Origin of the sequence: uncultured Gilvimarinus sp., from assembly GCF_963975215.1 — a bacterium.
Taxonomy (GTDB): Bacteria; Pseudomonadota; Gammaproteobacteria; order Pseudomonadales; family Cellvibrionaceae; genus Gilvimarinus.
The window spans coordinates 57,672-140,027 of record NZ_CAXBFW010000008.1; the positions used below are offsets into that span (position 1 = coordinate 57,672).

Sequence of the window (82,356 nt, forward strand, 5' to 3'; positions counted from 1 at the left end):
ACGTTGTGCATTCGGTCACTAGGGCACCTTAACGGCCTTGCGGTGGCTAGAGATGAAGGTAACTTTATGCACGTTCCCTCATCGCCAAAGGCACTGTCTGAGATGCGTGAATTTGACAGTGGTCAACTCAGTGCAATTGAGCATAATCTGTATCAAATTGCTGACCCGCGCCTGGAAGAAACCCAAGCGGCGAGCGAGTTGTCGCCCTGGCGATTTTACTTGCAGTCTGCCTACATTAACCGGCACGAGATTTTTGGCGCGGTTGTGCACGCTCGCCCCTGGGAATTTCCGTTGCGATTATTGCGCCTAACGGCTGCGGCGGTTTCAACAACCACGCTGCTAATGCTCACCGCAGAAACCTGGCATTTAGCTTCCCACCAGAGTATTACCAAGCTCGCTATGCTACTGGGGTTTGTATTGCTTATTACAACTGCCCTGGTGGCCGTTAGGCAGCGTTTGTTAATTCAAAGGCGCCGGTCGCTTATGAGAGAGCAAATTGTCATTACCAATGTTTCGGCGGTGGTGATCGTATTAATCGGCCTTGCTACCACAGCCGCCGCTCTTCTTGCGCTCAATGTATCGGCCGGCTTCTTTCTATACGCTCCCAGTTTAGTCGCATCCTGGATTGAGTCGGATATCGGCATGGCTGTATCCACTATCTATTGGCAAGTGGCTTTGTTCGTTACCACATTGGGGTTATTTATTGGCGCTTTAGGGGCCACTTTCGAAGCGCAGCACCACTTTCGTCATGTGGTTTTTGTGGATGAAGAAATATGATTACTTTACTCGTAGGCTAAACTATCTTGGCCGACATTATCTTTGGATCTGAAGCTACGTATGTTTTCTGGCTGTATCCATTATTATTTTAACGTTTTTATCTATTTAAAATGCTAAGACGTCAATTAAGTTCGCTCCTGCGGAGCTAGGCCTGGCTCCGCTCGGCCGTTGTTGGTAGCATTAAATCTTTCAGCCTTCGCCTCGATGCTTAAGCGCTTTGAGCATTGCCCGATAAGTTTACGTATTCTATGAAGTCTAAAACGAGCCGCCTAGACCGCTTTATTTTTCGGCATAGTGAGTTTTCTATGTCGGATGTTCGGCTGTTGTTGGCGCAGGGGCGGATTGTGGTTGATGGTTGTGTGGCCCAATCTATCCAACAAAAGGTCACGGAGTTTTCTCGCGTTGTATTGGATGATAAATGCCTGCAAGACAGGCAGCCTATTTACTTGATGTTACACAAGCCCAAAGGGGTGGTTAGCGCGACCAAAGACGGCAAACACACGACGGTGCTGGATTTGATTAACCACCCGAAAAAGCATGAGCTGCATATTGTGGGCCGCCTTGATTTTAATACCACCGGGTTGGTGCTGCTCACCAACAATGGCGCCTGGTCACGCCGCATCAGTTTGCCTGAGACAAAACTTAAGAAAGCCTACGAGGTGACGGTGTCGAAGCCGTTGGATGATACCTATGTGGCTGCGTTTCGCGAGGGGGTTTACTTTGCTTACGAGGACATTACGACTCAGCCTGCCGAGTTAGAGGTTCTCTCTGATTACACGGCGAGGTTGTTTTTAACCGAAGGCAAGTACCATCAGGTAAAGCGAATGTTTGGCTTTTTTGATAATGAAGTGCTGGCGTTGCATCGGGTTTGCGTCGGGCCTATATCTTTAGGTGCGCTTGAAGAGGGTCGCAGCAGAGCACTTACGGCGAACGAGGTGGCAATCGGTGAGACTCTTGGCGCGCTGTAAATGAGACGGCGGCACCATAGCGAGCCTGGGCACGCTATGGTGAGTCGTCACCGGTTAAAAACCGATAAAATAAAACGCCCGTTTTACTGGCCTAAAACATTGGTGCTGGACTTTTTGGCGACCTTTGCGGCTTTTTTCTCTTTTGCTGTTAACAGCGGTTTCTTTTTGCTGTTTTTCTTACTGTCTTGTCCTTTACTCATGATTTGTTCCTTTTAAGTTGCCCTTAAAGCTCATGTCGATGTTAGCCAGTGCAAGGGCTACTACTGGCCACAAAAAAACGTCAAATTGCGGCTTACAACATCAGTATGGCCCTATGGCCGGGTAATAGATAGCAATAGCGTATGGCTGGTAGGTTAAGCGCATTAGTGTTGCAGTGGCCCTATCCGAAGGGGCCTTAGCTGCAGTAACCGACTAAAAGGTAGCCGCGATCTCTGCTGGAGGGGGTAGGTTAATAACGGGTGCTACGTGGGTGGTGGTTAAGCTTTAGCGCATAAAAAAGCCGGGGCATTTGCCCCGGCTTTTTTGTTTAACGCGAGGCTTTAATCAGCAAAGGCGTTAACCGTTTCGATGCTGCCGTCTTCGTTGTGCTGAATGGGCATCATTTTTACGTTGCGCAGGTGAGTCTGGCCACCCGAGAGTTGCGTGTCGTGATAAAAAACGTACCACTGGCCGTTAAATTCGGCAATGGAGTGGTGGTTGGTCCAACCCAGCACTGGCTCTAACACAACGCCTTGATAGGTGAATGGGCCGTAGGGGTTGTCGCCCGTGGCGTAGGCGATGTTGTGGGTATCACCGGTAGAGTACGAGAAGTAGTAAGTGCCGTCGTACTTGTGTATCCAGGCGGCTTCAAAAAAGCGCTTCTCGTTATCGCCGTGTTTGATGGGCGTGCCGTCGGTATCGAGCAGCATTACTTCTTTTGGCTCTTCGGCAAAGCTGAGCATGTCGTCGCTCATTTTGGCAATCAGTGGCGCAATCGCGGGCTCGTCATCGGCGGGGTAGATGTCTTCGGCTACGTATTCACCGGTGGTCCAGCGCTGCAGTTGCCCGCCCCAGATGCCGCCAATGTACATGTAGTACTCGCCATCGGTGTCCTGGTAAACAGTTGGGTCCATGCTGTAGCTTCCCTCGATCGGCTTGGGCTCAGCGGTGAAGGGGCCGGTTGGCGAGTCGCTAACGGCGGCGCCAATACGAAAGATACCGTCGTAATCTTTGGCCGGGAAATACAAATAGTATTTATCGCCTTTGCGGGCTGCATCGGGTGCCCACATTTGTTTTTCGGCCCAGGGCACATCGTCTACATCCAGTACCACGTCGCTAAGGGTAACTTCACCGCCAGCTTCGGTCATCGACAGAACATAGTAGTCACGCATGGCAAAGTGCGCGCCCGTGTCATCCATGGGGATGTCGGTTTCGATATCGTGCGAGGGGTAAATGTACAGGGTGTCGTCCCATACATGGGCCGATGGGTCGGCGGTGTAAATCTCGGTGACCAGCGGCTGCGATACGAATTCGCGCTCGGCCGCCATGCGCCGGTTTTCGGCTTCTTTGGCCACCACATCGGGCACTTCTTCCGCGCTAGCTGTGGTGGCTTCGGCGGGTGCTTCGTTAGGGGTGGCGATACTTTGGCTTTCTTGTTCGCTACAAGCGGCCATAGCGGCCAGCATCGCAAGCAGTGTCAGATTTTTTTTAAATTGCATGACAGTCTCCGGTTATCGTTTTAGGTTGTCAGATAGTTGGTGTTAAAAATGTAGTCGTTAGTCGCTTATTTACCAGTGCCACAGGGTGCCGTCCTCAAGCCGGTTTACCGGTAGGCAGGCACGTTTATAGGGGTATTTGGCGGCCTCGGCTTCATCGATGTCTACCCCGTGGCCGGGTGTCTCGCCCGGGGTAAAATAGCCATCTTTAAACTCATAGGCGCGGGTAAATACCGACTCCATCAGCGGGCTGTGGGGCATGTGCTCCTGTACACCAAAGTTGGGCACCCAGTAATCAAAGTGTAGCGCGGCCCCCATGCACACCGGCGAGAGGTCGGTTGCACCGTGAAACCCCGTGCGCACATGGTAGAGCGAGGCTAAATCGGCAATGCGGCGCACGTGGGTGATACCGCCACCGTGGACAATGGTGGTGCGGATATAGTCGATCAGCTGGTTCTCGATCAGCTCACGGCAGTCGTGAATGCTGTTAAACACTTCGCCCACCGCAATGGGGGTGGTGGTGTGCTGACGAATCAGCTTAAAGCCTTCCTGGTTTTCGGCCGGTACGGCATCTTCCAGCCAAAACAAATGGTAGGGCTCCAGCTCTTTGCCCAGCCGTGCGGCCTCGATGGGCGTTAGCCGGTGGTGAACGTCGTGGAGTAGGTGCAGATCGTCGCCAAACTCATCGCGAATGGCTTTAAAGAGTTTGGGGGTAAAGTTTAAATATTTCTCGGTAGACCACACAGACTCGGTAGGCAGATCGGCATCGGCGGGCTCGTAGGCTTTGCCCTCTTTGGCCACGCCGTAGGTGCTGGCCACACCGGGAATACCGCACTGCACGCGAATCGCCTGATAGCCGGCATCGCGGGCGCGGGCCACGGCCTCCAGGGTAGAGGGCAAGTCTTTACCGTTGGCGTGGGTGTAGGCCATGATCCGGTCGCGGCTGCGCCCCCCCAGCAGCTGGTACAGGGGCATATTGGCGAGCTTGGCTTTGATATCCCACAGGGCGGTATCGATACCGGCCAGCGCGGTCATGCCCACCGGGCCGCGACGCCAATAGGCCCCGCGGTAGATAAACTGCCAGATATCTTCAATGCGCTGTGGATCGCGGCCGATAAGCGCCGGAAGCAGGTAGTCCTCTAAATAAGACACGACGGATTTTTCACGGCCGTTTAGGGTGGCGTCGCCAATCCCGTAAACGCCTTCATCGGTGGTGACTTTAACGGTGACAAAGTTGCGGCCGGGGCTGCAAACAATCACTTTGGCTGCGGTAATTTTCACGCCGGGGAGTTCCTCATGCACTTGGGTGGCGCTCGGTGTGCGCCTTGTTGTTTCTTATAGTCAATAAAACCATAAGATTAGCGATGTTTTGTCCAAACTACAAGCCCGTTTCGCCTGTGGGGCCAGAGCTTGGAGTCAGGCCCGGCGCTAACCGTTGACGATTTTGTTGCGGCCGTTTTGTTTGGCCCGGTACAGGCTTTGATCGACGCTTTGAATAAATGCCTTGGGCGAGTCGGTGGGCTTGGGGGTAATGGTGCCAACTCCCTGACTGACGGTGACCACGGGGCCGGTGGCGGAGGTTGGGTGGGGCAGTTGCTCTTTAAAAATAAGGTCGCGGCAGCGCTCGGCCACTTTGGCGGCGGCCGCGGCGTCAGTCTCGGGCAAAATTAGCATAAACTCTTCGCCACCGTAGCGGGCAAAGAAGTCCCGGTGGCGGGTGGCGCCCTGACACAGTGTTTTGGCAACTTGCCTAAGGCAGTCGTCGCCCTGAATATGGCCAAAATGGTCGTTGTATTGCTTAAAGTAGTCGATATCAAAAATGATTACCGACAAGGGCTGGCTGTTGCGCCGTGCCTCGCTCCACTCTTTATCCAGCACGGAGTCGAGCATGCGGCGGTTGGCGACGCCGGTTAAGCCGTCTTTAAAGGACAGTTCTTCGAGCTCTTGCTGCAGGGTGACCAGCTTGTCTTCAATTTTTTTGCGCTCGCTGATGTCAAACATAAAGCCCACCAGTGATTCGACGGTACCCTCGGTATTGCGCACTACATGTACGACATCGCGAATCCAGAGGTAGCTACCGTCGGCGCACAGGGCGCGGTAGTCAGCCTCGTGATCGACGCCCTCTTTAGATTGCGAAATACAAAAGTTAACCACCCAGTCGCGATCCTCCGGGTGCATGCGCTCGGCCCAGTCGTTGGCGCTGATCCAGCTGGCGGCGCTCCAGCCCAGCAGTTTTTCAATCTGTGGGCCGATGTAAGCAAAGGTCATGGTTTCCCAGTCGATTTTCCAGGGGATGGCGTTGGTAGACTCCAGCAGTGTCTTGTAAAAAGCGGCGTCTTCCGGGGTATTGCTCATGGGCGCAGTGCTCGTAGGTTGTGGGTGTTGTGGCGGTTACAGGCGTTTGGCCATTTTGACGTAATCGACGCCGCCTTTGCTAAAGGGCTCGCTCTCTACTGCCATGCCAAAGCGGCTGTAGATGCCCGTGGCCGAGGAGCGCGCGTCGCACCAAAAGCGCTTGGCATCATGGTCTGCTTTTAGTTCATCCAGGATATGGGCCAGCAGTGCACTGCCAATGCCCTGGTTTTGATACTCGGGCAGGGTGGCAAATTTGCGCAGGCGGGCGTCGCCGCCCTCGATAAAGATCGAGGCGACGCACACCAGCTTGTCGTCGATAAAAGCGCCATAGTGCAGGGCGTTTTCGTCACCGCTGATGCGGCAAAAATCTTCAGTACGGTCGGGCCAAAGCACGAGGTGACGTAGCGGTAGGACTTGGTCAATATCAATTCGTGCTAACTTCATAAACGGTTTCCGGGATTAAGTCGTTTTTATCAGTAAAGGGCCTGATGCTGAACCGGCCCTGAATGCCTGCAGCGAAATGCGACAGACATTCAGTGTAGACGATCCTTGCGGCAAAGTGTCAAGCGCTGCAGTGCCGCCAGCTGCTAGTCGCGCAGCTGGGTATTGCTGACAAACGCGATCTGCTTGCCATCGGGTGACCAGCTGGGGACATTAATACTGCCCTGACCGCCATACAGGTAGCCAATAATACTGGGCTCGCCGCCGCTAACGGGTATTGCCCGTAAGTACACATGACGATAAAACGGGTGATCTCCCGAGTCTATATCATCCATATATGACAAAAATACGAGCGTTTTGCCATCGGGTGAAACATGGGGAAACCAGTCGTTATAGCGGTCAAAGGTGAGTTGCTCCTGACCGCCGCCGTCCGGGTTCATACGCCATAATTGCATGGTGCCGGTGCGGTTGGAGTTAAAGTAGATCTTGCTGCCATCGGGGCTGTACTCCGAGCCATCATCCAGCGTTTTGGTGTCGGTTAGCTGAGCTTCGGCGCCGCTGGCAATATCCACCGAGTAGATATCGTACTGGCCCTTGCGCTCGGCGGTAAAGATCAGTGACTGGTCATCGGGGGCAAAGCCGTGCAGGTACGAGTGACCCACGCCGGGCTTGGTGATTTGGCGGGGCGTGTCACTGCCGGTTAGTGGAAGCGTATACAGCGTAGAGCGGCCGTCCTCTTCAGCGGCATGATGACTAATACCAATGTGAGTGCCGTCCCAGGATAAAACGTGATCGTTATTGTTGTTGTCGGCAAAGCCGGTGTTTAGCTCGCTCACCTGAGCGGCGTTAATGTCGTAGTTATACAGTAAGCCATCGGCGTTAAAAATTAGGGTGCGCCCGTCGTGGGTCCAGTTGGGCGCCTGAATGGAGTTGGGCGCGCGATAGACAATACGCCGGTTAAAGGTGTCCATATCCATAATCTCAAGATTACTGCCGATATAATCCTGGTAGGGGGTAAAGTCCGGTGCGGCCGGTTTAATAATTCGCACGTTGTTAAAGTGGGCGGTTTCTATGGCATCGGCGTTGTGAGCGCAAACCGCCAGCCCCACCTGCAGCGTGTCGCTGAGTTCAAGGTGAGAGACCTGAGCAACCTGAAACGGCTCGCCAAATTTTGCCGCCGAAAAAATATAAGTGTCGCCGCGGCGCTCTAGCTGAATGACATCCGGGGCCTTGACGCTAAGGCGGTACTCTTGGGTACTGGCGTCGGTGGTGGCGCGAAACTGCAGGGCGGCCAAGCCGTCGCCGTGGACACCGGCAAACACATGGGCGGCATTGGGGGCCAGGCTTTCGCGTACATCCCAGCCGGCTTTGCGGTGCGGGTCGACGCCATCGCCTTGAAACGCCACCTGGGCGCGAACGATAAAGTCGCCCGATAACTCGTTATACAGCAGGCTTAACTCGTCGTTGTCCTGCCACATATTTTTGCCCGAGGCACTGATGGTGTAGCTCTGGGGTTGGGCATGGAAGCTTGCCTCGCCTTGGTGCGCGACATTGCCGATATCGGCCTGAGCCGCAAATTGACCAATATCCTCGGCCTGAGCGGACAAACTAATCCCCGCCGCCAAGACCGCCCCCAGTGAAATAGGTTGCCAGTGTATTAAATGATTAAGCATGTGGTCTCCTGTTATGGTCTAGCCGCTAGAGCATGGCGTAGCCTGTGAGGGGCTGACAGTTTAGATTTGTAAAATAAACCTAACCGGCAAGGGGCGCAGGGCAGGGGCGGCCCCGACAATAAATAGCCGGGGCCGCTAGCGCACAGAAAGAGTTACTCGGCTTGCTCGGCGGCGGCTTTGCGCGCGGCGATGGCGGCATCGTGAGCGGCAAAGGCCTCTTCGCGGTTTTCAAACTCAAACATATTGCGAATGGTGCAGTTGTCACCACCGGTGCGCACGTGATCCATCCCCCCGCCGCACACTTCATAAAAGCGGCTGCTGAACATGGCCCGTGCCGACACCTCAAGATTGTTGCAGCCGGGTAATACGGTGGCCAGATAATAGTTGTTACGGGCGTCGATGGAGATGACGTCTTGCTCGAGCACACCGTAGCCGCGGATGTCACTGGTGTCGACGCAGGCGCGACCGTCTTGCCCGGTAGTTTCGAGCAGGGTAGTCGAGATATTGGGCATTGGTGTGGTGCTGCAGCCCGCAAGCACGGCGAGCGCTAAGATACTCGCTAAGCGATAGGGTAATGTCATGGAGGTTCCTCCGTAGCTATGGATAGGACGTTTTAAGTTTATACCCAAGTGTAGACACTTTTTTTTCGGTACATTTTTATTTGCCGCGAAAAAAAGGTAAAAAAAACCCCGGTGGATCGCTCCGACCGGGGAAAGCTTCCTGAGGTTGCTCCAGGGTTAGGTCTATCGGTGGTGGCTCTCGGGTGGGCCGAGATAGCTAGGGCGTAAACCGCCGGTGTCGATAATCAGTTTTTGCAGGGTCACGCCCGGGTCAATGGCGTAAATACGCAGTTTATGGTGACCGGGTTGGTCGATCTGATGCACACTGCTGGCCCGCCGGACGCCGTCACTGACCGCTTGTGCCCATGCTTGTTGAGACAGGTCCGCCAGGATGTCGACAACCTGAGGTTCGGCGTCGTCGAAGGCCACGGCGTAGCGCAAACCGCGCTCTGGCACAAAATTCAGGCTGGGGGCAAACAGGCCGGTGAGGGTGACTTCGCCGCTGCTAAACAAATACACGTCGTACTCAACCCAGGGCGCATCAGTGCCGCCACTAAACTCGGTGTCGCTTACCGGAAACACAGAAATCGAACCATTGGTTCGGCCCAGCTGCTCAATGGTTTGCCATTCGGCGCCGGCCACCGCTTGTTTGCGGGTGTAGTGGGGCGTCTCGATACTGATAACGCCACCGGCCTCGACAAAGCCTTTGACCTCGCGGCGTTGCTCTGGCGTGGGCACAAGTGCATTAATATTAATGTTGGCGCCGCCCCACCCGGTGCCCTTAATCAGTAGACGGGCTTGCTGTTGTCCGGTGGGGGCCTGATCCCAATTAATGCTTACGTATACCCGCTCGCTGACTTCGACTTCGCCCTCGGTGCGGCTCACTGAAATCCAGTCGGCACTGGGGGTGGCGCTAAACTCAAAAGGTTCGGTGCCGCGGTTATAAATATCCACGTAATAGCTGGTGGGCCCGTAGGGGCTAAACTCAGGCAGTGCGAGCGCACCGGCTTCGGGCCACGCCTCACTCATACCCTCTACCGCGACGCCCATATCAGCGGCGGCGTTGGCCTGGTAGTGGTAAGTGACCGGCATGGTATTCGCGGGCGGATTGTTCCAGTGGGTATAGCCAATATGGGGTTGCGCCATAAAGTGATTCCACTTGCCGCCATTAAGGTCGTGGTAGCGCTCGGTAAGTTCGGCATCGGCTTCAAACAGCTCGTTTGCCCGCTCGGCATAAAGGTTGGCATTAGCGCGGGCCTGGTTGGCGTACAGGCGGTTTTTGGCCGTGACGTTGTACAGCTCGTTAACGATGTAAGTGGCGGTTACCGGGTGCAGCACCAACTGGAAAAACGCATCCCGCTGGGCGCGGGGTATGTCGTCGTAAATGGCCTCGGCTTTTTCCAACAGCTCGGTCAGCTCGGCGCTGATGCGATCGGCCTCGTTGTAATGCAGCTGGCTGTAAGTGTCGGGTGACATAAGCTCGGGCTTACGGCGACCGTTGTGACGGGTGTAGCCACTGATTAATTGCTCGATCTCGGTGGCGTGCTCCGGGCCAAATTCGCGCTCGGCCCACAGCGTGCCAAACTCGGTGATGCGCTCTTTGGGCCAGTCGGCCGGGTCCCACGCCAGGCGTAAAAAATACTCCATGGGAAATTCTTGCGGCTTTAAATCGCCCACGTTAACGATCCAGATGCGATCGGCTTCAAAGGCATTGGCTAAATTCATTTGCTCCCAAATTTTGGCAATGGGGGTGACGTTCATCCAGCGGTAGGAGCGCGGGCCGCCGACGTAATCGAAGTGGTAGTAAACCCCGGCACCGCCGCTGCGCTCGCGCTCGGCCGGTGTCGGTAGGCGGCGGATATTGCCCCAGTTGTCGTCGGCCCACAGCAGGGTGACATCATCGGGTACGCGCATACCGTTTTCGTAGTAGCCCTGCACTTCTTTGTACAGCGCCCACAGTTGCGGCACGTCACTGACATCGCGATCGTTAAACACCTCGGAGAGTATCTTGCGCTGATCTTCGACGATGGTTTCCAGCAGCCCGATGTTTTGCTCTTCGCTCATGGGGGTGTCTTCCTGACCGCGCATACCCATGGTAAAAATACTGTCGTATGGTTTGTTGCGCTTGGCGCCGGCGCGCCAAAATTTAGCGAGTTCCTCTGGGTTGGTGGCGTAGTCCCACTCGCCTTTACCGTAGCGGTTCCACTCTTTGTCGGCGCGCATCATCGGCTCGTGATGCGAGGTGCCCATCACAATGCCGTGCTCGTGAGCGCGCACCATGTTTAGCGGGTCGTCATCGTTAAAGGCGTTGTTCCACATGGCCGGCCACATATAGTTGGCCTTTAAGCGCATTAGCAGCTCAAACACATGCTCGTAAAACTCGTGATTATAGTTGCCGAACTTTTCGTTCACCCAGCCGGTTAGCGCGGGCGCTTCATCGTTTAAAAAGATGCCGCGGTATTTAACTTTGGGCGCGTCAGTGACCCGGGTGCTGGCTTTAATGGTGAGGTCAGCCGATTTTTTTACCGGGACATCGGCCCACCAGTACCAGGGCGAAACACCAATTTGTTCGCTGATATCGTATAAACCGTAAGCGGCGCCGCGACGGTCACTGCCTGCTACGACCAGCGCTTGTTCGACACCCGCCACGGGGTTTTGCACCACTTGTATTAAATAGCCCTCCCAGCGGTCGGCGATATCGCTGACATCAATTTTTTGCTGGACAATTAATTGGTCAATAATGTCGCTGCGGCCGATCTCGCCGACAATAACCGCCTGCTTACCGAGCTTACCGAGCTTGCTGAGGTCGTGGGTAATGGTGGCTTTCTCGCCGGTAACGCGTTTAATGTCGGCTTTTAAATCATCCAGCGCCAGGGTGATGGCGCTGTCGGCATTGGCGTCGTGATACAAGGTGGCGGTTTTGCGCCCGTCCACCAGACGCAAATCGCTCGCCTGTGGGGTATCCGCCAGATAGCTTGGTTCACCCAGCGCCTGAGCGTTGCACGCGGCAATACTCATGCTGGCGAAGGCCGCTAGTTGGAGAAGTTTTTTGGCGTGGCGTATTAGCATTATCTAAGCTCTGTGTTTCTGGTCGCGATGTCGATCGGGTTAATGGGTGCCGTTCTCTTCTGTGGTGGCGCTCACCGTCAGAAAGTGAAAAGTTGCACCATTACTGGTTGTTATTGACAAGCACACGGTAAACCACAGGACGGCGATAGGGACTATCGTCTTGCAGCCCTTGGTTGTCTCTCGGCGAAGAAACAAAACCGTTAACTCAGTGGCGCGTGCGTGTGTTGCAATGCTTGACGTCGTACGTCGGTTACGACGTTATTGTTATTTTGTGTTGCTTTTTATCCTGTTTGTTACAGCAATATTGGCTACTCTGTGGCGTTTTTTAACGGGCAGTAATGGGTGCGTCTGGGTGCGCCATTGGCGTATTATTTATCGCCTTATAGTCAGATAAACCATAAGATAGTCAAAAAAACACCAAAGCTCAAGGGCTTAAGCCAAAAAAATTAAAATAATGCGGTGTTGGGTGTGACGGAGGGTAGGGCGAGAGCGAAAACGGCCAGAGACAGTTAGTCATCTGGCCGTTTTCGTTTATCGCTTAGGCGCCTATTAGATTTCGAAGGCGAAGCCTTTTTCGGTCAGAGCCTGGTAGGCCAGCTCATCAAAGCGGTACAGCTTGGCGGCGCGGTGGGCGACCCCCTGTTGTTTTTCTTCGCAGCTGGCCAGTAGGTTCATTTTCATGATTTTGCGGCGGAAATTGGGTTTGTCGAGCTTGGTGCCCAGTATGCCTTCGTACAGCTCTTGCAGCTCCAGCAGCGTAAATTTCTCTGGCAGCAGGTTAAAGCCGATGGGCCGGCGGCGTACCTGTTGTTGTAAAAACTCGATACCGTACTGCAGGATCTCGGCGTGATCGTAGATGAGCTCGGGTAGCTCACGCACGCTAAACCAACTTGCGTCGGCAGCATTGTTGCCAGCGACTAGACTATAGTCCTCGGCGCTTACCAGAGCGTAGTAGGCAATGGTAACCACCCGCTCGCTGGGAAACCGGTCGAGGCGGCCAAAGGTTTTGAGCTGCTCGAGGTAAAGGTTTTGCACACCGGTGAGTTCGTGCAGATGTCGGGAGGCGGCGTCACGCAGGTTTTCATCGTAGCGAATCCAGCCCCCGGGCAGCCCCCAGCGGCCTTTACTGATGCCATCGCGGTGCTTAATAAGCATAACGTCGAGTTGGCCGTGATCGAGCCCAAAGATAAGGTTGTCGATGGACAGCGCCTTGATAACGTTATCAGGCGTTCGCGCGGGTTCAACGTGGTTGCTATAGGGGTGATCTGTCTCTGGCACTGTGTAATCCGGCTGGGGTAGTTGAGTAAATATAGGTCAAAACACGAAACGATATTTTCCTATATGATATCATTTTTATATGCAATTGTTTAGGCTGCTCAATTGCCTAGAAAGCTGACTGCCTTGTAAAGCAAGGTAATTTGGACGAAATTGGAGCAAAATTCAAGCAAAAGTCTTGTGGTCAAAAGGACAATAAGGCATACTGGCCGCAAATTAAATGCCCGGGCTGATTAGATTGCTTAGGGTAGAGCCTAAATATTATTACGATAAGTGGAAAGCCATGATATTTCTCGGTCTTGATATCGGTAGTTCATCTACCAAACTCGCGGTTATTGATGGTGCGACCGGCCGTACTCTGGCGGCAGTCTCCTACCCGGAGACTGAGCTGGATATTAGCAGCCCGCAGGCGGGCTTCGCCGAGCAGGACCCCGATACCTGGTGGGATTGCGTTAAGCAGGGGCTGGCTAAAATTGCCGCAACGACCCCAGTTGATTTGCAGCAAATTGAGGCGATTGGCATCTCGTATCAGATGCACGGCCTGGTGCTGGTAGATGAGCAGCAACAAGTGTTGCGCCCCTCTATTATTTGGTGTGACAGCCGCGCTGTACCTTACGGTGAGGCCGCGCGTAACGCACTGGGGGACGACTACTGTTTCGATCATCTGCTGAATTCTCCCGGTAACTTTACGGCGGCCAAGCTGCGTTGGGTGCAAGAGAATGAGCCCGAGTTGTTCGCGCGGGTGCACAAAGCGATGCTGCCCGGTGATTTTATTGCAATGCGTTTGTCGGGCGAGATAACCACAACGCCTTCGGGCTTGTCAGAGGGTACCTTTTGGGATTACCTGGATCGCGCCCCGGCGGCACAGTTGTTGGCTCACTGGGGGATGCCCGCCGAGCTCTTGCCTACCGTTATGCCTAACATTGGCGAGCAAAGTGTCGTCAGTGATACGGTTGCCGCTGAACTCGGTTTAAAAACCGGGGTCAAGATCAGTTATCGCGCTGGTGACCAACCCAACAACGCGTTCAGCTTAAATGTGCTGCAGGCCGGAGAGGTTGCCGCCACTGCCGGCACCTCCGGTGTGATTTACGGTGTTACTGATAATAATGCGGCCGATCGCCAGTCGCGGGTAAACACGTTTGTACACGTAACCGACACAGAGGCCGAGCGGCGCAACGGTGTACTGGTGTGTGTGAATGGCACCGGGCGTTTGTACAGCTGGTTGCGGCAAATGCTCGCTACCGGCGGCGAGGTGAGCTACCCATTGCTGAATGATTTGGCGGCTAAGGTTGCCGTCGGTAGTGAGGGGTTAGTGTTTCATCCGTTTGGTAACGGCGCCGAGCGAATTTATCAAAACCAAAATCTTGGTGCACACATTCGCAATATTGATTTTAACCGCCACGGTTTGGGCCACATGGTGCGAGCGGCACAAGAGGGTATTGTGTTCGCCTTAAACCAGGGCTTTGATGTATTAAAAAGTCTGGGTGGCAGTTGTGAGGTTATTAAAGTTGCCAAAGGCAACATGTTTTTAAGCGATGTGTTTGCCCAAACGTTTGCCAATACCACTCAGACGGCGATTGAAATGTACGATACCGATGGCGCTGCGGGCGCGGCGCGGGGTGCGGCACTCGGCAGCGGTTATTACGCCAGCGCGAGTGAGGCATTTGAAGGGCTGGAGCGCATCAGTGTGATTGAGCCTAATCGCGCCCAGGCGGATGAATATCAAGCGGCCTATCAGGCCTGGCAGGATCAGCTGCCCAGTATCCGCTAAGGCGTTTTGTGATGAGCGATTCAATCCAGTTGCAAGCGGGGCAAGCGCGCTTGACGCTTTATCCCGAGCTTGGCGGCATGATCAATGCTCTTGAGTTTGCAACACCGGATGGTGTGCGCAACGTGATTGATGGCGTGGCGCAAAGCGAGTTGCCCAATAACCCGGGGTATCGCAGTGCGCTGCTGTTTCCGTTTCCCAATCGGCTGCGCGATGGTCGCTTTCAGTTTGGCGGTCGGTCGCATCAGTTTGTGGTAAACGAGGCCGCGACTCAAACGGCGCTGCACGGCTTTTTATGGGCCAAAAAAATCAGCGTTATGGCACAGGAAAAAACGGCCACGGCGCATTCGATTCGGTTGCGGTATGAATGTCGCAACGAGCCGGGGTATCCGTTTGCAGCGGACCTGGAGTTGAGCTATACCCTGCGCTCTGAGGGTGCTTTAGATGTCGAGTTGACGGTGATTAATAGCGACAACTGTGCCATACCTTTTGGTATTGGTTGGCATCCATACTATACCTTGGGCTGTAACCTGGCGGATTGTCAGTTACAGACACCTGCGATGCGCCGTAGCCTTATTGACGCGCGCATGTTGCCTACGGGTGATGGCATAGAGGATGAGCGTTTTCAGTCGTCGCAGAGCTTGGGCGAGACATCGCTGGATAACTGTTTTGCCTTAGATGCCGATATCGAGGGCGACCAGTGTGTCAGGTTTTTTAATCCGGCGGCTGGATTTGGGCTTGAGTTGTGGCAGCAGACTGGCACAAACGGGATGAATTTTCTGCAGTTATACACGCCACCTGAACGGCAGTCGTTAGCCGTTGAGCCGATGAGTTGCGGTATTGATGCATTGAATACTGGTGAGGGGTTGCAAGTGCTTGAGCCCGGCCAGAAGTATCGGGGCGCATTTGGTGTGCGCCTGATCGAGAGTGTTTAACAGAACAAACGATTAACAGACTAAGTGGCGCCTGCGGGATAGCTGCTGATTTTAGCAAAGGTGATTTGATATGAGTGTACTCATTGGTGATAAAGAATACTTCAAAGGCGTCGGAAAAATTGCCTACGAAGGTCCCGAGTCGGACAACCCGCTAGCGTTTAAATGGTACGACGAAAATCGTGTCGTTGCCGGTAAAACGCTGAAAGAACATATGCGTTTTGCAACCTGCTACTGGCACACCTTTTGTGGTGCCGGCCACGATCCATTCGGCCCTGGCCCGCTGCAGTTTCCCTGGAATGAAGGTAAAGATGCCGAAACTCGTTCGCGCATGAAGCTTGATGCGGCGTTTGAGTTTTTTACTAAAATCGGCACGCCTTTTTACTGCTTTCACGATGTTGATGTGATTGAAGAAGGCAGCACTCGCGCCGAAACACAACAGCGCTTGCAGCAGTGGACCGGTTGGGCAAAAGAGAAGCAAGATGCCTCTGGCATGAAGCTGCTGTGGGGCACCTCTAACCTGTTTACCAACCCGCGTTTTATGAACGGTGCGTCCACCAACCCGGACTTTAACGTTGTGGCGTTTGCCGGCGCTCAGTTAAAAGATGCCATCGATGCAACCATCGCTCTGGGTGGTGAAAACTACGTATTCTGGGGTGGCCGTGAAGGCTACATGAGCTTGCTGAACTCCGACATTGGTCGCGAGCAAGAGCACATGGCTCGCTTCTTAACCATGGCCCGCGACTACGGCCGTGCCAACGGCTTTAAAGGTAACTTCCTGATCGAACCCAAGCCAATGGAGCCGTCCAAGCACCAGTACGACTTTGACAGCGAAACTGTTATCGGCTTTTTGCGTCATCATGGCCTGGACAAAGATTTTAAACTGAACATTGAAACCAACCACGCGACTCTGGCCAGTCACACCATGGATCACGAGATGCAAGTAGCGGCTAACGCCGGCATGCTGGGCTCGATTGATGCCAACCGTGGTGACTACCAAAACCAGTGGGACACCGATCAGTTCCCTTACAACATCAACGAAACCGTTGAGATGATGCTGGTACTGCTGCGCGCTGGCGGTTGGGCCGGTGGTGGCGTTAACTTTGATGCCAAGCGTCGTCGTAACTCGACTGACCTGGTTGATACTTTCCACGGCCACATTGGCGGTATGGACGTATTTGCCCGTGCACTGATTATTGCCGACGACCTGCTGCAAAACTCTAAGCTTGAGCAGATGCGTAAAGAGCGCTACGCCACTTTCGACGCCGGCGACGGCGCCAAGTTTGAAGCGGGTGATTTGAGCCTGGAAGCTTTGGCGGCAATTGGTAACGCAGGCGGTGAGCCGGCGCAAACCAGTGGTCAGCAAGAGCTGTACGAAAACATTATTAACCGTTATGTTCGATAAAACGGTGTGATATCGCCTGGGCGATTTGTCTAACACGGGCCGGTTGTTCTCAATGTGGATAACCGGCCCGTTTTTTTTGCCATATTGCCCGTTTACTGGCGCTGGCTTGTCTGTAAGGCGAGCGTATTGTGTGATGAAGGCAGGCCGGTGGAGGCACTATTTGCCGGCCGGGCATTGGCGAGTTCTCCTGGCGCAATTTAAAAAAATGCTCCTGCACTGCAAAGTGCTGGCGGGCTGCTATATTGATAGATAATTCTTTCGGGGCTGGCGGTGAGTTGGGTTTTTACTCCCCCGGGCGAAGGCCGGATTGTAAGAAGGTTGTTAACGGTAAAGCGTTTGATCCACTGGATCGGGCTATGGTGGCGCTGTTGTGTTTACCCGGGGCGACTTGCTTAAACATGTTGCTATGGCGATGCCTAAAACAGCGGTATCAATAGATAATTTGCACCAAAACAATACACACGAGACAACAATAGCGGTATGCCTCTTTCACTGTTGGCGTAATATTCAAAGAAAGTCTATAAGACTTATAGTCAGTTAGAATATTTGTGTGATATGTTACTCACTATGCAGTCGCCATGAGTGCTCAAAAGCCCCTTGCCTAAGGGACTTTCAATGGTGGCCAGCACGCTAAAGATGGCGCAACGCCGGCCGTAAAGCGGCTCGCTTACGCTAAATAATAATTAAGCTGAAGACTAGAATAATAGAGGGCTTCTATATGTTACAAAAACTACTCATTGTATTCTGCACGCTCTTTGTGCTCTCTGCCTGTGGCGGGGATCTTGATTTGGGGGCGGGCACCACATCTTCACCCGATACCGGGGGCGACGGCGATGGCTCTGAAGGCCCAGGCAATGGTGACTTCGAACCGGGTGAGCCCCAAATTTTTACCTATATCCCATTTAATGAAGAGTCTGATATCGACGGCTGGGCGAGTCGCTGCGTCGAAAATTGCAATGCCACGGCGAGCCTGAGCTGGAATGGCACTGAGCAGGTGTTGGCGGCCGAGCCTACCTGGGCTAGCGACAGCGATCTGCTGGATATCTACGGCGCCGTGGATGAAGTTGATGATATGGCTGGATCCGCTGCCAGTATTTGGGTTTATGTTAGCGACGCCTATGCCAACGACGGCAATATGAGCATGCACCTATTGCTAAGTAACGCGGCCGGCCTGAAAGGCGTAAGCCGTGGCTATCTGCCAAAAGCGGGCTGGAACCGCATAGAGATGTGGGAGCTGGCCGCCGGTACCGGTGAAATTGTGGTAATCGACGGTACTGAATACCTCGACTACGGCACTTTTGCGTGGCACGACGAGGGTTTCTCTCTGCGTGATATCAATGAGATTGGCGTGCGTTTTGTGGCCAATGGTAAAGCGCCTGAAGTTGGCGGGCCTCTGTGGTTTGATAATGTCACCATGACACCGGCCTCTGGTAGCGGTCCGCTGATTGTCGAAGCGGATGATCCGGCTTGGACTGTTATGGATGCGACCGATGAAGTGACCGTTCAGCGTGATGACACGGGCGTTTACTATGAGCCTTCGGCGGCGGATCAAAAACTTGTGTACCTGCTTGAAGGTCCCACAGACTTGGTTGGTCGTAGCTTCGATATGACGATTACCGTCGATCAGGCCTTTAAAGATTCCGGCGCTGATATCCAGCCAATTATGCAACTTAACTTCGGTAGCTACACGGGCGAATTTGGTTGCTATGTGGGCAATGGATCATTGACGGCAGGCGAGCCCTACGAGGTGAGTTGTGCCACTGAGAATGAAGCGTTTGTCGCCGAAGAAGGACAGAATATTCGTGTTGGTCTTCAGGTTAAAAACGAAGTCGCCGGTCGGGTGACCATTAACAGTATGCAGATCAACATTAATGCCGGCGGCGGTGACACCGGACCTTTCGCTCTGGTTCCTTCACAGGAAACAGTTGACTCTGGTACCTGGGGTAACGATAACTGGCAGGGCCTTGAGGGTGCTCCCGATTTGTCCTACAACGCCGACGAGGGTGCACTAAGCATCGCCCCGAATTGGCAGGGTATGGACAGTGATGAGCGCACCGTTATGTATCTTGCTGGCGAAGATGAGCTGCCAGATCTGGAAGGCGCGACCGTGGGTGTTGAGTTGTACCTTAGCGATTACTACATCACTGAAAACCCCGGTATGGCCTTGCAGATTTATATTCAGCAAGCCAGCGATAGTTACGCAGGTAACTATGGCAGCAACATTGCCTTAAGCGCGGGTGAAGACTTAGGTGATGGCTGGTACCGGTTCGAGCGCGTGATGGAGGATGTGCCCACTGAGCCGTCTGCACTGCGCGTGGGGATGAAACTTCAGGGTGGTGGTCTTGCCACTCGGGAAGAAGGTGCCGACCCAATCCTGTTGCGCCAAATTACAATTGAGTAAACCTGTGCTGTAAAAGATGTTTGGATGTAAAGCCCGCGCCTTACGGGGCCGGGCTTGGCAAGCGTAAAGTGAAAATAGTGATTGAGCTTTAGACGATAGTATTTGTTAGCCGGCAGCTTGTATTTTTTACGCTAAGACACACTGCTGGTTATCGCTTAAGTTAAGAGCTCTGGGTCAATTTGAAGTTACTTTTGGGTGGTGGGCCAGTGCGTTTTTGGCCAACTGTTACACGGTATATTTGACCTTACTTACTGTTTGACTATTAGTTAGCCATCGTGCAACATCACTGTAGTGGTCTTAATGACTATTTGAGGGTGTGAAGCTACATTTTAGTCTAGGCTAAACATAACTGATAAAGCCGGCTTAATTCGCTTCAGACCCTGTGGCAGTGCAGGGGTTAAGAAAACAATAATTTAGGTAGGTGTTGGCAGTCCGTATCTGGTATTACATTTATGAGCGGAGCCTAGCTGTCGATACTGAGTTACATAATAACAACGTTACATAATAACAACGGGGTAAAGCGCTATGGTTTATCGCGACAACAACAAGAGAGTTGTCCCTTTCAAAAAGTCGATGCTTGCCATCTGTGTGATGGCAATCGGATCTCCTACATTTGCTCAGGATGAACCTGTGCAACAAGAAATGCTGGAGGAGATCGTCGTCAGTGGTACGCGTCAGAACTTGGAAAATGCCCAGGACATTAAACGCAATGCAGATACCTTTGTTGATGCCATTTCGGCCGAAGACATAGGTTCGCTCCCTGATCGCAGTGTACTCGAAGCGATGCAACGTATGCCCGGTGTATCCATCGAGCGGTTTCAGGCACCGGAAGATCCCGATCACTTCGGGGTTGAAGGCAGCGGCGCGGTTATCCGTGGTATGAGTGCTACACGAAGCGAGTTTAATGGCCGTGATTCTTTCACCGCCAGCTCTGGTCGCGGCTTGAACTTTCAGGATGTGCCGCCAGAGTTGATGGCCGGCGTAGACCTTTATAAAAACCAGACTGCCGATATGATCGAAGGTGGTATTGGCGGGACAGTGAGCCTGCGTACCCGTAAGCCTTTTGATCAGGATGGTCAGCGCATCGCCTTCACCGGCGACGTGTCTTATGGCGATATGGCAGAAGAAGCTTCGCCGACGGTTTCCGGTCTCTACAGCAACCGCTGGGATACAGACGATCTGGGTGAGTTTGGCTTCTTGATTAACGCCTCCTACTCGGAGTTAATCGGTGAGTCTAACGGTATACAGAGTGACGCCTTTGTAAAATACAATGCCGACACACTGGGTGCGCCCTCAAGTATTGCAGACGAAAACAATCAAGTGTGGATGACCAACGGCTCTAACTTCTTTACCAAAGAAGATGAGCGGGTACGTAAAGGTTTTGCCACCGCCTTTCAGTGGGCGAGCCCTGACGATACCTTAGAGGCGACAGCAGAGTTTATTCGCTCTGACGCTCGCTTGAGCTGGAAAGAAAACGCCGTTAAGTATCAGGGTGGCTACGGTGAAGAGAATGACGATGGTTCCGTAAGTGAAACTCGTCGTGCTCGTCCTTATCCCGGTACCGAGTTTGCGTTTGACGAGCGCGGTATTTTTGAATCTGGCTATATCACCGATGGTGGCGGCTGGCGCGGCGGCGAAGGCCGTGTGCCAAGTGGCTGGACCGGTGACGGTGATGCGCCAGAAGACTATGTTACTCAGAACGACTATTTTGGTCAGAAGTATCAGGCGGATACGCGCTTTAAAGATACTCACACCATTGTCGATGACTTGAGCTTCAACCTTAAGTGGACGCCAAACGAGGACTGGGAATTCGAAGGCGACTTCCAGTTGATAAAAGCGACCACTGAGGACGATGACCTTCAGGTTGCCAATGGCATCTACGGTTTGCAGCAGTTTTCTATGACGGGCGATAAGCCCTATCTAAATGTTATCGAGCCGTGGGACGGCCGCCGTGACGCTAACCCCGAGTACTACGCGGAAGACTTCCCCGGCTTCTCTGATGACCCGGCCGGTGACAGTAACTACTTCCAGGACCCAGACTCCTACTGGTGGCGCTCGGCGATGGATCACTATGAACGCTCCGAGGGTGAGTCAAAAGCCGTGCGCTTTGATGCAACTCACTATTTCGATAACTCCGACTTCCTGCGTTCTGTGAAAGCGGGTGTACGCTACGCCGATCGCAACCAGATTGTTCGCATGACGCCCTACAACTGGGGCAGTATCGGTGCGGAGTGGGGGCCGAATGGTGGTGAGGGCGCTTTGTGGCTCTCGGAAACCGAAGAGCTAAGCGACGGCTACGAGTATGTAGATTGGTCCGAGTTCCACCGCGGTGGTGTGGCTAGCATCCCAGGTGGTGGCTTCCTGTTCCCAACAAAAGAGCTACTTAAAGAGGTTATTGCCGGCCGCGACTTGCCGCAGGCAAACCCCGGCGCCGAAGGCATATGGTACCCAGCCAACGAGCGACCCGAAGTAGGTAATAACGGCACGTATTTTACCGAGGCAGAAATTTACGATACGACGGAAACCAACAAGGCTGTTTATGTTCGCCTTGATTTTGGCTCTGACGAAACCGCACTGCGCTTCTCGGGTAACGTCGGTTTGCGTTATGTTGAGTTGGATCGGGATGCCCTCGGTTCGATTCAATACCCGGACATGATTGGTCAGGCGTATCCAGCCGGTGCCCCAACTGATTTATCCGACAGTGGCGCGATCCGCAAGTGGGCCGAAGAGCAGGTGGGTGCGTTTGACCCAGGTCTGTTCCCGAGCGAGCAAGACTGGCTAGACGACGTTAACAATCTAATGTCTTACTCCCGGGATGCTAACAACTGGCTTTCTGAAACTGAGCGAGAGTTTGGTAACGACGTAGACGAAACCCAGGAAGACAGCACCTCTTGGGATGGATTGCTGCCCAGCTTCAACTTAAAAGTTGAGCTGACCGATGACTTGATCACCCGCTTTGCGGTTGCCAAAGCCATTGCCTTGCCGGATATGTCTGAGGTGCGTAATCAGGCCGTGTTGGGTGCCCAGCAGCTGGTGGTAACTCGTGAAAACAATACCAACGAAATCGTCGAGCCGGGACCGGTTGATGACGGTATCAATATCCTGGGCGTCAACGATGCCGTCTGGATTGGTAGTGGCGGTAACCCCGGCTTGCAACCGATGGAGTCGATTCAGTATGACGCCTCGTTGGAGTGGTACTTTGCGCCGGTAGGTTCTATTACGGCTAGCGTCTTCTATAAAGATCTGAGCAACTTCTTTATTGAAGGGGCTGTGCCCCGGACCTTTACTAACCCGAGTACCGGTGTAAGTCAGACCGTTGACTTTACGACCACCCGCAACGGTGAAGAAGGCAAAATGCAGGGTATCGAGCTGGCTTACCAGCAGTTCTACGATATGTTGCCCGAGCCCTTTGACGGCTTTGGTATCCAGGCTAACTACACCTTTATTGATTCTGAAGGTGTACCTAACTTCACCAGCGACGCACAGGCGACGACCGAGGTCGATGGTGAAGACAGTGGCCCGGACACGCCACAACCGGGTCTTGAAGTGGTTGACCTGAGTTTGTTGGAAGGTCTGCCACTGCGCGGTCAGTCTGAGCACACAGCTAACCTGGTACTGATGTATGAGAAGAACGATTGGTCGGCTCGTCTGGCCTATAACTGGCGTTCTAAGTATTTGGTAACCACCCGTGATGTTATCAGTGGTCAACCTATTTGGAACGACGACGCGGGCTTCCTGGACGGCTCGGTACAGTACACCGTGAATGACTACATTACCGTAGGTCTGCAGGCGACTAACCTGCTCGACACCCAAACGGAAACTTTGATGACTCTGGATGAGTTCGGTCGTGAGACTGGCCGCTCCTGGTTCATCAATGATCGCCGCTTGGCACTGACGATGAAGTTCATTTACTAATACCGGTTGAACTGAAGCCAAAAAAGGCGCAACTTTTGGGTTGCGCCTTTTTTTATGGGGGTATTAAAATTAACGACGTTAGAGTTGATCGGTTAATGAAAAATAATAAAAATCACTTTATTCAGCACAGAGGCGCCCATGGCGACCCCATGCTCTAAACGAATTGTTATTGTCGGTGGCGGTACAGCAGGTTGGATGACTGCCGCGGCTTTCGCACGCCTGTTACCCGCGGGTATGTCGGTCACTTTGGTTGAGTCTGACCAGATCAGTACGGTTGGGGTCGGTGAGGCAACCATCCCTCACATACGCTACTTTAACCAACTGTTGGGCGTTACCGAGCGCGAGTTTATTAAGGCCACTGACGCGACTTACAAATTGGCGATTGAATTTGTCGGTTGGGGCGAGCTAAACAGTCGTTACATGCATCCCTTTAGTGCTTTTGGTCGCGATTTGGCCGGTGTTGATTTTCATCACCACTGGCTCGCCGTTCGTGAGGCATTACCTCACTTAAGTCTGGATTCTTTCTCGTTGGCAGCACAGTTAGCACGCAGTGAGCGTTTTGCGCCACCGCCCCCTTACGCCGACTTAGGTTATGGCTATGCGTTTCATTTAGATGCAACGCGCTATGCCATGTTTTTACGCCAATACGCCGAACAAAGAAATGTGGTACGGCGTGAAGGAACCGTAATCCGTACCGAGCAAACCGGCGAGGGTGATATAGCCGCGGTGGTGCTTGAATCGGGAGAGCGAATCGAGGGAGATTTTTTTATTGACTGTTCGGGGTTTCGCTCGCTTTTACTTGGCGAGACGTTACAGGTTCCGTTTACCAGCTGGAAGCATTGGCTGCCATGTGACCGGGCGATAGCCATGGCGAGTAAGCCGCTGGATACAATACCGTCCTATACCCGCTCAAGCGCTACAACAACTGGCTGGCAGTGGCGTATTCCACTTCAGCATCGCACCGGTAATGGTCAGGTGTACGCCAGTGATTATTTAACGGATGATGAAGCCTGTGACCAGCTGCGCCGGGCGCTGAATAGCGAGCCCGTGTCAGAACCCAACTTACTTCGCTTTGAGGCCGGCTGCCGAACCCAGAGCTGGAAGAACAACTGCGTCGCGGTGGGCTTATCCAGTGGATTTTTAGAGCCTTTGGAGTCTACCAGCATTTACTTGATACAGATGGCGATCGTTAAGTTCGTAGAATTTTTCCCTTTAGGCAACGATGCAAGCTTAGGCCAAATTGCATTTAATCGGTGGATGTCTACCGAGTACCATCGGGTGCGTGACTTTTTGATTTTGCATTATCATTTAAATCGCCGTACCGACTCTGGATTTTGGCAAGACTGCGCCGCCATGAATATCCCGGAGAGCTTGCGGCAAAAAATGGAATTGTTTCGGGAGTCCGCCACTATCGAGCACTACGAGCGGGGCTTATTTGCCCGGCCGAGCTGGCTTGCGGTTTACCTCGGTCAGGGTATGTTGCCAGAGAACTTGGATTCTCGAGTGCGGCAGCTGCCGCAAGCGGCCATTGCGGAAAACCTAGAGTCCATGGCATCGCGCCTACAGCAATTGGCGCAAGGTGCCCCTAAACATGATGACGTGATCCGTCGCGGTGGCTTAGCTAAAGAGGGGCCGGCGGTGATGAGTTTGTACGGTGAACGCCGTGGTTAATAAGTGCAGTCAGCTACGGCAGGTTGTTATTGTTGGTAATGGCCTGGTTGCCGCAGGGGCAGCCGTTACTTTGGCAAATGCACTTAACGCGGGTGACTGTAAAGTGATCTGGGTAAGTGTCGGCACTGTGAGTCAAGAGGCCGGCCAGGCGATAGAGGTGGCCGATCCAGCCTTTGTGCGCTGGCTGACTATGGTGGGATACCCAGAGCATGAATTGCTGCGTTCCTGCCGCGGGCTCTACACACTGGGTTTACAATACAACAATAACGCCACTGACTTTTTCTTTCCTTACGGTACTCATGGTATTGAGCCTTCGCCGGCCCCCTTTGAGCAAGAGTTTTTTAGGCGCTTTGCGGGCGCGGATCAATTGGCATTTGCCAATCACTTTCTGGCGACACACATGGCGAGGTTAGGGCGCTTTGATTTTCCGGTGGATGATCCGCGCTCGGCCAAGTCCACTTTAGGGTACGGTTTACACTTAGATCGGACGGCGCTGGTGCAATGCCTTGTCGAATACGCCCGCACTCTAGGCGTGGAGTGTGTTTCGTGTGACACTTTACAGGTTCACGGGAGCCGGGAAAATGGCATTGAATCCCTGAGTTTGGATAACCAGACACCGCTTGCCGGAGATTTTTTTGTCGATGCCACCGGAGAGCCGTCACTACTGTTACGCCAAGCACTGCATGAGCCCTATGAGTGCGATGACACCACTCCTTGGCGTTACCGCGTGAGCTACAGTGAAAAACGACAGGAGGCGCATCATCCCTTTGCCCAAATGATTAGAGAGCCTTGGGGTTGGCGCCGCCGGTCGGGTTTGCAAGATAACCTAACAGTCGATTGCTGGGTGCGCGACGAAGCCGCGTTGCGTACAGTGGAGCAGGCCATCAAGCCGGGTAACTATTGTATCGAGACGATGCAATCGGGTCGCTCCCGGCAGAGCTGGGTTGGTAATTGTCTGGCGTTGGGTAAGGCTGCCGGTCAGCCCGGCGAGCTTATGTACTCTGAGTGGTCATGGGCTTCTCGTTGTCTTTTGCTATGGTTGGAGTTGCTGCCCGACCGCCGTGGACGAGCGCGGTTAAGGGATGAGTATAACCGGCGCTGGCGAGAAATGTACGCCGTGTTGAGTGAAATCCATTGGATGCACGCGGCAGGCGTGGAGTGCGAGACAGAGAATCTGCCAGAGCCGCTTCAGTGGCGGCTATCAATATTTAGTGGCTTTGGCCGTTTGTGGCGGCGGGACGATGAGGTGCTTAGTGATGAGGCGTGGATTGTGTTGGCACTTGGGTTAGGATGGTACCCGCAGGGGTACGATATCACGCTCACTGATGTCGATATGGATCGCCTGCAAGATAAACACAAAAAAATATACCGAACATTGGTTAAAGTGGCCGAGAGTATGCCCACGCTAACCACGACATTAAAAAATCTGAAGTGCGTAAATAAAACGCCCTGATAAGGTGTAGGTAAAGAGGTTAATCAGGCGAGATGACGGATAACAGAATTCGAAAAGTGTTAATTGTGGGGGGCGGCACCGCTGGTTGGATGGCAGCCGCTGCCATGGCTCGCGTACTGAAAAACCAGTACTGTGAAATCCAGCTTGTAGAGTCCGACAGTATCGGGACAGTGGGTGTTGGAGAAGCCACCATCCCGCAGATTCAGCTGTTTAATCAAATGCTAGGGCTGGATGAAAATGAATTTTTGCGTAACACCTACGGGACTTTTAAGCTTGGTATTCAATTTGATCACTGGGGCCAGATTGGCGAGCGCTACCTTCACGCCTTCGGTGGTGTTGGCAAGGATATGGAGGGCGTTTCGTTTTATCACTATTGGCTTAAGTTGTTTCAGTCGGGAGAGGCGCCGGGTTTAGATCAGTTTACGCTAAACTGTCTGGCCGCCGAGAAAGAGCGTTTTATGCGGCCCGTGGATGCGGGCAACTCGCCTTTGTCGGATATTGCTTACGCGTTTCATTTTGACGCCACGCTATACGCTATGTTTTTACGTGATTACGCCATTGAGAGAGGCGTGCAACGACGCGAAGGCAAGATAATTGACGTGTCGTTAAACGCCGACGATGGTTTTATTGAGTCCATCACACTTGACGACGGTGATTGCCTGAGCGCTGATTTATTTATCGACTGCTCTGGGTTTCGGGGCCTGCTTATCGAGCAGGCGCTTAAAACCGGCTACGAAGATTGGAGCCAGTGGTTGCCGTGTGATCGCGCCGCCGCGGTACCTTGTAGCAAAGTGACCGACCCCACGCCTTTTACTCGCGCCACGGCCCACAAGGCCGGTTGGCAATGGCGTATACCGTTGCAACACCGCACAGGTAACGGCCATGTGTACTGCAGTCAATATATCAGTGATGATGAGGCTGTTTCGGTATTGCTTGGTAATTTGGACGGCGAGCCTTTGTCGGATCCAAAGCTGCTGCGGTTTACCACGGGTAAGCGTAAGCGGTTTTGGAACAAAAACTGTATAGCCCTGGGGTTGGCGGGTGGATTTATGGAGCCGCTTGAGTCGACCAGTATTCATTTGGTGCAGTCGGGCATCGCAAAGTTAATGAGTTTATTCCCCAACCGGAATTTTGATCAGGAAGATATTGACGAGTATAATCGTCAGGTCAACTTTGAGTATGACCGTATACGGGACTTTCTTATTGCTCACTACTGCATCACTCGTCGGGATGACTCAGATTTTTGGAATTACTGTCGTACGATGCCTATCCCCGAAACGCTGCAACAAAAAATTGCTCAGTTTAAAAAAAATGGCCGTATATTTCGCACTAACGAGGAGCTTTTTAATGACCTTAGTTGGCTGGAGGTGATGCACGGGCAGGGTTTGCGCCCGAGGGCCTATCATCCGATTGTGGATACGCTTAGCAAAGATGAGATAGTGCGGCGCTTAGACAGTATTCGCGAGGTTGTTCAGCGCTCGGTTGACTACATGCCTACACATCAAAAATTTATTAATGATAACTGTCGCGCTAAATCAATGTGATTAAACAGTCACTTAATATTTTGTATAGTTTTTCCGGCTTGATTGGTTTGCTGATGTAATCGTTCATCCCCGCCGCTAAACAGCGATCGCGGTCTTCGTGCATTGCCTGAGCGGTTAGAGCGATGATGGGTAGGCTGTTAAAGTGCGGTTGTTGGCGGATTTTTTGCGTCGCGTCCAGGCCGTTCATAACGGGCATTTCGATGTCCATGAGTACCGCGTCGAAATGTTCGTTAGAGCGCAGTGCCTCCAGTGCTTCCTGGCCGTTATTGGCGGCCGTTACGGTGACGCCTTTTTTTCGCAACATGCCAATCGCGACTTGTTGGTTAACGATGTTGTCCTCTACCAGTAAGATATGTCGGCCCTGCAGTTGCTCAAACGCTTCCAGCTCAATAGTTTTGTTGGGTTGCAGACATTCGGGCAGGGCGCGGCAGATGGCGTCAAACAGGCGGGATTCGCTAACGGGTTTACTTAAAAAGTCGTCGATAATGTCGGTGGCCGTGAGCTCGCTCGCGAGAGGCTGCGAGAAAATTTCATCGCGGCTGAGCGATGACACCAAAAAAATTCGCGGTTTATGGTTTAGGTCGCAGGCGGTTTTAATATCGCGCGCTGCTGTCAGCCCATTTTTAATGGGCATTTTATAATCGATTAATACCAGATCGTACGGGCGTTTGTCTTGTTCGGCACGGCGGATTTTATCGCAGGCCACGTGAGCGTCGCAGGCGGTGTCCACATGATCCACCAACTTGCCGGCCGACTGGCTCAGAATGTCCAGTGCTAGTTGATTGTCGTCGACCACCAGTAAGCGCAGGGCGCGACAGTTGTAGTCACTGTCGTTGATACGCCGCGCCCCTATATGGCTTTTTTCAAACTCGGCGGTAAACGAAAAGGTGGTGCTTTTGTTGGGCTCGCTGTGCAGCTCCAGTGAGCCGTTCATGAGCTTGACCAGCAATTTGCATATTTGTAATCCAAAGCCACTTTTGTTGCCGATGGTGCGATGTGGTTGGCGTTGTAAATCGCTGCGTAGTCGCTCGAGAGTTTGCGCCGACATGCCGCGACCGTAATCGGTAATCGAGAAGCGCAGGCTAATGCGGTCGTTAACGCAGCGCAGTAGCTTGGCTTTAATTAAAATCTCCGGGCTGTAAGAGTATTGTAAGGCGTTGCTAACCAAGTGGCTGATAATATGCGTAAGCCTTGTGGCATCGCCGCGCATAAACAGCGGCACCTCGTCATCGATGGCAAAATTAATGGCCACCGGTTGTGCGCTGCTGTCGTGTTCAAGCCCGCGACTTTCAAACTGGTGGGATAAGCGCTCAAACACCCGCTCTAAATCAAAATGACTGTGCTCTAGGGTGATGTTGCCGGTTTCAAGCTTGGCGTAATCAAACACCTGATTGACGGTTTGCAGCAGCGCGTCGGCTGCGATGCCCATACTGTGTAAATAACTTCGCTGGACGTCGTCCAGCGGGGTATCTTGCAGCAGGTGCCCGAGCCCGATGATGGCGTTCATGGGCGTGCGGATTTCGTGGCTCATGCTGGCTAAAAACTGACTTTTGGTTTTACTGGCCTGCTCGGCCTCGGCTTTGGCGGTGACCAGTTCGGTATTGGTTTGTACGTCGCCGGTGATATCGCTGATGGTGCCGACACAGCGAGTGGCGTAGCCGTCTTCGTCGGGCTCAACTAACACACAGCGGCTGTCGACCCAGAGGGTCTCGCCCGCCGCGTTCAGCATACGGTGCTCCAGGCGCAAGCTGGCCCGGCGGTTGGCGATGGCGGTGCGCAGCTCGGCGATTACCGCCTCGCGGTCTTCGGGGTAAAGCAGTTGTTGCTCGATAAGGGCGAGGCCGGTGTTGCCGGGTGGCTCCTGGTAGCCCAGTAACTTCCAGTAGCCACGGCTGAAGTAGCAGCGACCGCTGTTGATGTCCCAATCCCATAAACCGTCGCGAGAGGCGGCCATAGCGTAGCGAAAACGTCGGTCGCGCGCGGTTAACTCGTCGAGCTCGTTGCTATTCGTTGGATGAGGGAGCGTGGCATTTTTCTCGGCAAGGGCTTGCTCGAGCGTGCGAATACGCGCTTTTAACGCGCTGATGTCGTCGTTGTTCGTAGACACGCTCAGCTGCTCCCGTAAGTCGCCCTAAGATAGATAGTTATGTCGCGCAGATTATTGCCTAAGCATAGATGAATTGGACGCCGAGTCCAGTACTTTTGCGCAAAAAGTGTTCATTTTGTGGCTGGATTTGAATGAGGCTGCTGAAGCGAAAGAGGGGCTTTGGCGGGACGGGAATAAGCTGGTGCTGGGTCGCTGCCCGCTCCGCTAGGAGCGGGCAGCGACTGGCTTACAGTTGCTCGCGAGCGCGGGCAATGGCGGCTTTAACCTGAGCCGGTGCTGTGCCGCCGATGTGATCGCGGGCGGCCACGGAGCCCTCCAGGGTTAGCACTTCAAATACATCCTCGCCGATGGTGTCTGAGAACTGTTGTAGCTCGTTAAGGGTCATCTCTGACAGGTCTTTGCTGGTCTCAATACCGTAGGCGACAGATTTACCCACCACTTCATGAGCGTCGCGAAATGGCATACCTTTGCGCACTAAATAGTCGGCCAGGTCGGTGGCGGTGGAGAAACCGCGGCGCGCCGCCTCGTACATGCTGTCTTTGCGCGAGCGAATGGCTGGCACCATGTCGGCAAAGGCGCGCAGGCAGTCTTTTACGGTATCCACGGCGTCAAACAGCGGCTCTTTGTCTTCCTGGTTGTCTTTGTTGTACGCCAGCGGTTGCGACTTCATCAGGGTTAACAGTGCCACCAAATGGCCGTTGACCCGGCCGGTTTTGCCCCGTACCAGCTCGGGTACATCGGGGTTTTTCTTTTGCGGCATGATCGATGAGCCGGTGCAAAAGCGGTCGGGCATATCGATAAAGTTAAACTGCGCGCTGGTCCACAGCACTAACTCCTCGCTGGCGCGGGATAAATGCGTCAGCAAAATGCTGGCAAACGCGCAAAACTCGATCGCAAAGTCCCGGTCGGACACCGAGTCCAATGAGTTGGCGGTGGGTTTATCAAAGCCCAACAGCTGCGCGGTAAGCTCGCGATCGATGGGGTAGGTGGTACCGGCCAGAGCGGCGGCGCCCAGCGGCGACTGGTTTAAGCGAGCACGGCAATCGGCCAGACGGCCGGCATCGCGCACCAGCATTTCGTACCAGGCCAGCAAGTGGTGGCCAAAGGTCACAGGCTGTGCGGTTTGCAGGTGGGTAAAGCCCGGCATAATAGTGTCGGCTTCGCGCTCGGCCAGCTCTAAAATACCGCTTTGCAGGCGCTTGAGCTCGGCGGCAATCAGGTCAATCTGGTCGCGCACGTACAGGCGAATATCGGTGGCCACCTGATCGTTGCGCGAGCGGCCGGTGTGTAGCTTTTTGCCGGTAATACCGATTTTTTGGGTCAGTGCGGCCTCAATGTTCATGTGCACGTCTTCGAGCTGCACGGACCACTTGAAGTTGCCGGCGTTAATCTCGGCCCGGATTTCTTCCAGCCCCTCTATAATTTGGGCTTTCTCGGTGGCACTTAGTACGCCGACCTTCTCAAGCATGGTAGCGTGGGCGATTGAGCCGTTAATGTCCTGTTGGTAAAGGCGCCAGTCAAAGCCAACGGAGGCGGTAAAACGCTCGACAAAGGCATCGGTGGGCTCGCTAAAGCGGCCGCCCCAGGATTGGTTGGTCTGCTCGTTATCGCTCATAGTGTGTCTCGCGGTTAGAATCGGTATTTTGCGCCAGTCGGATCGGCGGCGTTATCGCACCCCTGACGGGCCTGTAAGTGCCCGGCCGCATCCGATAGTATTCAGACAGAATAACACTGGCACTGCATCTCAGTGGCGGCATTATAGCCCATGGAAAAAACGGCAGTAAGGTATTGCTATGAGGAAACCGGCAAGACAGGCGCAAACCGCGCTAAACGGGCGCGAGCCATCGCTACTGCCCGAGCTGTGCAGCATTGAGGCGCTGTTTATGCTGGTGGTCGCCGCCGAGCTACTGGCGGTGTTGCTCAGCGTCGCCAGCCAGGGGCTGGCTGCACTCAGCTGGGCCCACCTGGGCCTGGTGTCGGCGTTGGTGCTGTGGATTACCCTGGCCAGTGCCGCCATTATCTGTAGTGCGCGCCCGTTACTCGAGCGGATCCCGCCGCTGGCCGCCTGGCTGGTGGTTTATGTGGTTATTTTGTTGTGCGCCGGGGTGTTCTCGGCGCTGGGGCAATGGCTGTTAAAAGGTATCGGGCGGGGCTTTTTTGATGGCTGGCAGGTGGCGACACACGTGTTGCTTACCGCCATTATTGCCGGGATGTTGCTGCGCTACTTATATTTGCTGCAGCGTTTACGCGCGCAACAGCAGGCCGAACTGCGCGCCCGGATTCAGGCGCTGCAGTCGCGCATCGAGCCGCACTTTCTGTTTAACAGTATGAATAGCATCGCCAGCTTAATTGCGGTGGACCCGGATTTGGCCGAGCGTTTGGTCGAGGATTTAGCCGACTTGTTTCGCGCCGCGCTGAGTAAAACCAGCAAGGTGAGTGCCGAGCGCGAGCTGGCGCTGACCCGGGCGTACCTCAGGATCGAGCAGTTGCGCTTAGGCGAGCGGCTGCGGCTGAGCTGGGATGTAGCCACCCCGCCCGACGACGCCGAGCTGCCGCATTTGCTGCTGCAGCCGCTGGTAGAAAACGCCATTTATCACGGTATTGAAAATAGCCGCACAGGCGGTGAGTTGGCGGTAAAGCTGCGTATCGAGGGCGGCGAGTTGGCCCTGTCGGTATATAACAGCATCGCGGAGTCGACCCAGGAGTCGCGCCGCGCGGGCAACAAACTGGGGCTTGATAACGTGCGCCACCGGCTGCAGGCATTTTACGGGGCGGACGCGCAGTTAATCATTGACGCTCGGCCGGAGTCGTTTTGTGTCAATATCCGTATCGTGGATGTCCGCCAGCGCCCTGTGTTACCCCGTGAGAAGAAAAAGGCTTAGCTATGTTAGATGTGTTAATTGTCGATGACGAGCCTCTGGCGCGGGCCAGGCTCGGGCGAATGCTAGAGGCGCTGCCCGAGTATCGGGTGAGTGCCGAGGCCCCCGATGGCGAGAGCGCTTTGGCGGCGGTGCTTGAGCATGACCCGGATATCGTCCTGATGGACATCCATATGCCGGGCGATGATGGTTTGATGGCGGCGCGCGCGATCAGTGAGCTGGACGACCCGCCGGCCATTATATTTTGTACAGCCTATAGCGAGCATGCGTTAGAGGCCTTTGCCACCAGCGCGGTAGGTTATTTACTTAAGCCTGTACGTCGCGAGCAACTCGAGGCGGCGCTCGGCAAAGTCACGCAGCTTAATAAAATGCAGCGCGCCGCCGCGCAGGGCGCCAGTAGCCGCACCAGTATCACGGCCAAAACCCACCGGGGGCTAGAGCGCATAGCGCTGGCCGATATTCGCTATTTTTTGGCCGATCAAAAGTACGTTACCGTTTACCATACCGGCGGCGAGCACTTGCTAGACGCTACCCTAAAAGAGCTCGAGCAGGAATTTGCCGGGCACCTGGTCCGGGTGCATCGCAATGCGTTGGTCTCGGCGCGGCACATTTTGGCGTTAGAGCGCTGCTCCGAAGGTGGTTTGCAAGTGCGTCTGGCTGATACCGAGGTGGCACCTTTGGTAAGTCGGCGTCACGCCAGTGATGTGAAGGCGCTACTGAAGCAACTGTAGCGGGTCAGGTTTGTTGTGATTTGATTTGTTATGATGGTGGCCGCGTTTACCTTCCAGCCTAGATTGAGAGTGATATGAGTTCGAGCTCCCGCACTATTAAAATTGCTACGCGCAAAAGTTTACTTGCCCTGTGGCAGGCCGAGTACGTTAAAGCAGAGCTATTGCGTCACCACCCCTCCTTAACGGTCGAGCTGTTACCCATAAAAAGCCGCGGCGACAAAATCCTCGATGTTCCTCTGGCTAAAGTCGGCGGCAAAGGTTTATTTGTAAAAGAGCTGGAGCAGGCCATGCTGGACGGCAGTGCCGACATTGCCGTGCACTCGATGAAAGATGTTCCGATGGAGTTTCCCGAGGGGTTGGGGCTACCGGTGATTTGCCCGCGCGAAGACCCGCGCGATGCGTTTGTCAGCAACGATTATCCCGATCTGGACGCCTTGCCCGTCGGCAGCGTGGTGGGCACCTCAAGCCTGCGTCGCCAGTGCCAGCTGCTCGCGCAGCGGCCCGATCTGACGGTCAAGTTTTTACGCGGCAATGTGCAAACCCGGCTCGCCAAGCTGGATGCCGGCGAGTTTAACGCCATCATCCTCGCCAGTGCCGGGCTGTTGCGATTGAAACTGCAGGATCGTATCGCCAGCCACCTAAGCCCCGAGCAATGTTTACCCGCCGGGGGCCAGGGGGCTGTGGGCATTGAGTGTCGCAGCGACGATCACGAGTTGATCGAGCTATTGGCGCCGCTGCACGATCGGCTCACCGCCGAGCGTGTGGGTGCCGAGCGCGCCATGAACCGCCGCCTAGAGGGCGGTTGCCAGGTGCCAATTGGTTGCTACGCCGAGCACCGGGGTGAGCAGCTGTGGCTGCGTGGTCTGGTGGGTGCGGTCGATGGCAGTACCATGTTGTTTGATGAAATCACAGGCCCCGTGGCCGAGGCCGAGGCCATGGGCATCACCCTGGCCGAGCGCTTATTGGCCGCCGGTGCCGATCGCATTTTGGCTGACGTATACGGCCGCGAGATTCAGTGAGTGCTGCGGTGACAGAACCTTCGCAAAGTCGTTACCGCGTTATTATTACCCGCCCGGAACCGCAGGCGAGCCAGTGGCAACAGTGCTTAACCGAACAAGGTTTAGCCAGTGCCGTGGTGCCGGTTATGGAGATTGTCGAGCTCGCTGATAACGCCGCGCGCGAGCGGGTGAAACAGTTGGTGCTTAACCTAGACCACTACCAAAAGGCTATTTTTGTCAGCCGCAACGCGGTCCATTATGGCCTCAGCTGGCTTGATGCGTATTGGCCCCAGCTACCTCTGGGCATCGATTATTTTGCCGTTGGTGGCGCTACGGCGCGCGAGCTGGAACAGGCCGACATTCGCGTTAGTGCACTGGGGCGGGACGATTCGGCCATGAACAGCGAGGCACTGCTCGCCGACCCCGCACTGCAGCGGGTTGCCGGCGAAAAAATTGTCATATTTCGCGGTGTTGGCGGGCGCGATTTAATGGCCACAACCCTGCGCGAGCGCGGGGCTCAGGTAGATTATTGCGAGTTATACCAGCGCCAATTACCGGCTGAGGCCGAATCGTGCTTGCTGAGTGTTTTACCCTCCGGTGCCGGGCAGTGGGATATACTCAGCGTGCACAGCGGCGAAAGCTTGGGTAACTTAACGCAGTTACTGAGGCGGCATCCGGCGCTAGGGCGCGAAGCGTTTGCCTGCCCGCTGTTGGTGCCCGGCGAGCGGGTGGCCGCACTGGCCCGTAAAGCGGGCTTTGATCAGTTGTTGGTGGCCCGAAATGCGGGCGACAATGCGATGCTAGCCGCTTTAAACAGCTATATTGCCCATAAGGGCTAAGTGTTAGCGAGGCCGCCTCGGTCAAATACCGCTGGTCGGTGCGCAGTCTTTATTGCTACTACATAACCGCATCTGCGGTGGGCGCGAGTTATTTCAGGAGAAATTCATGGCGCAAGATCATTCCAGCGACAACAGTAAGTTACCCGCAGTGGGAGCTGATGAAGCCGCCGCCGAGGCATCCGCGACGGATAAGCCGAGCGTAAAAGGCAGCGATAACAAGGAGGCTAAAAGCAAAACTCCTGACTCCGACACCCATAAAAAATCGCCCCCGCCTAAAGCCCACACCAAAGCCGTGGCGGCCAAAAAGCCACGCCGCTCGGCACTGGCGGTATTTTGCCTGCTCTTAATCGTGCTGCTGGCCGGGGCTACCGCTTGGTTTGGCTGGCAAATGTGGCAGCAGCTCACCCACCTAGAGCGCGAGGTGGCCACCGGCAATGCGCCCGTGGCCCAGCCAGAGCCCTTTGATGCTTCGGCCATTGAGAGTGACATCAATAGCGTTAAACGCCAATTAGGGCTGCAGGGACAAGAGTTACAAAAGCTTCAGGCCGAGGGTGACGACTCGTCACAGCTGAACAATTTGGCGCGCCAACAGGCAGCCATGGAGCGCCGCCTTGAGGCGCTGAGCGATACCTCGCGAGACGACTGGAAATTAGCCGAGGCCGCCTTTTTATTGCGCCTGGCGAGTCAGCGTATGTTAATCGAGCACAACAGCTCTGAGGCGATTGCCTTAACACAGGCCGCCGACACCATTTTGCGCGATCAGCAGGACCCGGATCTTTTTGGGGTGCGGCAAACATTAGCGCGCGAGCTAACGGCGTTAAAAATGGTAGAGCCGGTTGATCGTGAAGGTTTGTACGCGCGAGTGCAGGCGCTGATTGAGCAAATTGAAAATTTAGATGAGTTAGAGAGTTATCAGCGCTCATCCATTGGCCCCGATAGCGCGGTGACAGCGAACGCTAACGCCGAGAGCGTATGGCAAAAAATTAAAGCGAGCTTTAATCGCGCGTTTACAACCCTGGGAAGTTATATTCGGGTGCGCGATCGCGAGCAAAAAATCACGCCACTACTACCGCCCGAGCAGCGTTACTTTTTAACGCAAAACCTGCGTTTAATGCTAGAGCAGGCGCAACTTGCCCTGCTGCGTGAACAGCCTCAGGTATATGAGCAAAGCTTAAGCAAAGCGCAGCAGTGGATTGCCGCGCACTTTGAGCAAAATAATCGCTCCGACATTTTGCTGACGGAGTTGGCTGAGTTAGAAGAAGAGCCGATTGTTGTCGAGCTTCCCGACATCAATGACGCGTTAGGCCAGCTGCGGGCCTATATCGATAAGCTGCATAAAATTGAGGCGGGTGGCACGCCATGAAACGACGCTTAGTAATTCTGCTGCTGGTAATGGTTGCCGGCGCATTATTGTTTCAGATGATGCGTCACGATGGCGGTTACGTGTTAATTGCTTACGGCCATAAAACCATCGAGATGAGTGCCTGGACCGGCCTGGTTATTTTGGCGCTGTGCTTTTTTGTGTTTTGGTTGTTGTTGCGCGTGATTAATGTGGGGCGCAATGCCGGCAAGTTGCTCACCCGCGAGCGAAAATACTCGTCCCGGGCGCAATCTAAAACCATGGCGGCTTTAGTCGATTTTATCGAGGGCGATTGGTCGGCGGCACAAAAAAAATTAGTGCGCAGTGCCGGTAAATCCGTTAGCCCACAGGTTAATTATCTGGCGGCCGCACGCTGCGCCTATGAGTTAAAAGATTTTTCCGGTGCATTAGATCTGCTGCACAAAGCCGAGCGCTCGCGTGGCAGCAGCGAGCTGGCGGTAGCACTAACGCAGGCGCGTATGCAGTTGGGTAGCAAGCGTTACGAGCAGTGTTTGGCAACCTTAAACCGTATTAAACGCACCGCGCCAGAGCATCCGGTGGTATTGGATTTGCTGGCCGATGTTTATTTTGCACTGGATGAAATTGACGCGCTCGAGCAGCTGCTGCCAAGCTTGCGGCAATTAAAGATTCGCCCGCCAGAGGCGCTTCGCGAATTAGAAATTGCGGTGTTTGAGCGCCAGCTGGCGCTGAGTACCCGCCCCGCCAGACAAATAAGTGCTGGCGCAGAGGCGAGCAAAGCGGAGCTGGATGCGGTGTGGCAGCGCCTTGCTAAAAGTTTGCAAAAAGAGCCCGCGCTTATTGGTGTCTATGCGGTAGAGCTGCACCGCCTGGGTTACGATCAAGAGGCCGAGCCTCGTTTGGTCAGCGCGTTAAAGGGCGATTGGCGTAGCGAGTGGGTGGCGTTGTACGGTGAGTTGACCGGGGCTAATATTTCGGCGCAACTAAAAACAGCCCATAGCTGGCTTAAAACTCACGATGCCGATGCGGTACTGCTGTGTACCTTGGGTAAATTGAGCTTGCGCAACAGCTTGTGGGGGCAGGCACGGGATTATTTTAAAGCCAGCCTCGATATTGCGCCATCGGCCGAAGTTTACGAATTGCAGGCTCGTTTGCTGTTGCAACTGGGCGAGGCGGACGCCAGTAACGCCCTGTATCGCGAGGGGCTAGAGTTTAGTGCCGAGCGCGGTGCCGTCAACAAACTGCCCGGTGGCACAAAGCCGCAGTTAACCAAGCATCGCCCGGACTTTGCGCACAAAGGGATCGATACCTTGTGAGTGCGGGTGAGCCGTGCGGTGACAATCCTCAGCCGGCCAATATCACCGCTGATATCCCCGAGCAATTGCCGCAGGAGTTGACGCAAACCCTGTGTCAATCGACGACCGTGCGGGTTGAGCGAATCGTGTCTCAGGGTCATGCCAGCGCGGCGGATTTTTGGTATGAACAGGATGAGCACGAGTGGGTGCTACTGTTGTCTGGCGGGGCAATTTTGCAGTGGGGCGATGGCTCAGAGCAGGCTTTGGCGCCCGGTGACTATGTGCTGATCCCCGCCGGCACCCGCCACCGGGTGGCGGGCACGTTAGCCAGTGAGCTGAGTATATGGCTTGCGGTATTTTTTACCGATTAACAATCCGGGCTACGTTTTAAACTGGTTTATCAGCTGTTCTAATCGTCCACTGGTCTCAGTAAGGTTGGCCGTGTTACCCGCCGTATCGTTTAAATCTTTGAGTACATCGTCGCTTAAGCTGCTCAGCTGATTTAAGCTGGCGGCAATGGTGTGTGAGGTTTGCGATTGCTCTTCGGCGGCGGAGGCTATGTGATGCGTCATATCGGTAATGGTGCCGACTGAGTTATTAATGGTCGCGAGCACCGTTTTTACGTCCTCCACCTGAGAGCGCATCGCTTCAGATTGGTCGTGGCTGGTTTTCATCGCGGTTACGGCGCGCGCGGTATTGTTAAGTAGGCTGTTTATCATTTCTCGGATCTCATCGGTGGACGCCTGAGTGCGGCTCGCCAAAGTGCGCACTTCATCGGCTACCACGGCAAACCCGCGGCCTTGCTCGCCGGCGCGGGCCGCCTCGATGGCGGCGTTTAATGCCAGCAGGTTGGTTTGTTCGGCAACGCCGTGAATCACATCCAGTACGCCACTGATATTATTGGATTGTTGGTCTAACTCAGAGATGGCTTCACTGGTCGCGGCGATATCGATGGCCAAACGCTCCATGGCGTCGCGGGTGGTTTGCGCGTTGCTTTGGCCCGACTCGGAGTGCTTGCCCGCACTCTGTGCGGCGTCGGCAGATTCGGTGATACGCTGGGCGACATCTTGCGAGGTCGCGCTCATTTGCTCGACGGCCGAGGCCACAGTGTCCAGCTCTTGTTTTTGCTGATCGTACGAGGTTTTGGCATCGCTTATGGAGCGGTCTACTTGACTGGCAATTTGCCGATTGTGGTTTACCAAGCTGCGCAAATCATTAATGACGGCCGACAACTTATCGCAAAATTGATTAAACCCTGCCGCCAGTGCGACCAGCTCATCGTTGCCGTTAGTGTCGAGCCGGTGGGTCAAGTCGCCCTCGCCGCTGGCGATATCAGTCATGGCCTGCGCTGTGTGTTGTAGCGGCGCCAAAATGCTGCGGGCGATGAGTAAGCTGAGGCCGATTAAGAGTGTAAGACCAACTCCGGCCAATAGTAGCTGTGGTGCCATAGTGGCCCAAAAGTCGTCTTCTACATCGTCCAGGTAAATCCCAGAGCCGAGTACCCAGCCCCACGGCGCAAAAGATTCGACGTAGGAGATTTTGTCCACCGGTTGCCCGAAGCCGGGTTTGGGCCATGCGTAGGCTACGTAGCCTTTGCCGTGGGCGGCAATTTCTCGCTCCATTTCGCTGAACAACCGTTTACCGTTGGGGTCGGCAATGGCTGATATATCGGTGCCATTGAGCTTTTGGCTGAATGGGTGGTGCACCATGATTAAATCGCGATTTTGTATCCAGTAGTAATCGTTGTTGCCGTAGCGCATGTCGCCTATGGCGGCGATGGCCGCGTCTTGTGCCTCAGCTCGGCTCATAGTGCCGGCGGTCTCTTGCGTGTGGAAGTACGCTATGACGCCCAGGCCCGATTCGACCAAATGCTGGGTTTTGGTGCTGCGCGCCTCTAGCAAGCTGGTGTGATAGTTATAGGCAAATAAGCTGACAAGACCTGCGACCACGAGCAGGGTTAACATCGCGATGGCGATGAGGCGGCGCGAAATCGAATAATGACGTAAAAATGGCATTAAGGCTCCCGGGTATTTTTTATTGTAGTCTCGGTGACTATATCGGCAGCGCACGCTAAAGTTTAAGCTTTTTTAGTCTTTGACGGCGGTTATTGCGCTTGCTTTTTTGCCGGTAAACCCAGTAGCTGTGGCGCGTGGACCAGTATCCCGAGAGCGATCAAATCGTAGACGCCGTGCCAGACAATGACAAACACGATGCTTTGGCTCAGGTAATACCCCGCCCCCAGTAATAACCCCATCAGCAGGGTGATAAAAAAATAAAACCACGACATAAAGTGCAGCAGCGCAAACACCAGTGAGGCGAGCCCCAAACCAAGCCAGATGCTGCTGTAGCCGGTGATAAGGTTTTGCAAAAAGGCCCGAAACAACAGCTCTTCCCCAATACCCGCCAGGGCCGATATCACCACTATTTGCCACAGCGATAAACGCGTAAACAGTGGTCGCACGCGCTGCAGTGTGGCGATGGTGTGGCGTTGCATACGTTTGCTGTAACGGTTGGCGCCTGCGAGTAAGGCGTAGCTGAGTAGCGCGGCAATCAGGCCCCAGAGCCAGGCGAGTGGCCCCATTTTGCCAAGTTCCGAGGTGCCTTGTGGTACAACCTGAAGCAGTAACCAGGCGACACCGGCGGTACCAGCTTGAAACCCGGCCAACGTATAAAAAAAGGGTTGCTTCATATGGGGCGGCTGTCCTTGGTAAGTGCGAAGTTCTTGGCTATTCGGCGAATAGTTTACATGGGAATAGCGTGTGGTTGTTGCAGGCCCCGGTCACGTATCGCGCGCTTTTTTGGTATCGATAACAAATTTTTGTTTAATCGTCGTTGTCGTTTGAATCTTTTTTTACGCATTTTAGTGCGCCATATTGCGGCGCTGAAGTGCGTAAGTGTGATTTGTATCTCTGACTGAGTTTATTAGTAGCGGGATGATGACGCTCGAAATGAAAACGGTTTCATAAGTGAATGCCGGTTTGGTTTCGATAGTGGAAGGCATGAGCGGCATAGACCGACTGGGTCATTGCACAACTGAATAATAAAGTTGCTTTCTTATTCACACAGATTGTCGCCTAGTGGGTATGCCCATCCACGGCGGCGGCAGTTCGCTTTCCGATAACGTTAATAACGATCTCTCATTGGAGGAGACCATGATAAATATCCTGATTAGGCCCTGCTGCAAAGCAGCGCTAGCTGCAACGCTGGTGCTGAGTGGTGCTATAGCAAATGCGAGTACGGTGAGTGGTAATAACAATACGGCGGCTACCCTGACGATTCAAAACGATTGGGGTGGCGGTTACTGCGCTTCCGTTTCAGTCAATAATGCCGGGAGCGAAACGGTAACCTCGTGGCAGTTAACACTGAATACCAACGACTCTGATATTGGTAATTTATGGAACGGTAATCTAACCGGCAATACCGTTACAGCGATGTCTTACAACAGTGAGATCGCGGCGGGGGCAAACGCTTCTTTTGGTTTTTGCGCTACGGCAAATGGCGATAATTACTTGCCTGAGCTTAGCAGTTTAAGTGTTACCGGCGGGAGTGCCAGTAGCTCAAGTTCAACCAGCAGCACTTCAAGCGCTAGTAGCTCGTCAGTATCTTCTGAGTCGTCCAGTAGTAGCAGTTCGTCGTCGGAGAGCTCGGCGTCCAGTTCGTCATCATCGAGTACGGGGGCGATTATTCCCAATGCAGCAAGCAATGGTTGGCCCTATTGCCGTAGTGCTGACTCCGACCCGGATGGTGACGGCTGGGGCTGGGAAAATAATTACTCATGCATCGTGTTTGAATCGGCCGCGGATCCGGGGGCCGGTGATTTTCCCTATTGTCAGATCGGTGAGGCGCAAACCCCTTTGTGTGACACCGACAATGGCAGTTGGGGGTTGGCTGATGGCGAGGCGTGTTTATCCCGAAGCATGTGTCCCGGCATGAGCGAAAACCTGCAGGGAGCGATGCGCGATGAGCCGGTAAACCCGAATGCCGATCTGACCACACGAGCGGTGTATACCTATTTGCAGTCGATTTGGGGCAACCATATGCTGTCGGGGCAAATGGATCAGACCTGGCAAGATGCGATCGACCAGTTTGCCCGTGTGCAAAACGACACTGGCCGTGCTCCGGCCATGATGGGCTATGACTTTATGAACTACGGTTTATATTGGAATGGTATCTCCGGATTAACACAAACAGAAGAGGCTATTGAGCACTGGAATCTGGGTGGGCTCGTGAGTTTTACCTGGCACTGGCGCGACCCTAATGCCGCAGACGGAGTGATTGGTGAGTTCTATACCGAAGACACCGACTTCACCATTCCGGTTGTCAGTGGTGAGTTGGATACCAGCAGTACCAGCTTTGCCAATATCGAAGCGGACGTGGCCATGATTGCCGCCGAGCTGCAAGCGTTAGAGGACGCCGGTGTTACGGTGTTGTGGCGCCCCTTGCACGAAGCCTCCGGTGGTTGGTTTTGGTGGGGTCGTACCGACCGCAGCGATGGTGTTCCGCCGGCTTACGCGCAAGTACTTATGTGGCGCTATTTATACGATCGCCTGACAAACCACTACGGCTTAGATAATTTGCTTTGGGTGTGGAACGGCCAGCACGGCGCCTGGTACCCCGGTGACAATTATGTCGATATTGTCAGCGTCGATATTTACGACGGTAGTCAGAACTACGAGTCGCAAGTAGAGGCTTACCAGCTGACCAAAAATTATCCGCATGAGGCTAAGATGGTTGCGCTAAGTGAAAACAGCAATATTCCCGATCCGGATGCAATGGCCGCCGATAACGCCTGGTGGTTATTCTTTATGGTCTGGAACGATAGCGACACAGCTGAGGGTGTTACCAGCTCATCTAATTTTTGGACGGGCGAATACTTTAATACCAACGCCCATAAAGTCCACGTTTACAATCACGAACTGGTGATTACACTGGATGAGTTGCCCGAGTTTTAATATCGGTCAACTTGTATTAGAAAATACAGCCCGCCAAGTGCGGGCTTTTTTATGGGTGTTTTTTACGATTCGAGGATGATGATTTAATCGTTAGAAAATAACGCAAATACCTCCTCGCCGGTCATGTTGTGAGTCTGGTTTGCGAAAGCGTAGTACTCGGGTTTTTCATCGATAAACACCTGGTGATCAAACACAAGGTTGTCGGCAGATTCAAAAATTCCCGCCGCTACCAAATGTAAGTTATTGAGTTTCAAGCGATAAAATAAATGACTACCGCAGTTTTTGCAAAAGGCGCGCTCACCCCATTCGGATGAATCAAACCGGCTAACATTATCCTCCCCTTTAATGGTGAGTGCTTCGCCGCAATCGACGACCATCAGTGGCCCACCGGCCCATTTGCGGCACATGCTGCAGTGGCAGGCGCCCACGCTAGTTTTAAGCGTGTTGGCATGAATGGTTACGGCGCCGCATAGACAGCTGCCCGTCGCTTCTGTGGTGTTGGTTGTTTCCATTGCTGACTCCCGTGAGGTTAGTGACGGGTTAAATATAGCAGCAAATATTGAGCTGTGAGGCGGTGACCTGGTAGAGCAACAGAGGCAGGTGAATTAACACTTGCCTCTGCAGAGCCGTTAGTACTGACAGGCGTCTGGGGCGTCGGCGACAAAGTAAGATTTGTAGTTAGTTGCTGTTTGATCCATACAGCCTTTAAGGTTTAGCAGCTTAACCGAGCGAAACTCAATAGGAGCACTCTCGGCTTGCAGGGCGATATAACCTTCGGTTAACGGGGTGCCATCGTCGAGTTGCATGCCAGAGTAACGAATCACCTCTTCACCCTCGACCCGGTGAATGGCAAGCTCGTTGCCGTGCACCTCGACTTCGGCGCTGACCCACTGATCACCATGGTAAGTTTTACTGGTGGATTCGATAATATGGTCGGTACGCAGCTCGCCATTGTAGACGGCGTGGCTGCCCGGGGTAACTAGATTCGAGGTGTGACGCTCATCTGTGCCATTGCCGCCTAGCAACTGCACTTCCATGCAGGCCGGGTAGCCCTGCTCGAGCGCCATGCTTTCGGGCGATTGTGCATGATACATAATGCCATTGTTACGCCAGGCCCAGTCGGGGGCACCCTCGGCTTGCTCTCCGACAAAACGGTACTCTACTTTTACCTTGTAGTGAGATAGAGGCTGGTTATAAAAAATATGTCCGTTACGCCCCTGAAAAGTATCGTACTCGTCGTAGTTAACAATTAACTTGCCGTCTTTAACCCCAAACGTATTCAGTGCGTTTTCACCCAGCGGGTAACCGGCAATCTTTATGGTCCAGTCGTCTAAGTTTTTGCCATTAAAAATGTCGACCCACTGTTCTTGCTCGGGTTCAGGTGACGGATTGCTCGTGTGAGTGCAACCGCCAGAGAGTGCTGCGGCCAGGGTAAAAAGGGCAAGCGGAGTAAATTTGGGCATAGCAAATTCCTGTCTATTGTTATGGGTTATCAAGGTTTTTATAGGTGATAAAATTTTAGCCGATAAGTGGCTTAGGCGCGAGAGAAGGGCGGCACAGCTTTCTAATAAATAGACAAATTTACAGTTGCTTACAGTCTTGTGTGTTTTACGCAGTTACGCTACGAGCATTGGTGCTTATAGCGATAATTATGACGTTAGCTTTTGTATATATTCTGCTGTGTTTGCTTGTCGATGGGCGTGGCCATATACCTTAGACGAGGGGTAATATTCAGCCTTCAACTGGATGGTCGATGCTACCGCTACGCCAAAATGGTCGGCGATAAACGCCAAAGTCATATCCATTCCGGCGGAAACCCCCGCAGACGACCAAATAGTACCGTCTTTTACAAAACGCTCTTCGACGGTTTCAACGGTGGGGTCTTGCTTTAGCTCGTTTAAAAACTCCCAGTGAGTGGTTGCCTTTTTGCCGCTAAATAACCCGGCTCGCTGCATGAGGTACATGCCGGTACAAATAGACAGAATAGCCTGACACTCTTGCCCCGCGCGCTGCATAAAAGCAATAACCTCGTCATCGAGCATGGCGCTACGTGCGCCACTACCGCCAGGCACGATCAACACGTCGGGCAGTTCTGCCTCACTGAAGTGACTGTCTGCCGAGAAGCGCATGCCGTGCTCACCAGAGGGCGTCATGCTATTCAGTGATATTAACCTGGGCGACTCGCACAAGCCGATCTCCGCGAGAAGGCCTACCAGCTCCCAGGGGCCCACCAAGTCTAACTCTTCAACTTTGTCATAAATAATAAAGTGTATTTTCATATTTATTACCTAAGGGGCTTTTCGCTCTGGTGGTTGGCAATCGTAGACGCGTGATGCTCGGATGCAACTTTACTGTAAACAGCGTGGTTTACATAGCGATCGTACAGCCACTCACAATCGCGTAGCGTGGCCTCGTATAAAAACCCTAATCGCTCCGCAATGGCCCGGCTTTTATAATTGTGTTCGGCGCAGCGTATTTCAATTTTGTGTAATCTGAGTTCGTTAAAGCCGATATTTAAAAGCTCGTTAACGCAGCGGGTCATAATGCCTTTTCCCTGGTATGCCTCTGCCAGCCAGTAGCCGATGGCACCGGCTTTTTGGTTATTGTTCAGGGCGTTAAAACCACAAACTCCGCAAAGTGTATGGTCGTAATAGATTGCCAGATGAAGGCTTAACGCTTGCTCATGCTGGCGCCTTACAACGCTTAGAAAAAATTCACTATCGGCTACGGCGTTTGTGTCGTTTACCCAGCTCATCCACGCGCTAAGATGGCGGCGGTTCTTGTCTATGGTTGAATAGAGTTGTTGCGTGTCAGTATCCTGCACCGCCTGCAGGCGAATACGCTCGTTGAGGGTAATGTTCACATTAATTCTCAATTAACTGACGAATCGTGTTTAGGTCTTTTTCTACCAAACGTTTATCTTCTTTAAATTGTTCGTCTGACATGGTGTCGAGCTGAAACAGGGTAAAGCTTAAGAGGCTGCTATGGCCTTGCTCGATGACCCGCATGGGGTTGCTGAGTACGGCGCCCGATGAAAACCGTATACGGTGATCCAGTACGCCAAAGTCATTGCGAGTTGCAAACTGAAATTGCGCAGGGCCGTCCGGCGTATCCACCTGCCATGTATCGCCGTCTTTACCGGGCTGTACCGAGGTAAAAAAGGGTACCCAGCGGGGTAGATTGCGCGCATCGCGCACAAACTCATAAACCGTTGCAACCGGCGCGTTAATTTGTACCCAGAGCGTTTCGATATTCATGGCTAACATCCTGTTGTAGGCAAGGGCACTATAATGACGCTTAAGCTTTTACAAAATCAAGCCGTTGTCGGCTTTGCCAATACTTTGGCCCGTATTGGCGCCTTGGCTGGGGTTGGGCGAGTATTTGCGAGGTGCCGCGCAGATGACGCGCCTTAGCCTGAGTATACTGTGACTTAAATCTAAGCCACATAAATCATTATGACGACTGTTATTAAATATTTACCCTTGGGGTTGCTGCTCGCCATTGTGGGAGCCTGTAGCAGCGTTGAATCGAAAAGCCCTGAGCATTTGCTCGGGTATGCCGAGCGAGGTGAAGCTTCATTTTACGCGGCAAAGTTTCAGTTTCGTAAAACCGCCAGCGGTGAGCGCTTTAATCAATTAGCCAAGACTGCTGCCCATAGAACCTTACCCTTTGGCACTAAAGTGCGCGTCACTAATCTCGAAAATGGTCGCGACATCGTGGTAAAAATTAATGATCGGGGCCCGTTTATCCCGGGGCGTGTTATTGATTTGTCCCGCTCGGCGTTCTCGGAGCTTGCCGATACCAAGGTCGGGCTTATCGACGTTAAGCTTGAGGTGGTACCTTAGCTCTCTCTTGTTGATGGCCGGGTTAAAGTCATGCCCGCCGACAAAAAAAGCCCGCAAAATGCGGGCTTTTTAAACTCTAAGTGGCTAAACGCGACGCGCTATTTACGCATCCCTTTGCCCGTAGCGGCCCAGTACAGCCCACCGTAAATATGCTCTAAAAACATTTTATCGCTGAAGGTTGAAGGCACGTGGCCAAGGCCTGTGTAAAACGCCCGGCCGCCGTCGTACTCGTGATACCAGGCGATAGGGTGAAAATCGCCCATGCCTTTGCCGGCTACCCGGCCCCAGTCGGCAACGGGATCGTAGGTGCTCTCGTCGATCGAGAGAATATAGTTCAGGCCATCGATGCGTTCCGCGCCAAACTCGTAAAATTCGTCGGTCCAAAGAAAGGTGTCGGGCATGCGCTCAACACCTGGAAACTTACGGTCGATGACGTCTATTTCTGCGGTTTGGATGGCTGGATGAATGTGAAAAGTGCGGCCCACCATTTTGGTGTACCAGTCCCAATCGTATTCGGTGTCAGAGGCGCTATGAATACCGACAAAGCCTTTGCCCGACTGAATAAAGCGCTCCATGGCGGCTTGTTGTTCGTCGTCGAGAATATCGGCGGTGGTATTTAAAAAGACAATGGCGTCGTAATTTTTTAATTTGTCGTCGGCAAAGACACTGGCCATCTCGTGCCAGTCGAGGCTAAAGTGATGGCGCTCGGCCATCTCTTGCATGGCATCGACCCCGGCATTGATGGACTTATGGTGCCAGCCGCCGGTTTTGGTAAACAGTAGTACGCTGAATTGCTCGGCAAGTGCCGGGAGGGCGGCAAGGCTGAGGCTGGCTAACAGAGCCAGTCGGGCTGTGAGTTTATACATAGTCTGTTCCGCTATTGTTATTGGTAAGTTCTTGGTGTTGAGCTTGATCTTACGAGTGACCGGGGCGGGCTCCGGCCCCGGTTACGGCTAACTTACCTTAAACGTCGCTGTCTGGGCTGACAAGCGCCAGCGACGAGCTTAGCAAATTTTTACCCGCTGACCGGTTTGCTGTCGATACCGAGCGACTCCCAAAGGGCGTCGACGCGGGCCTTTACTGCTTCGTCCATCACGATGGGCTCGCCCCACTCGCGGTCGGTTTCGCCGGGCCACTTGTTGGTGGCGTCCATTCCCATTTTAGAGCCGAGGCCGGATACCGGTGAGGCAAAGTCGAGGTAGTCGATAGGCGTGTTTTCAATGAGCGTGGTATCGCGCGCCGGATCCATGCGGGTGGTAATGGCCCAAATCACGTCCTGCCAGTCACGTGCATTGACATCGTCATCGGTCACAATCACAAATTTGGTGTACATAAACTGCCGCAAAAAAGACCAGACACCCATCATTACGCGCTTGGCGTGGCCGGGGTACTGCTTCTTCATGGTGACCACCGCCATCCGGTAAGAGCAGCCCTCGGGTGGCAGGTAAAAATCCACAATCTCGGGAAACTGTTTTTGCAGCAGCGGAATAAACACTTCGTTGAGTGCCAGCCCTAATACGGCGGGCTCATCCGGTGGGCGGCCGGTGTAGGTGCTGTGGTAAATCGGGTCTTTGCGGTGGGTGATGCGGGTAACGGTAAACACCGGAAAGGTGTCCACCTCGTTGTAGTAGCCGGTGTGGTCGCCGTAGGGCCCCTCTGGCGCCATGTCGTCCGGGGCGATATGGCCCTCTAAAATAAACTCGGCCGAGGCGGGCACTTGCAGCTCGTTGCTGCCGGCTTTGACTACCTCGGTTTTGCTGCCGCGCAGCAGCCCGGCAAACGCGTACTCGCTTAAGCTGTCTGGCACGGGGGTAACCGCGCCTAAAATAGTGGCGGGGTCAGCGCCCAACGCGACGGCTACGGGGAAGGGCTCGCCGGGGTGTTCTTGCTGCCACTCGCGAAAATCCAGCGCGCCACCGCGATGGCTTAGCCAGCGCATAATCAACCGATTTTTAGCGATTTTTTGCATGCGGTAGATGCCGAGGTTTTGCCGCTCTTTCAGCGGGCCCCGGGTAATAACCAGTGGCCAGGTAATAAGCGGCGCGGCGTCGCCGGGCCAACAGGTTTGTATCGGCAGTAGGTTTAGGTCGATAGCGTCGCCCTCAAGCACCACCTCTTGGCAAGGCGCTTTTTTGAGTACCTTGGGGGCCATATTAAGCACTTGCTTAAAAATAGGCAGAGACTGCCACGCCTCTTTTAAACCTTTGGGTGGCTCGGGCTCTTTTAAAAAGGCCAGCAGTTTACCCACCTCGCGCAGCGCGGCTACCGAGTCTTCCCCCATGCCCAGCGCTACTCGCTCGGGGGTGCCAAACAAATTGCCCAGTACCGGAATCGTGTAGCCTTTAGGGTTTTCAAACAGTAGCGCCGGGCCACCGGCGCGCAGGGTGCGGTCGCAAATTTCGGTCATCTCGAGGTTGGGGTCCACTTCGACGCTGATGCGTTTTAGTTCGCCACGCGCTTCGAGCTGTTGAATAAAATCGCGAAGGTCGCTGTACTTCATGGTAAATCCGGGGTGCGGTTGACGGGATACGGTGAGCAGAAAGTATAACGAAAAACGGGGAACATTCTACGTCCCCCGTTTCCCGTCAACCGTTCACCGATTAATTACTTTCTCTTCATCGAGAGGAAGAATTCATCGTTGGTTTTAAAGTCTTTTAACTTGTCGACCAAAAACTCGGTGGCGGCAACGTCTTCCATGTCGTTGAGCAGGCGGCGCAAAATCCACGCGCGTTGCAGCTCATCTTCTTTCATCAGCAGCTCTTCGCGGCGGGTGCCCGAGCGGCGTACGTTGATGGCAGGGTAAATGCGCTTCTCGGCGATTTTACGATCCAGGTGCAACTCGAGGTTACCGGTGCCTTTAAACTCTTCGTAGATGACTTCATCCATTTTCGAGCCGGTATCCACCAGAGCGGTGGCGATGATCGACAGGCTGCCGCCTTCTTCGATGTTACGCGCGGCACCAAAGAAACGCTTAGGGCGCTCCAGGGCGTGAGCGTCAACACCACCGGTGAGTACTTTACCGGACGATGGAATAACGGTGTTGTAGGCGCGAGCCAAACGAGTGATGGAGTCGAGCAGGATGATCACGTCTTTTTTGTGCTCAACCAGGCGCTTGGCGCGCTCGATGACCATGTCGGCCACTTGCACGTGACGCGCTGGCGGCTCATCAAAGGTCGAGGCCACCACTTCGCCGCGCACGGAGCGCTGCATCTCGGTAACTTCTTCCGGGCGCTCATCGATCAACAACACAATCAGGTGACACTCGGGATTGTTGCGGGTGATCGCCTGAGCGATGCACTGCATCATGATGGTTTTACCGGCTTTGGGCGGTGCGACAATCAAGCCGCGCTGGCCTTTACCGATAGGCGAGGTTAAGTCGATGATGCGACCGGTTAAATCTTCGGTCGAGCCGTTGCCGGCCTCTAGTACTAAACGCTCATCCGGGAACAGCGGCGTTAAGTTTTCAAACAGAATCTTATTGCGCGAGCTCTCGGGTTTATCAAAGTTAATCTCGTTAACCTTGAGCAGAGCAAAGTAGCGCTCGCCTTCTTTGGGCGGGCGGATCTTGCCGGCAATGGTGTCGCCGGTGCGCAAGTTAAAGCGGCGAATTTGACTGGGCGAGACGTAGATATCGTCGGGGCCTGCCAGGTACGAACTGTCGGCCGAACGCAAAAAGCCAAAGCCGTCTTGCAGAATTTCCAGTACCCCGTCGCCGTAGATGTCTTCGCCGCTTTTGGCGTGGCGTTTTAAGATATTAAAAATAATATCCTGTTTGCGCGATCGAGCGAGGTTTTCCTGGCCCGTTTCGCGGGCGATATCAATCAACTCTTCAATGGGTTTTGCTTTTAAATCGGTAAGGTTCATACAGTTGGACTTAGTTAGTGGTTTGTTGTCTGCAGGGGTTTCGTGCCGAATGGCAATGAATACAAGCGGCAGACTGCGTTGCTTATCGAGGCACAGTAATCTGTTGTGCGTCGGCCAGTGTGGTGCGCTGTTGTTGTTGTATCGCACACGCTGTCAGTCAAATAATACTGTTACACATCATCCGGTCTAGCGGATAACCTACAGAGCTATCGTCTGAACGTAGGAGAAAGTCGCAGGGAATCTGTGTTTTGCCCAAGATCGTGCGGAATAAGGAGTGCCAAACCGGGCGGGACCTACAATGAGCTGTAACAGGTGATCTGGAGTATAGCGGTAAAAAACGGCAAGTGCAAAAATTAAATTTGGCCACCGCAAACGCGGTGGCCAAGGTTGTGGTTTACACCACAGATTCGATGAACTCGACCAGCTGCGAGCGCGACAGCGCGCCAACTTTAGTGGACTCGGCGTTGCCGCCTTTAAACACGATCAGAGTCGGAATACCGCGAATACCGAATTTGGCCGGGGTTTCTTTGTTAGCATCGACATCGACTTTAGCGATTTTAAGCTTGCCTGCGTATTGGTCGGCTAGCTCATCGAGTACCGGCGCAATCATTTTACAGGGGCCGCACCAGGCTGCCCAAAAATCGACCAGTACCGGTACGTCTGATTGCAGTACGTCGGCGTCAAATGAATCGTCGGTAACGTGGATAATGGCGTCGTTACTCATAGTCAAATAGTCTCCAAACCCGGTTTAGGGTATTTAATTAGCAATACTGAGGGGATCCTGTACCGCTATATGGGGGCGCGAGTGACAATTTAAAGGCCGGAGTTTTACCAAAAGTTCGGCAGCAATCAGCGATAAACAGGCCCGCGCAGTGCTTGATAGAAGGTAAACATAATAAGGATTGGTTAACGCCTGATCAAGGAGAAAAAAGCTATAACGGCGATTGCTGTGGCTAATGGATCCTTGTTTTAGGGGTTGGCGCTGGTGTGGTTTAGCGGTGTGTCGGGGGCCAGCCCTAATTTGTCGAGCGCCTGGGTTAAGCTTTTAAGCGAGATGGGCTTGCATAAAAAGTGATCCATGCCGCTGGCGAATACGGCTTCGCGGTGCTCTTCAAGGGCGTGGGCGGTGAGGGCGACAATCGTGGTCGCGGTGTGGGCTTCGGCCTGTTCGTAGGCGCGAATCGCTCGGGTGGCTTCAAAGCCATCCATGTCGGGCATCTCGCAGTCCATTAAAATCAAATCGAAGGGCGTGTGGCTGAGCTGCACGGCGCGCAGAGCCTGGCGGCCATTTTCGGTGATGACCGGCTCGATTCCGAGCTTACCCAGCAAACCTTTAATAACCATGCGGTTAACGCTGTTGTCCTCGGCAACCAACACATTAAGGTGCGTCAGCGAGAGGTGGCTGGTGGGGTTGTCGGCGACGCCTGCGCTGGCCGGTGGCGTTAAGCCACAGGCGGTAAAAATCGTGCGGTACAGCTGCCGGGGCAGCAGTGGTTTGCGCAGCACGGCATCAATGTTGAGCCTCTCCAGAGTTGCGCGCACTAAGGGCTCGTCTGAACCGGTGAGTAAAATAACGGGCAGCTCGGTGAGTTTGGCTTCGCGCCTGATCCAGTCGGTGAGGTGCAGCCCGGACATGACCGGTAATTGTTGGCAGAGTATTGCGATGTCAAAGGCCTCGCCGCTCTTAAGAATATCAATAGCACTGCTGGCGCTGGTTACGCGCATTAGCTCTATTTGCCAGGATGCACATAAATTAGCCACTAACTCACCCAGGGGCTCGCTGTGGTCGGCCAGCAGAATACGTTTGCCGGCCAGCGGGGCGGGCTGACCTGCATTTTTGGCAATGGCGATTTTGGCTGAAGGTGCGAAACAGGCGGTAAACCAAAAGGTCGAGCCTTGCCCGACTTTACTGTCGACACCCAGCTCGCCCTGCATTAGCTCGGTGAGGCTTTTGCAAATGGCCAGCCCCAGGCCCGTGCCACCATAGTGTCGGGTTGTGCTGGAGTCCGCCTGGCGGAAGGCATCAAACAAACTTTGCTGGGCGCTTTTGCTGATGCCGATGCCGGTGTCTTTGATGGCAAAAGTCAGTTTGGGTGTGGTGCCGGTGCTGTCAGCGTGGGTGCTTACGTGCAGCGTAATAGCGCCGGTGCTGGTAAATTTAAAGGCGTTGCCGATCAGGTTGATCAGAATTTGCCGCAAGCGTGTTGGATCGCCGCGCAGGTACGTGGGCACGTTGGGTTCGATATAACCATACAGCTCAATTTGGCGCTTGTTGGCCGTGGCGCCAAACAGGGCGATAGCGTCGTCGACGACCAGGCCTAAGTCAAATTCTGCCGTTTCCAGCTGCATCTTACCGGCCTCGATTTTGGAGTAATCGAGGATGTCGTTAATGATGTCCAGTAGGTTCTCGCCCGAGCGGTGAATGACATCCACATAGTGGCGCTGATTGTCATCGAGGCGGGTGTCGCGCAGCATGTCGAGCATACCAATGACGCCGTTCATGGGAGTGCGAATCTCGTGACTCATGGTGGCCAGAAACTGGCTTTTAGCGCGGCTTGCTTCTTCGGCGGCGAGCTTTTGCCGGCGGGTTTCGAGCTTTTCTTCTTTCTCGCTGAGTAAGGCCAGCTCGATACTGCGGCGCTGTTCGATATCGTCCTGCAGCGTTTCGCGCATGTGATTGAGCGCGTTGGTGACATTGTCGAGCTCATCGGGAGTGTCGGTAGATGTTTTGCGCTCCAGCGTCAGCGGTGTGGAGAGCTTGTTGAGGTTAAGCTGCCGGGCATAGCGGGCAATGGTATCGATATGCCGGGTGAGCAAAGTGTGGATGAGCCATAAAATCAGCAAGGACACCAGCAGCGTTTTGGTGCCCTGAATAAGCGCAATAAACAACGCCCGCTCCCACAGCTTGTCGTAAATGGTGTTGAGAGTGGCGGTGACGGTCAGCTGCCCCAGATTTTGGGCCGCGGTAGATTCGTCGCGGTAGATGAGGTCGTACCGCTTTACCAAAAAGCGTGTGGGGTTGTCGCCGATGGTCTCGTCACCGATGCTGGGCTTGCGGGCCACCAAGGTTTGCGGCTGATCGTTCCAGTCACGCCAGTCCACCTGCACTTTAACGACGTCGGCCACATCCAGCACGCTGTTAATTTGAATTTGCAGCTGCTCCTGGTCAAACCCCCAGAGGCTTTTGGTGATACTGGCAAGGGTGCTGACCCGCACCTGATCGAGGCGCTTTTCAAGCGAGGAAATGTCGTCGTTGAAGTTGGAGTACAGCTGCAGCGCAATGGCGACTAAGGTAATCACCGAGCTGCACAGCAAAATAAGCCCCAGCAGGCGCGTGGCGATAGGGTTGTCGCGAGCATAGCGGGTAAATGGCAGCATGAGCGCGTGGCGGTACCGGTTAAGTTACGGGGTTATGACGGTTGCTTAGAGTGTAGCAGGTGGCGCCAAAAATGCTGTGGCACATACCGATTATTCACTGTAAGCGCCCAGTACGTCATTTAAAAATCGTTGTCCTAGCTCGCTGGCGGCAATCCGCTGCTGGCTGGGCGTCACGAGCCCGCGCTCGTGCAGTTGCTGCCACTGGGGCTCAAGCGCGCTCAGGTTAAGGCCGGTGCGACGGCTAAAGTAATCGCTGGGGCAACCGTTATTCAGGCGCAGTGCGTTGAGCAAAAACTCCAGTGGCAGCATGGCCGCGGTTAGCTCTTCGCGCCCGGCGGCGTAGGGGTTGGCCAGGCGCGCCGGCGAGTGAGGTGCGGCCAAGTAGCGCTCGGGCTGGCGGGTCTTCCACTGCCGGAATATCAGCTTTTGCTCGGGCTGGGTAATTTTACCGTGGGCCCCGGCGCCGATACCTAAATAGTCGCCAAACTGCCAGTAGTTTAGGTTGTGGCGCGATTGCGGCCCCCGGGCGTAAGCCGATACTTCATAGCGGTTAAAGCCCGCCTTTATAAGACGCTCGTGGCCGGCATCCTGAATGTCGGCAAGGGTGTCTTCAATGGGCAGTGTGGGCGGCTTGTTGTAGAACACGGTGTTGGGTTCGATGGTCAGTTGATACCAGCTGAGGTGCTCGGGGGTAAAGCTGAGGGCGGTATCGAGATCGGCCATGGCGGCTGCGAGGCTTTGGCCCGGCAAGCCGTGCATTAAATCTAAGTTGAGATTATCAAACCCGGCGCGGCGGGCGGTATCGACCGCTTTTAACGCCGCCTTGCTGTCGTGAATTCGCCCCAGTGCCGCAAGCTGCTCATCGGCAAAACTTTGAATGCCAATCGACAAACGGTTGACCCCGGCGGCGCGAAAGCCGCGAAATTTGTCTTGCTCAAAGGTGCCGGGGTTGGCTTCAAGGGTAATTTCAATGTCGTCGCTAAAGCCCAGGGTACGCTCTGCATGATCGAGTATTTGGCCGATGGCTTGCGCCGAGAATAAACTGGGGGTGCCGCCGCCAAAAAAAATACTGCTGATTTTGCGGCCCTGGGCTAATTCGGCGTCGGCGTTTAAATCTTGTCGCAGCGCCTCGACGTACTCCTGCTCGGGTACGTCGGACTCGCTCTGGTGAGAGTTAAAGTCGCAGTAAGGGCACTTGCGTACACACCAGGGGATGTGGATATAAAGCGATAGCGGAGGCAGCGTTAGGGTGGACACAGTATTACCAGTGATGAAATAACGGTGTCATTATCGCACGTAGTAAGGCTCCCACAAAGCGGCCTTGGCGCGACCAGTGCGCCGCAAAAATCACTGCAGGTGCTGTTTTTCCCACGCGGGGAATTTTTTTAACACCTCTTTGGGGTTGTTGGTGTACCAGGCGTAGCCGTCGCGGCGCTCTTGGGAAATGTCCATAACATCGTAATGCACTGAGCCGTCACGATCGCCTACCACCGGTCGGTTGCTGCCTATTTCACAAAACCTGCCCCACAGTGGGCCCGCGCCCTCTTTACGAATCAGCACATTGTGCCCGTTCTGGTCTTTTTCCCACGAGTAACCGTAAATGCGATTGGCTGCAAACCAGTCGTGAGCGGCGACAATGGCCTGTTTTAACGTGTCGCTGGGGTTTTCCAGCGTCATTAAAAATTCCACCAAATCGGCGCTTTCGGCGGTGGCCAGAGCGACGGGCTCAAACTTGCGGGCGTTAATGGGCGCTAAGGTTTCAGCGTCGTGTTGTGCGCCCCAGATGGTGCGCTTACCCTCGACGATAACCTGAGTGTCCAGCACGGCCTGAATCCCTTTATCTAAGCTCTGCTGTGCCTGGGTGGCTAGCCCGGCCGAAATAAATTGCAACGGGGCGCGACCGGTTGCGGCCGATTCAAGCACCTGCAGCAGTTTGCCCATGGCTTCGTCGTTGTAAGTGATGTAGTCGTGATAGCCACCGGTAAGCGGAAAGTTTTGCGGCCAGCCGCCTCCGGGGTACTGAGCTTTGATGATCAGCTCTATCGCTCGCGCTACCGCCTGGGCGTAGCGAGGTTTTTGTTGCGCGTTGTAGGTGCGGGCTAAAAACCAGATTTGTGTGGTGGTGGCGCCGTTATCGAAGGTGGGGATGTAGTGCTCCTCTACCCCGAGCATTTGCCCGGGCTTACGCGCGGTCACGCTCATATCGGTGCGCTTTGACCAGCCTCCGGAGGGCGTCTGGTAGCTCAGAATAATATCCGCAATACGGCGGGCTTCGGCGGTTTTAAAAAAGTCGTCTGAGGCATCCGGGTCAAAACCGAACCTGTTGGTGGGCGGGGCGGCCAGAGGCTCGGCCCGCCCACTGGCCTCGAGCTCCTGGGCAAAGGCGCGCTGGTCAGCATCGGCTAACGAACTCGACAAAGCGCGATACTCTTGCAGCGTTTGTTCGCTGGCGGCAAATGCGGGGAGGGCTCCAGAGAGCAGTAAAATCAGTGCGATAAGGCGGTACATAGAAAACTCCGGATGATCTTATTGTGCTGACAGTATAATATGGTCAGACCAATTATCAATCATGGTCAGGCAGGTAATATGTTTGTATTCGTAAAGCGGGCCGTTTGGCTGGTGGGCGCCCTGTTGATAACCCCACAGTTGGCGCTGGCGGATTGTCTTGCGCCGGACGCCCTTAAAGCGCTGGACTATCGATATGAGCAGGCGTTGCGCACCGGCGACCGGGAGTTTTTGCAGCAATTGCTACGGCCGGACTTCGTCTGGGTGCACAATCATGCCGTGGCCCACGAGAGCAAAGCCGATTTGCTGGCCCGTTTGGGGGCGGATTATCAGCCACCTAAGTCTCGCGAGCCCAGCGAGGTGGTCGTGATTCGAAATGACGAAACCGCTGTTATTCACGGCCTCTCGACGGTGGACAAGTTTACCGATGGGCCGCGCCACGCTAACAGCTATCGGTTTATGCGAACTTATGTGTTGCAAGAGGGTGAGTGCTATCTGCTGGCGGGACAAACCATGAAAGTGTGGAGCACCGAGTCGGCCGATTAGCCGAATTGTCCCAGATGTGTCCGGGGGCTATCATGGGCCCTCTGCCACGCTCACGGACATCTGTTATGAATGAATCATCGGTCTCGGGTACGCCCCCCGAGGTGTTGGACAACCATCGCAAGTACATTGGTCAGCTGGAGAAAGAGTGCCCCGTGCGCGCCGCTATTAACGTGTTGCGCGGGCGCTGGAAGCCATCGATTTTGTGCGAAATTGCCAAGGGCCCACAGCGTTACTCCGACCTGCGAAAAACGCTTTCGCAAGTGTCGGCGCAAACCATGACGGTTCAGCTGCGCGAGCTTGAGGCCGACGGGCTAATTACCCGCGAGGTGTACGCTGAGGTTCCCGCCCGGGTGGAGTACCAGCTGACGCCGCTGGCGGAATCCTTATCGGAGGTGATGGTGGAGCTGGAAGCGTGGGGGGAGCGCTATTTAACCGAGCGCGCCGAAAGCCCGTCACAAAAACCTGACTAACCCCAAAAACTGGTTCTGGATGGGTTTCAAGCACCTGTGACACAGTGCGTCTCACACTGACATTACAGGAGAGACCCGTGGCAAATTTACTGACTCTTCACGCGAGTGGTCGCATCAACCGCTCTGTTACCCGTGCGCTTACGGCGCAGTTTCGCGAGCAATGGCAAGCGCTGTTCCCCGGTGGTTGTGTCTCCGAGCGCGATTTGGTGGCCGAGCCTTGCGGGCTTGTCAACGAACCCTGGATTGCAGCGGCTTTTACCGAGCAAGCCCACCGAACGGCCGACATGCAGCAGGCACTCGCGTTGAGTGACACTTTGGTCGACGAGCTGATGGCGGCCGATCATGTGGTGATTGGGGCGCCTTTGTATAACTTTGGTCTGCCCGCGGCACTGAAGGCCTATTTTGATCAGATCGTACGGGTCGGCCGAACCTTCGCGTTTGATGCCGCGCAAGAAAATCCCTATACGCCGTTGTTATCCAATACACCGCTGACCGTGATTACCAGCGCCGGTGACGGTGCATTGCTGCCCGGCGGCGAGCTGTACGAGCTAAATTGCCTGGAGCCACACTTAAAAATATTGGCCTCGTTTGTCGGCCTGGCAGAGCCGGTTTTTATCCGGGTGGGTTACGATGAGTATCAGGATGATCGACACCTAAGCTCTAAGGAGCGAGCCGCCGAGGAGCTGACAGAACACGTGGCTCGGTTGCGCACAAATGTGACTAGGGCGGCTAGCGCCGCTGGCTGAGAGCAATTAGGCAAGCCAAAAAAACGCCTCAATGAGGCGCTTTTTTGCTGAACCAGCAGGCTTAAAAGCTGATTTGCAGGCTGACCCAATAATTGCGGCCGGCGTCTTTAACGTTGTAGTCATCGCTAAAGATTACTTCACTTACGGCCCCGCGACCGGTCTCCAGGGTGTACACCCCGTCGCCGTCGAGATCGATGTACTCGGTAGAGTAAGAGGTGAAATCTTCATCGAGCAGGTTGTTGACGCGGCCAAATAGCGTGACGTTATCGGTGATTTCCCAGCTCAGGCCCAGATGGAGTAGCTCATAGTTTTCGTAATACTGCGGCTTGTCCAGCACGGTATCCCAGTCGCGGTAGCGATCCGAGCGTAACTCCGCCTGCAGCATCAGGCTCAGCTGCGGCAGTATGGCCCAGTTGAGCGAGGCGTTGGCCATGTGCTCGGCGGTGTTGGTCAGTGGCTGGCCCTCTTGCGGGCCACTTTTTTGCTCGCTGTCGGTCCAGGTGTAGTTGGCGTTAAACGACCAGTTTTCACTGATCAGATATTGGCCGGCCACTTCCACACCCTGAATATCAACATCATCGATATTGATGTTCTGGCTGTAAGTGTCGTAACCAAGGGCGTCGTAAGCGCCAAGGTTAACGCAGGGGCGAACGCCTCCGGTGATTTCACAGCTGTAAATGGTATCGCCGCGGGCAATCTTGTCCTCGAACCTGGTGTTGAAGTAAGTGGCGTTAAAGTTGTGGCCATAATCGGAGCTCCAGTAAGCGGCGATCTCACTGTTAACGCTGGTCTCAGGTTGCAGATCCGGGTTGCCGGCAAAAGGCGAGGTGCCCTGACCGCCAAAACCGGTAATGCCATCGTACAAGTCGGTGGTCTCTGGGGTTTTATAACCGGTGGCGACACCGCCTTTAACCGTCCAGTTGTCGCTGATGGTATAAACCCCGTACAGACGCGGCGATACCTGGCTGCCAAATACGTCGTGTTCGTCGTAGCGCACACCGGCGGTTAGCGTAAAGGGTTTGGCTAGGGTCCAGCTGTCTTCAATAAACAGCGAGTACATTTCCTGATCTTGTACCGCGCCTGGTTGGTTGCTCTCCATACCAAATACGCCGTCTTCCAGCTCGCCATCAATCACCTGGCCACCGATGACCAGCATATGGCTGCCGAATGCTTCCAGCGGAATGTCGACCCGGGCGTCTAAAGTGTACTGGCGGCTGTCCAGCGGGCGATCTGGCCGTGGCAGGAAGGTCTCCTCGGCCAAATTGCGGCGCTCGTCTTCACTCATGCCGGCATAGGCGCCTGCGCCATCGTACATCTCTTGCAACAGCAGGCGCTCGTCCACGGTGAGCGGCAGGGTGCGGCCGTCGTTTTGGGTATCGACATAAGACAGCGATAAATAACTGGTACCAAATCCCCAGGTAGCGTCGTGGCTCAACGACCACCACTCGCGGTTAAACTCCTGATCGGCGGCATAGCCTGCGCGGGGGTTAACCTGCCCACGGCTGTCTTGCCACAGCGCGGTAATATTGTCTTTGGTACCCAGCGGGTACGACAGCTCGCCGGTATCGGGGTTAGTAAAGGGCGTGTTGTCGTACACCTGCTCCGAGTAGTCGTAGTCAAAGCGCAGGGTGTTATTGCTGTTTGGGGTGTAGGTTAGGGTCGCGCCGTATTCCGAGGTTTCGCTGTCGACGGTGCGGCCGCCGCTGCCAAAGCCTAAGCTGCGGTAGTGCACGTCGCCGTTAGGGTCTACCGCCGGCTCAAATTGTGGCGAGGACGCTTCGGAGTCATAAAGGCTGCCGCGCACACCGAGTGCCAGAGTATTGGCTATAAGTGGCCCGGAAACCGAAAAGTCAGCCTGACTAGCATTGCCAAAATCGCTGTTCTCCTGAAAGGTGCCAGCGAGGTTGACGGTGCCGTGCCAGCGGTCGGTGACCTTTTTGGTGATGATATTAATGACGCCGCCCAGCGCGTCGGCGCCATAGAGCGTAGAGGCCGGGCCGCGAATGACTTCGATACGCTCGATCGCCTCGGCTGGTGGCATATGGCCAAAGGCGTTGCCACCAAAGTTGTTGGGGTAAATGTCGCCGTGGTTGTTCTGGCGCTTGCCATCAATCAGGTACAGAGTGTATTCGCCGGTTAAACCACGCATGCTGACGCTGCCCTGACCGGTTTTATCGCGGGTTGTACCGATATCGATACCTTCCTGGTACTTCAGCATATCCAGCAAGTTGACGTGAGGGCGGGTGAGGATTTCAGTTTGGTCGATCAGCGAGATACTGGCCGGTGCGTCGGTGAGCTTTTGCTCAAAGCCCGAGGCGGTAATCACCATTTCCTCGACGATGCGCTTATCTTGTTCCGTCCCGGTAACGGCGCTGACCTGAGCCGCCGCCAATAGGGCGGTGGAGCTTGCCGCCCCGATTAATAATTTACGTCGTGATACACCTGCGTATGACAAAACCAATCCCCCAAACAATTGTAATTAATAATAAGGTTGAGAATTATTAACATTTACGAAGGGGAAGGCAAGCTTTATATGCCGCCCGCAAAGAATTTGAGGGCGGCCTTATTGACCTTTACGGCTGGCGATTTAGCGCGAGGGGTGGGCTGCTGAGGCTGTGAGTCGAGCCAGTAATGCTTCAAGCGCCGTGGCGCGATGGCTAATACGGGCTTTTTCGTCCTTGCTGAGCTCGGCCGCGGCGCAGCCGTGAGTGGGCACGTAAAACAGCGGGTCGTAGCCAAAGCCGCCGTCCCCGGCCGGGGCCGTTAAAATGCGCCCCTCCCAGCTGCCCTGGCAAATAAGCGGCGTTGGGTCTGCCGCGTGACGCATATACACCAGCACACACTGGTAGCGGGCGCCGCGCTCGGCCTCGGGAGTGTTGGTCAGCGCTTGTAACAACTTTTGGTTGTTGCTTTCGTTGCTGGCACCCTCGCCGGAAAATCGTGCCGAGTAAATGCCGGGTGCGCCGTTTAACGCATCTACCTCGATGCCAGAGTCGTCAGCCAGGGCCGGCAGCCCGGTTGCCTCACAGGCGTTGCGGGCTTTGATGATGGCGTTTTCCACAAAGCTTAAGCCGGTTTCAGCGGCGTCTGTTACGTTAAACTCTGACTGGGGGCGCACGTCGAGTCCGACGCCCGCCAGCAGTTGTTGAAACTCTTTAAGTTTGCCGGGGTTAGAGCTGGCAAGGACGATTTTGGCCGGAGCAGGGGGCTGGGCTGACACGGTCATTCGGTCTCCCCGAGGTAGAGTTTGCGGCTGAACTTAACGGTCATGGGTTGCGCTTCGGTTTGTTCGGCATCGTCAGGGGCAACGCTAATGGTAAAGTTGTACACCTCTTCATTGGTGTGCTTCAGCGCTGCCAAATAATAGGTGGCATTGCCTTCGTTGATTTCGGCAAACTCCAGCACCCGCTGCTGCTGCAACAGGTTGCGGGCGGTGCCGGTGACCTTGGCCGGCAAGCCCAGGCTGGTTTCGCCCCCCTCGGTTTTGGTCAGGCTGATATTGACCAAAATTTGGTTGCGGGCGCGGGTAATACCGTAGATCTCGGCCACACCGGGGGGTACAAAGGCGCTGTTAAAGGTACTGAAGTGAACCGTGTAATCGCCAAAGGTTTGTTCGCGATAATTGGGGTCGAGTACGGTGGCGTCGGGGATATCGGCGGCCGTGCTGATACTGCCTGCCAGTAGTAAGCTAATGGCAATCATTGCGCGGGCGAGAGTTTGTAGGGCTGTCATAAACCAAGCTCCGAAGGGCGTTTATTTGCTGAGGTGATAAATCGCGGTCTCGCCAAACAGGTTAGGGTTAAAGCGGCCCAGTACCTGACTGGTGCGCTCGTTAACCACCTGACGGTTGAGTACCGTTATGTGTTTTTCGTGGCACAGCACTTCAAAATCTTTAAAGGTACAGAAGTGGATGTTGGGGGTGTTGTACCACTCGTAAGGCAACAAGTCGGATACCGGCATACGGCCGCGAAACGCTAAGTGAAAGCGCGCTTTATAGTGGCCAAAGTTGGGAAAGGTAATAATGCACTCTTTGCCCACACGCAGCATTTCGTCCAGCACTTTGTGGGGAAAATACATGGTTTGCAGGGCTTGAGTCATCAACACGGTATCAAAGCTTTTATCGGCAAAGTTGCCCAGGCCCCGGTCGAGGTTTTGATTGATAACGTTGACCCCGCGGCCGATACAGGCCTCGATTTGCCCGGGGTCGATTTCCAGCCCGTAACCTTTTACCTGTTTGCTATCGGTGAGGTATTTCAGCAAGGTGCCGTCACCACAACCTAAGTCGAGCACCCGGCTGCCTTCGCCAATCCACTGTTGCAGGTGGTTAAAGTCGATGCGCATGCTTACTCCGTCGCGATTCGGGCCATGTACTGGCGAAAGGTTTGCTCGTAGTGTTCGTTGGGCAGCAAAAAGGCGTCGTGGCCGTAAGGCGAGTCGATCTCGGTATAGCTGACCGATTTATCGGCGGCGATCAAGGCATCGACAATCTCGCGCGAGCGCTCCATGGGAAAGCGCCAGTCGGTATTAAATGAGGCCACATAAAACTGACACTGAGCGCGGCGAAAGGCTCCGGCTGGGTCGTCATTGTACTCGCGCGCCAAATCAAAATAATCCAGTGCCCGGGTCATTAAAATATAGGTGTTGGCGTCGAACTTATCTGAGAAGGTATCGCCCTGATAGCGCAGGTAACTCTCCACCTGAAACTCGACCAAATCATCCAGGCCTTGCTCAAAGCTGCCGCTGCGCAGCTCGCGGCCAAATTTTTCGCCCATCACATGATCGGACAGGTAAGTGATATGGCCGATCATACGCGCCACCGCCAAGCCGCTTTTGGGGTAGGTGTCGTGGGTCAGATAATCGCCATCGTGATAATTGGGATCGCTCATAATCGCCTGACGAGCTGTTTCGTTAAAGGCGATATTCTGCGCGCTGAGTTTCATGGCCGAGGCGATGACCACACAGTGACGTATCCGATTGGGGTACTCCAGAGCCCAGCGCATGGCCTGCATGCCGCCTAAACTGCCGCCTACTACGGCAGCCCATTGGCGAATGCCGAGGTAATCGGCCAGACGCGCCTGCGAGTGTACCCAGTCGCGCACGCGCAGAGTCGGGAAGCGCGCCCCCCAGGGTTTGCCGGTTGCGGGCTCGATTGAGCGCGGCCCGGTAGAGCCGCTGCAGCCGCCTAAGTTGTTGAGGCACACCACGTAAAAGCGGTTGGTGTCGATGGCTTTGCCGGGGCCGATATAGTGGTTCCACCAGCCGGGTTTGCGGTCGGATTCACTGTGGTAACCGGCGGCGTGATGATCGCCCGATAACGCGTGACAAATAAGTACGGCGTTACTGCCCCCGGCGTTGAGTGTGCCGTAGGTTTCGTAAACCAGCTCGTAGTTATCCAGAGTACGGCCGCAGGCCAGCGTTAACGGCTCTTGCAGTAACGCGGTGTGGGGCGTAACCAGGCCCACCGAATCCGGTGGCAAAGGTGTTGTCATGGTGCTCGTTGTCTCACAGCGCCGGTGTTAGCGGCAAAAGCGCAAGTCTAAAGTCGTGTCGGCACACCTGCAAGGGTTACGGCTACCGCTGTCAGGTAGCCGCAGGCGCTAAATGACCTGAGCCTCGCGGGCTGACTGCAGCGAGACGACCTCGGCACGCTCCTGGATGGCGGGCCTTGGGGCGGTGGTGATCTCGGTAAACAGCGGCGCCAGGTCAGTGCGCGCGTGGGTTAGCTGTGCCAGGCTCGCCTCTAAGGTCTGCAACTGCTCGGCACGGCTGTGGCTTTTGTTGCGCAGCTCACCTAAGCGCAGCATGTGATGCTCGAGCAACTGCTTCTGATAGTGGTTGTGATGGGTGAGCGGGGCCAAGGCTTCGGCCAGCCAGTGATCGATACTTTGGTTAAGCTCGTCAAATAAACCTTTTACCTCTTTGACCAAGGTGGCCACAAAACGCTTGATCAGGACTTTTTTGCTGGTAAGCACGCTGTTGAGCGAGCGCCGGAAGCGGTCGGCGTTTTGTTGTAGGTTGCGCAGCTTGCGCCGCTGCCGGGTAATGTTGAGCTGATGCTGGCTGGCTAACGAGCCTGAGTCCAGCGCGTATTCGGGCCGCTCGTAGATCGAGGTCATCACTTGATTGGCGCGCTCGATCTCGCGCAACAGGTGATTAATGCTGGTATCGACATCGTCAAAAAAGCCGCCAATGGCGCGCGATAAGCCCACCGTGGTCCAGCTTTGTTCCATGGCGTCGTGGGTTTCGGTGATCAATCGCTCTAGGTTGCCTGGCGCGATCGGTGCGAGCAGTGCGGTGCGTTGGTTATCCAGCATGCGCTGACTGGTGCGCAGCGATAGCGCTTGTTTGTGATAGCGGTGGTGAGCTACGCGAATTTTTTCTCGCTGCTGGTTCAGCGTTTGTTCAAGCTGCTGGTCGCCGGCGGTGCGCAGTGTGTGCAGCTCTTGCTCGGCTTCATCGATGCGACGGCTTAAACTGTTATAGCTGCTAACCACCATTTCCAGGCTGTTGCTGACAACTCTATGGCCAATAATTTGCTGCTGTGAGCGGATAATACATTCGCCCAGGCGCTGTTCCAGCTGCGGGAAGTTACTGCGCAGCAGTGCGCTGCTGCGTTTGCAGGTTTTTGCCACCAGCGCTTGTTTGGCCGATAGCGGCAGCACGTGCTCGGGTGCCAATTGCAGTTGCCGTGCGGTTTGCAGACGCACCGCCTCAATATTAGCGGCCACTTGTCCGGGGGGGGTAAGTTCGTCCCACAGGGTGTCGATTTTGTTTAGCAGCGCCAATACGGCGGTGCAGTTTTCATCGCGTAAACCGGCGATATGGTTGCGCCAGATGGCCATATCGCTGGCGCTTACGCCGCTGTCGGCCGCCAGTAAAAACAAAACGGCCTGCGCCTCGGGCAGTGTTTTTAAGGTCAGTTCGGGCTCGTTACCCAGCGCGTTTAACCCAGGGGTATCGACAATGCGCAGCCCCTCTTGTAGCAGCGGGTGCTTAAGGTTAATGAGCGCGTGGCGCCAAGTGGGTACTTGCACCAGAGCGGTTTTTTCGTCCGGCTCCAGGTCGGCGGCATTAAAGCCGAGTTTCACGGCCTCGGCGCGGCTGACGAGTTTATTGGCCGATACCTGGGCGATGGCCTCGGCCACGGCGTCTTGATCGCTGGGGTCAAACTCCAGTGTGAACCAGTTTTGCGGAATACGTTTAAAGCTTTGCAAGCTGGCGGCGCTGCGGCGGGTTTCGATGGGCAGTAAGCGCACGCAGTTAGCGGGCTGCGCGGCATCGTAAAAAATCTCGGTGGGGCACATGGTGGTGCGGCCGGCCTGAGAGGGCAGTAAGCGGGGGTGGCCATCGGTGTACAGCAGCGCGTTAATCAGCTCGGTTTTGCCGCGGGAGAATTCGCCGACGCACGCTAAGGTAAAGTGCTCACCTTTGAGCAAAGCGCGCGCGCGCTGCAGTGAGCGCAAGGCATCGCGGGTGACGAGTTTATGCTGGTCGCTCCACTGGGTAAACGCGACCAGACGCCGATCTAGCTGTTGCTTCCATGCATTGTACTGTGCCATTTGGCGGTGAAGTGCTTTTATGTCCATAGTGCGCCTACCGTGTCCTGTCCTGCCCGCTAATTGTCGTTATTGGTAAATAGTTATAAAAAGGCAGGCTTATTAAAGCGCAAAACCCCCGCTTCGGCCAGTTGTTGTGATTGCTTGCCGATATTCGGGGGCTTTGGCGGTATTGGCGGTTAAAACCCGATCATCAAGCCGCGAGGCGCACCCATAAACTGGGCGATAGCGGGAATCACAAATTGATTGATGAGGTTGAGCGCCAGCATTAAAAAGATAGGCGAGATATCGATGGGCCCCAGCGGCGGAATGATTTTGCGAAAGGGCGCCATGACCGGCTCGATCAGCTGGCGCAGCAGCGCCAGCGCCGGGTTGTGGCTAAAGGGTGCTACCCAACTGGCGATGATGTAAATAATCATACCCCAAAAATAAATACTGGAGAGCATGGCCAAAAGGCCGACCACCGACCAGGCCAGTAACATCAATGGGTTAAAAAAGCCGTAGCCGGCAATCATCAAAATCACTTGCAGTAGCACCCACTGCACAATAAGCGCGAGTACCAGGCACGCAAGATCAATACCGAACAAGCCGGGAATGACTCGCCGTAACGGCAGCAGCAGCGGGTTGGTGGCTTTGCTGATGCCCTGCGAGATGGGGTTGTAAAAGTCAGCGCGCGATAGCTGTAGCAAAAAGCGCAGCAGCACCACCATCAGGTACAGCGAGCCGAGTGTTTTAATCAGGTAAATGGCCATTTGTGCCATGGTTTGCATGGGGTATCCTCGTAATGCGCTTAACAATTTTAGGTCGCGATGTGCTGGTCGGTATTATGCCTGATCACCCGCGCTTGTGCGCAGGTGCCCAGGTCATTTAGCCAGATTGCCTTGTTAGGGCTTGCCAGCTAACTCCCGGGCCAGAGTTTTGGAGCGCGCGGCACACTCGCTCATCGCCTTACTCACTTGCTGGCGCAGGCCGCCCTCTTCAAAGCTGTGAATAGCGCGCTCGGTGGTGCCGCCCGGGGACATAACGCGGCGCTTAAGTTCATCCACCGGAACGTCCGCCGCACCGGCCAGGGTCGCGGCCCCGAGAGCGGTTTGCAGGGTGAGCGTACGCGCCGATTCGGGGGGGAGGCCCAGCTGTACACCGGCCTCGATCATGGCCTCCATAAACAAAAAGTAATAGGCGGGGCCCGAACCCGACACCGCCGTGACGGCGTGAATCAGCGCTTCGTCGTCGACCCAGATAAACAGGCCGGTAGCGCCGGCGAGCTGCCCGGCAAAATCGCGCTGGGCATCGCTTACCTGTGTATTGGCGTACAGGCCGCTGGCGCCAACGCCTACCTGTGACGGGGTGTTGGGCATGCTGCGGACAATTGCGCGGTTGCCGCCCAGCCACTGATTAATATCGTCGCAGCCAATGCCTGCCGCCACCGAGACAATTAACTGTTGCTGTAACGACGGCTGAATACTGTGGCACACGTCGGCCAACATCTGTGGTTTAACCGCGAGCACGACCACATCGGCCCACTGAATGGCGGTGTGATTGTCTGTGCTTACTTCGATGCCCAGGCGCTGGCCGGCGCTTTTGGCGGACTCGGCCGAGCGGGTGGTGGCGCGTATCGCACTGGCCGGGTAGCCCTTACTTAGTAAGCCGCTAATGATGGCGCCGGCCATATTGCCCGCACCAATAAAGACGATGTTCTTGTGTTTCACAGTGACTCCTTATAATGAATGAGCGCTGGCCTGTGCCGGGCTGGGGCGCGGGCCAAAAATATCGGTGCCAATACGCACAATGGTGGCGCCCTCGGCGATGGCCGCTTCAAGATCGGCCGACATACCCATGGATAACGTGTCCAGCGGGCCGCTGGGGTGAGATTGACGCAGCTGCTTGAGGGCGTCGGCCACTTGGGCAAAGCTGCGTCGGTTGTCCTCATGGTTGCTTGCTGGTGCCGGAATAGCCATCAGCCCACGCAGCGCAAGATTGGGCAGCTGTGCAACTTGGTCGGCAAGTGCCGCCAACTCGCTTAGAGTGACGCCCGCTTTGGTGGGTTCGTTATCGATGTTGAGCTGCAGGCAAATATTAAGTGGCCCCAGTTCGGTTGGCCGCTGGTCATTTAAACGCTGGGCAATTTTTAGCCGCTCGACACTGTGTACCCAACTGAAGTGCTCGGCAATGGCGCGGGTTTTATTGGACTGGATCGGCCCGATAAAATGCCACTCAATGTCATTGTACTCGTGCAGCTCGCGTTGTTTGTCGAGCGCCTCTTGCAGGTAGTTCTCGCCAAAGCGGCGGATGCCGCTGGCATAGGCTTCGCGCAGGCGCCCGGCCGGTTGAGTTTTACTAACCGCTAACAGGCTGATGCCGGCCGCGTCGCGCTGCGCGGTTTGGGCCGCACGCGCAATGCGGGCGGTGACAGCGGCGAGCTTCTCGTCTATCTTGTGCATTTGGGCCTCGGGGGCTGTGCCATCGTGCCAATTGCGAATTTAGCCTTTGACGGCGCCGCCGCAGCACAATAGCATGACTGAAAACTGACAAAAATTAAGGGTTTTGCTGTATGGATATTACGGAGCTTCTCGCCTTTAGCGCCAAGCAAGGCGCCTCGGATTTGCACCTTTCGGCGGGCTTGCCGCCAATGATTCGCGTCGACGGGGACGTGCGCCGAATCAACCTGCCGCCCATGGAGCACAAGCAGGTGCATAGTTTGATCTACGAGATCATGAATGACAAGCAGCGCAAAGATTACGAGGAGTTTTTAGAAACTGACTTTTCGTTTGAGGTGCCGGGGGTTGCGCGTTTTCGGGTTAACGCCTTTAACCAAAACCGCGGCTCAGGCGCGGTGTTCCGGACCATTCCGTCAAAAGTGCTGACCATGGAAGAGCTGGGCATGGGCCAGGTGTTTCGCGATATTTGCGCTGTGCCACGCGGTTTGGTGCTGGTGACCGGGCCCACCGGTTCGGGTAAGTCGACTACTTTGGCGGCGATGATGGATTACCTGAATGACAATAAATACGAACATATTTTGACCATTGAAGACCCTATCGAATTTGTCCACGAGAGTAAAAAGTGTCTGGTGAACCAGCGTGAAGTGCACCGCGATACCCACGGGTTCTCCGAGGCGTTGCGTTCGGCCCTGCGGGAAGACCCGGATATTATTCTGGTGGGTGAGCTGCGGGATTTGGAAACCATCCGTTTGGCACTTACCGCCGCCGAGACGGGCCACTTAGTGTTTGGCACTTTGCACACCACCAGTGCGGCAAAAACCATCGACCGGGTGGTGGACGTATTCCCCGCGAATGAAAAAGCCATGGTGCGCTCGATGTTGTCGGAATCGTTGCAGGCGGTTATTTCGCAAACCCTGCTCAAGAAAAACGGCGGTGGCCGGGTGGCCGCGCACGAGATTATGCGCGGTACCTCGGCGATTCGTAACTTGATTCGCGAAGATAAAGTCGCGCAGATGTATTCGGCTATTCAGACCGGTGCATCGGTAGGGATGCAGACGATGGATCAGTGTCTGGAAGATATGGTGGCGCGCCGCGTTATCAGCCGTGAGGTTGCGCGCGAAAAGGCTAAAATGCCTGAAAACTTTTAATGATGCCGGCGCGAGTAGCGCCATTTTGGTACAAAAATATTAAAAAATACGGTGGCACACGCTATGGATTTTGATCGATTACTGCAGCTTATGGTAGATAAGGGAGCGTCGGATTTATTTATAACCGCCGGTGTTCCACCGTCGATTAAATTAAACGGTAAAGTGGTTCCGGCAACCGCAACAGCGTTAACGCCGGAAAAGGTTCGCGAGTTGGTGCTGTCGGTCATGAACGAAAAGCAGCGCCGTGAGTTTCTCGATGCGAAAGAGCTTAACTTTGCCATCAGTGCGCGCGGCATCGGGCGGTTTCGGGCCAGTGCGTTTTATCAGCGCAACCTGGCCGGCATGGTGTTGCGGCGTATTGAAACCACCATTCCAAAAGTAGACGATTTGAATTTGCCTGAGGTGATTAAAGAGTTGGCGATGACCAAGCGCGGCTTGGTTATTTTTGTCGGTGCGACCGGTACCGGTAAGTCGACGTCGCTGGCCGCTATGATCGGCCATCGCAATCGCAACTCAAAAGGTCATATTATTTCTATCGAAGACCCGATTGAATTTATTCATCAGCACGAGGGCTGCATTATTACCCAGCGCGAGGTGGGTATTGATACCGAGTCGTTTGAAGTGGCCCTGAAAAACACCCTGCGTCAGGCGCCAGATGTTATTTTGATTGGCGAGGTGCGCTCGCGTGAAACCATGGAGCACGCCATCGCCTTTGCCGAAACCGGTCACTTATGCTTGTGTACCCTGCACGCCAACAACGCTAACCAGGCGCTCGACCGGATTATTCACTTCTTCCCGGCGGACCGTCACCGTCAGTTGTGGATGGATTTATCGCTAAACCTGCGCGGTATTGTTGCGCAGCAGTTGATTCCCACGCCGGACGGTCAGGGGCGGCGCGCTTGTCTCGAGGTTCTGCTGAATACGCCGCTGGCCTCTGACCTGATTCGCAAAGGTCAGGTGAATGAGATTAAAGAGCTCATGAAAAAGTCCACCGAGCTGGGCATGCAGACATTCGACCAGGCGCTGTACGCACTGTATGACAATGGCGAGATCACCTACGAAGACGCCTTGTCGCACGCCGACTCGCCGAACGATTTGCGCCTGATGATCAAGCTGGGCTCGGAGACGGATGCGGCGTATTTGTCGAACGCCGCCGATGGCCTGTCGATCGAGGAAGAGGATACCGGTCGTGGTGGGCGGATGTTTTAATTAACGTCTGAAGCCGGATGCCTGACGTCGCTTGGGTGTAAGCGCGTCAGGCATCAGGCGTTTGCGGCCAGCCAATCTTGCAAAATAACCCTTGCCGCTATGGCATCCACCGGATCACTTTTGTAGTGGCGTGAGCCGCCATGGGCCAAATGTTCGCCTTTCGCTTCAAAGCTGCTCAGGCGCTCGTCGACCATGTCAATTTGCACCCCAAAGCGGCCGTGAATACGGTTGGCAAATTTTCTTGCCCGCGGGCATAGCTCGCTGTCGCTGCCATCCATATTGAGCGGTAGGCCCACCAGTACTAAGTCTGGCTGCCACTCACTCAGTAACTGACCAATCTCGTCCCAGTTGGGGATGCCGTCCCGCGCTTTTAGTTGTGTCAGCGCGCGCGCGCTGGCCGTCACTGTTTGGCCTACCGCCACCCCAATATTCTTGGTGCCATAGTCAAAGCACAACAATGTGTTTACGCGTTTTACATCGGGTTCAGGCATGGCCGGCGGTGTTAGATATAAGGTTAAGGTCGACACCTAAATGGCGAGCCGCGGCGCTCCAGCGCTGTTCGGCCGGGGTGTGAAATAAAATTTGCGGGTCGGCCGGAACGGTAAGCCAGGCGTTGTCGGCAATTTCTTGCTCCAGTTGGCCGCTCTCCCAGCCGGCGTAACCCAGAGTCACCAAAAAGTGCTCGGGGCCTTCGCCCTGTGCCAGAGATTTTAAAATATCGCTGGAGGCGGTCAGGCAAATGTGCGGGTCAATTTCGACCGTTGATTGCCACTGCCGCTCAGCGGCGCTGTGCAGCACAAAGCCGCGCTCTGTGCTTACCGGCCCGCCGGTAAGCACTTGAGATTGCGCCGAAGGGTCGCCCTCTGCGAGCTCCAGTTGCTGGTAGATGTCGCTCAAGGTAAGAGACATCGGTTGATTGATGACCAGGCCCATAGCACCGTCGGCGCCGTGCTCGCAGATGTAGGTGACGCTGTGGGCAAATCTCGGGTCGCTCATGCCGGGCATGGCGATCAGAAACTGATTGCGCAAGGAGCCTAACTCAAAGGCATTAAGGTCGGGGTTGGCTGTCGGTGTTTTCATGTCTCAAGTATTGGGGTGGCCGCGCCGAAACTCAAGCGTTGATTGATCCAGAGCCGGTTAGTGTTCACAGGCGCTAGCGCGGTTGGGTGCGGGTCGAGAGGCCGTCAATCTCAAACGACCAGGTGCGAATAATCACCAGTTGGTCGGTATCTTTGCGGATCTCGGGGGGGAATGGTGCGAACGGCGCCGCGAGCCGCACAATTTGCAGTGCGGCTTCGTCCAGCAGGCTGACCCCGGAAGATTCCAGCAGCGACAGATCGCGAATAGTGCCGTTAGGGTTGACCGTTACCGAGAGTCGCAGGTCGCCGGTAAGCCGTTGGCGAAGCGCTTGCTGCGGGTAGTTGTCGTTGCCCACTTGCTCGATTTTGCTGCTCCAGTTGTGCAGGTACTCGGCGCCGGCCGAGCTGCGTGTAGCCACTGACGTTAGTCGCCGGATACGCGGGCGCTTGGCGTACTCCTGACGCTGGCGGTCGAGCTTGGCTTGCAGGCTGGCGATCTCGGCGGTAATGGCCGGTTGCTCTTCCGGCAGGCCCTGGCGCTCGATGTCATTTTGTTGGTTTTCTTCGTCGGGGCGGCGCAGTTGTTGCCGTTCGGTCTCGGCGCTGGTGGTGATCACCTGAGTTTGCTGCTGGTTGCTGGGGGTGGCGGCCTCGGGCATGGGGGCTGGGTTTACCTCCCGTACGTCGGGTGCGGCAAAGTCGGCGCGGCGCTCGGTGGTTAGCTCGCGGCTTTGCTCTTCGGTACCGCTCGCCTGTTGGTTGTGCTGCGCGAGAAACTCGGCGTCCTCTGGCGCTTTATCGGATTTGTGGGTGGCCAGGGTGATCTCGAGTGTGGGGGCCAGCTGGTCCGGGTCGGGCAGTTTAAACGTCAGGCCGAAAATAATCAGTGCGTGGGCGATAATCGCGATAAAAATCGTGAAACTTAAACGGTCGGTGGATTTGACGGAGGTGTCGACTCCGACGGCTACATTAGACGCCATAACTAGTGTTGTGCCCGCTGTTGGATCTCGGCCTCCAGTGCCACTATTAAGCGTTCGCCAATACGAGTGTCGTAGGCTTTGTCGATTTCGCGCACGCAGGTGGGGCTGGTGACGTTAATCTCGGTCAGGTAATCGCCGATCACATCCAGGCCGACGAAGTACAGCCCACGCGCTTTGAGCTGCCCGGCCACTTGTTCGACAATCCAGTAGTCCCGCTCGGTTAGGGGTTGTGCGACCCCGCGGCCGCCGGCGGCTAAGTTGCCGCGGGTTTCGCCCTCGGCGGGAATGCGTGCCAGGGCGTAGGGGACTGGCTCGCCAGCGACGACTAAAATACGCTTATCGCCATTGCTGATCTCGGGGATAAACTTCTGCGCCATGGTGAGGTGTTTGCCGTGCCCGGTGAGCGTCTCGAGAATCACACCAACATTAGGGTCGCCCTGTTTACAGCGAAAGATACTGCTGCCGCCCATGCCGTCGAGCGGTTTAAAAATGACGTCGCCGTGCTCTTTGTGGAAGTTTTTCAGCTGATCCATGTGCGCGCTGACAATCATGGGGGGGCAGCACTGAGGAAAGTGCGTGGCAAACATTTTTTCGTTGCAGTCGCGCAGTGAGCGGGGGTTGTTAGCAACCAGCGCTCCCTGGCGCTCGGCGGCCTCCAGAATATAGGTGCTATAGATGTAGTCGGTATCGAAGGGCGGGTCTTTACGCATCAAAATAGCGTCCAGCGAACCCAGCGCTATATCCTCCGGTGGCGCCAGCTCGTACCAGTGCTCGGCGTTGTCGTACACCGTCAGGGCCCGGGTTCGGGCGCGGGCGGTTTCGCGCTCGAGATACAGATCTTGCGGCTCCATATAAACGAGCTTCCAGCCGCGCTCTTGCGCGGCTAGCAGCAGGGCCAGCGTCGTATCTTTGTAGTAAGTAATCTGGGCAATAGGGTCCATTACGACGCCAAGGGTCTGACTCATAGTCTCGGGCTCAATCTAGGGCAAATCTGGGTTGTTGGCGGTACGCGCCGCGCCGTTAAGTTAACGGCTTGCTGAGATGGGCGCAAGTGTCTGTTCGTCATAATTGTAAGGAATATTAAACAATCAAAAAGTATAATTTTTGTATATATTCAGTGATTTATAGATAAAGCTTAAAAACTATGTTAAAAATCTTGTCAGATAAATAAATCCGTAGAGTGGTTGCGGCCAGATCGAATGCGTACTATTGTGCCAGCAATAGTGTGAACTCTGTCGCAATATAGAGCCCTCTACAATAACAGCGCAAAGGTCAGCACCTATGGACGTGAGTTTGGAAAGTCTAAAAGTCATGGTGATCGACGACAGTAAAACGATCCGTCGTACCGCCGAGACACTATTGAAAAAAGCCGGTTGTACCGTAATCACTGCCACAGATGGTTTTGATGCGCTTGCCAAAATTGCCGATTCACGGCCCGATATTATCTTTGTGGATATTATGATGCCGCGTCTTGATGGCTATCAAACCTGTGCGCTTATTAAAAATAATACCGAGTTTAAAGCCACGCCTGTCATTATGTTGTCCAGTAAAGACGGCTTGTTTGATAAGGCTAAAGGCAGAATTGTGGGCTCAGACCAGTATTTAACGAAGCCGTTTAGCAAGAGTGAACTGCTGGGCGCCATTGAAGAGCATGTAAAACAAGCGCAGGCGTCATAACGCCGCCGACCAATAACAATTCAATTACCTATAAGCTAACCGCACAATTGGGGATCCTATGGCCAGAGTACTTATTATCGACGACTCGCCCACTGAAACTTACAAGCTGACCACCATGCTGGAAAAAAATGGCCACGCTGTGTTGACTGCACCCAATGGTGAAGAGGGTGTGGCGCTGGCTAAAAAAGAGCTGCCGGATGTGGTCTTGATGGATATAGTTATGCCGGGGCTAAACGGCTTTCAGGCGACACGTCAGCTGACCAAGGCGCCGGAGACAGCGAATATCCCGGTGATCATTGTGACCACCAAAGACCAGCAGACCGATCGTGTTTGGGGAATGCGTCAGGGCGCGCGCGCTTATTTGGCTAAGCCAATTACCGCCGAAGTCTTGATGGACTCGATTAATGAGGTTATGGCCTGATCAATTGGGTTAGCAGTACTGGTTAGGCGTTGCCAGACCAGTACTGGAGTCGGACACAATATATAAAACACGGACTCGGATCATGTCAGAGCAATCAAGTGCATTTTCTGCTCTGGTCAATTTGGCCAGTAGTTGCCGGGCGGCTGCCAAAGGCTTGCCGGCCCAGATAGATGCTCGTCCACAGTGGAGCGGTATCGGTTTTACCTTGCTGGGTAGTCACTTTGTGGCGCCGATGGACGAAGTATCCGAGATGCTTGAAGTCCCCCATTTTACCCACCTTCCTGGTGTTCAACCGTGGGTTCGCGGCGTGGCTAATGTCCGCGGTCGCCTCTTGCCGTTGTTCGATCTCGCCTCCTTTTGTGGTGGCCGTTTGGTGGGTGGGCGCAAACGCCGTCGGGTGCTGGTGCTCGAAACAGAAACCTTGTACACGGGGCTAATTGTCGATCAGGTGTTTGGCATGCAGCATTTCCCCGCCGATGAGTTTCAGCCCAGTAACTCAGATTTAGTTGAGGGGTTACAGCCTTATGCGCAGGGCAGTTATAGCGATGGTGACGATACCTGGAATGTATTTCGGCTATCGGCGCTTGCGCAAGATCAACGTTTTACCGACGCCGCAAAAGATATTTAGCGCGTTGGTTTAAATAGGCCCGCATGCGGGCAAGTTAAAAGCGGCCTTGCGCTGCGATATAAAAATGTTTGTCATAGTTTTGTGCAATACCAGAAGAGGGATTCTAGGGGGAGGGCTCATCGAGTCAGTCCGGGTTTCTCAGCTAACAATGAACAACAATGATGCAGAGTCGGTCAGGAGTATGTAATGAAAACTGAGTCCAGAACTATTGCTGCGACGCTTAAAGGCAATCCTGCGATTGTCCTTGTAAGTGTCCTGCTGGTGGCGCTTATTATTGCCATGGCGGTGATCTTTACCATTGTCAATCGCGACAGTGATCGGGATGCCTTCTACGAGCAACAGGCGGCGGAACTGCGGGCTCAGGCCTACCGGCTGACGTCGTTGGCCCGTGATGCCACCTCGGGTAATGCAGAGGCCTTTGACGAGCTGGCCACAGTGGTGGAAACCATGAGTGCCACCTGGGAGGATTTGCGCTCCGCCGATCCCCGTACCCGGGAGGTGCTGAGTGCCGAGTTTGGTGCCTTTGGCTCGGTGTGGAACGAGATTAAAGCGAATGCCCAGTCAATTCTCGAAAACCAAGAGGCCATCGTCTTTATTAACCGCGTTGGTAATGATCTAAACAACAACCTGCCCACGCTGCAGGCGCAGCACAGCAACATTGTAGAGATTCTGCTGGAAGCGGGCGCCCCGGCCGAGCAGGTCTCTCAGGCGCAAATGCAATCCTGGCGCGCCGAGCGGATCGGGCGGAACGTGGATAAAATGCTCCGTGGTGACGCCGACGCGGATAAAGCGGCCGATCAGTTTAATCTGGATGCTAACCTTTATGGCCGGATGTTGGCGGCGATGCTGGAAGGCGACGAAATGCTTGGCATCTCGCGCGTATCGGACCCCGACGCACGTGCCAGTCTGGAAGAGATCTCGCAGCTTTTTGAAGGTGTGGGTAACTCGATTCGCGACATCTTTGAAGGCGCCCCCGCGCTGTTCTCGGCGCGTCAGGCTGAAGAGGCCATTATTACTCAAACGCCGGCACTGCTGCAGGCACTGAGTGATATCGCCGATAAAATCTCGATTCAGGCCTCCGAGCGTCCGCTCAACAATACCTTGCTGTTGATTATCGCCGGCTTAATTCTCGCCTGTTTGGCCTTTATCGGTATTTTGTTGTATCGCGGTACACGTCGCCGTCTGGCGGTAACGGCCGAGGCTAACGAGCGTAACCAAACGGCCATTTTGCGACTGCTGGATGAACTTGCCGACCTGGCCGATGGTGACCTGACCACCACCGCCACGGTAACCGAGGATTTCACCGGTGCGATTGCCGACTCTATTAACTACACCATTGACCAGCTGCGGATTCTGGTAGCGCGAATCAACGAAACGGCCGTGAACGTATCGGCCGCCGCGCAAGAAACCCAGCAAACGGCGCTGCACCTGGCCGAGGCCTCTGAGCATCAGGCGCAAGAGATTGCCGGTGCATCGGCGGCGGTCAATGAGATGGCGGTGACCATTGATCAGGTATCGGCCAACGCCTCTGAATCGGCCGCGGTAGCCGAGCGCGCGGTATCGATCGCGAGCAACGGTGCCAAAGTGGTACAGAACACCATCCACGGTATGGATACGATTCGCGAGCAGATCCAGGACACCTCGAAGCGTATTAAACGACTGGGTGAATCGTCACAGGAAATTGGTGACATCGTATCCTTGATTAACGACATTGCTGACCAAACCAACATCCTCGCACTTAACGCCGCGATTCAGGCCTCGATGGCCGGTGACGCGGGTCGAGGCTTTGCGGTGGTAGCGGATGAGGTGCAGCGTCTTGCGGAACGTTCTGCGGCGGCAACTAAGCAGATTGAGGCGCTGGTTAAAACCATTCAGAACGATACCAACGAAGCGGTTATCTCGATGGAGCAAACCACCTCTGAGGTGGTTCGCGGTGCTCGCCTGGCGCAGGACGCCGGTGTGGCACTGGAAGAAATTGAGGGCGTATCGACCTCGCTGGCGGAATTGATTCAGAACATTTCGAACGCCGCGCGCCAGCAGGCCTCGTCTGCCGGTCACATCTCTAACACGATGAACGTGATTCAGGAGATTACGACGCAAACCTCAGCCGGTACCAGTGCGACGGCACAGTCGATTGGTAACCTGGCCGCTATGGCACTGGATCTGCGTGAGTCGGTAGCCGGTTTCAAACTGCCAGAAGAAGACACAGGTGAAACTGTGAGTTACGAGCAGAGCAGCGCTTTTGCAACCTTAGAAACTGAAGCCTCCGAAGTTGACGCCCAGTCGCCCAGTGAACTGAGCGATTACGACGAAGTCGTTGATTTGGGTGATGCGGAGGTGGTTGATTTAAACGATGAGGTTGAACTGGACATTGATATTGACGCTGATGACGATGAACCCAATCGTCATCACGTGTAAGTCGTTTCATTAATTAGCGCAGGCAGTTAGCTAATTATGGGGTGGTCGTTACGGACAATTGTCGATCTCAGCGATAGCGAGTTCGAACAATGGAGCAAGCTGCTGGAGGAGCGCGCCGGTATTCAGTTAACGCTGGTGCAAAAGTCGCTGCTTCAGTCACAGCTTTCTATCCGTATGCGCGAGCTGGGGTATGAGCGTTACAGTGATTACTACTCGCTCGTGACCGACGGCTTACAAGGACGGCTGGAATGGTCCATTCTTATCGATCGGGTGGCGGTAAAAGAGACGAGTTTTTTTCGTCATCGCCAATCGTTTGAATATGTGCGCCATTATTTGCAAGACAAAATAAACAATCGCCAGCTCAATGACAGTTTTGATGTTTGGAGTGTAGGTTGCTCTACCGGTGAAGAACCCTATTCGCTGGCCATGGTCATTAACGACTGCTTTGAGTTGGCACAGCTCGAACCCTATTACGGTGTTACCGCGCTGGATATTAGCTCGACGGCGCTCGCAAAAGCGCGTCTGGGACGTTATTTGCCTCGTGCCATCGAGCAGATGACGGCCGAGGAAGCGCGGCGTTACTGCACGTTATGCAATGGCGGCAGTTATGAGATTGCGCGTAAGCTAAGGGATAGGATTTGTTTTACCCACGGTAATATTTTGCAGGTAAGCGAGATCCCTAAAGTGCCCATGGATGTGGTGTTTTGCCAGAATCTATTGGTGTATTTTCGCCGCTGGTTGCGTCGGGATATTCTCAACAGCCTGGCAGGCCGCTTAAAACCGGGTGGTTTGCTGGTGGTGGGACTCGGTGAAGTAGTGGATTGGGAGCACCCTGAGATGACACGGGTAGCGGACGATAAAATCCAGGCTTACATTCGGGTCGAGCAAAAACAACAATGAGGAAGGCGCTAGATGGCTGACAATCGCAACTTTGCGGCTCTCGACTGGGTTATTCATGAAATAGCCGAGACCTTGAAGCAAGCGCGACAATCGCTCGAGTCTTATGTACAGGATACAAATGACAAAGCGCGTTTGCGCTTTTGCTTGACTCATATCCACCAGGTGCGCGGCAGTTTGCAGATGGTGGAGTTCCACGGCGCCGCAATGCTCGCCGAAGAGATGGAACAGCTGACTCAGGCGCTGATTGGCGGCAATGTGGCCAATGCCGGGGAAGGGCAGGAGGTGCTGATGCGCGCTATCTTGCAGTTTCCTGTGTACCTCAATCAAGTAAAGGCAAGCCGTAACGACAACCCGCTGGTGGTGCTGCCGCTATTGAATGATCTGCGTACGGTGCGCGGTGAAAGTTTGTTGTCGGATACCAACCTGTTTATGCCCGACATGTCGTCGGCTCGTACTGTCAGTGGCGAGCGTATGCCATTGGCGGCCAACGATGAACAGTTTGTTGCCACCGCTAAAAAGCTACGGCAAATGTATCAGTATGCCGCCGCCGGTTTTATTAAATCGGTGAATCCGGATGAAAATCTCGCCTACCTCAGTAAAGTCTTTTCGCGCCTGTACCGTCTTACTTCGGGTACCGCGCGTCAGCCGTTATGGTTGATCGCTCAGGCGCTGGTCGAAGCGCTGGAAATGGATGCCATTGAGTCGAGCGTGTCCATCAAAAACTTATTGCGCAAGCTTGACCGCGAGATCAAGCTGCTTGTGCAATATGGCACCAAAGCGCTCGACAGTTTTAGCGACGAAGAGCTTATTAAAAATCTGCTCTACTACGTGGCGCGCTCGGGCAAACACACGCCGAGTTTTGCTGCCGACTCCAAATTAAAGCAAGTGTATGAGCTTTACCAGTTAGACCGCGCACTGCTAGAGGGCAAAGAGCAGGGCGAGAGTCAGGATATTCTCTCCACCCCCGACCCCGAAGCAATGCGCTCGGTGGTTACCGCGCTTAAAGTCGAGCTCGATGGTGTTAAGCGGGCATTGGATGAGTGCTTGTCCAACCCCGAAGCCGAGCAACCACTGGGCGAAGCTGTAGGCATTCTTAAGCGGGTCGGTGACACCATGGCGGTGTTGGGTATCGGTGATTTGCGTCGCGCTGTTATCGAACAAAGTGCTGCGCTTGAGTTAGCAATGACTACAGCGTCTGGTTTATCTCACGATCAGCTGTTGGGCGTCGCTAACCGTATTATTGATATTGAAGGCGAGTTGGACGTATTGGCATCCAATGCCGGTAAAAGCGTGGGCAAGCAGGCAAAAGACCAGGCCGGGATGACACTGTCTGATGCCAAAGCCTCGGTTATGCGCGAATCGCGTAACGGTCTGGAACACGCTAAAGATTCGATTGTTGAATACATTGCCTCGCAGTGGAATCGCGATCATCTAAATAATGTGCCACAAATGCTGCGCGATATTCGCGGTAGTTTAGAGATGATTCCACTGCCGCGGCCAGCGCGTATTTTAGGCGCATGCGCCCGCTATATTGAAGAACAGCTGCAACAACAAGAGCAAACACCCGAATGGTCAACGCTTGATACTCTCGCCGATGCCATTACCAGCGTTGAGTACTACCTTGAGCGCATTGGCGGTGAGAGCACAGAGGAAGAAAACGAGCTGTTGCTAATGGTTGCCGAAGAAAGTGTCGAGCAACTCGGTTATGCCGTGACTCAGTACTCGGGCCGCGCTAAAGCGGATGAGAGTGACGCGTTACCCGAGACGGCTGATGAGCAAGCGGCCGAAGTAAGTAATGCGGCTGATGCGCCCGAGCTGGCGGAGTCTGATGACGACGCGGCGTTATTGCAAAGCGCTTACGCGCAAGCGCTGGACTCCACCGGTGATATTCATGAAGAAATTGATCTTGAGCCCGCGGCGGAGGCGGAACTTTTACCTGAAGAAGAGGCGGAGCAAGAAGCTGTTTCCGACACTCTTGAGGTTGAAGAGTTACCGGTTGAGCCAGAGTCTGGCCCAGACGAGGCCTCGGTTGCGGATACGGCTGAGGATCTAACCATTGACGATGACGAAGAAGTCGTTGACGATGAGATTCTGGAAATTTTTATCGAAGAGGCGGGTGAAGTTAGCGAGGCTATTGCCGAGTATTTCCCCCAGTGGGCGCAGAACTTTGAAGACGCGGGAGCTTTAACTGAGTTCCGCCGCGCTTTTCATACCTTAAAAGGTAGCGGCCGTATGGTCGGCGCCAACGACATTGGCGAGCTCGCCTGGTCGGTCGAAAATATGCTGAACCGGGTAATCGACGGCACCATTGTGCCTAGTCGCTCCCATGTTATTTTTATCGAGAACGTCCGCCAAACTTTACCGCCGATGATTGCGGCTTTTGAGGCGCGCGAGCCTACCCCCAACTTAGACGCGGTGAACCATTTACGCGCTCAGGGCGAGGCTATGGCGCGTGGTGAAATACCCAGTGATCTGCAGCCGCTTGCGGGTGACGATGACTCAGCGGTTGCCGCCACTGCGGAGCCGGTTGAACAAGCAGATACTGCTGCGGAGCAAGCCGCGACTGAGCATAGCGATCTAGTGGCTGCGGATGATGCCGAGGATGGTTTGTCTGATAGCGATGACGGCCAGCTCTGGCAAATCTTTGGTGTTGAGGCGCTGGCTCATCTGGCAATAGTAGAAAGCTATATCGATCGGATGGAGCAAGCCCGGCCACTGTTCGAGCCGCCCAGCGACGATATGCAGCGCGCTTTGCACACCCTAAAGGGCAGTGCCCATATGGCTGACGTCACGCCTATCGCCGAGCTGGCAACACCGCTGGAAAAGTTTGTTAAAGAGCTGCGTAGCTATCAGGTTAATATCAACGACGATATTTTGCAGCTGCTGCGCGACGGCGTGAGTTATACCCGCGGGGCGTTGGAGGATATCGATCGCAATCGCGAATTAATGATCCCACGGCTGGATCAATATTTGGCGCGTGTACATGAATTGCGTGAGATCTATGTTGCACCACTGGCGCAATTGCAGCAGGCGGATGCTGCCGGAAAACACCCGGTCGACCCGGAGTTGTTAGCTATTTTTATGGCCGAGGAGATGAACCTACTCCTCGATGCCGATCAGCTGATTAATGCCTGGCAACAAAACCCGCAGAACATCGAGCAGTTGCAGCCGATTGTTAACGAGTTAAAGAATTTAACGCGCGGCGCTGCACACGCTAACTTGCCGCCGATGGCGAGCCTGGGCGATAAATTGCATCAGGTGTACCAGCGCATTCTGGCCGCCGAGCTCAGCTGTGATTCGCCCTTGTGCGATGAGTTAATAAGAGTTCATACCGCGCTACTCGATATGGTGGACGCCATCGCGGCTGGACAGACTTTACAGCCGATACCGCCCGATGTTGATGCGGTATTAGCGAGGCTGCTTGACGGCGCTGTGCCAGGCAATAGCCTGTTAGCAGAAGCAGAAGCAGAAGCAGAAGCAGAAGCAGAAGCAGAAGCAGAAGCAGAA

At 54.5% G+C, this 82,356-nt stretch carries 67 protein-coding genes (1 of these 67 cut by a window edge); 30 read left to right on the top strand and 37 right to left on the bottom strand.

Annotation, left to right across the window (positions count from 1 at the left end):
- Both AAC019_RS07650 and AAC019_RS07655 read left to right on the top strand, forming a co-directional pair.
- Positions 1-777 carry the 3' portion of a hypothetical protein gene (locus AAC019_RS07650; RefSeq protein ID WP_339898071.1) on the top strand. Its footprint begins 444 nt before the window's first position, so the window shows 777 of its 1,221 coding nt (coding positions 445-1,221); its start codon lies beyond the left edge, outside the window; it ends in the stop codon at positions 775-777.
- Between the two features lie 248 nt (positions 778-1,025).
- On the top strand, positions 1,026-1,745 hold the full coding sequence (locus tag AAC019_RS07655) for a 16S rRNA pseudouridine(516) synthase (RefSeq protein WP_339898072.1): 720 nt from the start codon (positions 1,026-1,028) through the stop codon (positions 1,743-1,745).
- A 539-nt stretch (positions 1,746-2,284) separates the two neighbouring features.
- On the opposite strand, the gene AAC019_RS07660 is transcribed toward AAC019_RS07655, so the two are convergent.
- From AAC019_RS07660 to AAC019_RS07695, 8 genes are all read right to left on the bottom strand, one after another.
- Positions 2,285-3,271 carry a glycoside hydrolase family 43 protein gene (locus AAC019_RS07660; protein WP_339898150.1) on the bottom strand — a complete coding sequence of 329 codons (987 nt, stop codon included), beginning with the start codon at positions 3,269-3,271 and terminating at the stop codon, positions 2,285-2,287.
- Positions 3,272-3,511: 240 nt separating this feature from the next.
- On the bottom strand, positions 3,512-4,720 hold the full coding sequence (gene manD, locus AAC019_RS07665) for a D-mannonate dehydratase ManD (RefSeq protein WP_339898073.1): 1,209 nt from the start codon (positions 4,718-4,720) through the stop codon (positions 3,512-3,514).
- 147 nt (positions 4,721-4,867) lie between these two features.
- A complete protein-coding gene (locus tag AAC019_RS07670) occupies positions 4,868-5,794 on the bottom strand; it encodes a diguanylate cyclase (RefSeq protein ID WP_339898074.1) in 927 nt (308 codons plus the stop codon).
- A 36-nt stretch (positions 5,795-5,830) separates the two neighbouring features.
- Positions 5,831-6,238 carry a GNAT family N-acetyltransferase gene (locus tag AAC019_RS07675; protein WP_339898075.1) on the bottom strand — a complete coding sequence of 136 codons (408 nt, stop codon included), beginning with the start codon at positions 6,236-6,238 and terminating at the stop codon, positions 5,831-5,833.
- A 143-nt stretch (positions 6,239-6,381) separates the two neighbouring features.
- Positions 6,382-7,908: a hypothetical protein gene (locus tag AAC019_RS07680; protein ID WP_339898076.1), complete on the bottom strand. Its 1,527-nt coding sequence runs from the start codon at positions 7,906-7,908 to the stop codon at positions 6,382-6,384.
- Between the two features lie 152 nt (positions 7,909-8,060).
- Positions 8,061-8,489 carry a DUF6491 family protein gene (locus tag AAC019_RS07685; RefSeq protein ID WP_339898077.1) on the bottom strand — a complete coding sequence of 143 codons (429 nt, stop codon included), beginning with the start codon at positions 8,487-8,489 and terminating at the stop codon, positions 8,061-8,063.
- Positions 8,490-8,651: 162 nt separating this feature from the next.
- On the bottom strand, positions 8,652-11,537 hold the full coding sequence (locus AAC019_RS07690) for a glycosyl hydrolase 115 family protein (protein ID WP_339898078.1): 2,886 nt from the start codon (positions 11,535-11,537) through the stop codon (positions 8,652-8,654).
- A gap of 549 nt (positions 11,538-12,086) precedes the next feature.
- Positions 12,087-12,815: an NUDIX domain-containing protein gene (locus AAC019_RS07695; RefSeq protein ID WP_339898079.1), complete on the bottom strand. Its 729-nt coding sequence runs from the start codon at positions 12,813-12,815 to the stop codon at positions 12,087-12,089.
- A 280-nt stretch (positions 12,816-13,095) separates the two neighbouring features.
- Between AAC019_RS07695 and AAC019_RS07700 the strand changes: the two genes are divergently transcribed.
- The 8 genes from AAC019_RS07700 (at position 13,096) to AAC019_RS07735 (ending at position 27,901) form a co-directional block, all read left to right on the top strand.
- Positions 13,096-14,583: an FGGY family carbohydrate kinase gene (locus AAC019_RS07700; RefSeq protein ID WP_339898080.1), complete on the top strand. Its 1,488-nt coding sequence runs from the start codon at positions 13,096-13,098 to the stop codon at positions 14,581-14,583.
- An 11-nt stretch (positions 14,584-14,594) separates the two neighbouring features.
- Positions 14,595-15,515 carry an aldose epimerase gene (locus AAC019_RS07705; protein WP_339898081.1) on the top strand — a complete coding sequence of 307 codons (921 nt, stop codon included), beginning with the start codon at positions 14,595-14,597 and terminating at the stop codon, positions 15,513-15,515.
- A 70-nt stretch (positions 15,516-15,585) separates the two neighbouring features.
- A complete protein-coding gene (gene xylA, locus AAC019_RS07710; protein ID WP_339898082.1) occupies positions 15,586-16,917 on the top strand; it encodes a xylose isomerase in 1,332 nt (443 codons plus the stop codon).
- A 718-nt stretch (positions 16,918-17,635) separates the two neighbouring features.
- The gene (locus AAC019_RS07715; protein WP_339898083.1) at positions 17,636-19,318 is read left to right on the top strand and encodes a family 15 carbohydrate-binding domain-containing protein; all 1,683 of its coding nucleotides are present in this window, start codon (positions 17,636-17,638) and stop codon (positions 19,316-19,318) included.
- A 630-nt stretch (positions 19,319-19,948) separates the two neighbouring features.
- The gene (locus tag AAC019_RS07720) at positions 19,949-23,233 is read left to right on the top strand and encodes a TonB-dependent receptor (protein ID WP_339898084.1); all 3,285 of its coding nucleotides are present in this window, start codon (positions 19,949-19,951) and stop codon (positions 23,231-23,233) included.
- 138 nt (positions 23,234-23,371) lie between these two features.
- Positions 23,372-24,904 carry a tryptophan halogenase family protein gene (locus AAC019_RS07725; RefSeq protein ID WP_339898085.1) on the top strand — a complete coding sequence of 511 codons (1,533 nt, stop codon included), beginning with the start codon at positions 23,372-23,374 and terminating at the stop codon, positions 24,902-24,904.
- A complete protein-coding gene (locus AAC019_RS07730) occupies positions 24,897-26,357 on the top strand; it encodes a tryptophan 7-halogenase (RefSeq protein ID WP_339898086.1) in 1,461 nt (486 codons plus the stop codon). Before AAC019_RS07725 ends, AAC019_RS07730 begins: the two co-directional genes overlap by 8 nt.
- Before the next feature lie 32 nt (positions 26,358-26,389).
- Positions 26,390-27,901, top strand: a complete 1,512-nt coding sequence (locus AAC019_RS07735; RefSeq protein WP_339898087.1) for a tryptophan halogenase family protein — start codon at positions 26,390-26,392, stop codon at positions 27,899-27,901.
- Here AAC019_RS07735 and AAC019_RS07740 read toward each other — a convergent pair.
- The gene (locus AAC019_RS07740; RefSeq protein ID WP_339898088.1) at positions 27,888-30,008 is read right to left on the bottom strand and encodes a response regulator; all 2,121 of its coding nucleotides are present in this window, start codon (positions 30,006-30,008) and stop codon (positions 27,888-27,890) included. The genes AAC019_RS07735 and AAC019_RS07740 overlap by 14 nt on opposite strands.
- 226 nt (positions 30,009-30,234) lie before the next feature.
- Positions 30,235-31,623 (bottom strand): argininosuccinate lyase, encoded by a 1,389-nt coding sequence (gene argH / locus AAC019_RS07745; RefSeq protein WP_339898089.1) that lies wholly within the window; start codon positions 31,621-31,623, stop codon positions 30,235-30,237.
- 178 nt (positions 31,624-31,801) lie between these two features.
- Between argH and AAC019_RS07750 the strand changes: the two genes are divergently transcribed.
- The 7 genes from AAC019_RS07750 (at position 31,802) to AAC019_RS07780 (ending at position 38,460) form a co-directional block, all read left to right on the top strand.
- Positions 31,802-32,890, top strand: coding sequence for a sensor histidine kinase (locus tag AAC019_RS07750; protein ID WP_339898090.1), 1,089 nt, complete (start codon positions 31,802-31,804; stop codon positions 32,888-32,890).
- 2 nt (positions 32,891-32,892) lie between these two features.
- The gene (locus tag AAC019_RS07755) at positions 32,893-33,618 is read left to right on the top strand and encodes a LytTR family DNA-binding domain-containing protein (protein ID WP_339898091.1); all 726 of its coding nucleotides are present in this window, start codon (positions 32,893-32,895) and stop codon (positions 33,616-33,618) included.
- A 74-nt stretch (positions 33,619-33,692) separates the two neighbouring features.
- A complete protein-coding gene (hemC, locus tag AAC019_RS07760; RefSeq protein WP_339898092.1) occupies positions 33,693-34,637 on the top strand; it encodes a hydroxymethylbilane synthase in 945 nt (314 codons plus the stop codon).
- 8 nt (positions 34,638-34,645) lie between these two features.
- On the top strand, positions 34,646-35,455 hold the full coding sequence (locus AAC019_RS07765; RefSeq protein WP_339898093.1) for a uroporphyrinogen-III synthase: 810 nt from the start codon (positions 34,646-34,648) through the stop codon (positions 35,453-35,455).
- A gap of 106 nt (positions 35,456-35,561) precedes the next feature.
- Positions 35,562-36,818, top strand: coding sequence for a uroporphyrinogen-III C-methyltransferase (locus tag AAC019_RS07770; RefSeq protein WP_339898094.1), 1,257 nt, complete (start codon positions 35,562-35,564; stop codon positions 36,816-36,818).
- Complete coding sequence (locus AAC019_RS07775; RefSeq protein WP_339898095.1) at positions 36,815-38,110, top strand: heme biosynthesis HemY N-terminal domain-containing protein; 1,296 nt, start codon at positions 36,815-36,817, stop codon at positions 38,108-38,110. Before AAC019_RS07770 ends, AAC019_RS07775 begins: the two co-directional genes overlap by 4 nt.
- Positions 38,107-38,460: a cupin domain-containing protein gene (locus AAC019_RS07780; RefSeq protein WP_339898096.1), complete on the top strand. Its 354-nt coding sequence runs from the start codon at positions 38,107-38,109 to the stop codon at positions 38,458-38,460. Before AAC019_RS07775 ends, AAC019_RS07780 begins: the two co-directional genes overlap by 4 nt.
- A 9-nt stretch (positions 38,461-38,469) precedes the next feature.
- On the opposite strand, the gene AAC019_RS07785 is transcribed toward AAC019_RS07780, so the two are convergent.
- Both AAC019_RS07785 and AAC019_RS07790 read right to left on the bottom strand, forming a co-directional pair.
- Complete coding sequence (locus AAC019_RS07785; protein ID WP_339898097.1) at positions 38,470-40,104, bottom strand: methyl-accepting chemotaxis protein; 1,635 nt, start codon at positions 40,102-40,104, stop codon at positions 38,470-38,472.
- An 89-nt stretch (positions 40,105-40,193) separates the two neighbouring features.
- Positions 40,194-40,778, bottom strand: a complete 585-nt coding sequence (locus AAC019_RS07790; RefSeq protein WP_339898098.1) for a CPBP family intramembrane glutamic endopeptidase — start codon at positions 40,776-40,778, stop codon at positions 40,194-40,196.
- A gap of 463 nt (positions 40,779-41,241) precedes the next feature.
- On the opposite strand from AAC019_RS07790, the gene AAC019_RS07795 reads away from it, so the two are divergent.
- Positions 41,242-43,041, top strand: a complete 1,800-nt coding sequence (locus tag AAC019_RS07795; RefSeq protein WP_339898099.1) for a glycosyl hydrolase — start codon at positions 41,242-41,244, stop codon at positions 43,039-43,041.
- 83 nt (positions 43,042-43,124) lie between these two features.
- Here AAC019_RS07795 and AAC019_RS07800 read toward each other — a convergent pair whose 3' ends face one another.
- The 5 genes from AAC019_RS07800 to AAC019_RS07820 all read right to left on the bottom strand — a co-directional run bounded on the left by AAC019_RS07800 (position 43,125) and on the right by AAC019_RS07820 (position 46,298).
- Positions 43,125-43,553, bottom strand: coding sequence for a GFA family protein (locus AAC019_RS07800; RefSeq protein ID WP_339898100.1), 429 nt, complete (start codon positions 43,551-43,553; stop codon positions 43,125-43,127).
- Between the two features lie 117 nt (positions 43,554-43,670).
- The gene (locus tag AAC019_RS07805) at positions 43,671-44,504 is read right to left on the bottom strand and encodes a DUF1080 domain-containing protein (RefSeq protein ID WP_339898101.1); all 834 of its coding nucleotides are present in this window, start codon (positions 44,502-44,504) and stop codon (positions 43,671-43,673) included.
- Between the two features lie 186 nt (positions 44,505-44,690).
- Positions 44,691-45,320 (bottom strand): DJ-1/PfpI family protein, encoded by a 630-nt coding sequence (locus AAC019_RS07810; RefSeq protein WP_339898102.1) that lies wholly within the window; start codon positions 45,318-45,320, stop codon positions 44,691-44,693.
- A gap of 5 nt (positions 45,321-45,325) precedes the next feature.
- Positions 45,326-45,904 (bottom strand): GNAT family protein, encoded by a 579-nt coding sequence (locus AAC019_RS07815; protein WP_339898103.1) that lies wholly within the window; start codon positions 45,902-45,904, stop codon positions 45,326-45,328.
- Position 45,905: 1 nt separating this feature from the next.
- Complete coding sequence (locus tag AAC019_RS07820) at positions 45,906-46,298, bottom strand: SRPBCC family protein (protein ID WP_339898104.1); 393 nt, start codon at positions 46,296-46,298, stop codon at positions 45,906-45,908.
- A gap of 198 nt (positions 46,299-46,496) precedes the next feature.
- On the opposite strand from AAC019_RS07820, the gene AAC019_RS07825 reads away from it, so the two are divergent.
- Entirely contained in the window at positions 46,497-46,886 is a 390-nt protein-coding gene (locus AAC019_RS07825; RefSeq protein ID WP_339898105.1) for a septal ring lytic transglycosylase RlpA family protein, read from the top strand.
- A 98-nt stretch (positions 46,887-46,984) separates the two neighbouring features.
- Here the strand turns inward: AAC019_RS07825 and AAC019_RS07830 are convergent, their stop codons facing one another.
- The 7 genes from AAC019_RS07830 to pelA form a co-directional block, all read right to left on the bottom strand.
- Positions 46,985-47,752: a ThuA domain-containing protein gene (locus AAC019_RS07830; protein ID WP_339898106.1), complete on the bottom strand. Its 768-nt coding sequence runs from the start codon at positions 47,750-47,752 to the stop codon at positions 46,985-46,987.
- Positions 47,753-47,901: 149 nt separating this feature from the next.
- Complete coding sequence (gene ubiD, locus AAC019_RS07835) at positions 47,902-49,386, bottom strand: 4-hydroxy-3-polyprenylbenzoate decarboxylase (protein ID WP_339898107.1); 1,485 nt, start codon at positions 49,384-49,386, stop codon at positions 47,902-47,904.
- A gap of 104 nt (positions 49,387-49,490) precedes the next feature.
- Positions 49,491-50,750, bottom strand: a complete 1,260-nt coding sequence (gene rho / locus AAC019_RS07840) for a transcription termination factor Rho (protein ID WP_041522152.1) — start codon at positions 50,748-50,750, stop codon at positions 49,491-49,493.
- Positions 50,751-51,144: 394 nt separating this feature from the next.
- Positions 51,145-51,474 (bottom strand): thioredoxin TrxA, encoded by a 330-nt coding sequence (gene trxA, locus AAC019_RS07845; RefSeq protein ID WP_339898108.1) that lies wholly within the window; start codon positions 51,472-51,474, stop codon positions 51,145-51,147.
- Between the two features lie 245 nt (positions 51,475-51,719).
- Positions 51,720-54,128 carry a response regulator gene (locus AAC019_RS07850; protein WP_339898109.1) on the bottom strand — a complete coding sequence of 803 codons (2,409 nt, stop codon included), beginning with the start codon at positions 54,126-54,128 and terminating at the stop codon, positions 51,720-51,722.
- A gap of 90 nt (positions 54,129-54,218) precedes the next feature.
- Positions 54,219-55,385: a radical SAM family heme chaperone HemW gene (gene hemW, locus AAC019_RS07855; protein ID WP_339898110.1), complete on the bottom strand. Its 1,167-nt coding sequence runs from the start codon at positions 55,383-55,385 to the stop codon at positions 54,219-54,221.
- Between the two features lie 90 nt (positions 55,386-55,475).
- Positions 55,476-56,636, bottom strand: a complete 1,161-nt coding sequence (gene pelA / locus AAC019_RS07860; protein ID WP_339898111.1) for a pectate lyase — start codon at positions 56,634-56,636, stop codon at positions 55,476-55,478.
- A 78-nt stretch (positions 56,637-56,714) separates the two neighbouring features.
- Between pelA and AAC019_RS07865 the strand changes: the two genes are divergently transcribed.
- The 3 genes from AAC019_RS07865 to AAC019_RS07875 all read left to right on the top strand — a co-directional run bounded on the left by AAC019_RS07865 (position 56,715) and on the right by AAC019_RS07875 (position 58,395).
- Positions 56,715-57,179 (top strand): nuclear transport factor 2 family protein, encoded by a 465-nt coding sequence (locus AAC019_RS07865; RefSeq protein ID WP_339898113.1) that lies wholly within the window; start codon positions 56,715-56,717, stop codon positions 57,177-57,179.
- 65 nt (positions 57,180-57,244) lie between these two features.
- A complete protein-coding gene (locus AAC019_RS07870) occupies positions 57,245-57,649 on the top strand; it encodes a helix-turn-helix domain-containing protein (protein WP_339898115.1) in 405 nt (134 codons plus the stop codon).
- A 77-nt stretch (positions 57,650-57,726) separates the two neighbouring features.
- Positions 57,727-58,395: an NAD(P)H-dependent oxidoreductase gene (locus tag AAC019_RS07875; RefSeq protein ID WP_339898117.1), complete on the top strand. Its 669-nt coding sequence runs from the start codon at positions 57,727-57,729 to the stop codon at positions 58,393-58,395.
- Between the two features lie 61 nt (positions 58,396-58,456).
- On the opposite strand, the gene AAC019_RS07880 is transcribed toward AAC019_RS07875, so the two are convergent.
- The 9 genes from AAC019_RS07880 to AAC019_RS07920 all read right to left on the bottom strand — a co-directional run bounded on the left by AAC019_RS07880 (position 58,457) and on the right by AAC019_RS07920 (position 68,392).
- A complete protein-coding gene (locus AAC019_RS07880; protein ID WP_339898119.1) occupies positions 58,457-60,850 on the bottom strand; it encodes a TonB-dependent receptor in 2,394 nt (797 codons plus the stop codon).
- A gap of 132 nt (positions 60,851-60,982) precedes the next feature.
- Positions 60,983-61,621, bottom strand: coding sequence for an RdgB/HAM1 family non-canonical purine NTP pyrophosphatase (rdgB, locus tag AAC019_RS07885; protein WP_339898120.1), 639 nt, complete (start codon positions 61,619-61,621; stop codon positions 60,983-60,985).
- Positions 61,618-62,127: a DUF4426 domain-containing protein gene (locus AAC019_RS07890; RefSeq protein WP_339898121.1), complete on the bottom strand. Its 510-nt coding sequence runs from the start codon at positions 62,125-62,127 to the stop codon at positions 61,618-61,620. Before AAC019_RS07890 ends, rdgB begins: the two co-directional genes overlap by 4 nt.
- Before the next feature lie 21 nt (positions 62,128-62,148).
- The gene (metW, locus tag AAC019_RS07895; RefSeq protein ID WP_339898122.1) at positions 62,149-62,736 is read right to left on the bottom strand and encodes a methionine biosynthesis protein MetW; all 588 of its coding nucleotides are present in this window, start codon (positions 62,734-62,736) and stop codon (positions 62,149-62,151) included.
- A 2-nt stretch (positions 62,737-62,738) separates the two neighbouring features.
- Positions 62,739-63,884 carry a homoserine O-acetyltransferase gene (locus tag AAC019_RS07900; RefSeq protein ID WP_339898123.1) on the bottom strand — a complete coding sequence of 382 codons (1,146 nt, stop codon included), beginning with the start codon at positions 63,882-63,884 and terminating at the stop codon, positions 62,739-62,741.
- Positions 63,885-63,992: 108 nt separating this feature from the next.
- Positions 63,993-65,981, bottom strand: a complete 1,989-nt coding sequence (locus AAC019_RS07905; RefSeq protein ID WP_339898124.1) for a dynamin family protein — start codon at positions 65,979-65,981, stop codon at positions 63,993-63,995.
- Between the two features lie 149 nt (positions 65,982-66,130).
- Positions 66,131-66,721: a YggT family protein gene (locus tag AAC019_RS07910; protein ID WP_339898126.1), complete on the bottom strand. Its 591-nt coding sequence runs from the start codon at positions 66,719-66,721 to the stop codon at positions 66,131-66,133.
- A gap of 114 nt (positions 66,722-66,835) precedes the next feature.
- The gene (gene proC, locus AAC019_RS07915) at positions 66,836-67,660 is read right to left on the bottom strand and encodes a pyrroline-5-carboxylate reductase (RefSeq protein ID WP_339898127.1); all 825 of its coding nucleotides are present in this window, start codon (positions 67,658-67,660) and stop codon (positions 66,836-66,838) included.
- Between the two features lie 9 nt (positions 67,661-67,669).
- On the bottom strand, positions 67,670-68,392 hold the full coding sequence (locus AAC019_RS07920; RefSeq protein ID WP_339898129.1) for a YggS family pyridoxal phosphate-dependent enzyme: 723 nt from the start codon (positions 68,390-68,392) through the stop codon (positions 67,670-67,672).
- A 110-nt stretch (positions 68,393-68,502) separates the two neighbouring features.
- Here AAC019_RS07920 and AAC019_RS07925 point away from each other — a divergent pair, with 110 nt between their 5' ends.
- Positions 68,503-69,537: a type IV pilus twitching motility protein PilT gene (locus AAC019_RS07925; protein WP_041522165.1), complete on the top strand. Its 1,035-nt coding sequence runs from the start codon at positions 68,503-68,505 to the stop codon at positions 69,535-69,537.
- Between the two features lie 63 nt (positions 69,538-69,600).
- Positions 69,601-70,746, top strand: a complete 1,146-nt coding sequence (locus AAC019_RS07930) for a PilT/PilU family type 4a pilus ATPase (protein WP_339898131.1) — start codon at positions 69,601-69,603, stop codon at positions 70,744-70,746.
- Positions 70,747-70,799: 53 nt separating this feature from the next.
- Here AAC019_RS07930 and ruvX read toward each other — a convergent pair whose 3' ends face one another.
- The 4 genes from ruvX to gshB all read right to left on the bottom strand — a co-directional run bounded on the left by ruvX (position 70,800) and on the right by gshB (position 73,770).
- Positions 70,800-71,237 carry a Holliday junction resolvase RuvX gene (gene ruvX / locus AAC019_RS07935; protein WP_339898132.1) on the bottom strand — a complete coding sequence of 146 codons (438 nt, stop codon included), beginning with the start codon at positions 71,235-71,237 and terminating at the stop codon, positions 70,800-70,802.
- The gene (locus AAC019_RS07940) at positions 71,230-71,826 is read right to left on the bottom strand and encodes a YqgE/AlgH family protein (protein WP_339898133.1); all 597 of its coding nucleotides are present in this window, start codon (positions 71,824-71,826) and stop codon (positions 71,230-71,232) included. The genes ruvX and AAC019_RS07940 overlap by 8 nt, the downstream gene beginning before the upstream one ends.
- A 73-nt stretch (positions 71,827-71,899) precedes the next feature.
- The gene (locus tag AAC019_RS07945) at positions 71,900-72,805 is read right to left on the bottom strand and encodes an energy transducer TonB (RefSeq protein ID WP_339898135.1); all 906 of its coding nucleotides are present in this window, start codon (positions 72,803-72,805) and stop codon (positions 71,900-71,902) included.
- Positions 72,806-72,807: 2 nt separating this feature from the next.
- Positions 72,808-73,770: a glutathione synthase gene (gene gshB, locus AAC019_RS07950; protein ID WP_339898136.1), complete on the bottom strand. Its 963-nt coding sequence runs from the start codon at positions 73,768-73,770 to the stop codon at positions 72,808-72,810.
- Between the two features lie 316 nt (positions 73,771-74,086).
- Here gshB and pilG point away from each other — a divergent pair, with 316 nt between their 5' ends.
- The 6 genes from pilG to AAC019_RS07980 all read left to right on the top strand — a co-directional run.
- The gene (pilG, locus tag AAC019_RS07955) at positions 74,087-74,482 is read left to right on the top strand and encodes a twitching motility response regulator PilG (protein ID WP_041522170.1); all 396 of its coding nucleotides are present in this window, start codon (positions 74,087-74,089) and stop codon (positions 74,480-74,482) included.
- Positions 74,483-74,540: 58 nt separating this feature from the next.
- The gene (gene pilH, locus AAC019_RS07960) at positions 74,541-74,903 is read left to right on the top strand and encodes a twitching motility response regulator PilH (protein ID WP_339898138.1); all 363 of its coding nucleotides are present in this window, start codon (positions 74,541-74,543) and stop codon (positions 74,901-74,903) included.
- Positions 74,904-74,985: 82 nt separating this feature from the next.
- Positions 74,986-75,531 (top strand): chemotaxis protein CheW, encoded by a 546-nt coding sequence (locus AAC019_RS07965; RefSeq protein ID WP_339898140.1) that lies wholly within the window; start codon positions 74,986-74,988, stop codon positions 75,529-75,531.
- A 186-nt stretch (positions 75,532-75,717) separates the two neighbouring features.
- Positions 75,718-77,949, top strand: coding sequence for a methyl-accepting chemotaxis protein (locus AAC019_RS07970; RefSeq protein ID WP_339898142.1), 2,232 nt, complete (start codon positions 75,718-75,720; stop codon positions 77,947-77,949).
- Positions 77,950-77,985: 36 nt separating this feature from the next.
- Positions 77,986-78,849, top strand: coding sequence for a CheR family methyltransferase (locus AAC019_RS07975; RefSeq protein ID WP_339898144.1), 864 nt, complete (start codon positions 77,986-77,988; stop codon positions 78,847-78,849).
- Between the two features lie 12 nt (positions 78,850-78,861).
- A partial coding sequence (locus AAC019_RS07980; RefSeq protein ID WP_339898146.1) for an Hpt domain-containing protein occupies positions 78,862-82,356 on the top strand: 3,495 nt, incomplete at its 3' end.

Excerpts from the sequence above, each read along its gene's own strand:
- AAC019_RS07655 (WP_339898072.1), top strand. The coding sequence starts at position 1,026 with ATGAAGTCTAAAACGAGCCGCCTAGACCGCTTTATTTTTCGGCATAGT.
- AAC019_RS07660 (WP_339898150.1), bottom strand. The coding sequence starts at position 3,271 with ATGGCGGCCGAGCGCGAATTCGTATCGCAGCCGCTGGTCACCGAGATT.
- AAC019_RS07670 (WP_339898074.1), bottom strand. The coding sequence starts at position 5,794 with ATGAGCAATACCCCGGAAGACGCCGCTTTTTACAAGACACTGCTGGAG.
- AAC019_RS07675 (WP_339898075.1), bottom strand. The coding sequence starts at position 6,238 with ATGAAGTTAGCACGAATTGATATTGACCAAGTCCTACCGCTACGTCAC.
- AAC019_RS07680 (WP_339898076.1), bottom strand. The coding sequence starts at position 7,908 with ATGCTTAATCATTTAATACACTGGCAACCTATTTCACTGGGGGCGGTC.
- AAC019_RS07685 (WP_339898077.1), bottom strand. The coding sequence starts at position 8,489 with ATGACATTACCCTATCGCTTAGCGAGTATCTTAGCGCTCGCCGTGCTT.
- AAC019_RS07690 (WP_339898078.1), bottom strand. The coding sequence starts at position 11,537 with ATGCTAATACGCCACGCCAAAAAACTTCTCCAACTAGCGGCCTTCGCC.
- AAC019_RS07700 (WP_339898080.1), top strand. The coding sequence starts at position 13,096 with ATGATATTTCTCGGTCTTGATATCGGTAGTTCATCTACCAAACTCGCG.
- AAC019_RS07705 (WP_339898081.1), top strand. The coding sequence starts at position 14,595 with ATGAGCGATTCAATCCAGTTGCAAGCGGGGCAAGCGCGCTTGACGCTT.
- xylA (WP_339898082.1), top strand. The coding sequence starts at position 15,586 with ATGAGTGTACTCATTGGTGATAAAGAATACTTCAAAGGCGTCGGAAAA.
- AAC019_RS07715 (WP_339898083.1), top strand. The coding sequence starts at position 17,636 with ATGTTACAAAAACTACTCATTGTATTCTGCACGCTCTTTGTGCTCTCT.
- AAC019_RS07725 (WP_339898085.1), top strand. The coding sequence starts at position 23,372 with ATGGCGACCCCATGCTCTAAACGAATTGTTATTGTCGGTGGCGGTACA.
- AAC019_RS07735 (WP_339898087.1), top strand. The coding sequence starts at position 26,390 with ATGACGGATAACAGAATTCGAAAAGTGTTAATTGTGGGGGGCGGCACC.
- argH (WP_339898089.1), bottom strand. The coding sequence starts at position 31,623 with ATGAGCGATAACGAGCAGACCAACCAATCCTGGGGCGGCCGCTTTAGC.
- AAC019_RS07750 (WP_339898090.1), top strand. The coding sequence starts at position 31,802 with ATGAGGAAACCGGCAAGACAGGCGCAAACCGCGCTAAACGGGCGCGAG.
- AAC019_RS07755 (WP_339898091.1), top strand. The coding sequence starts at position 32,893 with ATGTTAGATGTGTTAATTGTCGATGACGAGCCTCTGGCGCGGGCCAGG.
- hemC (WP_339898092.1), top strand. The coding sequence starts at position 33,693 with ATGAGTTCGAGCTCCCGCACTATTAAAATTGCTACGCGCAAAAGTTTA.
- AAC019_RS07770 (WP_339898094.1), top strand. The coding sequence starts at position 35,562 with ATGGCGCAAGATCATTCCAGCGACAACAGTAAGTTACCCGCAGTGGGA.
- AAC019_RS07775 (WP_339898095.1), top strand. The coding sequence starts at position 36,815 with ATGAAACGACGCTTAGTAATTCTGCTGCTGGTAATGGTTGCCGGCGCA.
- AAC019_RS07785 (WP_339898097.1), bottom strand. The coding sequence starts at position 40,104 with ATGCCATTTTTACGTCATTATTCGATTTCGCGCCGCCTCATCGCCATC.
- AAC019_RS07790 (WP_339898098.1), bottom strand. The coding sequence starts at position 40,778 with ATGAAGCAACCCTTTTTTTATACGTTGGCCGGGTTTCAAGCTGGTACC.
- AAC019_RS07795 (WP_339898099.1), top strand. The coding sequence starts at position 41,242 with ATGATAAATATCCTGATTAGGCCCTGCTGCAAAGCAGCGCTAGCTGCA.
- AAC019_RS07800 (WP_339898100.1), bottom strand. The coding sequence starts at position 43,553 with ATGGAAACAACCAACACCACAGAAGCGACGGGCAGCTGTCTATGCGGC.
- AAC019_RS07805 (WP_339898101.1), bottom strand. The coding sequence starts at position 44,504 with ATGCCCAAATTTACTCCGCTTGCCCTTTTTACCCTGGCCGCAGCACTC.
- AAC019_RS07810 (WP_339898102.1), bottom strand. The coding sequence starts at position 45,320 with ATGAAAATACACTTTATTATTTATGACAAAGTTGAAGAGTTAGACTTG.
- AAC019_RS07820 (WP_339898104.1), bottom strand. The coding sequence starts at position 46,298 with ATGAATATCGAAACGCTCTGGGTACAAATTAACGCGCCGGTTGCAACG.
- AAC019_RS07825 (WP_339898105.1), top strand. The coding sequence starts at position 46,497 with ATGACGACTGTTATTAAATATTTACCCTTGGGGTTGCTGCTCGCCATT.
- AAC019_RS07830 (WP_339898106.1), bottom strand. The coding sequence starts at position 47,752 with ATGTATAAACTCACAGCCCGACTGGCTCTGTTAGCCAGCCTCAGCCTT.
- ubiD (WP_339898107.1), bottom strand. The coding sequence starts at position 49,386 with ATGAAGTACAGCGACCTTCGCGATTTTATTCAACAGCTCGAAGCGCGT.
- rho (WP_041522152.1), bottom strand. The coding sequence starts at position 50,750 with ATGAACCTTACCGATTTAAAAGCAAAACCCATTGAAGAGTTGATTGAT.
- trxA (WP_339898108.1), bottom strand. The coding sequence starts at position 51,474 with ATGAGTAACGACGCCATTATCCACGTTACCGACGATTCATTTGACGCC.
- AAC019_RS07850 (WP_339898109.1), bottom strand. The coding sequence starts at position 54,128 with ATGCTGCCATTTACCCGCTATGCTCGCGACAACCCTATCGCCACGCGC.
- pelA (WP_339898111.1), bottom strand. The coding sequence starts at position 56,636 with ATGTACCGCCTTATCGCACTGATTTTACTGCTCTCTGGAGCCCTCCCC.
- AAC019_RS07865 (WP_339898113.1), top strand. The coding sequence starts at position 56,715 with ATGTTTGTATTCGTAAAGCGGGCCGTTTGGCTGGTGGGCGCCCTGTTG.
- AAC019_RS07870 (WP_339898115.1), top strand. The coding sequence starts at position 57,245 with ATGAATGAATCATCGGTCTCGGGTACGCCCCCCGAGGTGTTGGACAAC.
- rdgB (WP_339898120.1), bottom strand. The coding sequence starts at position 61,621 with ATGACCGTGTCAGCCCAGCCCCCTGCTCCGGCCAAAATCGTCCTTGCC.
- AAC019_RS07890 (WP_339898121.1), bottom strand. The coding sequence starts at position 62,127 with ATGACAGCCCTACAAACTCTCGCCCGCGCAATGATTGCCATTAGCTTA.
- metW (WP_339898122.1), bottom strand. The coding sequence starts at position 62,736 with ATGCGCATCGACTTTAACCACCTGCAACAGTGGATTGGCGAAGGCAGC.
- AAC019_RS07900 (WP_339898123.1), bottom strand. The coding sequence starts at position 63,884 with ATGACAACACCTTTGCCACCGGATTCGGTGGGCCTGGTTACGCCCCAC.
- AAC019_RS07905 (WP_339898124.1), bottom strand. The coding sequence starts at position 65,981 with ATGGACATAAAAGCACTTCACCGCCAAATGGCACAGTACAATGCATGG.
- AAC019_RS07910 (WP_339898126.1), bottom strand. The coding sequence starts at position 66,721 with ATGCAAACCATGGCACAAATGGCCATTTACCTGATTAAAACACTCGGC.
- AAC019_RS07920 (WP_339898129.1), bottom strand. The coding sequence starts at position 68,392 with ATGCACAAGATAGACGAGAAGCTCGCCGCTGTCACCGCCCGCATTGCG.
- AAC019_RS07925 (WP_041522165.1), top strand. The coding sequence starts at position 68,503 with ATGGATATTACGGAGCTTCTCGCCTTTAGCGCCAAGCAAGGCGCCTCG.
- AAC019_RS07930 (WP_339898131.1), top strand. The coding sequence starts at position 69,601 with ATGGATTTTGATCGATTACTGCAGCTTATGGTAGATAAGGGAGCGTCG.
- ruvX (WP_339898132.1), bottom strand. The coding sequence starts at position 71,237 with ATGCCTGAACCCGATGTAAAACGCGTAAACACATTGTTGTGCTTTGAC.
- AAC019_RS07940 (WP_339898133.1), bottom strand. The coding sequence starts at position 71,826 with ATGAAAACACCGACAGCCAACCCCGACCTTAATGCCTTTGAGTTAGGC.
- AAC019_RS07945 (WP_339898135.1), bottom strand. The coding sequence starts at position 72,805 with ATGGCGTCTAATGTAGCCGTCGGAGTCGACACCTCCGTCAAATCCACC.
- gshB (WP_339898136.1), bottom strand. The coding sequence starts at position 73,770 with ATGAGTCAGACCCTTGGCGTCGTAATGGACCCTATTGCCCAGATTACT.
- pilG (WP_041522170.1), top strand. The coding sequence starts at position 74,087 with ATGGACGTGAGTTTGGAAAGTCTAAAAGTCATGGTGATCGACGACAGT.
- pilH (WP_339898138.1), top strand. The coding sequence starts at position 74,541 with ATGGCCAGAGTACTTATTATCGACGACTCGCCCACTGAAACTTACAAG.
- AAC019_RS07965 (WP_339898140.1), top strand. The coding sequence starts at position 74,986 with ATGTCAGAGCAATCAAGTGCATTTTCTGCTCTGGTCAATTTGGCCAGT.
- AAC019_RS07970 (WP_339898142.1), top strand. The coding sequence starts at position 75,718 with ATGAAAACTGAGTCCAGAACTATTGCTGCGACGCTTAAAGGCAATCCT.
- AAC019_RS07975 (WP_339898144.1), top strand. The coding sequence starts at position 77,986 with ATGGGGTGGTCGTTACGGACAATTGTCGATCTCAGCGATAGCGAGTTC.